100 protein-coding genes and 3 pseudogenes (1 of these 103 running past the window's edge) are annotated in these 115,343 nt (G+C 62.1%); 75 read left to right on the forward strand and 28 right to left on the reverse strand.

Features of this window, described 5'->3' with window-relative positions:
* Positions 1-280: 280 nt before the first annotated feature.
* A complete protein-coding gene (locus tag CFE47_RS09640; protein ID WP_286836511.1) occupies positions 281-571 on the reverse strand; it encodes a DUF1330 domain-containing protein in 291 nt (96 codons plus the stop codon).
* 70 nt (positions 572-641) lie between these two features.
* Here CFE47_RS09640 and ribBA point away from each other — a divergent pair, with 70 nt between their 5' ends.
* The 5 genes from ribBA to CFE47_RS09665 all read left to right on the forward strand — a co-directional run bounded on the left by ribBA (position 642) and on the right by CFE47_RS09665 (position 5,904).
* Positions 642-1,751, forward strand: a complete 1,110-nt coding sequence (ribBA, locus tag CFE47_RS09645) for a bifunctional 3,4-dihydroxy-2-butanone-4-phosphate synthase/GTP cyclohydrolase II (RefSeq protein WP_286836513.1) — start codon at positions 642-644, stop codon at positions 1,749-1,751.
* 225 nt (positions 1,752-1,976) lie between these two features.
* Positions 1,977-3,002, forward strand: a complete 1,026-nt coding sequence (locus CFE47_RS09650; protein WP_185710983.1) for an ABC transporter substrate-binding protein — start codon at positions 1,977-1,979, stop codon at positions 3,000-3,002.
* Positions 2,999-3,916: an ABC transporter permease gene (locus CFE47_RS09655; protein ID WP_286836516.1), complete on the forward strand. Its 918-nt coding sequence runs from the start codon at positions 2,999-3,001 to the stop codon at positions 3,914-3,916. Before CFE47_RS09650 ends, CFE47_RS09655 begins: the two co-directional genes overlap by 4 nt.
* 6 nt (positions 3,917-3,922) lie before the next feature.
* Entirely contained in the window at positions 3,923-4,732 is an 810-nt protein-coding gene (locus tag CFE47_RS09660) for an ABC transporter permease (RefSeq protein WP_286836518.1), read from the forward strand.
* 17 nt (positions 4,733-4,749) lie between these two features.
* Positions 4,750-5,904 carry an ABC transporter ATP-binding protein gene (locus tag CFE47_RS09665; protein WP_286836520.1) on the forward strand — a complete coding sequence of 385 codons (1,155 nt, stop codon included), beginning with the start codon at positions 4,750-4,752 and terminating at the stop codon, positions 5,902-5,904.
* 20 nt (positions 5,905-5,924) lie between these two features.
* Here the strand turns inward: CFE47_RS09665 and CFE47_RS09670 are convergent, their stop codons facing one another.
* From CFE47_RS09670 to CFE47_RS09680, 3 genes are read right to left on the reverse strand one after another with little or no spacing between them, the layout of a single operon-like run.
* On the reverse strand, positions 5,925-6,668 hold the full coding sequence (locus CFE47_RS09670; RefSeq protein ID WP_286836521.1) for a PAS domain-containing protein: 744 nt from the start codon (positions 6,666-6,668) through the stop codon (positions 5,925-5,927).
* Between the two features lies 1 nt (position 6,669).
* Positions 6,670-7,326, reverse strand: a complete 657-nt coding sequence (locus CFE47_RS09675; RefSeq protein ID WP_286836522.1) for a response regulator — start codon at positions 7,324-7,326, stop codon at positions 6,670-6,672.
* Positions 7,295-8,341: an ATP-binding protein gene (locus tag CFE47_RS09680; RefSeq protein ID WP_286836524.1), complete on the reverse strand. Its 1,047-nt coding sequence runs from the start codon at positions 8,339-8,341 to the stop codon at positions 7,295-7,297. Before CFE47_RS09680 ends, CFE47_RS09675 begins: the two co-directional genes overlap by 32 nt.
* 247 nt (positions 8,342-8,588) lie before the next feature.
* Between CFE47_RS09680 and CFE47_RS09685 the strand changes: the two genes are divergently transcribed.
* The 9 genes from CFE47_RS09685 (at position 8,589) to folD (ending at position 19,523) form a co-directional block, all read left to right on the forward strand.
* Positions 8,589-9,029 carry a dimethylamine monooxygenase subunit DmmA family protein gene (locus CFE47_RS09685; protein WP_286836526.1) on the forward strand — a complete coding sequence of 147 codons (441 nt, stop codon included), beginning with the start codon at positions 8,589-8,591 and terminating at the stop codon, positions 9,027-9,029.
* Positions 9,026-9,955 (forward strand): PDR/VanB family oxidoreductase, encoded by a 930-nt coding sequence (locus CFE47_RS09690; protein ID WP_286836527.1) that lies wholly within the window; start codon positions 9,026-9,028, stop codon positions 9,953-9,955. Before CFE47_RS09685 ends, CFE47_RS09690 begins: the two co-directional genes overlap by 4 nt.
* 12 nt (positions 9,956-9,967) lie before the next feature.
* Positions 9,968-10,984 carry a heme-dependent oxidative N-demethylase family protein gene (locus CFE47_RS09695; protein WP_286836528.1) on the forward strand — a complete coding sequence of 339 codons (1,017 nt, stop codon included), beginning with the start codon at positions 9,968-9,970 and terminating at the stop codon, positions 10,982-10,984.
* Positions 10,985-11,012: 28 nt separating this feature from the next.
* Positions 11,013-12,143: an aminomethyl transferase family protein gene (locus CFE47_RS09700; RefSeq protein WP_286836529.1), complete on the forward strand. Its 1,131-nt coding sequence runs from the start codon at positions 11,013-11,015 to the stop codon at positions 12,141-12,143.
* Positions 12,144-12,174: 31 nt separating this feature from the next.
* On the forward strand, positions 12,175-13,041 hold the full coding sequence (purU, locus tag CFE47_RS09705) for a formyltetrahydrofolate deformylase (protein ID WP_286836530.1): 867 nt from the start codon (positions 12,175-12,177) through the stop codon (positions 13,039-13,041).
* A gap of 20 nt (positions 13,042-13,061) precedes the next feature.
* Positions 13,062-14,429, forward strand: a complete 1,368-nt coding sequence (locus tag CFE47_RS09710; protein WP_286836531.1) for a trimethylamine monooxygenase — start codon at positions 13,062-13,064, stop codon at positions 14,427-14,429.
* A 15-nt stretch (positions 14,430-14,444) separates the two neighbouring features.
* Entirely contained in the window at positions 14,445-16,787 is a 2,343-nt protein-coding gene (locus tag CFE47_RS09715) for a trimethylamine N-oxide demethylase (RefSeq protein ID WP_286836532.1), read from the forward strand.
* 76 nt (positions 16,788-16,863) lie between these two features.
* The gene (locus tag CFE47_RS09720) at positions 16,864-18,543 is read left to right on the forward strand and encodes an APC family permease (protein ID WP_286836533.1); all 1,680 of its coding nucleotides are present in this window, start codon (positions 16,864-16,866) and stop codon (positions 18,541-18,543) included.
* 65 nt (positions 18,544-18,608) lie between these two features.
* Positions 18,609-19,523 carry a bifunctional methylenetetrahydrofolate dehydrogenase/methenyltetrahydrofolate cyclohydrolase FolD gene (gene folD, locus CFE47_RS09725; RefSeq protein ID WP_286836534.1) on the forward strand — a complete coding sequence of 305 codons (915 nt, stop codon included), beginning with the start codon at positions 18,609-18,611 and terminating at the stop codon, positions 19,521-19,523.
* A gap of 208 nt (positions 19,524-19,731) precedes the next feature.
* Here folD and CFE47_RS09730 read toward each other — a convergent pair whose 3' ends face one another.
* The 5 genes from CFE47_RS09730 to glnT form a co-directional block, all read right to left on the reverse strand.
* Positions 19,732-21,042 (reverse strand): ammonium transporter, encoded by a 1,311-nt coding sequence (locus tag CFE47_RS09730; protein ID WP_286836535.1) that lies wholly within the window; start codon positions 21,040-21,042, stop codon positions 19,732-19,734.
* Positions 21,043-21,192: 150 nt separating this feature from the next.
* Positions 21,193-22,515, reverse strand: coding sequence for an FMN-binding glutamate synthase family protein (locus tag CFE47_RS09735; RefSeq protein ID WP_185710228.1), 1,323 nt, complete (start codon positions 22,513-22,515; stop codon positions 21,193-21,195).
* Positions 22,516-22,530: 15 nt separating this feature from the next.
* Complete coding sequence (locus CFE47_RS09740) at positions 22,531-23,205, reverse strand: GltB/FmdC/FwdC-like GXGXG domain-containing protein (RefSeq protein WP_185710227.1); 675 nt, start codon at positions 23,203-23,205, stop codon at positions 22,531-22,533.
* An 11-nt stretch (positions 23,206-23,216) separates the two neighbouring features.
* Positions 23,217-24,122: a class II glutamine amidotransferase gene (locus CFE47_RS09745; protein ID WP_286836536.1), complete on the reverse strand. Its 906-nt coding sequence runs from the start codon at positions 24,120-24,122 to the stop codon at positions 23,217-23,219.
* Positions 24,123-24,144: 22 nt separating this feature from the next.
* On the reverse strand, positions 24,145-25,479 hold the full coding sequence (gene glnT / locus CFE47_RS09750) for a type III glutamate--ammonia ligase (RefSeq protein ID WP_185710225.1): 1,335 nt from the start codon (positions 25,477-25,479) through the stop codon (positions 24,145-24,147).
* 269 nt (positions 25,480-25,748) lie between these two features.
* On the opposite strand from glnT, the gene CFE47_RS09755 reads away from it, so the two are divergent.
* On the forward strand, positions 25,749-26,354 hold the full coding sequence (locus tag CFE47_RS09755) for a helix-turn-helix domain-containing protein (protein WP_446677026.1): 606 nt from the start codon (positions 25,749-25,751) through the stop codon (positions 26,352-26,354).
* Position 26,355: 1 nt separating this feature from the next.
* Here the strand turns inward: CFE47_RS09755 and CFE47_RS09760 are convergent, their stop codons facing one another.
* Complete coding sequence (locus CFE47_RS09760; protein WP_185710223.1) at positions 26,356-27,762, reverse strand: purine-cytosine permease family protein; 1,407 nt, start codon at positions 27,760-27,762, stop codon at positions 26,356-26,358.
* 322 nt (positions 27,763-28,084) lie between these two features.
* On the opposite strand from CFE47_RS09760, the gene CFE47_RS09765 reads away from it, so the two are divergent.
* On the forward strand, positions 28,085-28,570 hold the full coding sequence (locus CFE47_RS09765; RefSeq protein WP_185710222.1) for a flavin reductase family protein: 486 nt from the start codon (positions 28,085-28,087) through the stop codon (positions 28,568-28,570).
* Positions 28,571-28,727: 157 nt separating this feature from the next.
* On the opposite strand, the gene CFE47_RS31740 is transcribed toward CFE47_RS09765, so the two are convergent.
* Entirely contained in the window at positions 28,728-29,495 is a 768-nt protein-coding gene (locus CFE47_RS31740) for a methyl-accepting chemotaxis protein (RefSeq protein WP_502695464.1), read from the reverse strand.
* A gap of 138 nt (positions 29,496-29,633) precedes the next feature.
* Positions 29,634-30,662 (reverse strand): annotated as a pseudogene (locus CFE47_RS31745) (cache domain-containing protein); the annotation flags it as partial.
* Between the two features lie 188 nt (positions 30,663-30,850).
* Here CFE47_RS31745 and CFE47_RS09775 point away from each other — a divergent pair.
* From CFE47_RS09775 to CFE47_RS09785, 3 genes are all read left to right on the forward strand, one after another.
* The gene (locus CFE47_RS09775; protein ID WP_286836545.1) at positions 30,851-31,894 is read left to right on the forward strand and encodes an LLM class flavin-dependent oxidoreductase; all 1,044 of its coding nucleotides are present in this window, start codon (positions 30,851-30,853) and stop codon (positions 31,892-31,894) included.
* 305 nt (positions 31,895-32,199) lie between these two features.
* A complete protein-coding gene (locus tag CFE47_RS09780) occupies positions 32,200-34,608 on the forward strand; it encodes a glucose/quinate/shikimate family membrane-bound PQQ-dependent dehydrogenase (RefSeq protein ID WP_286836547.1) in 2,409 nt (802 codons plus the stop codon).
* A gap of 52 nt (positions 34,609-34,660) precedes the next feature.
* A complete protein-coding gene (locus CFE47_RS09785; RefSeq protein WP_286836549.1) occupies positions 34,661-35,926 on the forward strand; it encodes a carbohydrate porin in 1,266 nt (421 codons plus the stop codon).
* A 6-nt stretch (positions 35,927-35,932) separates the two neighbouring features.
* Here CFE47_RS09785 and rpiB read toward each other — a convergent pair whose 3' ends face one another.
* Positions 35,933-36,418 (reverse strand): ribose 5-phosphate isomerase B, encoded by a 486-nt coding sequence (rpiB, locus tag CFE47_RS09790; protein WP_286836552.1) that lies wholly within the window; start codon positions 36,416-36,418, stop codon positions 35,933-35,935.
* Between the two features lie 251 nt (positions 36,419-36,669).
* Here rpiB and CFE47_RS09795 point away from each other — a divergent pair, with 251 nt between their 5' ends.
* The 5 genes from CFE47_RS09795 to dhaL are packed head-to-tail and all read left to right on the forward strand — an operon-like array spanning position 36,670 to position 41,593.
* Positions 36,670-38,157: a sugar ABC transporter ATP-binding protein gene (locus CFE47_RS09795; protein ID WP_185710216.1), complete on the forward strand. Its 1,488-nt coding sequence runs from the start codon at positions 36,670-36,672 to the stop codon at positions 38,155-38,157.
* Positions 38,154-39,131 carry an ABC transporter permease gene (locus CFE47_RS09800; RefSeq protein ID WP_248487728.1) on the forward strand — a complete coding sequence of 326 codons (978 nt, stop codon included), beginning with the start codon at positions 38,154-38,156 and terminating at the stop codon, positions 39,129-39,131. The genes CFE47_RS09795 and CFE47_RS09800 overlap by 4 nt, the downstream gene beginning before the upstream one ends.
* Positions 39,132-39,145: 14 nt before the next feature.
* The gene (locus tag CFE47_RS09805) at positions 39,146-39,904 is read left to right on the forward strand and encodes an SDR family oxidoreductase (protein ID WP_286836555.1); all 759 of its coding nucleotides are present in this window, start codon (positions 39,146-39,148) and stop codon (positions 39,902-39,904) included.
* A 36-nt stretch (positions 39,905-39,940) separates the two neighbouring features.
* Complete coding sequence (locus tag CFE47_RS09810; protein ID WP_185710213.1) at positions 39,941-40,942, forward strand: dihydroxyacetone kinase subunit DhaK; 1,002 nt, start codon at positions 39,941-39,943, stop codon at positions 40,940-40,942.
* Positions 40,943-40,945: 3 nt separating this feature from the next.
* Entirely contained in the window at positions 40,946-41,593 is a 648-nt protein-coding gene (gene dhaL / locus CFE47_RS09815) for a dihydroxyacetone kinase subunit DhaL (RefSeq protein ID WP_286836558.1), read from the forward strand.
* 568 nt (positions 41,594-42,161) lie between these two features.
* On the opposite strand, the gene CFE47_RS09820 is transcribed toward dhaL, so the two are convergent.
* Positions 42,162-43,139 (reverse strand): sugar-binding transcriptional regulator, encoded by a 978-nt coding sequence (locus CFE47_RS09820; RefSeq protein WP_093513751.1) that lies wholly within the window; start codon positions 43,137-43,139, stop codon positions 42,162-42,164.
* An 88-nt stretch (positions 43,140-43,227) separates the two neighbouring features.
* Complete coding sequence (locus CFE47_RS09825; protein ID WP_286836561.1) at positions 43,228-44,400, reverse strand: XylR family transcriptional regulator; 1,173 nt, start codon at positions 44,398-44,400, stop codon at positions 43,228-43,230.
* A gap of 138 nt (positions 44,401-44,538) precedes the next feature.
* On the opposite strand from CFE47_RS09825, the gene xylA reads away from it, so the two are divergent.
* From xylA to CFE47_RS09845, 4 genes are all read left to right on the forward strand, one after another.
* Complete coding sequence (gene xylA, locus CFE47_RS09830) at positions 44,539-45,855, forward strand: xylose isomerase (protein ID WP_286836563.1); 1,317 nt, start codon at positions 44,539-44,541, stop codon at positions 45,853-45,855.
* Positions 45,856-45,956: 101 nt separating this feature from the next.
* A complete protein-coding gene (gene xylF, locus CFE47_RS09835; protein ID WP_185710209.1) occupies positions 45,957-46,949 on the forward strand; it encodes a D-xylose ABC transporter substrate-binding protein in 993 nt (330 codons plus the stop codon).
* Positions 46,950-46,954: 5 nt separating this feature from the next.
* Complete coding sequence (gene xylG / locus CFE47_RS09840; RefSeq protein WP_286836566.1) at positions 46,955-48,502, forward strand: D-xylose ABC transporter ATP-binding protein; 1,548 nt, start codon at positions 46,955-46,957, stop codon at positions 48,500-48,502.
* Positions 48,503-49,639, forward strand: coding sequence for a sugar ABC transporter permease (locus CFE47_RS09845; RefSeq protein ID WP_286836568.1), 1,137 nt, complete (start codon positions 48,503-48,505; stop codon positions 49,637-49,639).
* Between the two features lie 5 nt (positions 49,640-49,644).
* On the opposite strand, the gene soxR is transcribed toward CFE47_RS09845, so the two are convergent.
* Entirely contained in the window at positions 49,645-50,097 is a 453-nt protein-coding gene (soxR, locus tag CFE47_RS09850; RefSeq protein ID WP_286836570.1) for a redox-sensitive transcriptional activator SoxR, read from the reverse strand.
* A gap of 88 nt (positions 50,098-50,185) precedes the next feature.
* Between soxR and CFE47_RS09855 the strand changes: the two genes are divergently transcribed.
* The gene (locus CFE47_RS09855; protein WP_286836572.1) at positions 50,186-51,601 is read left to right on the forward strand and encodes an MFS transporter; all 1,416 of its coding nucleotides are present in this window, start codon (positions 50,186-50,188) and stop codon (positions 51,599-51,601) included.
* Positions 51,602-51,691: 90 nt separating this feature from the next.
* On the opposite strand, the gene CFE47_RS09860 is transcribed toward CFE47_RS09855, so the two are convergent.
* Complete coding sequence (locus CFE47_RS09860; RefSeq protein WP_286836574.1) at positions 51,692-52,033, reverse strand: hypothetical protein; 342 nt, start codon at positions 52,031-52,033, stop codon at positions 51,692-51,694.
* 226 nt (positions 52,034-52,259) lie between these two features.
* Complete coding sequence (locus CFE47_RS09865; RefSeq protein WP_185710206.1) at positions 52,260-53,759, reverse strand: CoA-acylating methylmalonate-semialdehyde dehydrogenase; 1,500 nt, start codon at positions 53,757-53,759, stop codon at positions 52,260-52,262.
* Positions 53,760-53,868: 109 nt separating this feature from the next.
* Between CFE47_RS09865 and CFE47_RS09870 the strand changes: the two genes are divergently transcribed.
* The 4 genes from CFE47_RS09870 (at position 53,869) to CFE47_RS09885 (ending at position 57,576) form a co-directional block, all read left to right on the forward strand.
* On the forward strand, positions 53,869-54,807 hold the full coding sequence (locus CFE47_RS09870) for a LysR family transcriptional regulator (protein WP_286836576.1): 939 nt from the start codon (positions 53,869-53,871) through the stop codon (positions 54,805-54,807).
* 68 nt (positions 54,808-54,875) lie between these two features.
* Positions 54,876-55,820, forward strand: coding sequence for an ornithine cyclodeaminase family protein (locus CFE47_RS09875; RefSeq protein ID WP_286836577.1), 945 nt, complete (start codon positions 54,876-54,878; stop codon positions 55,818-55,820).
* Positions 55,817-56,950 (forward strand): NAD(P)/FAD-dependent oxidoreductase, encoded by a 1,134-nt coding sequence (locus CFE47_RS09880; protein ID WP_286836579.1) that lies wholly within the window; start codon positions 55,817-55,819, stop codon positions 56,948-56,950. The genes CFE47_RS09875 and CFE47_RS09880 overlap by 4 nt, the downstream gene beginning before the upstream one ends.
* Positions 56,950-57,576, forward strand: a complete 627-nt coding sequence (locus tag CFE47_RS09885) for a helix-turn-helix transcriptional regulator (RefSeq protein ID WP_185710202.1) — start codon at positions 56,950-56,952, stop codon at positions 57,574-57,576. The genes CFE47_RS09880 and CFE47_RS09885 overlap by 1 nt, the downstream gene beginning before the upstream one ends.
* A 170-nt stretch (positions 57,577-57,746) precedes the next feature.
* On the opposite strand, the gene aotJ is transcribed toward CFE47_RS09885, so the two are convergent.
* On the reverse strand, positions 57,747-58,523 hold the full coding sequence (gene aotJ / locus CFE47_RS09890; protein ID WP_286836581.1) for an L-arginine-binding protein AotJ: 777 nt from the start codon (positions 58,521-58,523) through the stop codon (positions 57,747-57,749).
* Between the two features lie 111 nt (positions 58,524-58,634).
* Entirely contained in the window at positions 58,635-59,657 is a 1,023-nt protein-coding gene (locus CFE47_RS09895; RefSeq protein WP_286836582.1) for a LacI family DNA-binding transcriptional regulator, read from the reverse strand.
* A 190-nt stretch (positions 59,658-59,847) separates the two neighbouring features.
* On the opposite strand from CFE47_RS09895, the gene CFE47_RS09900 reads away from it, so the two are divergent.
* From CFE47_RS09900 to CFE47_RS09930, 7 genes are all read left to right on the forward strand, one after another.
* The gene (locus CFE47_RS09900; protein WP_286836583.1) at positions 59,848-60,864 is read left to right on the forward strand and encodes a Gfo/Idh/MocA family oxidoreductase; all 1,017 of its coding nucleotides are present in this window, start codon (positions 59,848-59,850) and stop codon (positions 60,862-60,864) included.
* Positions 60,861-61,820, forward strand: coding sequence for a sugar phosphate isomerase/epimerase family protein (locus CFE47_RS09905; RefSeq protein ID WP_286836584.1), 960 nt, complete (start codon positions 60,861-60,863; stop codon positions 61,818-61,820). Before CFE47_RS09900 ends, CFE47_RS09905 begins: the two co-directional genes overlap by 4 nt.
* A 66-nt stretch (positions 61,821-61,886) precedes the next feature.
* On the forward strand, positions 61,887-63,305 hold the full coding sequence (locus CFE47_RS09910) for a sugar porter family MFS transporter (RefSeq protein ID WP_286836586.1): 1,419 nt from the start codon (positions 61,887-61,889) through the stop codon (positions 63,303-63,305).
* A 105-nt stretch (positions 63,306-63,410) separates the two neighbouring features.
* Entirely contained in the window at positions 63,411-63,908 is a 498-nt protein-coding gene (locus CFE47_RS09915) for an RNA polymerase sigma factor (RefSeq protein WP_286836588.1), read from the forward strand.
* A gap of 53 nt (positions 63,909-63,961) precedes the next feature.
* Complete coding sequence (locus CFE47_RS09920) at positions 63,962-64,921, forward strand: FecR family protein (RefSeq protein WP_286836590.1); 960 nt, start codon at positions 63,962-63,964, stop codon at positions 64,919-64,921.
* An 89-nt stretch (positions 64,922-65,010) separates the two neighbouring features.
* Entirely contained in the window at positions 65,011-67,395 is a 2,385-nt protein-coding gene (locus CFE47_RS09925) for a TonB-dependent siderophore receptor (RefSeq protein WP_286836592.1), read from the forward strand.
* A gap of 131 nt (positions 67,396-67,526) precedes the next feature.
* On the forward strand, positions 67,527-69,227 hold the full coding sequence (locus CFE47_RS09930) for an AMP-binding protein (RefSeq protein ID WP_286836594.1): 1,701 nt from the start codon (positions 67,527-67,529) through the stop codon (positions 69,225-69,227).
* A 140-nt stretch (positions 69,228-69,367) separates the two neighbouring features.
* Here CFE47_RS09930 and CFE47_RS09935 read toward each other — a convergent pair whose 3' ends face one another.
* Positions 69,368-71,509 carry a TonB-dependent receptor gene (locus CFE47_RS09935; RefSeq protein ID WP_286836595.1) on the reverse strand — a complete coding sequence of 714 codons (2,142 nt, stop codon included), beginning with the start codon at positions 71,507-71,509 and terminating at the stop codon, positions 69,368-69,370.
* A gap of 167 nt (positions 71,510-71,676) precedes the next feature.
* Between CFE47_RS09935 and CFE47_RS09940 the strand changes: the two genes are divergently transcribed.
* The 7 genes and pseudogenes from CFE47_RS09940 to CFE47_RS09970 all read left to right on the forward strand — a co-directional run.
* Entirely contained in the window at positions 71,677-72,183 is a 507-nt protein-coding gene (locus CFE47_RS09940) for a sigma-70 family RNA polymerase sigma factor (RefSeq protein ID WP_286836597.1), read from the forward strand.
* Complete coding sequence (locus CFE47_RS09945) at positions 72,184-73,134, forward strand: FecR domain-containing protein (protein ID WP_286836599.1); 951 nt, start codon at positions 72,184-72,186, stop codon at positions 73,132-73,134.
* 595 nt (positions 73,135-73,729) lie between these two features.
* Entirely contained in the window at positions 73,730-76,084 is a 2,355-nt protein-coding gene (locus CFE47_RS09950) for a TonB-dependent receptor (RefSeq protein ID WP_286836601.1), read from the forward strand.
* Between the two features lie 161 nt (positions 76,085-76,245).
* Entirely contained in the window at positions 76,246-76,701 is a 456-nt protein-coding gene (locus tag CFE47_RS09955; protein WP_286836602.1) for a (2Fe-2S)-binding protein, read from the forward strand.
* The gene (locus CFE47_RS09960; RefSeq protein ID WP_286836603.1) at positions 76,701-78,926 is read left to right on the forward strand and encodes a xanthine dehydrogenase family protein molybdopterin-binding subunit; all 2,226 of its coding nucleotides are present in this window, start codon (positions 76,701-76,703) and stop codon (positions 78,924-78,926) included. The genes CFE47_RS09955 and CFE47_RS09960 overlap by 1 nt, the downstream gene beginning before the upstream one ends.
* A 16-nt stretch (positions 78,927-78,942) precedes the next feature.
* Positions 78,943-80,274 carry a c-type cytochrome gene (locus CFE47_RS09965; RefSeq protein WP_286836604.1) on the forward strand — a complete coding sequence of 444 codons (1,332 nt, stop codon included), beginning with the start codon at positions 78,943-78,945 and terminating at the stop codon, positions 80,272-80,274.
* A 163-nt stretch (positions 80,275-80,437) separates the two neighbouring features.
* Positions 80,438-80,602: pseudogene (locus tag CFE47_RS09970) on the forward strand (ATP-binding protein); the annotation flags it as partial.
* Here the strand turns inward: CFE47_RS09970 and CFE47_RS09975 are convergent.
* The 3 genes from CFE47_RS09975 to CFE47_RS09985 are packed head-to-tail and all read right to left on the reverse strand — an operon-like array spanning position 80,553 to position 82,793.
* Positions 80,553-81,536, reverse strand: coding sequence for a LysR substrate-binding domain-containing protein (locus CFE47_RS09975; RefSeq protein ID WP_286836605.1), 984 nt, complete (start codon positions 81,534-81,536; stop codon positions 80,553-80,555). The pseudogene CFE47_RS09970 and the gene CFE47_RS09975 overlap by 50 nt on opposite strands.
* Positions 81,536-82,384, reverse strand: coding sequence for an EamA family transporter (locus tag CFE47_RS09980; protein WP_286836606.1), 849 nt, complete (start codon positions 82,382-82,384; stop codon positions 81,536-81,538). The genes CFE47_RS09975 and CFE47_RS09980 overlap by 1 nt, the downstream gene beginning before the upstream one ends.
* Before the next feature lie 52 nt (positions 82,385-82,436).
* Entirely contained in the window at positions 82,437-82,793 is a 357-nt protein-coding gene (locus tag CFE47_RS09985) for a Fe(II)-2OG oxygenase family protein (protein ID WP_286836608.1), read from the reverse strand.
* A 726-nt stretch (positions 82,794-83,519) separates the two neighbouring features.
* Between CFE47_RS09985 and CFE47_RS31750 the strand changes: the two are divergent.
* From CFE47_RS31750 to CFE47_RS10020, 8 genes and pseudogenes are all read left to right on the forward strand, one after another.
* Positions 83,520-83,690 (forward strand): annotated as a pseudogene (locus CFE47_RS31750) (DUF6124 family protein); the annotation flags it as partial.
* A 337-nt stretch (positions 83,691-84,027) separates the two neighbouring features.
* Positions 84,028-85,041: an iron ABC transporter substrate-binding protein gene (locus tag CFE47_RS09990; RefSeq protein ID WP_286836610.1), complete on the forward strand. Its 1,014-nt coding sequence runs from the start codon at positions 84,028-84,030 to the stop codon at positions 85,039-85,041.
* Positions 85,042-85,044: 3 nt separating this feature from the next.
* Positions 85,045-86,634, forward strand: coding sequence for an ABC transporter permease (locus CFE47_RS09995; RefSeq protein ID WP_502695465.1), 1,590 nt, complete (start codon positions 85,045-85,047; stop codon positions 86,632-86,634).
* Positions 86,631-87,686 carry an ABC transporter ATP-binding protein gene (locus tag CFE47_RS10000; protein ID WP_286836612.1) on the forward strand — a complete coding sequence of 352 codons (1,056 nt, stop codon included), beginning with the start codon at positions 86,631-86,633 and terminating at the stop codon, positions 87,684-87,686. Before CFE47_RS09995 ends, CFE47_RS10000 begins: the two co-directional genes overlap by 4 nt.
* Positions 87,687-87,747: 61 nt before the next feature.
* On the forward strand, positions 87,748-88,512 hold the full coding sequence (locus tag CFE47_RS10005) for a COG4705 family protein (protein WP_286836613.1): 765 nt from the start codon (positions 87,748-87,750) through the stop codon (positions 88,510-88,512).
* 23 nt (positions 88,513-88,535) lie between these two features.
* On the forward strand, positions 88,536-88,958 hold the full coding sequence (locus CFE47_RS10010; RefSeq protein WP_286836615.1) for a hypothetical protein: 423 nt from the start codon (positions 88,536-88,538) through the stop codon (positions 88,956-88,958).
* Between the two features lie 76 nt (positions 88,959-89,034).
* A complete protein-coding gene (locus tag CFE47_RS10015) occupies positions 89,035-89,700 on the forward strand; it encodes a response regulator transcription factor (protein WP_286836617.1) in 666 nt (221 codons plus the stop codon).
* Positions 89,676-91,037, forward strand: a complete 1,362-nt coding sequence (locus CFE47_RS10020; RefSeq protein ID WP_286836619.1) for an ATP-binding protein — start codon at positions 89,676-89,678, stop codon at positions 91,035-91,037. The genes CFE47_RS10015 and CFE47_RS10020 overlap by 25 nt, the downstream gene beginning before the upstream one ends.
* Positions 91,038-91,167: 130 nt before the next feature.
* On the opposite strand, the gene CFE47_RS10025 is transcribed toward CFE47_RS10020, so the two are convergent.
* Positions 91,168-93,225, reverse strand: coding sequence for a TonB-dependent receptor (locus tag CFE47_RS10025; RefSeq protein WP_286836621.1), 2,058 nt, complete (start codon positions 93,223-93,225; stop codon positions 91,168-91,170).
* A gap of 279 nt (positions 93,226-93,504) precedes the next feature.
* On the opposite strand from CFE47_RS10025, the gene CFE47_RS10030 reads away from it, so the two are divergent.
* The 7 genes from CFE47_RS10030 (at position 93,505) to hpaI (ending at position 99,512) form a co-directional block, all read left to right on the forward strand.
* Positions 93,505-94,161: a fumarylacetoacetate hydrolase family protein gene (locus CFE47_RS10030; RefSeq protein ID WP_286836623.1), complete on the forward strand. Its 657-nt coding sequence runs from the start codon at positions 93,505-93,507 to the stop codon at positions 94,159-94,161.
* A gap of 10 nt (positions 94,162-94,171) precedes the next feature.
* Complete coding sequence (locus tag CFE47_RS10035) at positions 94,172-94,936, forward strand: fumarylacetoacetate hydrolase family protein (RefSeq protein WP_286836624.1); 765 nt, start codon at positions 94,172-94,174, stop codon at positions 94,934-94,936.
* 19 nt (positions 94,937-94,955) lie between these two features.
* Complete coding sequence (gene hpaE, locus CFE47_RS10040) at positions 94,956-96,416, forward strand: 5-carboxymethyl-2-hydroxymuconate semialdehyde dehydrogenase (RefSeq protein ID WP_286836626.1); 1,461 nt, start codon at positions 94,956-94,958, stop codon at positions 96,414-96,416.
* A 117-nt stretch (positions 96,417-96,533) separates the two neighbouring features.
* The gene (hpaD, locus tag CFE47_RS10045) at positions 96,534-97,457 is read left to right on the forward strand and encodes a 3,4-dihydroxyphenylacetate 2,3-dioxygenase (protein ID WP_286836628.1); all 924 of its coding nucleotides are present in this window, start codon (positions 96,534-96,536) and stop codon (positions 97,455-97,457) included.
* 13 nt (positions 97,458-97,470) lie between these two features.
* The gene (locus tag CFE47_RS10050) at positions 97,471-97,875 is read left to right on the forward strand and encodes a 5-carboxymethyl-2-hydroxymuconate isomerase (RefSeq protein ID WP_286836630.1); all 405 of its coding nucleotides are present in this window, start codon (positions 97,471-97,473) and stop codon (positions 97,873-97,875) included.
* Positions 97,876-97,900: 25 nt separating this feature from the next.
* Entirely contained in the window at positions 97,901-98,704 is an 804-nt protein-coding gene (hpaH, locus tag CFE47_RS10055; protein ID WP_286836632.1) for a 2-oxo-hept-4-ene-1,7-dioate hydratase, read from the forward strand.
* A gap of 10 nt (positions 98,705-98,714) precedes the next feature.
* The gene (gene hpaI / locus CFE47_RS10060; protein ID WP_286836634.1) at positions 98,715-99,512 is read left to right on the forward strand and encodes a 4-hydroxy-2-oxoheptanedioate aldolase; all 798 of its coding nucleotides are present in this window, start codon (positions 98,715-98,717) and stop codon (positions 99,510-99,512) included.
* Positions 99,513-99,935: 423 nt separating this feature from the next.
* Here hpaI and CFE47_RS10070 read toward each other — a convergent pair whose 3' ends face one another.
* From CFE47_RS10070 to hpaA, 3 genes are all read right to left on the reverse strand, one after another.
* Positions 99,936-100,859 (reverse strand): p-hydroxyphenylacetate 3-hydroxylase reductase component, encoded by a 924-nt coding sequence (locus tag CFE47_RS10070; RefSeq protein ID WP_286836636.1) that lies wholly within the window; start codon positions 100,857-100,859, stop codon positions 99,936-99,938.
* 57 nt (positions 100,860-100,916) lie between these two features.
* A complete protein-coding gene (locus CFE47_RS10075) occupies positions 100,917-102,086 on the reverse strand; it encodes a p-hydroxyphenylacetate 3-hydroxylase oxygenase component (RefSeq protein ID WP_286836638.1) in 1,170 nt (389 codons plus the stop codon).
* 97 nt (positions 102,087-102,183) lie between these two features.
* On the reverse strand, positions 102,184-103,089 hold the full coding sequence (hpaA, locus tag CFE47_RS10080; RefSeq protein ID WP_286836640.1) for a 4-hydroxyphenylacetate catabolism regulatory protein HpaA: 906 nt from the start codon (positions 103,087-103,089) through the stop codon (positions 102,184-102,186).
* Between the two features lie 240 nt (positions 103,090-103,329).
* Here hpaA and CFE47_RS10085 point away from each other — a divergent pair, with 240 nt between their 5' ends.
* From CFE47_RS10085 to CFE47_RS10145, 13 genes are all read left to right on the forward strand, one after another.
* Positions 103,330-104,178, forward strand: a complete 849-nt coding sequence (locus CFE47_RS10085) for a transporter substrate-binding domain-containing protein (protein WP_286836642.1) — start codon at positions 103,330-103,332, stop codon at positions 104,176-104,178.
* Entirely contained in the window at positions 104,178-104,834 is a 657-nt protein-coding gene (locus CFE47_RS10090; RefSeq protein WP_286836644.1) for an amino acid ABC transporter permease, read from the forward strand. The genes CFE47_RS10085 and CFE47_RS10090 overlap by 1 nt, the downstream gene beginning before the upstream one ends.
* Positions 104,834-105,481, forward strand: a complete 648-nt coding sequence (locus CFE47_RS10095) for an amino acid ABC transporter permease (RefSeq protein WP_286836646.1) — start codon at positions 104,834-104,836, stop codon at positions 105,479-105,481. The genes CFE47_RS10090 and CFE47_RS10095 overlap by 1 nt, the downstream gene beginning before the upstream one ends.
* 4 nt (positions 105,482-105,485) lie before the next feature.
* Entirely contained in the window at positions 105,486-106,280 is a 795-nt protein-coding gene (locus tag CFE47_RS10100) for an amino acid ABC transporter ATP-binding protein (protein WP_185710171.1), read from the forward strand.
* Positions 106,277-107,497 (forward strand): M20 family metallo-hydrolase, encoded by a 1,221-nt coding sequence (locus CFE47_RS10105; RefSeq protein ID WP_286836649.1) that lies wholly within the window; start codon positions 106,277-106,279, stop codon positions 107,495-107,497. The genes CFE47_RS10100 and CFE47_RS10105 overlap by 4 nt, the downstream gene beginning before the upstream one ends.
* Before the next feature lie 16 nt (positions 107,498-107,513).
* Positions 107,514-108,224 (forward strand): DUF1989 domain-containing protein, encoded by a 711-nt coding sequence (locus CFE47_RS10110; RefSeq protein ID WP_286836651.1) that lies wholly within the window; start codon positions 107,514-107,516, stop codon positions 108,222-108,224.
* A 72-nt stretch (positions 108,225-108,296) separates the two neighbouring features.
* A complete protein-coding gene (locus CFE47_RS10115; RefSeq protein ID WP_286836653.1) occupies positions 108,297-108,902 on the forward strand; it encodes a cupin domain-containing protein in 606 nt (201 codons plus the stop codon).
* A gap of 373 nt (positions 108,903-109,275) precedes the next feature.
* Complete coding sequence (locus CFE47_RS10120; RefSeq protein ID WP_286836655.1) at positions 109,276-110,514, forward strand: urea ABC transporter substrate-binding protein; 1,239 nt, start codon at positions 109,276-109,278, stop codon at positions 110,512-110,514.
* 10 nt (positions 110,515-110,524) lie between these two features.
* On the forward strand, positions 110,525-111,394 hold the full coding sequence (locus tag CFE47_RS10125) for an ABC transporter permease subunit (protein WP_286836657.1): 870 nt from the start codon (positions 110,525-110,527) through the stop codon (positions 111,392-111,394).
* Positions 111,394-112,419, forward strand: coding sequence for an ABC transporter permease subunit (locus CFE47_RS10130; protein ID WP_286836659.1), 1,026 nt, complete (start codon positions 111,394-111,396; stop codon positions 112,417-112,419). The genes CFE47_RS10125 and CFE47_RS10130 overlap by 1 nt, the downstream gene beginning before the upstream one ends.
* Positions 112,416-113,138, forward strand: coding sequence for an ATP-binding cassette domain-containing protein (locus CFE47_RS10135; protein ID WP_286836661.1), 723 nt, complete (start codon positions 112,416-112,418; stop codon positions 113,136-113,138). The genes CFE47_RS10130 and CFE47_RS10135 overlap by 4 nt, the downstream gene beginning before the upstream one ends.
* Positions 113,131-113,835: an ABC transporter ATP-binding protein gene (locus CFE47_RS10140; RefSeq protein WP_185710163.1), complete on the forward strand. Its 705-nt coding sequence runs from the start codon at positions 113,131-113,133 to the stop codon at positions 113,833-113,835. The genes CFE47_RS10135 and CFE47_RS10140 overlap by 8 nt, the downstream gene beginning before the upstream one ends.
* 10 nt (positions 113,836-113,845) lie before the next feature.
* Positions 113,846-115,343: the 5' portion of an amidase gene (locus CFE47_RS10145; RefSeq protein WP_286836664.1), read on the forward strand. 17 nt of this gene lie beyond the right edge of the window; 1,498 of the gene's 1,515 nt are visible here — the first part of the coding sequence; the start codon lies at positions 113,846-113,848; its stop codon lies off the right edge, out of view.

Genomic DNA, 115,343 nt, shown 5'->3' on the forward strand with positions numbered 1-115,343 from the left:
GCGCCCCGTCAAACACGCTGGCCGAACGCAGGCTTTGGAGCGTGGGTAACCCGGCAGGACGCCGGGTTAGCCGCGCTGGGCCAAGGATGGCCCATCGCGGCGGCCCACGCTCCAAAGCCGGAGTGAGGGCACACCGAGCATGAGCGAGGTGCCGAGTGTTGGGGCGAAGGCCTTTTGCTTACTTTTGGGCCTTTCCAAAAGTGAGTCGCTGTAAAAGCGAAACCATAAGCAGCCGTTACCTAGCCAACGGATATACACCCAACACCCAACAACCACCCCCCTAAACCACCCCTTCCACAATTATGATCTGCGCCTGAGCCACGCCTTCACGGTGGGCCTTCGCCTCCTGATACTCCGGCGACTCATAACACGCCACCGCCTGCTCATAGCTATCAAACTCGATCACCACATTACGCGCCCTCGCCGGCCCGCCTTCCAGCGCGATGCTGCGCCCGCCCCTGGCCAAAAACCGCCCGCCATACTTTGCAAACGCCGCCGGTGCGCGGCTGGTGTATTGCGTGTACTGCTCGGCATCCGCCACATCCACATGGGCAATCCAGTAAGCCTTCATCGAGACATCCTCTTATTCAAATTTTGTGGTATACCATAATACATACAACCAACAAATCGAGCACCCTACTATGAGCTTCAACAGCATCGCAGAAATCATCGAAGACTACCGCCAGGGCAAGATGGTGCTGCTGGTGGACGATGAAGACCGGGAAAACGAAGGCGATCTGTTACTCCCCGCTGCGTGCTGCACCGCCGAGGCTATCAGCTTTATGGCCCGCGAAGCCCGTGGCCTGATCTGCCTAACCCTCACCGATGAACACTGCCAGCGCCTGGGCCTGGAGCAGATGGTGCCGAGCAATGGCAGCGTGTTCAGCACCGCGTTTACCGTGTCCATCGAAGCCGCCACCGGCGTGACCACCGGCATCTCCGCCGCTGATCGTGCACGTACGGTGGCAGCGGCTGTGGATCTCAACGCAGGCCCCGCCGATATCGTGCAACCCGGTCATATCTTCCCGTTGCGCGCCAAGGACGGCGGCGTGCTCACCCGCGCCGGCCATACCGAAGCCGGTTGCGACCTGGCGCGCCTGGCCGGGCACACGCCGGCGTCGGTGATTGTGGAAGTGATGAACGACGACGGCACCATGGCCCGCCGCCCCGACCTGGAAGTGTTCGCGCGCAAGCACGGCATCAAGATCGGCACCATCGCCGACCTGATCCACTACCGCCTCAGCACCGAACGTACGGTGGTGCGCATCGGCGAGCGCGACCTGCCGACGGTGCACGGCACCTTCCGCCTGATCACCTTTGAAGACCGCATCGATGGCGGCGTGCACATGGCCATGGTGATGGGCCAGTTGCGCCGTGACGAACCCGCATTGGTGCGCGTGCATGTGATCGACCCACTGCGCGACCTGGTGGGCGCCGAATACAGCGGGCCGTCGAACTGGACGCTGTGGGCGGCGCTGCAACGCGTGGCAGCTGAAGGCAGCGGCGTGGTGGTGGTGCTCGCCAACCATGAATCCTCTCAAGCGCTGCTGGAACGCGTACCGCAGCTGACCCAGGCACCGCGCCAGTTCAGCCGCTCGCAATCGCGTATCTATTCCGAGGTCGGCACCGGGGCGCAGATATTGCAGGACCTTGGCGTCGGCAAGCTTCGTCATCTTGGCCCGCCCCTCAAATACGCCGGGCTGACGGGCTACGACCTGGAAGTCGTGGAGAGCATTGCCTTCACCGAATGACGGATCGCCGGTAAGGCAAAGTGCTTGCACAAAGCTTGGAATACCATAATATGATATTCCATAGACCGAACGCTTTTGCCAAGTGCGCCCGCCAGGGAGAGCACCAATAACAGCCCTTGGCACGGTCGCTTTTGGGCCCTGATGAAAGGCCCCGTTTTACCTACTGCTCCCGATAGGCGGGCACTACCCAGCCCGCTCAATAACAAAACAAATGAGGGCGTGAACATGGTGTTGAACAAACGTGCAACCGCGGTACTTTTCGCGGGTTTACTGGCCACGGCCAGCCACGCGGTCCAGGCGGGCGAAAGCGTCAATTTCGTGAGCTGGGGCGGCAGCACCCAGGATGCGCAGAAGCAGGCGTGGGCTGATCCGTTCAGCAAGGCCAGCGGCATCACGGTGGTACAGGACGGCCCCACCGACTACGGCAAACTCAAGGCCATGGTCGAGAGCGGCAACGTGCAGTGGGACGTGGTCGACGTAGAAGCGGACTTTGCCCTGCGCGCCGCCGCCGAAGGCCTGCTCGAGCCCCTTGATTTCTCGGTGATCCAGCGCGACAAGATCGACCCACGCTTCGTCTCCGACCACGGTGTGGGTTCGTTCTTCTTCTCCTTCGTGCTCGGCTACAACGAAGGCAAGCTCGGCGCCGGCAAACCGCAAGACTGGACCGCGCTGTTCGACACCAAGACCTACCCCGGCAAACGCGCCCTCTACAAATGGCCAAGCCCTGGCGTGCTGGAACTGGCGCTGCTGGCCGATGGCGTACCCGCCGACAAGCTCTACCCGCTGGACCTGGACCGCGCCTTCAAGAAACTCGACACCATCAAGAAAGACATCGTCTGGTGGGGCGGCGGTGCGCAGTCGCAACAGCTGCTGGCCTCCGGCGAAGTCAGCATGGGCCAGTTCTGGAACGGTCGCATCCACGCGCTGCAAGAAGACGGCGCACCGGTGGGCGTGAGCTGGAAGCAGAACCTGGTGATGGCCGACATCCTTGTCGTGCCTAAAGGCAGCAAGAACAAAGCCGCCGCGATGAAGTTCCTGGCCAACGCCAGCAGCGCCAAAGGCCAGGCCGACTTCTCCAACCTGACCGCTTATGCACCGGTGAACATCGACAGCGTGCAGCGCCTGGACTCAGTCCTGGCACCGAACCTGCCGACGGCGTATGCCAAGGACCAGATCACCCTCGATTTCGCCTACTGGGCCAAGAACGGTCCGGCCATTGCGACACGGTGGAATGAATGGCTAGTCAAATGAAAATGACGGCAAGCACACCGACCGGGAGCGCCCTGGGCGCCTCCGGCGCGGTTTCAGGCAAAGCCGTGTCGCCGTCCCTGGCCCAGCGCTGGAAAGGCTCAAGCAACCTGATCCCTGCCCTGCTGTTCCTCGGTTTGTTTTTCCTGGCACCGCTGATCGGCCTGCTGCTGCGCGGCGTGCTGGAGCCGGTGCCAGGGCTGGGTAACTACGAAGAATTGTTCGCCAACTCGGCCTACGCCCGGGTGCTGCTCAACACCTTCTCGGTGGCGGGGCTGGTGACGCTGTTCAGCCTGTTGCTGGGCTTTCCGCTGGCCTGGGCAATCACCCTGGTGCCACGCGGTTGGGGGCGCTGGATCCTGAACATCGTGCTGCTGTCGATGTGGACCAGCCTGCTCGCCCGCACCTATTCCTGGCTGGTGTTGCTGCAAGCCTCGGGGGTGATCAACAAGGCGCTGATGGCCATGGGCATCATCGATCAACCGCTGGAGATGGTGCACAACCTCACCGGCGTGGTGATCGGCATGAGCTACATCATGATCCCGTTCATCGTGCTGCCGCTGCAGGCGACCATGCAGGCCATCGACCCGATGATCCTGCAGGCCGGCTCCATTTGCGGCGCGAGCCCCTGGACCAACTTCTTCCGGGTGTTTTTACCGCTGTGCCGGCCGGGGCTGTTTTCCGGTGGCCTGATGGTGTTTGTGATGTCCCTCGGTTACTACGTCACCCCCGCACTGCTGGGCGGTGCGCAGAACATGATGCTGCCCGAGTTCATCATTCAGCAGGTGCAATCGTTCCTCAATTGGGGCCTGGCAAGTGCCGGCGCCGCGTTGCTGATCTTCATCACGCTGGTGCTGTTCTACTTCTACCTGAAGCTTCAGCCGGAATCCCCGGTTGGCGCCAGCAACGCGAGGTAAGCCGTCATGCTCCTGACTCCGAATGCCATGAGCCGCAGGATGCGCTTGGGCCTCTACACCACCACCGGCATCATCGGCCTGTTCCTGCTGTTGCCGATCGTGTTTATCGTGCTGCTGTCGTTCGGCTCGTCCCAATGGCTGGTGTTCCCGCCGCCGGGCTGGACGCTGAAATGGTACGGCCAGTTCTTCTCCAATGCCGACTGGATGAACGCCGCGATGGCCAGCCTCAAGGTGGCGGTGCTGACGACCGTGTTCGCCGTGGCGCTGGGTTTGCCGACCGCGTTTGCCCTGGTGCGCGGGCGTTTTCCAGGCCGCGAGTTGCTCTACGGGTTGTTCACGCTGCCGATGATCGTGCCACTGGTGATCATCGCCGTGGCGGTGTACGCGCTGTTTCTCAAGCTGGGCTACACCGGCACCCTGTTCGCCTTTGTGGTCAGCCATGTGATCGTTGCACTGCCGTTCACCATCATCTCGATCATCAACTCGCTGAAGCTGTTCGACCAGTCGATTGAAGACGCGGCAGTGATCTGCGGCGCCTCACGCTTGCAGGCGGTGTTCAAGGTGACGTTCCCGGCAATCCGCCCAGGGATGGTGGCCGGTGCGCTGTTCGCGTTCCTCGTCTCGTGGGACGAAGTGGTGCTCAGCGTGATGATGGCCAGCCCCACCCTGCAAACCCTTCCCGTGAAAATGTGGACCACCCTGCGCCAAGACCTCACGCCTGTGATCGCCGTCGCCTCGACGCTGCTGATCGGCTTGTCGGTACTGGTCATGGTGATTGCCGCCGTCGTTCGTCGACGCACTGAAACCCGCGCCTAAGCGCCGAGGATCAAGACATGAATGCAGTGATCAAAGATGCCGCACAGAGCCCTGGCCAACCCCTGGTCAGCCTGCGCAACCTGAACAAGCACTACGGCGAATTTGCCGCCGTGGACAATATCTCGCTGGACATTCAGGACGGCGAGTTCCTCACCTTCCTCGGCTCCAGCGGCTCGGGCAAAAGCACCACGCTGTCGATGCTCGCCGGGTTTGAAACGCCGAGCAGCGGCGAGATCCTGGTCAGCGGCCAATCCCTGGTCAACGTGCCGCCGCACAAGCGCGATATCGGCATGGTGTTCCAGCGCTACTCGTTGTTCCCGCACTTGTCGGTGCGCGACAACATCGCCTTCCCCCTGGCGATCCGCAAACTGGCCAGCGCCGAACGCGAGAAACGCGTCGACGCCATGCTCAAGCTGGTGCAGTTGGAACAGTTCGCCCATCGCCGCCCTTCCCAACTGTCTGGCGGCCAGCAACAACGCGTGGCCATCGCCCGCGCGCTGGTGTACGAGCCACGCATCTTGCTGATGGACGAACCCCTCGGCGCCCTCGACAAAAAACTGCGTGAAGACCTGCAAGACGAACTGCGCCAACTGCATCGACGCCTGGGCATCACCATCGTCTACGTGACCCACGATCAGGAAGAAGCCATGCGCCTGTCCCAGCGCATCGCAATTTTCAGCCACGGCAAAATTGTCGGGCTGGGCAGCGGATTTGATCTGTACCAGAACCCGCCGAATGCGTTCGTGGCGTCGTTCCTAGGCAACTCCAACTTCCTCAAACTCAAGGCCCAGGGCAATGCGGCAGCGGCGTTCGAAGGCCAGACGCTGTCGATCCGCCTGACCACCGGGCTGCACATCGACCAGGACGTACTGCTGATGGTCCGCCCGGAAAAAGCCTTGGCGCTGAGCGTTGAACAAGCCGCCGAGCAACCGCTGGCGGCGGGTTGGAATGAAGTGTCGGCGATTGTCGGCGAGGTGTTGTTCCTGGGCGAGAGCCAGACCTGCACCGTGAAAACCCTCGGCGGTACGTCGATGACGGTCAAGGCGCTGTCGGCTGCGGGCATGCCGCTCAAGGCCGGCGACCCGGTGCGCGTGCGCTGGGCCACGGCGGATGCGTGCGTGTATACCGAGTGGGCTGAAAGCGACCTGAACAAAGCCGCCGGCGCGCATTGAATGTAGTGAGCGGATGAACGTTAAAGTTTGCGTTCGAAAATCGCCCCTTCGATACCCAACACCTCGCGGGTATCGGCATAAATTCCCACGCCTTTCTCCCAGACATGCTTGATCGACTGATCGGCGCAACGGATCCGGTAGTTCAGCTCGAATGGCTCCTGGCGTGACAGTGCATATTGCACCTCGCGCCAGACGTAATCGGCATCTTCGGCGAGGATCAGGCTGTTGTAGGTGAACTCGTGATTGTCCACCAGCCGCTCGGCGGGGTAGCCGGTCAGTTGCAGGCACCCGGCGCTGACGAACTCCATGGTCCAGTCGCGGTTGTTGCGGCCGCGATAGATCAGGCCGGGCATGCTATCCAGCAGGCTCATGCTGCTGCGTTGGCTGGCCTGCAAGGCGATTTCACGGCGTTTGTGCGCGGTGACGTCGCCGGCCACCAGGTAAAAACCTTGCGGCCCGCGCTTGAGGCTGACGTCAAACCAACGCAATTCCCCGCTCGGATGCACGAAACGCAAGCGTTGGTTGAACGAGGTGTCGGGGCGGCGCCGCAGTTCCTGCAGGGCTTGGCGCCAGAGCGGGCGGTCTTCCTGGTGCACATAATCGATCAGGTTGCGCTCACTGCCCGGACAGTCCATCAGTGCGGCCCAGGCCAGGTTGTAATGGGCGATCTGGCCGTTGTCGCGCAGTTCCAGCAGCGCGCCGGGAAAGCGGTCCATCAGATGCACAGGCGCTGTCGATGCGAAGGCTTCGGGGCTTTCCCTCATATTAGTGGCGCTCCTCGTGCTTCATCGACGCCCCGTTGTGCACCCAGGCCGCCAGTTCCAGCCGCGAATGCAAGCCGAGCTTCTGCAACAGGCTGCGCACGTAGATTTTTACCGTGCCGTCGCTGATGCCCAATTCGCGGCCGATCTGTTTATTGCTCATGCCGGCGGCGATCAGGGCCAGGGTCTGGCCTTCGCGTTCGGTGAGGTTGCCGCTGTCGAGGGGCTCGCATGGCGACGCGGGCGCTTGGTCGGCGAGCAAGGCGATCAAGGTCGAGTCCAGTACGATGGCCCCTTTGTGGCAGTTGCGCATATACGCCAGCAACGCGTCAGGCTCGGTTTCCTTGAGCACATAGCCGCTGGCGCCCAGGCGCAGGGCCGTGAGCAATTCGGCGCGGTCCATCGAGGCCGTGAGCACCACCACTTGGCATTCCAGACGCAATTGGCGCAGTTCGTCCAGCACCTGCAAACCGCTAAGGCCGGGCATGTGCAAATCCAGCAGCACCTGCTGCGGCGTCAGGCTCACGGCCAGGTTGATACCCTCGCGGCCGCTGGCCGCCTGGCCCACCACTTCGAAGTCGTCACTGGCGCCGAATAACTGCGCCAGGCCTTTGCGAAACAAAGGGTGATCATCGATCAGTAATAAGGTCGTGCAGTCCATCGAGACTCCCCTGTGGCAGTTCTTGGTTGCGGTGCAGGCCAAGGTGTACGCGCACCCCGTGCGGGCGGATGGCTTCAATGGTCAGGTGCGCACCGATGCTGGCGGCACGCTCGCGAATGATCGCCAGGCCGAAATGGTTGTGCTCACCGGAGGCGGCGCTCAGGCCGATGCCATCGTCTTCCACCGACACCGAGGCGTCGCCGTCCTGGGTTTGGCGCAACTCGATGCGCACATGGCGCGCATGGGAATGGCGCACTGCGTTGGCCAAGGCTTCGCGGATGATCTGCAGGATCTGTAATTCGGTTTCCGGGCTCAGGGCATCGTCGGCCAGACGGTTATCCAGTTCGAAGACGATGATGCAACGCCGGGAAAACTCGGCGACGGAGTCGGCCAGGGCCTGGCGCAGCGAACGTCCGTCCATGGTCAGGCGTGCGCTGGTAATCAGCTCGCGCACCTGGCGCTGCAATTGGCTCAGCCCGGCGCACAGGTCCTGCAAGGCTGGCTCGCCGAGCTGGGACTGCAAACCATGGGCCTGGAACGACAGATAACCAAGCTGCTGCGCCACCGAGTCGTGTAGCTCACGCGCCAGGGCGCCGTGGCGCGACGTCGCCTGTTTGCGCTGTTGCTCGCGCTGGTGGCTGCGCAGGCGCACGCTCACGCGTACGGCCTGCGCCGCTTCTTCCAGTAACCCGCGCCAAGTGGCACCGGCCCGTCGAGGGGTATCGAGCAGCAACACGCCCTTTTCGCCCTCGGGCAAGGCGCACACCACCCGGTGTACCCCGCGTTGCCGGCAAGGGCCGCAAGCCTGCGGCGTATCCGCCACGTTCGGGTCGCGCCAGGGGCAAGCCGCTGCGAGCTGGCAGCCCTCGATCAAGCCGCGCCGTGTGGGGCTCAAGTCTTCGCCGCCGAGGATCAGGTTGAGCCTGGCAGGTGGCAGCAGTGCGTCGAAACGGTCCAGGAAATCCGATAAGGCACCGTCAGCGTGCAGGGGCAACCCGGCCAACAGCCTGCGCACGCTGCGCGCCTGTTCTGGGCGCACAGGCCCCAACCAGAGCGGCCACCTTTTCGGTCGTGTTTGCACGCGTCGATCACTCCCCGTTCCGTTGCTGAGCGTTAGCTAAAGACCAGCAACTTCCATGCCCCGAATGGCGGTCGAACAAGGCCTATCTCCAAAGGCATAGCCCTTTTTCCAGATTGAGAAGATTTTCCCCATAGGAAAGTATCTCTCCCAGCAGGAAACAAAACCCGCTTGGAGAGCCCGCATGACGCACAACCGACCTATCGTGGTGATGCAATCGGCCGCCGCCGACGCAGCAGCTGTCGCAACACTGGACACGCCCCTGTTGCTCAACGCCGAACACCCCGACTTCGCCCGGCGCCTGCAACACGTCTTGGCTGACGCCACGGTGGGCTGCCGGCTCCACGTGCTGGGGGATGAGGCCTTCATCTGGCGCCTGCACGGTCAAGCCCGTGCGGCAGGCCTGGAAGAAACCGAGATCACCCTGACCTGCACGCTGCCCGGCCTTCGCCTGGTGTATTGCGCGCATTGCGGGCTGACCCAGGCCGTCGGGCCGGAGCCGTCAGTAAGCTGCATCGGCTGCCATGTCGGGCTGGAGGTGCGCACGCATTTTTCCCGGCGACTGGGGGCTTACCTTGGCGTATGCGTCGACCCCGACCAGCCGTACGCGGGGTTCCAGCCATGAGTGCCGCGCTCAAGGTACACGTCAGCGCCGCCAGGATGCTCACGCCGGTGGTGCGCGAACTCACCCTGGTGTCAGCCACCGGCGCACTGCCTGCGTTTTCTCCGGGCAGCCATGTGCAGGTGCACCTGCCGCTGGCCGAAGGCACGGTGCGCAATGCTTATTCCCTCACCAGTGATCCGGCGCACACGGCGCACTACCGCATCGCCGTGCGCTTGCAAGAGGCCTCGCGTGGCGGCTCGCAGTACCTGCACCAGCAAGTACACGTGGGCGATACCTTGCAGATCTCACCGCCGGCCAATCTGTTTGCGCCCCACGGCACGGCACGCCTGCACATCCTGATCGCCGCGGGCATCGGCATCACGCCCTTCATGGCGTATATCGCCGCGCTGGAGCAGCAACAGGCCGATTTCGAACTGCACTACCTGTACCGCCCTGGCCTCAGCGATGCCTACCTCGACGAACTGCAACAGCGCCTCGGCCCACGCCTGCATCGCTACGCCAGCCGCCCGGACCTGAGTGCCCTCCTCGCCAACCGGCCATTGGGCAGCCACGTCTACACCTGTGGCCCGCAGTCCCTGCTCGATGCGGTGGCGCAACAGGCCCAGCGTTGTGGCTGGCCGGGCAATCGGCTGCACGCCGAGGCCTTCAAGGGTGCGCAGCCCGGCCAACCGTTCGACTTGCACCTGCTGCGCAGCGACCGGCGCCTGCGGGTCGAGGCCGAACAGAGCCTGCTCGAAGCCCTGGAGCACGCCGGTGTGCAGGTGCCCAACCTGTGCCGTGGCGGGGTTTGCGGCCAGTGCATCACCCGCCACACCGAGGGCGCCATCGAACACCGCGACAGCTTTCTCAGCGCGGCCGAGCAAGCCGAGTTTTTGATGCCTTGCGTCTCACGCGGCTGCGGCCCCTGCGTGTCACTGGACCTATAGGAGTTACCCGCCATGCCCCTGCCATCAAGCCCCGTGCTGAGCTATCGCGACGATTTCAGCTTTCGCAACAGCCCCAGTGCTATCCGCCGCTTCCCGTTTCCGTTCATTGAAGACAGCTACCTGTACTCGGTGAACATCGAACCGGCCACTTCCCGCGACCCCGGCTCGATCTACGAGCACGCCTTCGATATCGACGAGCACTACCGCTCGGAAATGGCCGAGCGCGCGCTCGTCCTCGACCAGGACCCGCGCCGCTACCTAGTGATGCCGCACATGCAAGTGGCGGCCTGGGATGCGTTGCAGATGCTGATGGAACACCTCGCTGCCGATTACCCGCAAAGCTTCAGCCTGACCCAGGACGGCGAGCGTTGGCACTGGCGCAACCACCTGCTGGACATCGACCAGCGCTTTGTCTTCGGCGACGCGAGCAGCCTGCCCTGCGCACCGCTGGAATACATCGGCCGCCAGGTGCAGGGCGATTTCGCCTTGCTCGACCAACGTGACGGCGACCTGTACATGGACGCCGGCCTGGTCACCAGCCCGGCCGACTGGTCACTGGCATTTGATGCAGGGATGAGCTTCAAGCAGTGGCATGCACCGGTGCCCATGGCCCACCAGATGGGCATCTTCGAACGGGCGCTGAAGTACCTGCTCAACCTGCAAACCGGCCAGCCGGTGCGGCGCCTGAATTGGACGCTGACCATCAACCCACGCTTGGACTCATCCCCCGAAACCTTCCACGAATGGGGCGCGGACCGCGGCCGCATCACCGCCAGCAATGTCGGGCAGCAGGTGCACCTGCGGGTCGAGTTGCAAGTGATGGCGCGCCTGCCCCGCAGCAACGCGGTGATGTTCAGCATCCGTACCTACCTGATCAGCCTCGACGAACTGGTCACTCACCCCGGCTGGGGCTGCCGCCTGCATCGCGTGCTGCGCGACCTGCCCGACCCCATCGCCGACTACAAGGGCATGACCCGTTATCGACACACGCTGGTCGAGTGGCTCAGCCAATTCGACCCGCAAGCCTGACTCCCTCTCTCCCGACAAGGACCTTCACATGACTGCTTCATGGCGTATTTCTGCACTGGCCGAACGGCACCGCGCCCTCGGTTCGAACCTCGAAGACTGGAACGGCATGGGCACCGCCTGGACCTACAGCAGCGCGCTGGCCGACCACCACCAGGCGATCCGCACCCGCGCCGGGCTGATGGACGTGTCGGGGCTGAAAAAAGTCCACTACGTCGGGCCGCACGCCGAGAGCCTGTTGCAGTGGGCCACCACCCGCGACATCGCCAAGCTCTACCCCGGCAAATCGGTGTACGCCTCGATGCTCGACGAGGACGGCAAGTTTGTCGATGACTGCATCGTCTACCGCACCGGCCCCAATGCCTTCATGGTGGTGCACGGCGCTGGCAGCGGGCATGAAATGCTCGTGCGCTCTTCCCAGGGCCGGCAGGTGGCGGTGTTGTTCGATGACGACCTGCACGACCTGTCGCTGCAAGGCCCGCTGGCGGTGGATTTCCTTGCCGAGCACGTGCCCGGCATCCGCCAGTTACCGTACTTCCACCACCTGCAAACGCGCCTGTTCGAACGCCCGGTGATGATCTCCCGCACCGGCTACACCGGCGAACGCGGCTACGAGATTTTCTGCAAGGCCGCTGACGCGCCGTTCCTGTGGGACAGCATCCTGGAACAGGGCGCCAGCCTGGGCATCATCCCCTGTGCGTTCACCGCCTTGGACTGGTTGCGGGTGGAAAGCTCGCTGATGTTCTTCCCCTACGACAACTCGCAAATGTACCCCTTCGCCGACCAGAAGGCCGGCGACACGCTCTGGGAAATGGGCCTGGATTTCACCGTGTCCCCCGGCAAACAAGCCTTCCGTGGTGCCGAAGAACACCAGCGCCTGCGCGGCCAGGAGCGCTTCAAGATCACCGGTGTGCTGCTCGACGGCGTACGCCCGGCCGAGGCGGGCGACACCGTGTGGCAGGGCAATACGCAAGTCGGCGTGATCACCTGCGGCATGTATTCGCGCCTGAGCAAACGCTCGATGGCGATTGCGCGCATGAGCGTCGCCTGCTCCGAGCCGGGCATAGCCCTGCAAGTGCGCGGCAGCCTCGAGGCCAGTGCCGTGAGCCACGCCCTGCCGTTTGACGACCCGCAAAAAACCAAGCGCACGGCCAAGGGCTGAGCCTCTTCCCACACTTACCCAGGAGCCTTCGATGGACGCCTCCAGCGAACATTACATCCTCAAAATCACCTGCCCGGCGGCGTCCGGGATCGTTGCGGCGATCAGCGCCTGCCTCGCCGTGCAGCAGTGCTACATCAGCGAGCTGGCACAGTTTGACGACGAGTTCACCGGGCAGTTTTTCATGCGGGCGGTGTTCCGCTTCAATACCGGTGTGAGCGGTGATATCGGCGCCCTGCGCAAGGGCCTGGGCGACCTTGCCGGCGGCTTTGACATGCAGTGGCAGTTGTTCAGCTCGCGCCAGCCGACGCGGGTGCTGCTGATGGTGAGCAAGTTCGACCATTGCCTCACCGACCTGCTCTATCGCCACCGCAAGGGCGAAATGGACATGACCATCACCGCCGTGGTTTCCAACCACCTCGACCTGCGCGCCATGGCCGAGCGCGAAGGCATCCGCTTCATCTACCTGCCCATCACCAAAGACAGCAAGGCCAGCCAGGAAGCCGAGCTGATGCGCATCGTCGAAGACACCCAGACCGACCTCGTGGTGCTGGCGCGCTACATGCAGATCCTCTCCGACGGCCTGTGCCAGCAGCTGTCGGGGCGGGCGATCAACATCCATCACTCGTTCCTGCCCGGTTTCAAGGGCGCCAAGCCCTATCACCAAGCCTACGACCGTGGGGTGAAGTTGATCGGCGCCACGGCCCACTACGTCACCAGCGACCTCGACGAAGGCCCGATCATCGAGCAGGAGATCCAGCGTGTGGACCACACCCACCTGCCCGATTCGCTGGTCGCCATCGGCCGCGACACCGAAACCGTGGCCCTTTCCAAAGCCCTGAAATATCACCTGGAACACCGGGTATTCATCAACCAGGACAAGACAGTGATCTTTCGCTGAAACCTTCAGGAGGCACGCTCATGACCCTACGTGTAGCAATCATCGGCGCCGGCCCGTGCGGCCTGGCCCAACTTCGCGCGTTCCAGTCGGCCCGCGACCAAGGCACGCCCATTCCCGAACTGGTGTGCTTTGAAAAACAGCAGGACTGGGGCGGCATGTGGAACTACACCTGGCGTACCGGCCTGGATGAAAACGGCGAACCGGTGCACGGCAGCATGTACCGCTACCTGTGGTCCAACGGCCCCAAGGAATGCCTGGAGTTCGCCGACTACACCTTTGAAGAACACTTTGGGCGGCCCATCGGCTCCTACCCGCCGCGCGAGGTGCTGTGGGACTACATCAAGGGACGCGTGGAAAAGGCCGGCGTGCGCGACTACATCCGCTTCAACAATGTGGTGCGCCAGGTCACCTTTGACGAGCAGACCCAGCGTTTCACGCTGTACGCCCACGACTACAACAGCGATACGCTGACCTGCGAAGCATTCGACTACGTGATCAATGCCTGCGGCCACTTCTCGACGCCCAAGGTGCCCTACTTCGAAGGCTTCGAACAATTCGCCGGGCGCATCCTGCACGCCCATGATTTTCGCGAGGCACTGGAGTTCAAGGACAAGGACCTGCTGATTGTCGGCAGCAGCTACTCGGCCGAGGACATCGGCTCGCAATGCTACAAATACGGCGCGCGCAGCATCACCAGTTGCTACCGCAGTGCACCCATGGGTTATGCCTGGCCGGACAACTGGGAAGAAAAACCGTTGCTCAAGCGCCTGGAAAACAACCGCGCCTACTTTGTCGATGGCAGCAGCAAACACATCGACGCGGTGATCCTGTGCACCGGCTACAAACACCACTTCCCGTTCCTGCCGGACGAGCTGAGCCTCAAGACCGACAACCGCTTGTGGCCGATGAACCTCTACAAGGGCGTGTTCTGGGAGCCCAACCCTCGGCTGATCTACCTGGGCATGCAGGACCAGTGGTACTCCTTCAACATGTTCGATGCCCAGGCCTGGTACGCCCGCGATGTGATCCTGGGGCGCATCGCCCTGCCGGACGCGGCCGAGCGCGCCGCCGACAGCCAGCAGTGGCACGCGCGCGAACAGACCTTGGAAACCAATCAGCAGATGTTCGAATACCAGGGTGCCTACATCCAGCACCTGGTGGACGCCACCGACTACCCGAATTTCGACATCGCGGCGGTGAACGAAACCTTCCTGCACTGGAAGCACGACAAGGCGCAAAACATCATGGGCTACCGCGACAAGTCCTATCGCTCGCTGATGACCGGCACCCAGTCGCCGCCCCATCACACGCCGTGGCTGCTCGCGCTGGATGACTCCATGGAGGCGTACCTCGGTGAGCCGCCGACGTCCATCCAATCCGTCGGCTGACCCGGGAGCCTGTCCATGCATGCACCACGGGTGTCCCATCCCCAAGAGCCGGGCCTGTTTGCCCGCTCGCCGAACCTGGAACGTTATCGCGTCGGCGTCGGCGGCCTGACCCTGATCGACTTGCAACCCGGCGACAGCCTGCAAGTGATCGATCTTGAAGGCCGCCAACCCTGCGAACTGCTGGCCCTGGACAGCAAGGGGCGCAGCACGCTGTCGGACTGGGCGCTACAGGGCGCGCCGGACTGCGCTTTTATCCCGGCCCAGTTAGCCAGCGCGACGCCCCAGGCGCGGCGTATCCAGCACGCCTTGAGCCGGCGCGGCATCGATCCGCAACGCCTGCCCCACGCTGCCTCATTGTGGGACGAAGACAGCCCGGCCAACTACAGCCGGCGCTTTACTGCGACGCACGAGCGCTTGCTGATTATCGGCGCGCCCGCAGGGCCCACGGCCGTCGACCAGCAGTACCGGCCCAGCGAACTCAGGGTCTGGGTCACCCGTGCCAACCCGTCGCCCTTGCTGCTGCCAGGCCTGCCGGAACCGCTGGGCGAACTGCTCGACGAGTTCACCCTGCATGCCGGCAGCGCGCGCAGCTACACCGTGGGCAAGGGCCAGTACGTGCAGGTGCTCGACGTCGCCGGGCGACAGTGCTCGGACTTCGTCGCCCTCGACCGCCGCGCCCTGGACCGTGGTGTGGAACTGGACCTGGACCAGACCGTGACGCGCACCCTGAACGGCAGCGCCTACCCGGCGCCTGGGCTGTTCTCGAAGTTTTTCGACCGCCAGATGCAGCCGATGCTCGAGGTGGTGCGCGACACCGTGGGCCGCCACGACTCGTTCGCCCTGGCCTGCGCGGCGCGCTATTACGAAAGCCACGGCTACTTTGGGCACGACAACTGCAGCGACAACCTCAGCCAGGTCCTCGCCTCCCACGGCGTACAGGCACGCAGCGGTTGGCCGGCGATCAATTTTTTCTTCAACACCGGGATCGACGCGCACCAGCAGATGACCCTCGACGAACCCTGGTCGCGCCCCGGCGACTATGTGTTGTTGCGTGCCGCCACCGACCTGCTGTGTGCCAGCACCTCGTGCCCGGATGACATCGATCCGGCCAATGGCTGGGAACCGAGCGATATCCATGTCCGCATCTACAGCGAAAAGGAGCGTTTTTCCATCGCCATGAGCACACGAACCACGGCAGATGCCGACCCGATCCTGACCCGTGAATCCGGGTTTCACTCCCGCACCAGCGCCCTCACCGGCAACTTCAGCGACTACCGCAACTGGTGGCTGCCGCTGCGCTACGACGGTTATGGCGCTATCGAGGAATACCTGGGGTGTCGCGAACGCGTTGCGGTGATGGACCTGACCGCCCTGCGCAAATTCGACATCATCGGCCCTGACGCCGAAGCTCTGTTGCAATACTGCCTGACCCGCGATGTGCGCCGGCTGGCGGTGGGCCAGGTGGTGTATTCGGCGATGTGCCACGCCCACGGCGGCATGCTTGATGACGGCACGTTGCTGCGCCTGGGCCCGGACAACTTTCGCTGGATCTGCGGGGAAGACTACGCCGGGGTGTGGTTGCGCGAGCAGGCACAGAAATTGGGCATGAAGGTGTGGGTCAAGTCCGCCAGCGAGCAGATCCACAACCTGGCGGTGCAAGGACCGCTGAGCCGCGAATTGCTCAAGCAGATGGTCTGGACGCCGCCCACCCAACCCAGCGTGGAAACCCTCGGCTGGTTTCGCTTCCTGGTGGGGCGGCTGGACGGCTTCGACGGCTGCCCGTTGATGATTTCGCGCACCGGCTACACCGGCGAACTGGGCTACGAGGTCTGGTGCCAACCCGAAGACGCGGAGCGCGTGTGGGACCGTATCTGGCAACTGGGCGAGCCTTTGGGCCTGGTGCCCCTGGGCCTGGAAGCCCTGGATATGTTGCGCATCGAAGCCGGGCTGATTTTTGCCGGGTATGAGTTCAGTGACCAGACCGACCCCTTTGAAGCGGGCATCGGGTTCAGCGTGCCGCTGAAAAGCAAGACCGATGATTTTATCGGGCGTGACGCCTTGCTTCGCCGCAGCGCCCACCCCACCCACAAGCTGGTCGGCCTGCACCTGAATGGCAATGAGGCCGCGCACCATGGCGACCCGGTTTACCGCGGTCGCGCCCAGGTCGGGGTCATCACCAGTGCCTGCCGCTCCCCGCTGCTGGCCAGCAACATCGCGTTGTGCCGGGTGGACGTCACGTGCGCCGAGCCTGGCAGCGTGGTGGAGATTGGCAAAGTCGATGGCCTGCAGAAGCGCATCAGCGCCACGGTCAGCGCAGCGATCTTCTACGACCCGGACAAGAGCCGGGTGCGTAGCTGATCGTCCCGAACACCGCGTGCGCCACCCTACTTTGACTGCCCCCACTTAACCGCTATTCAGACATGGGAATACAAAGATGGAAGCGACTACATTCGAGGCCGTTCCGCAGGCTGCCAGCTCGGTGGGCAGCCTGCACCGCAAGATCGATTGGCGCGGGGCATTCTGGGTTGCCAGCGGCGTGCCCGCGCTGGTGCTGTTTTCCATCGGCGCGATTGCCGCCACCGTGGGCAAGCCGGCGTGGATCGTATGGATCGTGTCGATCCTGTTCGGTTTTATCCAGGCCTTTACCTATGCCGAAATTGCCGGGCTGTTCCCGCATAAATCCGGCGGCGCCTCGGTGTATGGCGCAGTGGCCTGGGTACGCTACAGCAAGCTGATTGCACCGGTGTCGGTGTGGTGCAACTGGCTGGCCTGGTCGCCGGTGCTGTCCATCGGTTCGGGGCTGGCGGCGGGGTACATCCTCACCGCGCTGTTTCCTGCCGATGCGTTGATCAACACCTGGCAACTGACCTTGCTGGACCTGGGCTGGATCAAGAGCGGGCTGTCGCTGCGCATCAATGCGACCTTCGGCATTGGCCTGCTGATCCTGCTGACGGTGTTTGCCGTGCAGCATGGCGGCATCCTGCGTTCGGCGCGCCTGACCTTGGTGCTCGGCGTCACCTCGTTGATTCCGCTATTGCTGGTGGGCGTGGTGCCGTTGTTTACCGGGGATGCGGCCCAGGCCAACTTCCTGCCGCTGTACCCCTTGGCCCATGATGCGGCCGGGCAAGTCATCGACGGCCCATGGGATATTTCCGGCTGGTCGCTGATGGCCGGCGGGTTGTTCATGGCGGCGTGGTCCACCTACGGTTTCGAAACGGCGGTGTGCTACACCCGTGAATTCAAGGACCCCAAGCGTGACACCTTCAAGGCGATCTTCTACGCCGGGTTGTTGTGCATCCTGGTGTTCACCCTGGTGCCGCTGGCATTCCAGGGCAGCCTCGGGCTGGGCCAATTGGTCACCCCGGCAGTGCTCGATGCCAGCGGCGCAGTGGTTACGCCTGCGGTGTACAGCGGCTTGCTGTCGCCGGCGATCTACAGCGGCATGGGCGTTGGCCAGGTAATGGCCGACAGCATCGGCGGCGGCAAGATGGTGGCCAATATCGTGCTGATCATGCTGGTGCTGGCGACGTTGCTGGCGATCATGACGTCGATGTCCGGTTCGTCGCGCACCCTGTACCAAGCCTCGGTGGATGGCTGGCTGCCCAAGTACCTGGGGCGTACCAACGAACACGGCGCGCCGACGGCGGCGATGTGGACCGACTTGTCGTTCAACCTGCTGCTGTTGCTGATGTCCGACTACGTGTTTGTGCTGGCGGCGTCCAACGTCAGCTACATCATCTTCAACTTCCTCAACCTCAATGCCGGCTGGATCCATCGCCTGGACCGCCCCGACTGGGTGCGCCCGTACAAGGCCCCGACGCTCTTGCTCGCGGCCGGCGGCGTGCTGAGCTTTGTCAACCTGGCGTGCATGGGCCTGGGCGCGGACATCTGGGGCGCGGGCACGTTGGTCACCGGCCTGCTGTTGGCACTGCTGATTTTGCCGGTGTTCTGCTACCGCCACTATGTGCAGGACAAGGGCCGCTTCCCCGCCGCCATGCTCACCGACCTGTATATCCAGGCCGATGACGGCCAACGCCGCGCCGGCTGGCTGCCCTATGCCACGCTGATCGCTGGCGTGCTGGTGGTGTACGGTTGCCATCAACTGGTAGCCTGAGCTGCCTGGCCTGTTTATCGCTGAGGGATCCGTCCCTCAGCCCTCTCCTACTCCTCCTGATAACGGTGACGCTCTTGACCAGTCCCCTCCCTGCCCTTGCCCGCGATATCGACGGCAAGGCCATCTCTGCCCTGGTGCTCGACGAGGTTCGCGAAGAGGTCCAGGCGCTCGCTACCCAGCAGGTCTTCCCGGCCCTGGCGGTGCTGCTGGTAGGCGAAGACCCGGCCAGCGAAGTGTACGTGCGCAATAAACTGCTACGGGCCAAGGACGTAGGCATTCGCTCGCTGGAGTACCGTTTGGCGCAGGACGCCAGCCAACAACAGGTGCTGGCGTTGATTGCACAACTCAACGCAGATGCCACCGTGAATGGCATTCTGGTGCAGTTGCCGTTGCCGGCGCATATCGACGAGCAGGCGGTGATCCACGCCATTGATCCGATCAAGGACGTGGATGGTTTCCATCGCGAAAACGTCGGCGGCCTGGTGCAAGGCATCGAAGTACTGACGCCCTGCACACCCAGCGGCTGCATGCGCCTGTTGTATGAAACCTGTGGCGACCTGAGCGGTTTGCACGCGGTCGTGATTGGGCGCTCGAACATTGTTGGCAAGCCGATGGCGACCTTGCTGCTGCAGGCCAACTGCTCAGTCAGCGTGGTGCACTCGCGCAGCCGCGATGCAGCGGCGTTGTGCCGTTTGGCCGATATCGTGGTGGCGGCCGTGGGTCGCCCGCAATTGATCGACGCCAGTTGGCTCAAGCCCGGTGCGGTGGTGATTGATGTGGGGATCAACCGCATCAACACTGACACCGGCACGCGCCTGGTGGGGGATGTTGATTACGCCAGCGCACGCACCGTGGCCAGCGCCATCACCCCCGTGCCTGGCGGCGTGGGGCCGATGACCATTGCCTACTTGTTGAAGAACACCCTGATTGCCAGCCAGTTGCAGCGCACCGCCCTGCCCCGCGCGCTGGCGGTGATCTGAGCCACCGCAGGCAAGCTAGCGCCCACAGGGGATCTGGCTTGCCTGGGAGGTCTGTAGCCGGGTGCGTTCTGACGGCCAAAAAAGATCAAATGTGGGAGCTGGCTTGCCTGCGAAAGCGGTGGATCAGTCAACTCAGTCGTGACTGAAACACCGCCTTCGCGAGCAAGCCCGCTCCCACATTAGGGACTGCATTTATTCAGGAAAAGGCTCAGTGGTTATAGGCCCGCTCGTTATGCTCGGCCATGTCCAACCCCATTTCTTCCACCGACTCATGGGCACGCAAGCCGATCAACGCATTGACCACCTTGAGGATGATCCAACTGACCACAAAGCAATACACCGTGGTCAACAGCACGCCTTTGATCTGTGCGATTACCTGACCGCCCATGGTCACGCCTTCCACCAGCCCGCCCATCGACGGTACGCAAAACACGCCGGTCAGCACTGCGCCGATCATGCCGCCAATGCCGTGCAAACCGAATACGTCGAGGCTGTCGTCGTAGCCAAAACGGCGTTTCAACACGGTCACGCTCAGGTAGCAGAACACCCCGCACAACAGGCCGATGGCCAATGCACCGCCAACACCCACATAGGCGCAGGCCGGGGTAATGCCCACCAAACCGGCTAGCGCACCACTGGCCAAACCCAACGCGCTCGGCTTGCCGACCTTGAACCACTCGGTGAACATCCAGCCGAGAATACCCGCACACGCCCCCAACTGGGTGTTGAGCATGACGATGCCCGAGGTGCCACTCAGCCCGCCACCGGAGCCGATATTGAAGCCAAACCAGCCGACCCACAGCATCGCCGCGCCGACCATGGTCAGGCTCAGGTTATGCGCAGGCATTGGTGTGTTCTGGTAGCCCTTGCGCTTACCGAGGATCAGGCATGCGGCCAGCGCCGCCACACCGGCGTTGATGTGCACCGCGGTGCCGCCGGCAAAGTCCAACACGCCCCAGTTGTGCATCAAGGCCCCCGAACCGCCCCACACCATATGCGCCACCGGTGCGTACACCAGGGTGAACCAGATGGCCATGAACAGCAGCGCCGCCGAGAACTTCATGCGTTCGGCAAAGGCGCCTGCGATGAGTGCAGGAGTGATGATGGCGAAGGTCATCTGGAAGGTCACGAACACGCCTTCCGGGATATCCCCCACCAGGCTGTCGGGCGTCATGCCCGCCAGAAAGGCACGGCTCAAACCACCGACAAAACTGTTGAACGTCACCTGCCCTTCAACCATGCCCGTGGTGTCGACCACCATGCTGTAGCCGTAGATCACCCACAGCACGCCCACGAGTCCTGCGATACCAAAACACTGGGTGAACAACGACAGCATGTTTTTCGCGCGGACCAATCCACCGTAGAACAACGCGAGTCCCGGCAGGCACATGAACAACACCAGCACGGCGGCGGTGACCATCCAGGCGGTGCTGCCGGTGTTCAGGACGGGGGCATCGGCGGCCTGGGCCAACGGCACGAATGCACTGGCCGCCAATACAGCAAGAAGACGATTGACCATATTCAAAGCTCCTGCAAAAGAAATGGGAAGTGCCTGGTTGTGGTGAACGAGGGTCTTGTAGTGAGCGGGCTTGCCCCGCGCGGCGGTGTGTCAGGCGCCTTGTGCTTGCCTGACACACCGCAGCGCGGGGCAAGCCCGCTCATTACAGGGTTAATAGCCGGAGCCGGGGATCCAAGAGGTACCGGCCAGCGGTACACGGGCCATGGCGGCGGACTCTACGGTCAGCGCCACCAGGTCCTCGGGATCGAGGTTGTGCAGGTGCGACTTGCCGCACGCGCGTGCCATGGTCTGGGCTTCCAGCACCATCACCCGCAGGTAGTTGGCCAAGCGGCGCCCGCCTTCCACCGGGTCCAGGCGCTTGGACAGCTCCGGGTCCTGGGTGGTGATGCCGGCCGGGTCGCGGCCGTTTTGCCAGTCGTCGTAGAAACCGGCCGCCGAGCCGATCTTTTTCAACTCTTCGTCCAAGCGTGGGTGGTTGTCGCCCAGGGCAATCAGCGCCGCCGTGCCGATGGCCACCGCATCCGCGCCCATCGCCATGGCCTTGGCCACATCGGCGCCGTTACGGATGCCGCCCGACACAATCAACTGCACCTTGCGGTGCATGCCCATCTCCTGCAGTGCCTGTACCGCCTGCGGGATGGCCGACAGAATCGGGATGCCGACGTGTTCGATAAACACTTCCTGGGTCGCAGCCGTACCGCCTTGCATGCCGTCGAGCACGATCACATCGGCACCGGCTTTCACCGCCAGCTTCACGTCGTAATACGGGCGGCTGGCGCCGATTTTCACGTAGATCGGTTTTTCCCAATCGGTGATCTCGCGCAGCTCGGCGATCTTGATCGCCAAGTCATCCGGGCCGGTCCAGTCCGGGTGGCGGCAGGCGCTGCGCTGGTCCACGCCGATCGGCAAGGTGCGCATGCCGGCCACGCGCTCGGTGACTTTCATGCCCAGCAACATACCGCCACCGCCGGGCTTGGCGCCCTGGCCCAATACGATCTCGATGGCGTCGGCCTTGCGCAAGTCATCCGGGTTCATGCCGTAGCGCGACGGCAGGTACTGATACACCAAGTGCTGGGACTGGCCGCGTTCTTCCGGGGTCATGCCGCCGTCGCCGGTGGTGGTGCTGGTACCGGCGATGGTCGCGCCACGGCCCAGGGCTTCTTTGGCATTGGCCGAGAGTGCGCCGAAGCTCATGCCGGCGATGGTCACCGGGATTTTCAGGTGGATCGGCTTCTTGGCAAAGCGGTTGCCGAGGATTACATCGGTGCCACACTTCTCGCGATAGCCTTCCAGCGGGTAGCGCGACACGCTGGCGCCGAGCAGCAACAGGTCATCGAAATGCGGCAGCTTGCGCTTGGTGCCGCCGCCGCGAATGTCGTAGATGCCGGTTTCGGCGGCACGCTGGATTTCCTGAATGGTCAGGCGGTCGAAGGTGGCCGACTCGCGCAGGACCGGAGTGTGTTGTTCGCTCATGGTGAAGCTCCTGGATCAGTACGCGGAGGCGTTATCGACTTTGAAGTTGTACAGCTGGCGGGCGGAACCGTAGCGCTTGAAGTCCGCCGCCTGATGGGCAAAACCGGCCAGGTCCAGCAGCGCTTGCAGCTCTTGCAAGTGCTCGCTGCGCATCTCTTTTTCGATGCAATCGGAACCCAGGGACTCCACCGTGCCTTTGACGTAGATATGGGTTTCGTACAGCGAGTCGCCCAGTGCATCACCGGCATCGCCGCATACGACCAAACGCCCGGCCTGCCCCATGAAGCAGCTCATATGGCCGATGCTGCCGCCCACCACAATGTCGATGCCCTTCATGGAGATGCCGCAGCGCGCGCCCGCATCGCCTTCAATCACCAGCAAGCCACCATGGGCCGTGGCCCCGGCGGCCTGGGAGGCGCTGCCTTTGACGCGCACCGAGCCGGACATCATGTTTTCGGCGCAGCCCACGCCGACGTTGCCGTGCACGGTGATCGACGCCTGCTGGTTCATGCCCGCGCAGTAGTAACCGGCATGGCCCTCGATATCGATGGAAACCGGTTGGTTCACGCCCACGGCGAGGTTGTGCTTGCCGTTGGAATGAGTGACGCGCCATTCGCTGTCGATAGCCTGGCCGTGCAGCGCCTGGTTGAGGTCACGCACGGTGGCGGTGGAAAGATCGATGGTTTGCATATGTGCGCTCCTTAAGCTGATGGGCGTTCCCAGATGTACAACGTGGCCGGTGCCGGCTCCCAGATACGGGCGTTCTCGATGCCCGGCAGGCTCGACAGCGCCTGGTATTCGGAGGCCATGGCCACGTAGTCGTCGGTTTCGGCGAGGATCGCCGGCTTGCAGGCGATGGGGTCGCGGATCACCGCAAAACCGTTGCGCGTGCCGATGGCAAAGGTGAAGAAACCGTCGAGGTCTTCCAGGGCATGGTCCAGCGCTTCTTTGAGCGAGTCGCCCTGTTGCAGGCGCCAGGTCAGGTAACCGGCGGCGACTTCGGTGTCGTTGTCGGTTTCAAAATGAATGCCTTCGCGCTTGAGCTCCTGGCGCAGGCGAAAGTGGTTGGACAGCGAGCCGTTGTGCACCAGGCACAGGTCGGCACCGGTGGAAAACGGGTGGCTGCCTTCCATGGTCACCGCGCTCTCGGTCGCCATGCGGGTGTGACCGATGATGTGGCTGCCCTGCATGTTAGCCAGGCCGAAACGCTGGGAAATTTCCTTGGGCAGGCCCATGCCTTTGAGGATTTCGATGCTTTGCCCGGCGCTCATGATGCGCACGCTCGGCGCCAACTCCGCCAAGGCCAGGCGCACTGGCGCCTCGTCGGCGTGGATCTTCAAGACGGCGGCACTGGCGTTCTGGAACCAGTCCAGCGAACAGCCCAGACGCCCTTCCAGCTCACCCATCAGGGCCTGCCAGTCGAAGGCTTCGGTGGTGGCTTGCAGGGTCAGCTTGACCCAGCCATCGGCCACTTCATCGCCGTAGATGGCAAAGCCCGCGCTGTCCGGGCCACGGTCGGTCATGGCTTGCAGCATCGGTTCAAACAGCTGGCCGAGCTGGGCTTCCAGTTGCGGTTTTTTCAGGTACAGGCCTACGATTCCACACATAACAAGTCTCCGTCACACGGTGTCAGAAAAATTCGGTGTAGCGCTGGATTTCCCAGTCGCTCACATGGCGGCTGTATTCCACCCACTCCATGCGCTTGAGCTTGATGAACTCGCCCACGATCTGCGGGCCCAGCACCTCGGCGAACAGCGGGTCGGCTTCCAGCGCGTCGCAGGCTTCCTTGAGGGATTGGGGCAGCGTCTTGATGCCGCGCGCAGCGATCTGCTCAAGGCTCAGGCTGTAGAGGTTTTCGTTGCAGACGTGGTCGATTTCCAACTGGCGATCGATGCCGTCCAGCCCGGCGGCGATGATCGCGGCGCTGACCAGGTAGGGGTTGCAGCCGGCGTCCGGCAGGCGGAACTCCAGGCGGCCATAGGGCACCCGCACCATGGCCGAACGGTTGTTGGCGCCGAAGGCGATAAAGGCCGGCGCCCAGGTGGCGCCGGACAGTGAGTTACCGACCACCAGGCGCTTGTAGGAGTTGACCGTGGGCGCGGCGAACGCACACAGCGCCGGGCCATGGGCGAGCAAACCGGCGGCAAAGTGGTAAGCCAGTTTGGACAGGCCCATGCCGCTGGGGTCGCTGGCATCAAAGAACAGGTTCTTGTTTTCGGCACTGCTGATGGACAGGTGAAAGTGCATGCCGTTGCCGGCGCGCTTCGGGTCCGGCTTGGGCATGAACGAGCAGATCATGCCCAGGTCATTGGCAATCTCGCCGGCGGCCATGCGGAAGAACGTGAAGCGGTCAGCCGAGGTCAGCGCGTCGCTGTAGGTGTAGTTGATCTCGAACTGGCCGTTGGCGTCTTCGTGGTCGATTTGGTAGACCTCGAAGTCCACCGCCTGCAACGCCTCGGTCAGGCGCTCCAAAAACACCCGTGAACGCGACAGGCCCTTGTAGTCGTAGCAAGGCTTGTCGAGGTTATCGCTGGCGTCCACCAGTTGCAGCTTGCCGTGCTCGTCGCGGCGCATCAGGTTGAACTCGGGCTCCAGGCCGGTGTTCAGGGTCCAGCCCTTGTCCTGCAGGCGCTGCACCTGTTGTTGCAGCACGTAGCGGCTGTCATAGGGATGGGGCTTGCCGTCCACATGGCCGACACACACCACCCGCCCGTAACCCGGCTGCCACGGCACCGGCGTCAGCGTGGCCAGGTCGCCTCGGGCCATGAAGTCCGGGCCATGGGGCTCCATGCCCATGCCACTGATGGCAAACCCGGCAAACCCCGCGCCCTCTTCGGCCACCGTCTTCAGCCCGCAGATGGGCACCGACTTGGTCTTGGCCGCGCCATGTATATCCACAAACTGAGCAAGCACGTACTTGATCCCGTGCTTGTCGATGATGCGCTGGGTTTCTGCTGGCAACATTGCTCGTCACTCCTCGCGAAAAGGCAAAACAGTGTGGATGGGCCGAACCGTCTTTTTATTCCTAAAAAGAAAGTTAGTTTCATCACAGGAATGCAATAGCCTTGCCAGATTGGCGAGCGAATGCCGCTGAGAGCGCAATTGTGCGATATATATGGGAATATTCTTTTCCCCTTGGGAATACGCTCCCCCAGGGCTGGCCGCCAAGAGCCGTAGATTGCACTTTCCCAGTGCGAAACTAATATTACCGAACGGAAACCGTGCAGGATCTGATGACAATGCCCACCGAAACCGCTCCACGCCTCAAGCTCGAGCAATACCTGGGCCTGCAGATCAAACGCCAGCGCCAGGCGCAGGACCTCAAGCTGTCCGATGTGGCGAAGATCGCCGACATCAGCCAGGGCATGCTGAGCAAGATCGAAAACGCCCAGGTCTCCACCAGCCTCGACACCTTGAGCCGTTTGTGTGATGTGCTGGGACTGCCGCTGTCGAAATTGTTCAGTGAATATGACCAGCAGGATGGCAGTGCTTTATTGGTCAAGGCCGACCAGGGCATGGAGGTGGTGCGCCGGGGCACCGAGAAGGGCCACACCTATCACCTGCTCAACCATACGCGCGGGCCGAAGAAGAGTTTCGAGGCGTATATGGTGAGCATGGATGACGCGAGCGAGGAGTTTCCGACGTTCTCTCATCCAGGCACGGAGTTCTTGCACCTGCTGGAGGGAGAGCTGATCTATCGGCATGGCAATCAGCTGTATCGAATGGAGGCCGGGGACAGCCTGACCTTTGAAGGCGAGGTGCCCCATGGGCCGGAACAGCTGGTGCAGGTGCCGATCCGGCTGTTGTCGATCATGAACTATGGGGCTGACAAGGAATAATTCAGTCGGTGTAACCCAACTTCACCGCCCTGCTCTCCTGCGTTTTCTGGCGTGTCGCCAGGCAGTAATACAACGGGCACGTCACCACCAACCCCACCAGCCACGACAGGTCGGCGCCTTCCACCAGGTTGGCGTACGGGCCCACGTACAGCGACGTATTGGCGAACGGCAGTTGCACCAGGATGCCGATGAAATACGCGACGATGGCATGCAGGTTAAAGCGCCCGTAAATGCCGCCATCCGCCTGGAAGATCGAAGCGATGTCGTAATGGCCGCGCTTGATGATGTAGAAGTCGATCAGGTTGATCGACGCCCACGGCACCAGCACCAGCAACAATGCGAGGATCAGGCCGATAAATTGCGAGATGAAGTTGGCCGACGCGCCCAGCGCCACCAGGCAGCAACCGATCAGGACAACACCCGAGAGCACCACGCGCACCTTGATGCTTGGGGTCCAGTGGCTGGCAAAGGTTTGGATCGAGGTAATGATCGACAGCACCGCGCCGTACAGATTCAGGGCGTTGTGGCTGATGATATTGAGCAGGAACAGCACCATCAGGATCGGCCCCAACCAGCCGGTGGCCTGCTTGACCGCGACCATGGCTTCGGTGCCTTCGGGCGTGGCCAACGCGGCCACCAGGCCAAAGGCGAACGACAAAATGGTGCCGAGGGTGGCGCCGAGGTAGGTGGCAATAAACGGTCGGGTGATGCCGATATCCGCCGGCAGGTAGCGCGAGTAGTCGCTGGTGTAGGGCGAGAAGCTGATCTGCCAGATCACCCCAAGGGACACGGTAGCCAGCCAGCCCGCCAGGTTGAAACCACCACGGCTGAGGAAATCCGCCGGCAAATCGTGGGCGAAGATGTAGATGAACCCTGCGAGCAACGCGCCGCCCATCACCCAGGTGCCGATGCGGTTCAGGCTATGGATAAAGCGGTAGCCGATCACACCGATGGCGGTGGCGCTGAGGGCGCCGATCAGGATGCTCGCCGGTACCGGCACCGATGGCACGATGCCGACGATGGACTTGCCCGCCAGCACGATATTGGAAATGAAAAAGCCGATGTAGATCAGCGCCGCGAAGAACACGATCAGCAGCGCGCCATACCGCCCGAACTGCCCCCGGCTCTGCACCATCTGCGGAATGCCCATGCGCGGGCCCTGGGCTGACGCGAGGGCAATCACGATACCGCCGAGCATGTGCCCGAGGGCAATCGCCAGCAGCCCCCACATCAGGTTGAGGTGAAACACCTGGGCCACCATCGCGCCAGTGACGATAGGCAGCGGCGCAATGTTGGTGCTGAACCATAAGGTGAACAGGTCGCGGGCCTTTCCATGGCGCTCTGCGAGGGGAACGTAATCGACCGTGTGATTCTCGATCAGGGGGTCTTGCCGTGACATCTGGGGCATGGAAATGAACTCGCGTTTGTCTGATCTTATAGTTGTTTGACGCCAAACCGGGGGAGCTCTGCGGCCACCCCTCAGATGAACACCATATTATGGTATTCCAACATTTTCACAAGACTGATCCGTAGTCTTTGCACGCATCTGATCTGCAATTGTGCCACATGGCCCACTGCCATTTCTCGCTGAAAGCCCCGTATTTATTGGTTATAAGACCAAAGGTTGACGCTTGTCGGGCGCTCCAAAAAGCGCTTGCATCGATTGTATTACGGTATACCATCAGACCTACAAACTCATAAAAACCGTTATACCGTCCGAGGACCACCCCATGATCGATGCCGCCATCTACAAACAAGTGATGGGTTCGTTTCCGTCCGGAGTCACCGTGATCACCACCCTGGATGACGACGGGCAAATTGTTGGGCTGACCGCCAGTGCATTCAGCTCGTTGTCCATGGACCCGGCGCTGGTGCTGTTCTGCCCCAACTACAGCTCGGATTCGTACCCGGTGCTGATCAAGAACAAGCGCTTTGCCATCCACGTACTGTCTGGCGGGCAGCAGAACGAAGCCTATGCGTTTGCACGCAAGGGCAAGGACAAGGCGCAAGGCATCGAGTGGACGTTGAGTGCATTGGGCAACCCGATCCTGGCGAATGCCACGGCGGTGATCGAGTGCGAGTTGTGGCGTGAATATGAAGGCGGTGATCACGCGATCATGGTGGGTTCGGTGAAAAACCTGATCGTGCCCGCGCAGAACGCCGGGCCGCTGGTGTATTGCAATGGCAAGATGGGCGCGCTGCCTGTGGTGGCCTGACTGCCACCTTCAAAGACAACACACATCAAAATGTGGGAGCGGGCTTGCTCGCGAATGCGGTGTTTCAGTCGATGTATTCGGTGACTGACAGACTGTATTCGCGAGCAAGCCCGCTCCCACACTTGATTGCATTTCAAAGGGGTGCTGGGGGTAAACCTCAGGTCCGGAACCGGCTGACCAGTTGGTTCAACGTCTGCGACAACGCCGTCAACTGCTGCGCATCCTGGCGCGTGGAGTCGGCCAGGCTCGCCACCAACTGCGCATCCCCGTGAATCTGGCTGATATGCCGGTTGATGTCCTCGGCGACCTGGTGCTGCTCTTCTGCCGCCGTGGCGATCTGGGTGTTCATGTCGCGGATCACGTCCACCGACTCACGGATCAGACCGAAGCTCTCTCGCGCCTCATTGATCGACACCACCGTCTCCTGGGACACCTCCAGGCTCGCATGCATCTGCTTGCCCATCTGGTGGGTACGACGCGCCAAGTTGCCTAATAGTCCGTCAATTTCGCCGGTGGAATCTGCGGTGCGTTTGGCCAATGCGCGCACTTCGTCTGCCACCACGGCAAACCCACGGCCTTGCTCGCCGGCGCGCGCGGCTTCGATGGCCGCGTTGAGCGCCAGCAGGTTGGTCTGTTCGGCGATGGAACGGATGGTGCCGAGGATCGACTGGATGTCGTTGCTGTCGCGCTCCAATTGCTCCATGGCCTGGGCGGAGTGGCCGATCTCTTCGCTCAAGCGCCCGACGCTGTTCACCGCCGCGTCGATCTGCTGCTGCCCGGTATGGGCCTGACGCTGGCCGTTGTCGGCGGAGTCGGCTGCCTGGCTGCAGGAACGTGCCACCTCGTTGGACGTGGCAACCATCTCATGGAACGCCGTGGACACCATGTCCACCGCCTCACGCTGGCGCTCGGCAACTTCGGCCATCTCCACCGACACCTCGGTGGCACTGCCGGAGCTGCTGTGGATCTGTCCGGCGGCCTGGCCGATGCGTTGGATCAACGTGCGGATTGCCTCCAAGAACTGGTTGAACCAGCCAGCCAACTGCGCGGTTTCATCGCGGCCTTTCACATCCAGGCGCGCGGTCAGGTCGCCTTCGCCCTGGGCAATGCCCTCCAAACCGCTGGCCACGCCGCGAATCGGCTTGACGATCAACCCGGCGAACCAAGCGCCCGCCACCGCAAACAGCAAGCCGCACACCAGCGCAATGCCTGCGATCAACCACGTGAGTCGCGCTGCGCCGGCCATCACTTCACTCTCACGCACCAGCCCGACAAAGCGCCAGCCCAACGCCTTGGACGGCCACACCAGCGCCATGTAGCGCTCCCCCGCCAGCTCTACCTGCACCAGGCCCTGGCCGGCTTCGCTCAACTGGCGATAACCCTCGCCCAGGTCGCCGAGTTTCTTGAAGTTGTGGGACGGGTTATTCGGGTCCACCAGCACTGTGTTGTTGGCTTCCATCAACATCAGGTAACCGCTCTCCCCCAGCTTGATCTGCTTGACCAAGTCAGTGAGCTGCTTGAGCGACACGTCGATATTCACCACGCCGCTGCGGTCATTGAAACTTTGTACGGTACTGACCAGTACCACATCGTCGGCCGCCCAGTAATAGGCTTCGGTGCGCAGGGTCTTGCCCGGCTGTGCCATGGCGGTTTTGTACCAGGGACGTGTGCGCGGGTCGTAACTGGCCAGTGCAGGGTCGCCCGGCCAGAACACATAACCGCCGTCTTCGGTGCCTAAAGACAAGTAGGTGTAGGCCGAATGACTCTTGGCCAACCCCTCGAACAGTGTGAACAGTTGTTGGTCGCGCTCGCCGGTCGCGACCTGCGCCGCATCGCTGGCCAGGTAGCGCTTCACCTGGCCATTGATGCCCTGCAATTGCGGGTGCGCTGCCAAGTAGGCAACGTTCTGGCTGATGCCTTCGAAAAACAGCTGCATGGCATTGTCGACCTGGCGGATCTCGCGCCCGCTGCTGTCGACAAAGCTGTCCCGTGCCTCGTGGCGCACATTGAGGATGATCAGCACCGCCACCAGTATCACCGGCAAGCTGGCGATGACCGCAAAGGCCAGGATCAATTTTTGTTTTATGTTCATCAGGCTCGCCTTCCTTGTGAGGTGAGGGTGTAACCGTTGGAGAGAAAAGTTTTGCGGATATTTCGTATTATGGTATACCAACAATCAATCCGCCGAACAGCTGTCATCCGTGACAGGCCTCACAGTGGCGAGAGTACTTAAGGGCCCGCAGTCGACAGGCCGATCACAATAGATCCGAGGTAAGCGTCATGAAGTTTTCCCTGTTCGTACACATGGAACGTTGGGATGAAAGCGTCAGCCACCGTCAGTTGTTCGAAGACCTGACCGAATTGACCCTGATGGCCGAGGCCGGTGGTTTCAGCACCGTCTGGATTGGCGAACACCACGCAATGGAATACACCATCTCGCCCAGCCCGATGCCGCTGCTGGCTTACCTCGCAGCCAAGACCACCACGATTCACCTGGGCGCCGGCACCATCATCGCGCCGTTCTGGCACCCACTGCGGGTGGCGGGCGAATGTGCATTGCTCGATGTGATCAGCAACGGGCGCATGGAAGTCGGACTGGCCCGTGGCGCCTACCAAGTGGAATTCGACCGCATGGCTGGCGGCATGCCCGCGTCCAGCGGCGGCCAGGCCCTGCGTGAAATGGTGCCGGTGGTGCGTGCACTGTGGAAAGGCGACTACGCCCACGACGGCGACATCTGGAAATTCCCCACCTCCACCAGCGTGCCCAAGCCGATCCAGCAACCCAACCCACCGATGTGGATCGCCGCCCGCGACCCGGACTCCCACAACTTTGCGGTGGCCAATGGCTGCAACGTGATGGTTACGCCGCTGATGAAGGGCGATGAAGAAGTCCTGGACCTGAAAAACAAATTCCAGGCCGCCCTCGACAACAACCCAGACGTGCCACGCCCGCAACTGATGGTGCTGCGTCACACCCACGTGCATGCCGAAAACGACCCAGAGGGTTGGAAAGTCGGGGCCCAGGCGATTTCGAAGTTCTATCGCACCTTCGATGCCTGGTTCGGTAACAAGACCGTGCCGGTCAACGGCTTCCTCGAGCCAAGCCCGGAAGAGAAATTCGCCGGTCGTCCTGAGTTCGAACTGGAAAGCCTGCACAAGACCGCGATGATCGGCACCGCTGCAGAGATCATCCCGCGCATTCAGTACTACCAGGAACTGGGGGTGGATGAATTCAGCTTCTGGTGCGACAACAGCCTGCCTCATGCCGAGAAGAAGAAGTCGTTGGCGCTGTTTATCGAGCAGGTAGTGCCCGCGTTTCGCTAAGCGGCGCGGACCTCAAATGTGAGGGCGGGCTTGTGTGGGAGCTGGCTTGCCTGCGAAAGCGGCGGCATAGCCGACAGAGATGTTGGCTGACGCACTGCTTTCGCGAGCAAGCCCGCTCCCACATTTTGGCCCATGTACATCAGTCAGATCTGTGCAAACGCGTGCCCCGCCCGCCACGCGACATTTAGCCTCAGCCCATCATCTCAGCACCTGTAATAGTCTATTGCAGGACTCTAATGTACTAACCAGTTACTTTACTTGCTAAAATCGCGTCTTTGCCCTCTCACCTTCGAGCATTTATCGATATGAAACGAGCATCGCGCGCCGCTGGCGTCTCTAGATTCATCCTGCTGGGCCTGGGCGTGATCATCGCCCTGCTCGGCGTGGCGCTGGCCGTTGGCGGCGTCAAACTGGTCAGCCTGGGAGGTTCCTGGTACTTCCTGGTCGGCGGCGTGGCCATGGCGATTGCCGGCCTGCTGATCGCCTGCCGCAAGCCAGCGGGCGCCTGGTTGTTCGCCGCCTTCCTGGTGGGCACGGCCATTTGGGCGGTAGCGGATGTGGGCCTGGTGTTCTGGCCACTGTTCTCGCGCGTGTTCATGTTTGCGGCCATCGGCATGGTGGTAGCGCTGGTCTACCCACAACTGGTCGGACGACCTGCACGCGGCGCCTATGGCGTAGCTGCGGTATTGGCCGTCGGCGTGGCAGTGGCCGCCGGCAATATGTTTGTCGCCCACCCAAGCGTAGCCTCTAACGGCACCGGCCCGGGCATTACGCCGGTGGCGGCAGCCGATGCACAGAAAGACTGGGCGCACTACGGCAACACCGAAGGTGGCAGCCGCTTCGCTGCGCTGGACCAGATCAACCGCAACACCGTCAACAAACTCAAGGTGGCATGGACCTACCACACCGGTGACGTGGCCATCAGCGACGGCAACGGCGCCGAAGACCAGCTCACCCCGCTGCAGATCGGCAACAAAGTGTTCATCTGCACGCCCCACAACAATTTGATCGCCCTCGACGCCGACACCGGCAAAGAGCTGTGGAAGAACGAAGTCAACGCCAAATCGGCGGTCTGGCAGCGTTGCCGTGGCATGGCTTACTTCGACGCCACCGCGCCGATTGCCCAGCCGACCCAGCCCAACAGCTCGCCGATCATTGCTGCCAGCGTGCCTGCCGGCGCGCAGTGCCAGCGTCGTCTGCTGACCAACACCATTGATGCCCGACTGATCGCGGTCGACGCCGACACCGGCAAGTTCTGCGAAGACTTCGGCACTCACGGCCAAGTGGATTTGAAAGCCGGCCTGGGCAACGTTCCAGACAGCTACTACCAACTGTCGTCTGCTCCACTGATCGCCGGCACCACTGTCGTCGTCGGCGGCCGCGTCGCTGACAACGTGCAAACCGACATGCCAGGCGGCGTGATCCGTGGTTTTGACGTGATCACCGGCCAGATGCGCTGGGCGTTCGACCCAGGCAACCCGGAAGACAAAAAAGCCCCGGCCGAGGGCAGCACTTATGTGCGCAGCACCCCGAACAGCTGGGCGCCGATGTCCTACGACCCGCTGATGAATACGCTGTTCTTGCCGATGGGCAGCTCGTCCACCGACATCTACGGCGTGGAACGCACCCAGCTCAACCACAAATACGGCGCTTCGGTGTTGGCGCTGGACGCCTCTACCGGCGCTGAAAAGTGGGTGTACCAAACCGTCCACAATGACCTGTGGGACTTCGACCTGCCGATGCAGCCAAGCCTGATCGACTTCACCGCGCCAGGCACCGTCAAAGCCGTGCCTGCGGTGGTGATCGGCACCAAGGCCGGGCAGATCTACGTGCTGGATCGCGCCACCGGTAAACCGCTGACCGAGGTTAAAGAAGTACCGGTCAAGGCCGCGAACATCCCCAACGAGCCGTACTCCCCTACCCAGCCGAAATCGGTGGGCATGCCGCAGATCGGCGCGCAAACCCTGACCGAATCGGACATGTGGGGCGCCACGCCGTTCGACCAGTTGCTGTGCCGCATCGACTTCAAGGGCATGCGCTACGAAGGCCTGTACACCGCGCCGGGCACCGATAAATCCCTGAGCTTCCCAGGCTCCCTGGGCGGCATGAACTGGGGCAGCATCTCTACCGACCCGGTGCATGGCTTTATCTTCGTCAACGACATGCGCTTGGGCCTGTGGATCCAGATGGTGCCGTCGCAGAACAAGGCCCAGGCCTCGTCCGGTGGCGAAGCGCTGAACACCGGCATGGGCGCCGTACCGCTCAAGGGCACGCCGTATGCGGTGAACAAAAACCGCTTCCTGTCGGTGGCTGGTATTCCGTGCCAGGCGCCGCCGTTCGGCACCCTCACCGCGATCGACATGAAGACCCAAAAGGTCGCCTGGCAAGTACCGGTGGGCACCGTTGAAGACACCGGCCCACTGGGCATTCGCATGCACTTGCCGATCAAGATCGGCCTGCCAACCCTGGGCGGCACCCTGTCGACTCAAGGTGGCCTGATCTTCATCGCCGGCACCCAGGACTTCTACCTGCGCGCCTTCAACAGCGCCAACGGTGATGAAATCTGGAAAGCCCGCCTGCCCGTCGGCAGCCAAGGCGGCCCGATGACCTACGTGTCGCCGAAAACCGGCAAGCAGTACGTGGTCATCACCGCTGGCGGCGCCCGCCAGTCCACTGACCGTGGCGACTATGTGATCGCCTACGCATTGCCATAACCCGCTCTTAGCGCGGTGCCCCCGCACCGCGCTTTTCGTTTGGAAGATACGCATGACCCCCACTTCTCACCTACCCCTTGGGCGCCTGTTGCTGGGCCTCGCCCTGGGCGCCGCACTGCCCGTGCAAGCCGATGACACCACCCTGACCGGCGACTGGGGCGGCCTGCGCCGCGAGCTCGACGAAAAAGGCATTCGCTTTACCGGTGACTACAGCGGCGAAACCGCCTACAACGCCGACGGCGGCCTGCATCGCTCGGCGCGCTACTCGCAGAATCTCAAGCTCGGCGTGCAGTTCGACCTGGGCAAGCTCTATGGCTTCAATAATGGCGATCGCATCCAGGTCACGATCAATGACCGTCGCGGCAACAGCGCGTCCGAGGATTTGGTGGGTAACCGCCTGCCGATCCAGGAAAACTACGGTGGCCTCTACACCCGTCTTACCGAACTGAGCTACGAGCGCACCCTGTTTACCCCGGCGCTCAATGTGAAGCTCGGCTACATGGCCATGGGCAATGACCTCGGCGGCCTGGACAGCGGCATTCTGTGCAACTTCATGAACGCCGGTTTCTGCGGACACCCGCTGAACATGTCGGGCGGCAGCGGCTGGACCAACTACCCCAACGCTCGCCTGGGCGCACGGGTCAAATATGACTTTTCGCCAAGCTGGCAACTGCGCGTGGCCGCGTTCAACGTCGACCCGGACAGCAACGGCAACTCCAGCCGCGCCTGGAAGCTCAGCCCCAAGCACACCACCGGCACTGTGGTGCCCATCGAACTGGTGTACAAGCACGCAGGCCCACTGCCGGGTGAATACAAGCTGGGCTATTACTACGACAGCTCTGACGTAAAACGTATCGGCAGCACCAAGGACGTCAGCGGTCGCGGCGGCCACTACCTGCTGATCGACCAGGCCGTGTGGGCCTCGGGCTCATCCGCTGGCCGTGTGCTGCACGCCTTCGGCCAATACTCCGCCGCCAGCGAAGCGGCCTCGCCCTTCACCAAGTGGTATGGCGCAGGCGTGGTGCTGTACAAACCGTTCGAAGGCCGACCACGTGACACCCTGGCCCTGGGCTACGGTCGCGCTGTACCCAACCCGCGCAGTCGTGATGTGCAGGAAGCGGCCGCCTTCAACGCGGGCACCGACTATCCCAACCTGAACAATGCCGAACAACTGATCGAACTCAGCTACGGTTATCAAGCCACGCCATGGCTGACCCTTCGCCCGGATGTGCAATACATCATCGAGCCAGGGGCGTTTTCCGGTGACAACATCGACAACGCCCTGGTGCTTGGCCTGCAGGTCAAAGCGGTGTTCTGAACCGGCTCACTTGTCCTCCGACGGCAAAGCCCTGTTCGCCTGTTCGAGCGCAGTAATGCGCTCGACTTTCGCCCCTGAACGCTCCGCTTCGAATTCCGACTCCAGAAACACCTTGACGATGCTCTTGGCCAGCTCGGGCCCGATCACCCGTGCACCGATGGACAGGATCTGTGCATCGTTGCTTTTGCGTGCACGCTCGGCCGAATACGTGTCGTGAGCCTGGGCAGCCCGCACGCCTTTGATCTTGTTCGCTGAAATCGCCATGCCGATACCGGTGCCGCAAATCAGCACGCCCAAGCGCTGCTCGCCCGCGCCCACCGCCATCGCCACGGCTGCCGCGATATCCGGGTACAGCACCGGGCTGGACGAATAGCAGCCGAAATCCTCAATCCCATAGCCCAAGCTTTCGATATAGCGCTTGAGCAACTCCTTGAGTTCGAAGCCGGCTTCATCGCAGCCGACGGCTACCGAAAACCTTGTTTGTGCACCCATCACGCTTCCTCCGCCGCCTTTCATACCGATCAAATGATCACTTAGTGAAAATATGCACAAACATTAGCAGATGACGGACACATCGCTGTCAAGGCTTATTTAAAGGGTTATCCACATTAAAACCGTGAAAGGACGGCAAGACCCGATGCCAGGCCATTGACAAAATGCCCACGGCCGGTTTAAACATATGATCACCATCCGATCATATGATCAGATAGTTCTAATAAGAAAATCAGCAAGAGGACACACCGATGGCCACGCCATTACTGCTCCAGGCTGAACACGTTTCCAAGGCCTATGCTGGGGTTCCTGCCCTGCGCGACGGGCGCCTCTCCCTGCGGGCCGGCAGCGTACACGCCCTGTGTGGCGGCAACGGCGCGGGCAAATCGACCTTCCTCAGTATCCTCATGGGCATCACCCAGCGTGACGCCGGCACCATTTTGCTCAACGGCCAGCCCGTGCAATTCGACCGTCCCAGTGCAGCGCTCGCTGCCGGGGTGGCGATGATCACCCAAGAGCTGGAACCCATTCCCTACATGACGGTGGCCGAGAACATCTGGCTGGGCCGCGAGCCGCGTCGCGTCGGCTGCATTGTCGACACCAAGGAATTGAACCGGCGCACCCGCGAGCTGCTGCAAAGCCTGGAGTTCGACGTGGACGCCACCAGCCCCATGCACCGCTTGAGCGTGGCGCAGATTCAACTGGTGGAAATCGCCAAGGCCTTCAGCCATGACTGCCAAGTGATGATCATGGATGAACCCACCTCGGCTATCGGCGAACACGAAGCACAAACCCTGTTCAAGGCGATCCGCCGCCTCACCGACCGTGGCGCCGGCATCATCTATGTGTCCCACCGCCTCAGCGAACTGGCGCAGATCGCCGACGAGTACAGCATCTTCCGCGACGGTGCCTTCGTGGAAAGCGGGCGCATGGCCGACATTGACCGCGCCCACCTGGTGCGCGGCATCGTCGGCCAGGAGCTGCAACGTATCGACCACAAAGTGGGCCGCGAATGCGCCGCCACCACTTGCCTGGATGTCAGCGGCTTGAGCCGCGACGGCGAGTTCCACGACATCAGCCTGCAACTGCGCCAGGGCGAGATTCTCGGTATCTATGGGCTGATGGGCTCCGGGCGCAGTGAATTCCTCAACTGCCTGTACGGCCTGACCCTGCCGGATGCCGGCAGCGCGACCCTGCAAGGCCAACCGCTGCCGACCGGCACGCCCGCCGCGACGATTCGCGCGGGGATGTCGCTGGTCACCGAAGACCGTAAAGACAGTGGCCTGGTGCTCAGTGGCAGCATCCTCGCCAACATCGCACTGTCGGCCTACAAGCAACTGTCGAGTTGGTCGGTGATCAACGCGCGCAAGGAAAACGCCTTGGCCCAAAGCATGGTCAAGCGGCTGCAGATCAAGGTCTCGTCCCTGGACCTGCCGGTGGAATCCATGAGCGGCGGCAACCAGCAAAAAGTGGTGCTCGCCAAATGCCTGTCGACCCAGCCGATTTGCCTGCTGTGCGACGAGCCCACCCGTGGCATCGACGAAGGCGCCAAGCAGGAGATCTATCACCTGCTGGACGAGTTCGTGCGGGCTGGGGGCGCGGCCATCGTGGTGTCGTCCGAGGCGCCGGAGTTGCTGCATTTGAGTGATCGAATCGCCGTGTTCAAGGGCGGTCGCCTGGTGACCGTCAGCACCGACACCGCCCTTTCCCAGGAAGCCTTGTTGAGTCTTGCCTCATGAACAGTAAAGTCCTTGCCGCCCCCGTCACCGCCCCGCCGCGCAACCGCCTGCGCCTGTCCCTCGACCGTTTCGGCCTGCCGCTGGTGTTTATCCTGCTGTGCCTGGTGATGGCGTTTTCCAGCGAATACTTCATGACCTGGCGCAACTGGATGGACATCCTGCGCCAGACCTCTATCAACGGCATCCTCGCCGTAGGCATGACCTACGTGATCCTGACCAAGGGCATCGACCTGTCGGTGGGCTCGATCCTGGCCTTCGCCGGCTTGTGCAGCGCCTTGGTCGCCACCCAGGGCTATGGCCTGCTGGCGGCCGTCAGCGCCGGGATGTTTGCCGGGGCCATGCTCGGCGTGGTCAACGGCTTTATGGTCGCCAACCTGAGCATCCCGCCGTTCGTGGCCACCCTCGGCATGCTCAGCGTGGCGCGGGGCATGACCTTTATCCTCAACGACGGCAGCCCGGTTACCGACCTGCCGGACAGCTTCCTGGCCCTGGGCATCGGCAAGCTTGGCCCCATTGGCGTGCCGATCATTATCTTTGCGGTGGTCGCGCTGATCTTTTGGATGGTGCTGCGCTACACCACCTACGGGCGCTACGTGTACGCGGTGGGTGGCAATGAAAAGAGCGCACGCACCTCTGGTATCGGCGTGCGCAAGGTGACGTTTTCGGTGTATGTGATTTCCGGGCTGTTGGCGGGGTTGGCCGGCGTGGTGCTGGCGGCGCGCACCACCTCGGCGCTGCCCCAGGCGGGCGTGTCGTATGAGCTGGACGCGATTGCCGCCGTGGTGATCGGCGGCACCAGCCTGTCGGGCGGCACCGGCAGCATTGTCGGCACGTTGTTTGGCGCACTGCTGATCGGCGTGATCAACAACGGCTTGAACCTGCTCGGGGTGTCTTCGTATTACCAACAAGTGGCCAAGGGGTTGATCATCGTGCTTGCGGTGCTGATCGACGTCTGGCGCAAGAAAAAACGCTAAGTGGAGTGTGTGCAATGTCCAATTTCTGGAACCAGGCGTTCGACCTCACCGGCCGTTGCGCCGTGATCACCGGAGGCGCCGCCGGTATCGGCCTGGCCTGTGCCAATTTGTTGGTGGAACGTGGCGCTCGGGTAGCTTTGCTGGATCGCGACCCGGCGGTGGTCGAAGTGGCTGCCAGCCTTGGCAGCGGTCACGTGGGGCTGGTGGCTGACTTGCGCCAGCTGGAGTCGGTACAGGCTGCGGTTGATGAGGCTGCCGCCAAGCTCGGGCGTATTGATTACCTGGTCAACAGCGCCGGCGTCGCCCTGCTGGACAAGGCCTTGGAAGTCAGCGAAAACGCCTGGGACACCACCCTGGATATCAACCTCAAGGCCAGCTTCTTCGTGGCCCAGGCCTGCGCCCGGCATATGATCGAAGGCGGCGGCGGACGCATCGTCAACCTTGCCTCCCAAGCCGCCGTGATCGGCCTGGACCGCCACGTTGCGTACTGCGCCAGCAAGGCGGCGGTGGTCGGCATGACCAAGGTCTTGGCGATGGAATGGGCGCCCCATGGTATCAACGTCAACGCCGTGTCGCCGACCATCGTCGAGACCGCCCTGGGCAAGAAGGCCTGGGCGGGTGAGCTGGGGGAACGGGCCAAGTTGCAGATCCCGGTGGGCCGTTTCGCCCAACCGGAAGAAATCGCCGGCCTGGTGCTGTACCTGGTCAGCGACGCAGCCAAGATGATCACCGGCGAAAACGTGGTGATCGACGGCGGCTACAGCATTCAGTAAACCGATTCCAGACGAATAAGAACAAGGAAACACCCTATGAATCGAGTCATCAACGATCCGGACCTGGTGGTCGAGGACATGCTTGCCGGCATCCTCCTGGCGCACCCGGAACTGGTGCAGTACGAGAGCAATCCACGGGTCATTCGCAAGCGCAACACCTCGCCAAAGGGCCAAGTCGGCATCGTCACGGGTGGCGGCTCGGGCCATGAGCCGGCGTTTCTCGGCTATGTCGGCCCTGGGCTGGTGGATGCCGTGGCGGTGGGCGAGATCTTCTCCTCGCCCACCGCCAAAAGTTTCTTCGATGCGTTCCGCGCCGCCGACCAGGGCGCGGGCGTGGCGTGCCTGTACGGCAACTACGCCGGCGACAACATGAACGTGAAGCTGGCGATGAAAATGGCCGCCAGCAAAGACATGACCATCCGCACCGTGGTCGCCAACGACGACGTCGCTTCCGCCCCACCGGCCGATATCGCCAAGCGGCGCGGCGTGGCCGGTGAGATCTTCATGTGGAAAATCGGCGGTGCCGCAGCCGCCCAGGGCTACGACCTCGACGGCGTGATCCGTGTGGCGCAAAAAGCCGTGGACCACTGCCGCTCTATCGGCGTGGGCCTTACGCCCTGCACCATCCCGGCGGTGGGCAAGCCCAACTTCCAGATCGCCGATGGCGTGATGGAACTCGGTATCGGTCACCACGGCGAGCCGGGCATCGAAGTGGTGCCGGTGGAATCCGCTGCGGCGATGGCCGAGCGCATGCTGGCGCCGATCCTGGCCGACCGTGACTTTACCCAGGACCAAAGCGTGGTGGTGCTGGTCTCGGGCCTGGGCGCGACGCCGGTGATGGAGCTGTATATTTTCTACGCCGAGGTCGAGCGCCAACTGCGCGCCAAGGGCCTGCGCATTCACCGTTGCTACGTGGGCAACTACTTCACGTCCCTGGAAATGATGGGCGTGACCTTGACCCTGCTCGGCCTCGATGCGGAGCTGAGCAACCTGATCGACCAACCTTGCCGCTCCATCGGCATGACACAGTCGGAGTGAAGCATGAGCGAGCACTTCCCCAGCAACACCGGCAGCGCCATCGTCACCAACCTGGTGTCGATCATCGTCGCCAACCGCGAATACCTCAGTGAAGTGGACGGCGCCATCGGCGACGGCGACCACGGCATCAACATGGCCAAAGGTTTCTCCCGCTGCGGCAAGACGCTGGAAGGTCGCGAGCTGTCCCTGGCCGAGGCGCTGGACGAACTGACCCTGGCGCTGATGGAAGGCATCGGTGGCTCCATGGGCCCACTCTACGGCAGCCTGTTTATCGGCATGGCGGATGAAGTGCGTGGACACGACAGCATCGATGCGGCGACCTTCGCCAAGCTGCTGCGCGGCGGCCTGACTTCGCTGCAGGACATCAGTGATGCGGGGGTGGGCGACAAGTGCCTGATGGACACGTTGATCCCGGCGGTGGAGGCGTTTGAACGCGCTGAGGCCAGCGGTGCGTCATTCCGTGAGGCCCTGAACCAGATGAAAAGCGCAGCGTCCCAGGGCCGTGATTCCACCCGAGATCTGGTGGCCAAGATTGGACGCGCCAGTCGCCTGGGGGAACGCTCCCTTGGTGTGCTGGATGCCGGCGCGGTGTCGTGCTGCCTGATCCTCACAGACCTCGCCGAATCGGTCGAAGCACGCCTGGTGGCCTGACGGCGCAGGAATTCGAGCACACCGCCGCCCCCCTGTGGGAGCGGGCTTGCTCGCGAAGGCTGGGTGTCAGGCGGTAAAAATGCTAGCTGACCCACCGCTTTCGCAGGCAAGCCAGCTCCCACATTTGAATTTGTGCCTGGCCGGAAAACTGAGCACACCGCCAATCCCCTGTGGGAGCGGGCTTGCCCGCGAAGGCGGCGGATCAGTCGGTAAAAATGCTGGCTGACCCACCGCTTTCGCAGGCAAGCCAGCTCCCACATTTAGCTCTGCGCCTGGCCGGAAAACTGAATACACCGCCAATCCCCTGTGGGAGCGGGCTTGCCCGCGAAGGCTGAGTGTCAGGCGGTAAAAATGCTAGCTGACCCACCGCTTTCGCAGGCAAGCCAGCTCCCACATTTGAATTTGTGCCTGGCCGGAAAACTGAGCACACCGCCAATCCCCTGTGGGAGCGGGCTTGCTCGCGAAGGCTGAGTGTCAGGCGGTAAAAATGCTAGCTGACCCACCGCCTTCGCAGGCAAGCCAGCTCCCACATTTAGCTCTGCGCCTGGCCGGGTAGAGATATCCAGAGCTACCGCCGCGTCGCATCGTCCAGGGCGAGGATCGTGTAGGCATTCGACACGGTTGTCGCCAGGGTGTTGATCACCCCGGAGCGCAACGCGCCGAGGGTGGCCGCCGCCTTGGTGTTCTCGCTGGCAATCGCTACCACATCGGGAATGCGCACCAGCTCCTGCACCGTCAGGCCGATCACCCTGCCCTGCATAGCGTTGACCGCCGGCTGGCCGTGGATGTCGATAAAGTCATAACCCATCATGTCGCCCACCGTGCCAGACACCCGGGCCTGGGCGATTTCCTGGGGCGAGAACCAGCCCATGCGCACCATGTTGCTGTTCTCGCTCATGTCACCGATGCCGATCAAGGCGATATCGGCGCGGCGCGCACGGTCGAGGGTCGAGCGCACAGTGTCGTTGTTGATCAACACACTGCGCAGTTCCGGGTTGGCCACCAGGGCCGGGGCGTAGAGGGTTTCGCTTTCGGCGCCGAAACGCAGGGCCAGGCGTCGGCAGATATGGTCGGGGTTCATGTATTCACCGGCCTTAAGCGAACCGCCAATTGCACACACGAAGGTGCAGTTGCGCGTCACCGGCAGGAACACATTCTCAGCCACCGCGCCGACATTGCGGCCCATGCCCACGGCGACGATCATCCCATCACTGAGGGTCTTGTTCAGGTAGTTGGCCACCAGGCTGGCGACGGCCGAGCGCTGGGTGTCGGGGTCGCCATGGTCGACTGCGATCAACGCCCGGTCCAGTTGGAAGCGCTCCACCAGCGCCTGCTCCAGCTCAGTGTTCAAGGCCGGATGCTGCAACACGCGCACCTCCACCACCCCTTCATCACGGGCGCGCTTGAGCAACCGGCTGACCTTGACCCGTGACAGGTCGAAGCGCTTGGCAATGGCTTCCTGCGTGATGTTGTCGAGGTAATAAAGCATGGCCACTTCGGTCATCAGGTCGATGTCGCTGGCGGCACGCTGGGCACTGTCGGTCATGGGAGCTTCCATTTACGCCACAAAAAACCATTCTCCCTAGTCTGTGCGGTGCAAGTCCAGCGGCGAATGGGCCTGGCCTGCAAAGTTTCTAGCGGCCTTGCTGGTATTGCCGTGGCGTACAGCCGAACTCCCGACGGAACACCGTGTGCAGGTACTGCGCGGAGGTGAAGCCACACTGCTGGGCAATATCGGCAATTGCCAGGCGGTTGCCCTCCAGGCCCTTGGCGGCGCTGGCGAGTTTGAAGCGCAGGATCTCGTCGTGCACGCTGCAACCGCGCTCCTTGCGAAAGTGTGACTCCAACGATGAGCGCGACACGCCCACATAGGCCGCCACTTGGGCGGTCTTGATACCCTGGCAAGCGTATTGGCGGATAAACAGCAGCGCCTGCATCACGTAAGGGTTGCCCAACGGTTGATGCAAGCTGGACGCCTGCACATTGATCGCATCCGGCGGCACCAGGATCTGCTCACCCGTGCAAGGCTTGCCGTGCAGCATCTGGTGCAACAGCGCGGCGGCGGTGCGGCCCATGGTTTCGGTGCCCTGGATCACTGAACTCAGCGGTACCCGCGTCAGGGTGCGGGTCAGCGGGTCGTTGTCGATACCGATCAGCGCCACTTCTTCCGGTACTGCAATCCCCGCCGTGAGACAGGCTTGCAGCAACTGCCGGGCACGGGCGTCGGTGACCGCGATGATACCAATGGGCTTGGGCAGGCTTTGCAGCCAGGCGATCTGCTGCTCCACCGCGCTGTCCCATAGCGGCGCGCTGGTGCCCAGGCCGCGATAGACCGCTACCGGCAAACCATCGCGTTGCATCAGGCTGCGAAAGGCTTTTTCCCGCTCCTGGGCCCAACGATTGGCCTGGGCTTCGGGCAGGCTGAAACAGGCAAAACGGGTCAGCCCGGCCTCGATCAAATGCTCATAGGCCATCTTGATCAGCGCGTGGTTATCGGTGGCCACGTAGGGAATGCCCTTCGGATACGCCCGCGCATCGGCATACGAGCCACCCACCGCCACCACCGGCACCTTGCTCCCGGCCAACGCTTCGCCGATCAGTGGGTCGTCGAAGTCGGCAATAATGCCGTCGCCCTGCCAGCGCTCGATGCCCTTGAGACGGCACAAAAAATCTTCTTCAAGGAACAAGTCCCAGGACGCACGCGTGCTGCTCAGGTAATTGCCGATGCCGGCGATGATGCCGCGGTCGTAGATCTTGCTGCCATTGAACAGCAAGGCAATGCGGTGCACGGGCGGTAGGGTTTTCATTGTTTTTGTCCTGGGGCCGGTCGCCACAGACTAGACCCCCTCACTCAAAATCGCACCACCCCTTGGTGATTTTCATAATTTTCGGCCCAACCCCGTTGCTAGTATCCAGACACCGCCAAGAACAATAAGGAAAGCGCCATGCCGTACTTCCCCGGTGTCGAGAAGGTTCGCTTCGAAGGCCCCAGCAGCGATTCCCCCCTAGCCTTTCGCCATTACGACGCCAACAAACTCATCCTCGGCAAACCCATGCGCGAGCACCTGCGCATGGCAGCCTGCTACTGGCACACCTTTGTGTGGCCGGGGGCGGATATGTTTGGGGTGGGCACCTTCAAACGGCCTTGGCAGCGCAGTGGCGACCCCATGGAGGTGGCCATCGGCAAGGCAGAGGCAGCGTTCGAGTTTTTCTCCAAGTTGGGCATCGACTACTACAGCTTTCACGACACGGACGTCGCCCCCGAAGGCAGTTCGCTCAAGGAGTACCGCAACCACTTTGCGCGGATGGTCGACCATCTGGAGCGCCACCAGGAACAAACCGGCATCAAGCTGCTGTGGGGCACCGCCAATTGCTTCAGCAACCCGCGCTTTGCGGCAGGTGCTGCCAGTAACCCCGACCCGGAAGTGTTTGCCGTGGCGGCCGCGCAGGTGTTCAGTGCGATGAATGCGACGCTGCGGCTCAAGGGTTCGAACTATGTGCTGTGGGGTGGTCGTGAGGGCTATGAAACCCTGCTCAACACCGACCTCAAGCGCGAGCGCGAACAACTGGGGCGCTTTATGCGCATGGTGGTGGAGCACAAACACAAGATCGGTTTTGCGGGCGACCTGCTGATCGAGCCCAAGCCCCAGGAACCCACCAAGCACCAATACGATTACGACAGCGCCACGGTGTTCGGCTTCCTGCATGAATACGGCCTTGAGCAGGAGATCAAGGTGAATATCGAGGCCAACCACGCGACCCTGGCCGGGCACAGTTTTCATCATGAGATTGCCACCGCCGTGTCCCTGGGAATCTTCGGCAGCATCGACGCCAACCGGGGCGACCCGCAGAACGGCTGGGACACCGACCAGTTCCCCAACAGCGTCGAGGAGATGACCCTGGCCACCTATGAAATCCTCAAGGCTGGCGGGTTTAAAAATGGCGGCTATAACTTTGACTCCAAGGTGCGTCGCCAGAGCCTGGACGAAGTGGACCTGTTCCACGGCCACGTAGAGGCAATGGACGTACTGGCCCTGGCATTGGAACGCGCCGCGGCGATGGTGCAGAACGATCGGTTGCAGCAGTTCAAGGACCAGCGTTACGCCGGTTGGCAGCAGCCGCTGGGCCAGGCGGTACTGGCAGGTGAATTCAGCCTGGAGTCGCTGGCCGAGCATGCATTTGCCCATGAGTTGAATCCCCAAGCCGTCAGCGGTCGCCAGGAGATGCTTGAAGGCATCGTGAATCGGTTTATCTACCGGTGACAATTGCGCGACAAATCTGTGCACGGGCGTCAAAACGACGCTCTACAGTTCCACCGGCATCACGCTGTGTCTTTCCAACAACAATAAAAGGACGCATAACCATGAAACGCACGCTTATCGCCACTGCCCTGGCCCTGCTCGCCCTGCCGGTGATGGCCGACTCGGCCCACCCGAAAATCGGTTTCTCCATCGACGACCTGCGCCTGGAACGCTGGTCCCGCGACCGTGACTACTTCGTCGCCGCCGCTGAAAAACTCGACGCCAAGGTCTTTGTGCAGTCAGCCGATGCCAACGAGCAAAAGCAGATTTCCCAAATCGAAAACCTGATCTCCCGGGGCGTCGACGTGATCGTCATCGTGCCGTTCAACGCCACTGTACTCACCAATGCCGTGGCCGAAGCCAAGAAGGCCGGGATCAAGGTGGTGTCTTATGACCGCCTGATCCTCAACGCAGACATTGACGCCTACATCTCCTTCGATAACGAGAAAGTCGGCGAGATGCAGGCCAACGGCGTGCTGCAAGCGGCGCCCAAGGGCAATTACTTCCTGCTCGGCGGCGCGCCCACCGACAACAATGCCAAGGTGCTGCGCGAAGGCCAGATGAAGGTGCTGCAACCGGCCATCGACAAGGGCGATATCAAGGTGGTGGGCCAGCAGTGGGTCAAGGAATGGAACCCCACCGAAGCCCTGAGCATCGTCGAGAATGCGCTCACTCGAAACGACAACAAGATCGACGCCATCGTCGCCTCCAACGACGCTACCGCCGGCGGCGCGATCCAGGCGCTGGCCGCGCAGAAACTGGCGGGCAAGGTGCCAATCTCCGGGCAAGACGCCGACCTGGCGGCCGTCAAGCGTGTGATCGACGGCACCCAGACCATGACCGTGTACAAGCCGCTCAAGCTGATCGCCACCGAAGCGGCCAAGCTCTCGGTGCAACTGGCGCGCAACGAGAAACCGGCCTACAGCTCCCAATACGACAACGGCAGCAAAAAGGTCGACACCATCCTGCTCACCCCGACCCCGCTGACCAAGGCCAATATCGACCTGTTGGAGAAGGACGGGTTCTATACCAAAGAGCAGATCGCCGGGCAGTGACCGCCATGGCCGACTATCTGCTGCAAATGAACGGCATCGTCAAAACCTTTGGCGGTGTCAAAGCCCTCAACGGCATCGATCTCCAGGTGCGGCCGGGGGAATGCGTCGGCCTGTGCGGTGAGAACGGTGCGGGTAAATCCACTTTGATGAAGGTGCTGTCGGCGGTCTATCCCCACGGCACCTGGGAGGGCGAGATTCTGTGGGACGGCCAGCCCCTCAAGGCCCAGTCCATCAGCGAAACCGAGGCCGCCGGTATCGTGATCATCCATCAGGAACTGACCCTGGTGCCCGATCTGTCGGTGGCCGAAAACATCTTCATGGGCCACGAGCTGACCCTGCCGGGTGGGCGCATGAACTACCCGGCGATGCTCCACCGCGCCGAAGCCTTGATGCGCGAGCTCAAGGTGCCGGACATGAACGTGGCGCTGCCGGTGTCGCAATACGGCGGCGGTTACCAGCAACTGGTGGAAATCGCCAAGGCCCTCAACAAACAGGCGCGCCTGTTGATTCTCGACGAACCCTCCTCGGCCCTGACCCGCTCGGAAATCGAAGTGTTGCTGGACATCATCCGAGGCCTGAAAGCCAAGGGCGTGGCCTGCGTATACATTTCCCACAAGCTCGATGAAGTGGCGGCGGTGTGCGACACCATCGCGGTGATCCGCGACGGCAAGCACATCGCGACCACGGCCATGGCCGACATGGACATTGCAAAGATCATTACGCAAATGGTCGGGCGCGAGATGAGTAACCTCTACCCCACCGAACCCCACGCCGTAGGCGAAGTGATTTTCGAGGCGCGCAACGTCACCTGCTTTGACGTCGACAATCCCAAGCGCAAGCGCGTGGACGATATTTCGTTTTCGCTCAAGCGCGGGGAGATCCTCGGCATCGCCGGGCTGGTGGGCGCTGGGCGTACGGAACTGGTGTCGGCACTGTTCGGTGCCTACCCCGGCCGCTACAGCGCCGAGGTGTGGCTGGACGGCCAGGTGATCGACACGCGCACCCCGCTCAAATCCATCTGCGCCGGGCTGTGCATGGTGCCCGAAGACCGCAAGCGTCAAGGCATCATCCCCGACTTCGGCGTGGGCCAGAACATCACCCTGGCCGTACTCGACACCTACGCCAACCTGACCCGCATCGACGCCGAGGCCGAACTGGGCAGCATTGACCAGCAGATCGCCCGCATGCACCTGAAAACCTCAAGCCCGTTCTTGCCGATCACCAGCCTATCCGGGGGCAATCAGCAAAAGGCCGTATTGGCCAAAATGCTCATGGCCAAGCCACGCGTGCTGATTCTCGATGAACCCACACGCGGCGTAGACGTGGGCGCCAAGTATGAGATCTACAAGCTGATGGGCCTACTCGCGGCCGAAGGCGTGGCGATCATCATGGTCTCGTCGGAACTGGCCGAAGTGCTCGGGGTGTCCGACCGCGTGCTGGTGATCGGCGAAGGCCAGCTGCGCGGCGACTTCATCAACCAAGGGCTTACCCAAGAACAGGTGCTCGCCGCCGCGCTCAGCCAACACAAAAAAAACGATCGGAAGACCGCGTAGATGAATCAAGTGAAACAGCTGTTTACCCGCTACAAAATGCTCGCCCTGGTCATCGCCGTGGCGGTGATCTGGGTGTTTTTCAGTTGGCAGACCGAGGGCGGGTTCCTCACCCCACGCAACTTGTCCAACTTGCTGCGGCAGATGTCGATCACCGGGATTCTGGCGTGCGGCATGGTGCTGGTGATTATCAGCGGTGAGATCGACTTGTCGGTGGGCTCGCTGCTGGGATTATTGGGTGGGTTGGCAGCGATTCTGGACGTGGTTTATCACATCCCCTTGCTGGCCAACGTAAGTCTGGTGGCGTTGTGTGGGCTGATGATTGGGTTGGCCAATGGGTATATGACGGCCTACTTGCGCATCCCTTCTTTTATCGTCGGTTTGGGCGGGATGCTCGCGTTTCGCGGGATTCTGCTGGGGATTACCGGGGGAACAACCATTGCGCCGGTGTCGCCATCGCTGGTGTATGTGGGCCAGGGGTATTTGCCGCATTCGGTGGGTATCGGGCTCGGCGTTTTGTTGTTTGCGTTGACGCTTTTTTTAACCTGGAAACAGCGGCGCAATCGCGCACTGCATGGGTTGGCGGCGCACTCGCTGGTACGTGATCTGGTGCGTGTTGCGGTGATCGGTGCGGTGTTGGCCGGGTTCGTCACCACCCTCAACAGCTATGACGGCATTCCCGTGCCGGTGCTGTTGTTATTGGTGCTGCTCGGCGTATTCAGCTACGTCACCAGCCAGACCGTGTTCGGCCGTCGCGTGTATGCAGTGGGCAGCAATATGGAAGCCACGCGGCTGTCGGGCATCAACGTGCAGGCGGTGAAGTTGTGGATCTTCGGCATCATGGGCGTGATGTGTGCCCTCGCCGGCTTGGTCAACACGGCACGGCTTGCGGCGGGGTCGCCATCGGCGGGGAACATGGGTGAACTGGATGCCATCGCTGCGTGTTTTATCGGTGGCACGTCCATGCGCGGCGGCTCGGGCACGGTGTATGGGGCGTTGCTTGGGGCGCTGGTGATCACCAGTCTGGACAATGGGATGTCAATGCTGGACGTGGACAGCTACTGGCAGATGATCGTCAAGGGCAGCATTCTGGTGTTGGCGGTGTGGGTGGATGTGAGTACGCGCACCGGCAGACGCTAAGGGTTTTATTTTCCCAATAACACCGCCCCGTCTCCCACCTGCCCTAACCGGTCCCCCGGATTGCGCAGCGGGCAGTCAGCCAGGGACAGGCACCCGCAGCCGATACACTCGTCGAGTTGGTCGCGCAGTTGCGTGAGGCTGTTGATTCGCTCATTCAACATGTCTCGCCAGCGCTTGGAAAGCTGCGTCCAGTCCTTGGCCGTCAGCGGTCGCCCCAGCGGCAGATCCTCCAGTGCTGCCTTGATGGTTGCCAACGGAATCCCCGCGCGCTGCGCCACCTTGATCACCGCAATGCGGCGCAGCACGTCACGGTGGTAGCGGCGCTGATTGCCTGGGCTGCGTTGGCCGTTGATCAAACCCTTGGCTTCGTAAAAATGTACCGTCGCCACGGTCACCCCGCTACGCCGCGCCACTTCGCCGACCCCGAGGGGGATGTGCACATCGATTTTCGCTTCCATTGGCGCCTTGACCTCATCTATACATGAGGTCTTATAAAGAGTGTCGGCTTGTCCTGGCAAGCCTTCATTCCTTTGACATGGAGTCTCCATGAACACAGCGCGAACCTCTCCCTCCAACTGGGCCGCCTTGCTGTCCGGTGCAAACGGCGTACGGTCACTGGCCCTGGCAGGTGGCGTGGTGCTGCATGCGATTAACGTCTACATCGCCACCACGATTCTGCCGTCAGTGGTCCAGGACATCGGCGGCATCGACTATTACGCCTGGAACACCACGCTGTTTGTCACCGCCTCGATCCTCGGTTCGGCGTTGTCTGCACGCTTGCTTGGCCGCCTGGGGCCGCGTGGGGCTTACCTCGTTGCCAGCCTGGTGTTCGCCGGCGGGTCTTTGGCCTGCGCGTTTGCGCCTTCCATGCCAGTGATGCTGGTCGGGCGGCTGGTACAGGGACTGGGCGGTGGATTCTTGTTCGCGCTGTCCTACGCAATGATTCGGCTGGTATTCGATGAACGCTTGTGGCCACGCGCAATGGCGTTGGTCTCTGGGATGTGGGGTGTCGCAACGCTGGTCGGGCCAGCCGTGGGCGGCGTTTTTGCCGAACTGGGCATCTGGCGAGCGGCGTTCTGGTCCTTGATTCCAGTGGCCGGGTTGTTCGCAGTGCTGGCCGCAACGGTACTGCCTGGGCGCAGCACAGACCGCGCTGAGCCAACACCGTTGCCGATCACTCAGTTGTGGTTGCTGACGGCCGCGGTACTTTCGGTGTCGGCCGGCAGTGTCTCTTCCAGTCTGCCCTTGAACCTGCTGGGGCTCGCAGCGGCAGCCCTGCTCACTGGCCTGCTGATCGTCACAGAAAGCCGCGCCCGCCATCGACTGTTGCCCGCTGGAGCCTTTCGGCTGACCACTGCGCTTGGCGCGCTGTACGCCACGATGTCGTTGTTGGCGGTCGCCGTCACCAGTGGCGAAATCTTTGTACCGCTGTTTCTTCAAGTTCTGCACCACCAGTCGCCACTGGTGGCCGGCTATCTTGCCGCACTGATGGCGGCCGGCTGGACGCTGGGGTCAATCGCCAGCGCCGGAACAACCGGCGCGAATGTTCGACGGGCTATCCTGGCCGGACCGATCCTGGGTGTAGTGGGCATGCTGGCACTGGCGCTGCTAATGCCTAGCGAAAGCCATGGCGATGCGCAGAAACTTGTGCCGATTTGCATGGCGCTTACCCTGATAGGCCTGGGGGTGGGCCTGACATGGCCGCACTTGTTGACCCGGGTGTTCCAAGTGGCACCCGCCGGCGAACAGGACCTGGCCTCTGCGTCCATTACCACGGTGCAACTGTTCGCCACCGCGTTTGGCGCCGCACTGGCGGGCATGGTCGCGAACATCGCGGGCCTCACTGAACCCGGCGGAATCGAAGGCACAGCAAGCGCAGCGATGTGGTTGTTTGGGATGTTTGCGCTGGCACCGGTGGTGGGTGTGCTGATTGCCAGGCGGGTCGTTCAACTGATCGATTAGTGGCCGCTGATGCTTGTGTGGGGGCCAGCGCCCACACAAGACCGCTCCCACATTTCGATATCCGCACCGGGCGGCGGTGAAAACAGCCGACTAGAAAATGTAACAGCTGCTACGGTTTTCATTCTCATAGCGCCAGGATTGGATAACGCCCTCACCCGAGACGAGCACAGAGTAACGACAGTCGCGGATCCAGGTCACGAAATAGCGCTGGCTATCGCCCTCCTTCACAACCTGGTCATAGACCTTGTTCTTGTTGACCGGGGACCAATAGGAATCGCCACAGCCGCGGCTGCAATCATCATAGAGGTGGGCATCGAAGCGCGTACCGACAAACGCGTTCCTGACGCCCGTCCATGCCGAGTGAGACGGCGCGCAACCGGCCAGCAACGTGCCCAACAAGGCCAGCAATACTGCGAATTTTACCCAGCTCAACGTGGCATTTCCCTATATTGATTGACTTGACTGTGTTCGCTCGCTGGGTGAGCGTGCCAAGTTCCTCTAGGTAGAGCAAGCGAAGCCAAGACTTGTGCCTCGTTCCTTACGCAAATGTGGGAGCTGGCTTGCCTGCGATTGCGGTGTATCAGAACCAAAAAGGTTGACTGACACGCCGCTATCGCGGGCAAGCCCGCTCCCACACTGGATCTACTACAACCTGGGATTATTTGGAAACCGGCATCGCGAATTCGGCGCCTTGCTCAATGCTCTCCGACCAGCGCTGCATGATCGACTTTTGCTTGGTGTAGAACCGCACACCCTCAGTGCCGTAGGCGTGCATGTCACCAAACAGGCTCTTCTTCCAACCACCAAAACCATGCCAGGCCATCGGCACCGGGATCGGTACGTTGATGCCGACCATGCCCACCTGGATACGCCGTGCAAATTCGCGGGCGATGTTGCCGTCGCGAGTGAAGCAGCTCACGCCGTTGCCAAACTCATGGTCGTTGACCAGTTTGATCGCTTCACCAAAGTCATTCACGCGCACACACGCCAGCACCGGGCCGAAGATTTCTTCGCGGTAGATGCTCATCTCGCGGGTTACGTGGTCGAACAGCGTCGCGCCGAGCCAGAAGCCGTTTTCCAGGCCTGCTTCAGTCGGCACGTAGTCACGCCCGTCCAGCAGCAGTTGGGCGCCCGCTTGCACACCTTGCTCGATGTAGCCGCTGATGCGTTCAAGCGCTGCACGGGACACAATCGGGCCCATTTCGGCTTTCAGATCGCGGCCATCGGTGATGCGCAGTTGCTTGGCGCGCTCGGTCAGGGCGGCAACGACTTTGTCACCCACATCACCCACCAGCACCGCGACGGAGATGGCCATGCAGCGTTCGCCGGCACTGCCGTAGGCGGCACCCATCAGGGCGTCGACGGTTTTTTCGATGTCGGCATCGGGCATCACCACCATGTGGTTTTTCGCGCCGCCCAGGCCTTGGACGCGCTTGCCGTTGCGGGCGCCGGTTTCGTAGATGTATTGAGCGATTGGCGTCGAGCCAACAAAACTCAGGGCCTTGACGTCCGGGTGCTCGATCAGCGCATCCACCGATTCCTTGTCGCCCTGCACCACGTTGAACACGCCTTTGGGCAGGCCCGCTTCACGCAGCAGTTCGGCCATGAACAGCGAGGCACTTGGGTCAGTCGGGCTTGGCTTGAGGATGAAGGTGTTGCCCGCCGCGATGGCGATCGGGTACATCCACATCGGTACCATCACCGGGAAGTTGAACGGCGTCACGCCCGCGACAACACCCAGCGGCTGGCGCATCGTCCAGTTGTCCATGCCTCGGGAAACCTGGTCCGAGTGTTCACCTTTGAGCAGGTTCGGAATGCCGCAGGCGAATTCCAGGATGTCGATACCACGGTCCACTTCGCCTTGGGCGTCGGTGAAGACCTTGCCGTGTTCGGCCACGATGATGCGGGCCAGGTCGTCCTTGCGCTCACGCAGCAGGTGCAGGTATTGGAACAGTACGCGGGCGCGGCGGATGGGCGGAGTGTCGGCCCAGTCGTCGAAGGCGGCCTGAGCGGCGGCGACGGCTTCGCCAACGGTCTGGCGGCTGGCCAGGGCCACGCGGCCGGTTTTTTCGCCGGTGGCCGGGTTGAAGACGTCCTGATAGCGATCATCGCGGGACACGCGTTGGTCGTTAATGTAGTGCTCGATTGTAGTTGTCATGGCAGTCGATCCCAGGTGGATAAGCGATGGACACACGATAGGCTTTCGATTTGTTCCAAACCAGAGCAGAATCCTGAACTTATTGTCCACTTAAACGAACAATCCAATTATGGAAAAAACCGAGATCGAAGGACTGTGGACCCATATCCACTGGCTGTCGGTGCTGGAAGAACAAGGCACGTACACCGCTGCGGCGGCGCGCCTGGGGGTGAGTAAATCCGCTGTGAGCCAGCGCATTTCCGACCTGGAAAAGGCCACCGGCACGCAGTTGGTGACGCGCACCACCCGCAGCGTCAGGCTGACGGATGCCGGACTGTCGCTCACCCGCGAAGTGCGCAGCGCCTACGAACAGATCGCGCGCAGCTTCTCGTCGGTGCGCGATTCTGTGGGGGAGATTCGTGGGTTGGTGCGGCTGACCGCGCCGGTGGCGTTCGCCCGTCAGCAGTTGGTGCCGCACTTGTCGGAGTTTTTGCAGCGCTACCCGCAAGTACGCATCCAACTGGACGTTTCGGACGCCTTGAGTTCACTCGCCGCCGAGGGCTATGACCTGGCGGTGCGCCATGGTTTCCAGGTGCCGGAGACCCATGTCGCCTGGAAGCTGTGCGACACCGGCTCAGTGCTGGTTGCGACCCAAGACTACCTGCAACGCCACGGTGAGCCCCGCGAACCGACGCAACTGTCAGCCCACAACTGCCTGTTCTATCCACGCGGCACCGACCAACCCGCCTGGACCTTCGAGCGCGGCACCAAACACGTCGAACGCCTCACCGTGCCTATCTCCGGCAGCTTCGCCACCAATAACAGCGAAGCCCTGCGCGACTCGGCGCTCAACCACCTGGGCATCGCCCTGCTCCCGGATTTCAGCGCCCATGCCGCGTTGGCCAGCGGCAAGTTGGTGCAGGTGCTCAAGGACTGGACGCTCAAGGGTGCGTTTGCCGATGAGATCTACCTGATTCGCCCGTACTCACCCCACGTGCCGAAGTCGGTGAGCGCGCTGGTCAGCTTTTTGAAGGAAAAACTGTCGGCGGGGTTTCGCTTCGAAGGTTGAGGTTTCCCTCTTGCTCGACAGAACCAAAAGTCCATAATAGACAAAATAGTTTAGTCACGGAGACTCCTATGTCCAGCACCCCTCAAGTGATCAACAGAGCCCAAGCCCGCGAACTGCTCGCCCAGGTCGATGTGCCGCAGATTCTGCATAAGCTGTTTCGCGATCTGGCCGCTGGGCTGGCGGTGCAGCCGGCGCAGCAACTGGTGGAGTTCCCGCAAGGCGCCGGGGACTTTATCAACTACTTGGGCGTGCTGGCCGAGGACGGGGTGTACGGGGTGAAGACCTCGCCCTATATCGTGCGTGAACAAGGGCCGCTGGTGACCGCGTGGACGCTGTTGATGTCGATGCACACCGGCCAGCCGGTGCTGCTGTGCGACGCCGCCGAATTGACCACCGCACGCACCGCTGCAACCACCGCACTGGCAGTGGATGCGCTGGCGCCGTTATCCGCGCAGCGCCTGGCGATTATCGGCAGTGGCAAGGTGGCGCAGGCGCACTTGCATTACGTCAAGGACTTGCGGGACTGGCAGCACATCAGTCTGTATTCGCCCAGCCTGGCCAATGCCACGCCCGAGGCCATCGCTCATCTCAAAGGCCTGGACCCGCGCGTCGTCATCGCCGACAGCCGCGATACGGCCCTGGCGGACGCCGATGTGATCCTGCTGTGCACCTCATCCGCCAGCCCGGTGATCGATCCCGCCCGCTTGAGCAAACCCGCATTGATCACCTCCATCAGCACCAACGCGCCCCGTGCCCACGAAGTACCGCCCCAGTCCCTCAACGCCATGCAGGTGTTCTGCGACTATCGCCAGACCACTCCGGGCGCGGCGGGTGAGATGCTGATCGCCGCCGAACAGCATGGCTGGGACAAGCGCGACATCATCGGCGACCTGCCGGAATTGCTCAGCGAACACGTGCAACGCCCTACCTACGACCGTTCTGTATTCTTCCGTTCCATCGGCCTGGGCCTGGAAGACATTGCATTGGCCAACGCCCTTTGGAGACAGCTATGAGCCACGCAGATTTCATCATCATCGGCGGCGGGATTGCCGGCGCGTCCACGGGTTTCTGGTTGTCGCAGCACGGCAAGGTGATCGTGCTGGAGCGCGAGAGCCATCCCGGCTATCACTCCACCGGGCGTTCGGCGGCGTTGTATACCGCCGCTTATGGCACCCCGCAAGTACGCGCGTTGACCCTGGCCAGCCGTGAGTTTTTCGACAACCCACCGCCAGGTTTTTGCGAGCATCCACTGCTGACCCCACGGGGCGAGATGACCGTGGATTTCATTGGCGATGCCACCGAGTTGAGCGCGCAGTACTTGAGCGCCAAGGCCACCGTGTCGCAAGTCGAACTGCTGAGCGCCGACGAAGCGTGCGCAAAGCTGCCGATCCTGCGCCGCGAAAAAGTCCACGGCGCGCTGTATGACCCGACCGCCAGCGACATCGATACCGACGCCCTGCACCAGGGTTACCTGCGTGGCATCCGTCGCAACGGTGGCGAGGTGTTGACCGATCACGCCGTGCTTGGGTTAAGCCGCGATGCCGCAGGCGTCTGGCACGTGAACACCGGCGAAGCCACCTATACCGCACCGATCATCATCAACGCCGCCGGCGCCTGGGCCGACACGATCGGCGCGCTGGCCGGTGCCGCCGCCATCGGCCTGCAACCCAAACGTCGCTCGGCCTTCATCTTCGCCGGCCCCGAAGGCGTGGACACCCACCACTGGCCGATGCTGGTGGCGCTGGACGAGTCCTTCTACATGAAGCCTGACGCCGGCATGTTCCTCGGCTCGCCCGCCAATGCCGACCCGGTGGAACCCCAGGATATCCAGCCCGAAGAACTGGACATCGCCATGGGCATCTACCAGATCGAAGAAGCCACCACCCTGACCATTCGCCGCCCTACCCGCACCTGGGCCGGGCTGCGCAGCTTTGTGCAGGACGGTGACTTGATCAGCGGTTTCGATCCCCAGGTACCCGGCCTGTTCTGGGTAGCGGCCCAAGGTGGCTATGGCATCCAGACCTCACCGGCCATGGGCCAGGCCAGCGCCGCACTGATACGCGGCGCGGCGTTGCCCGAAGCCCTGGCGCGATTCGGCCTCGACGCTGGTATGCTCTCCCCCGCCCGCCTGGAGCCCCATTGATGAACACCGCTGAACAAGACAAGGTCATGCAGAACTTCCGTGCGATGGCCGACGCCATCGCCACGCTGTTCTTTCCCCACGCCGAAGCGGTGCTGCACGACTTGCGCTCGCAAAAGGTCGACTACATCGCCAACAACCTGTCGAAACGAGCGATTGGCGACGACTCGGCGCTGGAGGACATGCTCACTGACGACGTCAGCGAAGTGAATATCGGCCCGTACGAAAAGCTCAACTGGGACGGCCAGAAAATCCGCAGCCTCAGCACCGTGCTGCACGATCACACCGGCCAGCGGCTGGCGGTGTTGTGCATCAACCTGAATATTTCGCTGTTCGAAAACGCCAAGGCGGCGCTGGATTTGTTCCTGTCGCCGAGCAAACTGATCCCACAGCCGGACTCGCTGTTTCGCGACGATTGGCAGGAACGTATCAACACGTTTTTGCATGCGTGGATGCGCGAGCGACAACTGAGCCTGAATCTGCTGACCCGTGACCACAAGCGCGAGTTGGTGCTGGCGCTGCATGCCGAGGGCGCGTTCAAGGGCAAGAGCGCATCGAACTATGTGGCGAATGTGCTGGGGATGGGCCGGGCGACGGTGTACAAGCACCTCAAGGAACTGAAGGGTTAGCGGCGGCATTGGGTTGATGCACGCGGTCAAAATGTGGGAGCGGGCTTGCTCGCGAAAGCGGTGGGTCAGTCAATACATCCGGTGACTGACAGTCCGCATTCGCGAGCAAGTCGAATCGTCGCACCGCCGCTCCCACATTGACCTAAGCGGTCTGGATATCGGTGACACCCTCAATCGCCGTAGATGTCGGACTTGAAGTACTGCTGCGAAATCTTCTGGTACTCACCGTTCGCGCGAATCCCGTCAATCGCCGTGTTCAGTTCGCTGACCAACGCCTCATTGCCCTTGCGCACCGCAATCCCCGCGCCCTCGCCCACGTATTTCGGGTCCTTGAGCTCCGGCCCGACAAACGCATAGCCCTTGCCCCGTGGCATCTGCAGGAAGTCGTTCAAAGGAATGGTGTCGGCAAAGATCGCATCCAAGCGCCCCGCTGCCAGGTCCATGTAGATTTCTTCGTTATTGCTGTAGCGCTTGACGGTGATGCCCTTGGGCTCAAACACCTCGGTGGCGTAACGATCCGTGGTGGTGGCGCGCTGCACGCCGACGGTCTTGCCCTTGAGGCTGACGTATCCGTCATCCACCACCGCGCCTTCTTTCATCACCAGGCGTGACGAGGTGAAATAGTACTTGTGAGTGAAGTCCACCGACTTCTTGCGGTCTTCGTTGATGGTCATGGACGACAGCGCCATGTCGATTTTCTTCACCTTGAGGGAAGGAATCAGACCGTCGAACTCACCTTCGACCCACACACACTTGACCTTCATCTGCGCGCACAACGCATTGCCGATGTCGTAGTCGAAGCCGACGATCTTGCCGTCTTCAGTCTTGGACGCGAACGGCGGGTAAGCCGCCTCGATGCCGATACGCAGGGTTTTCTCGGCCGCCAGCAGCGGGCCAGCCGCAATCAGGCCAAGGGCCAGGGCGGTGATGAGGGGGAGTTTCTTCATGGGGGTGATCTCGCAAGTTGTTGTTGATTTGGCAAGAGTGAAGAAAAAGGTGAAGCGGGCGCAGCGCTTTTTGTACTTATAATTCCATACTGGACTTTTACGTCTTACCCGTCAATCACAGTTGTACCGCGTATGCACCAGCACCCGCGTAAACGGTGGCGCCGCCCTGGCGCCTTCGCGTGCCCCGCGAATCCAGCGCACGGCCGCCACCATCTCGCCGATAAAATCATGCGACACCACGTAGTCCATTACCCCGGACTCCAGCATGGCCCGCGTGTGTCCGGTCAATTCATGGCCGACAAATACCGGGCGATGCTCGGCAGCGATGGTACCGATGGCCTGGGCCACACCCCGGTTGGCGCCAGCCACGTTGTAGATGGCAGCCGGGTAATCGTGCTTGGAGAAGTAGCGCATCAGCTGTTCGGCAGTGGTTTGCGGACGGTCGTCGGACATCATCCGCTCATCGATTTTCAGGTGGGGAAACTCCGCCCGCAGCACCCTTCGAAAGCCCATCTCACGCTCCTGCTGGCAGCGAAACGCCATGCTGGTAACCAGCAAAATCTTGGCCTTCTCCCGCGCCAGCGCATTGCCGATCAGCAACCCGGCGACGCTGCCGGCAGCGTACTGGTCGTTGCCCACATAGGCGCTGCGCCCCGAGTTGGGCAGGTCGGTGGTCAGGCAGACCACCGGGATGCCTTGGCGGCACAAGGCGCGGATTGCCCGGTTGATCGCCGGATGTTCACGGGACACCACGATCACGCCATCCGCCGAGGCACCCTCTGCCTGCACCTGGTCGGCAAAGGCCGCCGGGTCGACCTGATTGGTGGGCACATAGTGACCGTGTACGACCACGCCGGGGGTGGAACTGTTGATGGCCGCCTCTGCGCTGGCCAACGTGGCGTTGAAGGTCTCACCCGAATCGCAGAACAACTTGATGTGCAAGGTGGCGGTGCCATTGGCCTGGTCCTGCTTGAGCTTGTCCAGCGCCGCCAGCACTCTGAGCCGGGTGTTTTCCCGCACATTCGAACGGTTGTTGAGCACACGGTCCACCGTGGCAACACCCACCCTGGCGACCTTGGCGATCTGCTCGACGGTGGGACCTTTCCAAAGTTGCGCAGGGGTTTTAGTGGCCATGAAGGGCGCCTTGCCAGTGATAGGAATACCATCAGTTATAAAGGGTAATTCCCGACTTATCGACGCCTGCGCCGCGCATTATTTGATGGAATTCCCATCATATTTAGCCCTTGCTCGTCCTTGAACGAAGATTTGGCGCCGCCAATAATCGCTCCATAACAACCACAACAATTCGTCAGGACACCCCACCATGACCCTCCGAATCGCCGTCATCGGCGCCGGCATCATGGGCGAAGACCACGCCCGCATCATTGCCCAGGACTTGCCGGGCACCACGCTCCAAGTGATCTGCGACGCCAACCCCGAGCGTGCCAAGGAAGTCGCCCAGCGCTACGGCGCGGCGCATGTCGCCACCGATCCGCTGGCCACGTTGGCCCGCAGCGACGTGGACGCCGTGATCATCGCCAGCCCCGACGCCACCCATGCCGCGCTGTGCCTGGCAGCCATCGACCTGGGCAAGCCAGTGCTATGCGAGAAGCCGCTGTCGCCCAGTTCCGAGGAATGCCTGGCGGTGATCGACCGCGAGATCTCAGTGGGGCGCCAGTTCATCCAACTGGGCTTCATGCGCCGTTTCGACCCCTCCTACCGCGAGATGAAGCACGCTCTGCAAAGCGGCGCGATCGGCAGCGCAGTGATGATGCATAACTTCCACCGCAACGTCGAAGCACCGGCCAACTTCAGCGGGCAAATGGCGATCAGCAATTCGGCGCCCCATGAGTTCGATGTGGCGCGCCATGTGCTTGACACCGAATACAGCGCCATCTCGGTATTCCAGCCGGCAGGCGGCATCGGCGCGCCGGTGTTCATGGTGCTGGAAACCCGCGACGGGCACCTGGTGAACATCGAGGTGAACAACAACGCCCACTACGGCTATGACGTGCGCGGTGAGCTGGTGGGCAAACAGGGTTCGGTGCAACTCGCAGCTCCCGTTCACGCCCACTACAACAGCGGCCTGCAGGCGGTACAGCGTTACGCTGCCGACTGGCGCCCGCGCTTTGCAGAGGCCTACCGCTTGCAGGACAAGGCGTTTGTCGAGTTCGTGCGCAACGGCCAGTTCCCAGCCCACGCCGCCACCGCCTGGGATGGTTATTGCGCCACGTTGATGGCCGAAGCCGGCGTGCAGGCGCTCACCGAAGGCCGCCGCATCACCCTGCGCCCCCTGGACACCCCCTCACTCTACCTGCCACGCGAAGGAGCCTCGCTATGAAGCTGGGATTTGTCACCGATACCCTGGGCAACCTGCCGTTGGGCGATGTACTCAAGCATGCTGAACGCATGGGCCTGTCGGGCTTGGAAGTGAACACCGGCGGCTGGTCCACCGCGCCACACTTCAACCTCAAGCAGATGCTCGAGAGCAACGCCGCACGCCGGGATTTCACCCACAGCTTCGAACAGCACAACCTGGAGATCATCGCCCTCAACGCTAACGGCAACCCGCTGCACCCGACGCAGCCGGAACAGGCGCAGTGCCTTAAAGACACCATTCGCCTGGCCGGCGAATTGGGGGTCAAGACCGTGTGCACCATGTCCGGCTTGCCCGAAGGCCAGGCGGGTGACCGCATGCCCAACTGGGTGGTTGCCTCATGGCCGCCAGAAACCCAGACCATCCTGCGCTATCAGTGGGAGGAACGCCTGCTGCCGTTCTGGAGCGAAATCGCCGACTTGGCCAAGGTCAATGGCGTGGAGCGCATCGCCCTGGAACTGCACGGCAGCCAATGCGTGTACAACGTGCGCTCGCTGCTCAAACTACGCGACGCTGTCGGCCCGGTGATCGGCGCCAACCTCGACCCGTCCCACCTGTTCTGGATGGGCGCCGACCCCCTGGCCGCCGCCGACGCCCTGGGCGACGCGCTGTACCACGTGCACGCCAAGGACACGATGCTCAACACGCCAGTACAAGCGGTGGACTCGTTACTGGAAAACGGCTCGCTGATGGATGTGTCGGCGCGCAGTTGGTCCTACATCACCCTCGGTTTTGGCCATGGTGAAGAGTGGTGGCGCCAGTTCTGCTACCGCCTGAAAATGGCCGGCTACGACGGCTGGCTGTCCATCGAGCACGAAGACGTACTGCTTAACAGCCTGGAAGGCCTGGAGAAATCTGTCGCACTGCTCAAAGGCGTGATGCCCGTCGCGGCCAGCGACTTCAAACCCCAGGCGATCTAGCGCCGCGCAAAAGCACTCAGCCCAACCTGTGGCTGAGTGCCCCTTCGTTTCAGTCGGAATACCACAATGACAATTAATTCCTACGGAAATACGGCACAAGACGCCACGCCCTACCTCAATACAGAAAAACGCCAGGCCAGGCGCTACCTGCAAAAAATCACCTCGATCGCCACGTTTGGCGGCCTGCTGTTCGGCTTCGACACTGGCGTGATCAACGGCGCCCTGCTGTACATGAAAGACGACCTGGGGCTCACCCCCATGACCGAAGGGCTGGTAACCAGCTCACTGTTGATTGGCGCCATGCTCGGTGCGCTGGTCGGCGGACGGGTGTCCGACCTGCAGGGCCGGCGCCGTAACATCCTCTACCTGGCCGTGGTGTTCTTTATTGGCGCTCTGGCCTGCACCCTGGCGCCGAACTTCAATGTAATGGTCACTGCGCGTTTCATCCTCGGACTGGCGGTTGGCGGCGCATCGGTGGTGGTCCCGGCCTATCTGGCGGAGATGTCGCCGTCCAATATTCGTGGGCGGATTATCACGCGCAACGAGCTGATGATTGTCACCGGCCAGTTCCTCGCATTCACCACCAATGCGCTGCTGGGCAACCTGTTTGGCGACCTCGACGGCGTGTGGCGCTGGATGCTCGCCCTGGCCACCTTGCCGGCGGTGGCGCTGTGGTTCGGCATGTTGTACATGCCCGAAAGCCCGCGCTGGCTGGCAACCAAGGGCCGTTTCAAGGAAGCGCTGGACGTGCTCAAGTTGGTGCGTGAGGAGTATTACGCCAAGGAAGAAATCGCCGCGATCACCCGGCAGATCAGCAACGAGAAATTCGTCAAAAGCGGCGGCTGGCGCGACCTGTCGAAAAAAGGTGCGCGCCGCGTACTGCTGATCGGTATCGGCATCGCCGTGACGTCGCAACTGACCGGCGTCAACTCCATCATGTACTTCGGCACGCAGATCCTCACCGAAGCCGGCCTGGCCCAAAGCAGCGCGTTGATCGCCAACGTGGTCAACGGCGTGATCTCCATCGCCGCGACCTTTATTGGCATCTACCTGCTGGACCGCGTTGGCCGCCGGCCGATGATGCTGTTCGGCTTTGCCGGCACCACCTTGTCGTTGCTGATGATCGGCCTGGTATCCACCTGGTTCGAGCCCTCGGTGACCCGCGCCATGCTGATCCTGGGCGCCATGGCGTTTTTCCTGGCGTCGATGCAAGGGCTGATCGGCCCGTCGTTGTGGGTGATGCTGGCGGAGATTTTCCCGATGCGCATTCGGGGCGGCTGCATGGGCATGGCGATCGCCGGGCTGTGGCTGACCAACGTGATGATCGGCCTGTTCTTCCCCACGCTGGTGGCAACCATCGGTATCGGCCAGACCTTCTTTGTGTTCGCGGCTGCGGGTGTGCTGTCGCTGATCTTCGTAGCGATCTGCGTGCCGGAGACGCGGGGCAGTACGCTGGAGGAAATCGAACACCGTCTCTACGACTGACCTGCCCGTGGCGGGATGGCGAAAAAAGCCATCTCGCCGCTATTAACAATCATTCTCGTTTGTTATATTGCGCCGCGCTTGCTTCCATGGCTGTCAGGTAGCTTTATGTCCGGCTCAGATCTCAAGGCGCTTTACCTCGCCCATCGTGGTGAAATCCAGGCTTACCTGGACCGCCGTCTACGCTGCAAGGAAACCGCAGCCGACCTGACGCAGGACGCGTTCATCCGCCTCTCGGAGCAGATGGGCCGCACCCGTATCGAAAACTTCCGCGCCTACCTGTTCTCGGCCGCACGTAACCTGTTCATCGACCACACCCGCCGCCAGGAACACCGCAAGGGCGAGCCGCTGGACATGCAGGAGCCCGGCTCCCTCGAACAGCCGAGCCCCACCCTGGAACAAGCCGCCATCGCCAACCAGCAGCTGGCGGCTCTCAATGACGTGCTGCAGCACATGCCTGAACCCTGCCGCGACGTATTTTTGCTGGTGCGGGTCGAAGGCCTGACCTATGTGGAGATCGGCGAACGCCTGGGCATTTCGCCCAAGACCGCGTACAGCCGCATGGTGCGTGCACTGGACTTGTTGAAGCAGGGCATGCCCGAGTGAACGCCTTCACTTATACTCGCCGCCTGAACGGTTTTTGTTGAATTGATTAGCCCATGAGTGTTGAACCGCCGCGCCACGCCACGCCCCTCGCCCGCCCCGATGACGCCAGCCACCGGGCCAGTGAGTGGTTTGCCTTGGTCCATGGCGGCACACCGACCCCAGCCGAGCGCGATGAGCTGGCCCAATGGCTGGCCGCCGACCCGCGCAATGCCCAGGCCTATGCCCATCTGGAAAAAGTGTGGGCGGCGACGGCGCTGCTGGCGCCACCGGTCATGCAAGCACCCAAGCTATCGCGGCGGCGCTTTGTCGGTTTCGCCGCAGCCGCCAGTGTGGCGGTGGTTGCCACCAGCGCAAGCACCCTGTGGCTCAAAGGCGTCAGCTCACCCTTTGCCGATGTGCGCACCGCCGTTGGCGAGCGGCGCAGCGTGCAATTGCCCGATGGCTCGACGGTAGAACTGGCAGGCAATAGCGCACTCAACCTGAACTTTTCCCCGACCCAGCGCGCCGTAGAGCTGCTGCAAGGCGAAGCGTTTTTCAGCATCGTGCCCAAGGCTGCCGGTGAGTTTTCGGTGCAGACCCAGGCCGGTCGTGTGTTAACCAACGAAGCCGACTTCTGCCTGTCCTGTGACGGTGCCAACGCGCAGTTGAGCGTCAGCCGCAACACGGTGCGGGTGATGACACCCAGCCAGCAAACCGATCTGGGCGAAGGCCTCTCGCTGCATTTCAGCGCCACCCAGACCGGCGCCATCCAACGCGCCGAACTGGAACAGGTATTGGCCTGGCGCAACGGCCGCCTGGTGTTCTTCGACACACCGCTGCTCACCGTGGTCAACCAACTGCAACGCTGGCGTGAAGGCAAGATCTTCATTCCCGACCCACAACTGGCGGCGCGCCGGGTCAGCCTGATCCTCAACCTCAACCGCCCGGACCAGATGCTCGACGTATTGTCCAAGGCCCTGGCCGTGCGGATGACGCGTTACACCGACCTGGTTACGCTGATCCAACCGGCCTAATTGCAAATAATTCACATCGCCATCAGGTATCGCCGCGCTTCATCCGTCCTAGAGGGACTGATAGCGCGACCTCATAGGGAAACACCTGAATGGCAAAGCATCCTCAACCCACCCAGCACTGGCGCGCCGCCGCCCTCGCCTGCAGCCTGCTCATGGGCGCAGTGCCGGCGTATGCGGCACCGGCCCCGGGCACCTCGGTCGATAAGCTGTCGCTGAACATCCCGGCCCAACAACTGCGTCAGGCCTTGTTGGTGTTCAGCCAGCAATCCGGGCAAAACGTGCTGCTGGACGGCAACCTCGACAGCGCCCTGCGCAGCTCGACGGTGGTGGGCGTGTATTCGCCGGAACAGGCCCTGGCCGAATTGCTCAAGGGCAGCGGCTACAGCTTTTCGCGTACCGATGCGGTAACCCTGTACCTGGTGCCGTTGCCTAAGCAGGCGGACAACATGACCTTGCCGGCCATCCACATTCAGGACTATGCCGGGCAGGACGGTGGCCCAAGCGTCGGCTACCAGGGCAAGCCGAAGTCCACCACCACCAAGCTCGGCCTCACCGACCAGCAAACCCCGCAAGCCGTCACCGTGGTAACCCGCGAGCAAATGGACGACTTCAAGCTCAACAGCGTGAAAGAAGCCCTGCGCAGCGCTCCTTCGGTGACCGTGGAGCAATTCGAAACCGACCGCACCGCCTTCACTTCCCGTGGCTTCAAGATCGAAAATTTCGAGTTCGACGGCATGGGCTTGCCCTTCTCCGGCGGCGTGCTGGTGGGCGAGCAGGACATGACCGAGTTCGAACAGGTCGACGTGTTGCACGGCGCCAACGGCTTGATGAGCGGTGCCGGCGACCCCTCGGCCACCGTCAACCTGGTGCGCAAGCGCCCCACCGACACCTTCCAGGCCCGCATCGATGCCAGCGGCGGCTCCTGGGATAACCGGCGCCTGGCCCTGGACGTATCCGGCCCGCTGACCGACAGCGGCAACGTGCGCGGGCGCTTTATCACCTCCCACGACAAGGGCAATTCCTACCTCGACAACTACAGCCACGAAGTCAACGTGATGGCGGGTTTGTTGGCCTTCGACCTGTCCGATGCCGACACCCTCACCGTGGGCTTTTCCCAGCAGGACAGCTATTCCAACGGCAGCACCTGGGGCGGCCTGCCGATTGCCGACTACGCTGGCAACCGCATCCACTACAGCGACCGTAGCGCCAGCGTCGGCCAGCCGTGGACCTACTGGAATATCCAGACCCAACGCGCCTTCGCCGAACTGGTCCACGCTTTCGACAACGGTTGGACCAGCACCCTCACCGTGTCCGGCATGAGCCAGCACTCCGACACCAAGATGCTCTACGCCATACCGATCAGCGCCAGCACCGTCGCCGCGTACATCAACCGCACCACCAGCACCGAGCATCAAGTGGCAGCCGAGGGGCAACTGTCCGGGCCTTTCAACTTCCTGGGCCGTGAACATGAACTGACCCTCGGCGCCAACTACGGCCGCCTGCACCACACTGAACGAGGCCACTACAACTCCGCAGCGGGCAACCAGGTGGAAAGCCTCGCCGATGTACTGGCCGGCAATGTGGTGGAGCCAGCGATGAACTACACCGACGACCTCAACACCCAACTGTTCACCGACCGCCAGAAAAGCCTGTTCGCCGGCGCGCGTTTCAGCCTCACCGACGACCTGCACTGGATCGCCGGTGCGCGCATGCTCAGCGCTGATGGCGAAGGCATGGGCTACGGCTCGCCCCACAACACCCGGGTGCACGGCAAAGTCACGCCGTACACGGGCCTGGTCTATGACCTAACCCCGCAGTGGAGTCTTTACACCAGCTGGACCGAGATCTTCAAACCGCAATACCTGCGCAGCACTGCCGGCGGCATTATCGAGCCACTGGAAGGCAAGAGCATGGAAGTCGGCGTGAAAGGTCGCCTGCTGGATGAGCGCCTGGGCGTCACCGCCGCCGTGTTCAAGACCGAGCAACAGAACGTCGCCGAGGCCACCGGGGCCATCGTCAACGGCCAATACGTGTATCGCGGCGTGGATTACAAAAGCCGTGGCGTGGAGCTGGAAGCCAACGGTGAAGTCCTGCCCGGCGTGTCCCTGGCCGGCGGCTACACCTACGTGCACATCGAAGACAACAATGGCGAAAAAGCCCGCCAGTACGTGCCCACTCACAGCGTGCGCGCCAGCCTGACCTACCGCCTGCCCGGCGTGCCCCAAGCCAAGATCGGCAGCCGTGTGCAATGGCAAAGCCACACCGAGGTCGACAGCAACAGCCGCGTGTATCAAAGCGCCTATGCCCTGGTGGACCTGATGGGCAGCTACGACTTCGACGAGCACTGGAGCACCTCGCTGAACCTGAACAACGTCACCGACCAGAAGTACCTGCTGTCGCTGTACCAGGCTGCCGGCTCGACCAATTACGGCGCGCCACGCAACCTTACCGCGTCAGTGACCTGGAAATACTGAGCATGACTTTTTTGCACAACCCATCGGTGTTTTTGGGCGTTCATCTCTAGATTTATGCGTGCCTATACTCGGTTCAGCCACCCGGCTGAGCCGGGGGTCAGTCCCTACAACAATAATCAAGGACACCGACCATGACGCACCCCTTCCTGGCCGCCCGGGATTTTCTGCTCGCCCACCGCACCGACTACGCCACCGCCGTACGGGATTTCCGCTGGCCGCAACTGGGCGCGTTCAACTGGGCGCTGGACTACTTCGACGTCATGGCCGAGGGCAACTCGGCCAATGCGCTGTGGATCGTCGAAGAAGACGGCAGCGAACAACGCTACAGCTTCCAGCAACTGGCCACGCGCTCAAATCAGGTGGCCAATCACTTGCGCTCGCTGGGCGTGCGGCGTGGTGATCGGGTGCTGTTGATGCTGGGCAACGACGTGGCGTTGTGGGACACCATGCTCGCCGCGTTCAAGTTGGGTGCGGTGGTCATTCCGGCCACCGCCCTGCTGAACCCGGATGATTTGCGCGACCGTATCGAACGCGGCCAAGTGCGTCATCTGGTGGTCGGCGAGGCGCATGTCGGCAAGTTTGCCGGCCTGGCGGACGGTTGCAGTCGCGTCTGTGTCGGCGAAGCACCCGCCGGCTGGGTCGCCCACAACGCCGCGTTTGAACACCCCGAACACTTTGAAGCCGAAGGACAGACCCAAGCCACTGACCCGATGCTGCTGTATTTCACCTCCGGCACCACCTCCAAACCGAAGATGGTGCTGCACAGTCACCAGAGCTACCCGGTGGGCCACTTGTCGACGATGTACTGGATCGGCCTGCAACCGGGCGACCTGCACCTGAATATCTCATCCCCTGGCTGGGCCAAACACGCCTGGAGTTGCCTGTTCGCGCCGTGGAATGCCGGGGCGTGCATCTTTATCCATAACGTCGCGCGGTTCAGCGCACCGGCCTTGCTCAACGCGTTGGAACGCTACGGCGTGACCAGCCTGTGCGCGCCGCCCACGGTGTGGCGCATGTTGATCCAGGAAGACCTGGCCAGCTATAAACCGCGCCTGAGCCTGCGTGAACTGGTGGGCGCCGGCGAGCCACTGAACCCGGAGATCATCGAGCAAATCCAGCACGCCTGGGGCTTGCCACTGCGCGATGGTTTCGGCCAATCGGAAACCACCGCGCTGGTGGGCAATACGCCGGGGCAGTTGCTCAAGCCGGGGTCCATGGGCCGTCCGTTGCCGGGTTATCAGGTGGCGTTGCTTGATCCGGATGGCATCCCCAGCACCGAAGGCGAAGTCGCCCTGCCCTTGGCTGTACGGCCACTCGGCCTGATGCTGTGCTATGAAGACAGCCCGGAAAAAACTGCCGAAGTAATGCGCGACGGCTACTACCGCACCGGCGATACCGCGCAGATCGACGCCGACGGCTATATCACCTTTGTCGGGCGTGCCGACGATGTGTTCAAGGCCTCCGACTACCGCATCAGCCCGTTCGAACTGGAAAGTGCGCTGATCGAGCACCCGGCGGTGATGGAAGTGGCCGTGGTACCCAGCCCCGATCCGTTACGCCTGGCCGTGCCGAAAGCCTTCCTGATCCTGGCCCACGACGCTCCCGGCAGCCATGAACTGGCGCGCCACATTCTGGCGTTTGCCCGTGAAAACCTGGCGCCGTACAAGCGTGTACGGCGCATTGAGTTTGTGAGCGAGTTGCCCAAGACCATCTCCGGCAAAATCCGTCGCGTGGAGCTGCGGCAGATGGAGGTGGTGCGGCGCCAGAGTGAAACGCGGGGGGAGCAGGAATACTTCGAAGAGGACTTCGCGGTGACCACCCCCACGGTTTAACTTCCTTGCGCGGTTCAAAATGTGGGAGCGGGCTTGCTCGCGAAGGCGGTGTGTCAGTCAGAGATGTTCTAACTGAACGACCGCATTCGCGAGCAAGCCCGCTCCCACATTTGGATTGGGTTGTGTCAGTCATTCCCTGCTTAGAAATCAACAGTGGCCGACAGCTGCAACGTGCGCGGATACCCCGGCGAAAACGCGCCATATGACGCCACGCCCGACCAGTATTCCCGGTCAAACACGTTCTGCACCGTGGCGCGGAATGTGGTTGGCCGCCCTTCGATCTTCGTTGCATAACGCGCGCCAGCGTCGATGCGCGTCCATGAATCGAGTTCCTGGGTATTAGCCTGGTTCACATACTGGCTGTCGGTGTAGATCGCACCGCCGGTCAGGGTGAAACCTTCCAGCCACGGCGTATCCCACTCGGCCCACAGGTTAGCCTGGATATCCGGCACGCCCACCGGCTTGTTGCCACGGTTGGCGGCAGTGGCGGATTGGGTCAGCTCGCCATCGAGGAAGGTCACGCCGCCCATCAAGCGGGTGCCCGGCGCCACTTCGCCGAACACGCTCAACTCAACGCCACGGTTACGCTGTTCAGCCTGCACCGAATACACACCATCGGCGCCCACTTCGCCACTGGGCTTGGTGATCTGGAACAACGCCACACTGGTCATGAAGGTGCCGTGTTCATACTTCACGCCGAGTTCGTGTTGCTTGGATTCATAAGGCGCGAACGTCTCACCGGCATTGCTCGCCGTCCCCGGCGCCGCATCGCCTTTACTCAAGCCCTCGACATAGTTGTAGTACAGCGACACGTCATCCCAAGGCTTGATGACCACGCCCAGCAACGGTGTATTGGCACTGGCGTCATACCGCGAGCTGACCCCGCCGGTGCTGTTGTAGTTACGCGACTCAATCGATTGGTGGCGCATGCCCAGGGTCAGTTGCAGGCGATCATCCAGAAAGCCCAGGGTGTCGGTGAGCGCTACGCCCGACAGCTCCGTCTCGGAAATGCGCAGTACCTTCGGCGCGTTGATGGACTGTTTGGGCGTGTCCACCGGGTGGTAGATATTCGACAGAATCGTCGTGCCATTGTTGATGCCCCGGGATAACTCATCCTCGTACCGGGTCGCCATCAGCGTGGTCATATGGGTCACCGGGCCGGTGGCAAACAAACCGCGCAGGCCCACATCGGCAGTGGAACGGTCGACGTTGAACTTGTAGTAGCCGGGAATATTGCTGGTATCGCCAGCGTCATTGAGGATGCGCGGCACCTGGTCGGACATGCGCTTCACATCCGAGCGGCCACCACCGGCATGCGCGAACGCGGTGAGGTTGTCGTTCAGGTCGTATTCACCACCGAGCAACAGTGATTGCTCCTTGGTGTCCGACCAACCCCACTTCTGCGGCAGGCTGGTACGGCCATTGGGAGCGGACGGCACCTGCACGTTCGGCGCAATAGTGAACGGCCGTGAAGCGCCGTCATAGCTTTCTTTCTGGCTGATGTAATCGAGGTTCAGGCGCAGCCGCTCGCCACGATAATCCAGGGCAATGGCGCCGATGCCCACGTCGCGGTGCTGGTCATCCGCGGCGGTGTCGCCGCCCTGCAGGCTGCCATTGAAGCGCACGCCAAACTGGTTTTCATCACCGAAGCGACGGCTGATATCGAGGTGGCCGCCGACTTGGCTGTCCGACGCATAGCTGCCGGTGAAACGGGTCAGGTCCTGATCCAGTGGGCGCTTGGGCACGATGTTGATCACACCCCCTACGCCGCTGTTAGGCGAGATGCCGTACATCAGTGCGCCCGGCCCCTTGAGCACTTCGACGCGCTCAGCGTACTCGGTGAACGCCCGGTAGTTGGGCGCCACGCCGTACACGCCGTCATAAGCGAGCTCGCCGAGGTTGCCTTCGCCAATCGCAAAACCACGGATGAAAAACGAGTCGACGATGCCACCGGTTTGCCCGGTAGAGCGCACCGACGGGTCACGCTCCAGCGCGTCGGCCACGGTGACGGTCTGCAGGTCGGCAAGGGTCTTGGCGGTGTAGCTGGTGACACTGAACGGCGTGTCCATCACGTCCTTGTTGCCCAGCATGCCCAGGCGTGCGCCACGGGCCACTTGGCCGCCGGCGAGCACGTCGGGCAAATCGGTGGGGCCGTTGTACACGGCGTTGACGTTGGTTTCACCGAGCGTCAAAGGCTCATCGGCGGCCCAGGCAGTGGTGCTGGCGGCGGCCAATAACAAGGCAGTTCGAATGGCGAGGGTTAACCGGCTGGCAACAAGCATGGCGTCGGGGGTCCTTTCATCGGGAGAAGGTGGAATTACTCCTGATGCCAGCCGGCGCGCGAAAAAGTATCAGCCTGCGGTAAGTTTTTTCCTTGGCTGCGACGTTGCGCTGTCGATGGGTTGTCACTTAGCATTGGGAATACTTCTCAATTGCACAGACCTGCGCCATGAGCGAAACCCATAACAATCCGCACCTGAGCGCGATCGAAGCCCTGTACAGCGGGCATCACGGCTGGCTGTACGCCACGCTCAAACGCAAACTCGGCAACGCCATGGATGCCGCGGACCTGGCCCAGGACACCTTCACCCGCATCCTCGCTTCCCAGGTCACGGTGATCGACCAGCCACGGGCCTACCTGACCTGTGTGGCCAAGGGCATCCTGGTCAACTGGTACCAGCGCAAGGCCCTGGAACGCGCGTATCTGGAAGCCCTGGCTTGCGTACCGATTCATGAGGTGCCGTCGCCGGAAGCGCACTTCGTGGTGCTGGAAACCCTGCATGAAATCGACGCGATGCTCGATTCGCTGCAGCCGCTGGTGAAGCGCGCGTTCCTGCTCTCGCAGCTCAACGGCCTTAAATACCAGGACATCGCCGATCAATTGGAGGTGTCGCTGATCACCGTCAAACGCTACATGAAACAGGCATTTGTGCAGTGCCTGATGCTGGTGGAATAGATGCCCGCCCTGTCTCCCAAAGCACTCGAGGAAGCCGCCGAATGGCTGATGCGCCTCAGCGAAGGCGACCTCAATGACAGCGAGCGCGCCGAATGGGAACACTGGAAACTCAGCAGCCCTGAACGCGACCGCGCCTGGGCCCGCGCGCAGTTGCTGCAAAGCAAGTTGGGCGGCCTGCCGCCGTCGCTGGCGATGTCGGCGCTGGACCGTCCTGCGAGCCCAGAGCGTCGCGCAGCCTTGGGCAAACTGGCGCTGCTGTTGGCGGTGATGCCGGTGGGCTGGGGCAGTTGGAAGCTGGCGCAAAACCAGCAATGGACGGCGGACTACAGCACTCGCGTGGGCGAACGCCGCGAGCTTGTGTTGGCCGATGGTTCGCGCATAACGCTCAATACCGATACGGCTATCGACGTGCGGTTCGACAGCCAGCAGCGCCTGGTGCACCTGCGCGAAGGCGAAATACTGGTGCAGACCGCGCATGAGGCCACCCGCCCGTTTTTGGTCAGCACCCGCCAGGGGCGCATGCAGGCCCTGGGCACACGTTTTACCGTGCGCGAACTGAACGCGCGGACTCATCTGGCGGTGTTGGAAGGTGCCGTCAAGGTGATGCTGGCCGAGAATAGCCAAACGGCGCCACTGATCGTTAATGCCGGGCAGCGTACGGATTTTTCTGCGCAGACGTTTGGGGCGCTGGGTACGGCTGACGGCAATGTGGATGCCTGGACCCGGGGTATGTTGATGGCAGACAAGATGCGCTTGGCGGATTTTGTGGCTGAGCTGTTGCGCTATCGTCGGGGGGTTGTGCGCTGTGATCCGGCGATTGCCGATTTGAAGATTTCGGGGGCGTTTCCGGTCGGTGATAGCCAGCGGGCGTTGGGTATGTTGGTGCAGACGTATCCGGTGCGGGTGAGTGGGCATTTGAATGGGTATTGGGTGACGTTGTCGCCTGCCTGAGGTGGGCAGGCGATTGCGCTTTTTCAGATGTAAACCGGTTCAAATGTGGGAGCGGGCTTGCTCGCGAAAGCGGCTTATCAGGCGACCGAGTTTTTTCGGATGCACACCGCTCAAAATGTGGGAGCTGGCTTGTCGGGTCGCCGCATCGCTGCGATAGCTATGCGTTTGGCGCTAGAGGGTTTGGTTCGGAGTACATATCCGTTATTTGGGTGAAGGCTGATATGGGTTCCGCTCTTACAGCGGCTCACTTTTGAAAAGCGCAAAAGTAAGCAAAACGCTTCGCCCCACCACTCGGCACCTCGCCTAGGCTCGGTGTGCCCTCTCTCCGGCTTGAATCCGTGGGCCGCCGCCACGCGCCATCCATGGCGCGGGGCGGCTAACCCGGCGTCCTGCCGGGTTACCCACGGATTCAAGCCTGCGTTCGGCCAGCGTGGTTTAACGGGGCGCCTAAGATCAAGATCAAGATCCAAAGCAAAGCAAAGCTGCGTCTGACTAAGTGGGCGCGAAAATAAAATGGCAGTTGGCTGATACTTTTTCCAATCTCAACTGGCAAACCTTGGAACTCCTTTACCTCTCGTCCAAAGGCCCCCCTTTCATGCTTGTGATTCGCAGCGTGTTGTTCAGTCTGGTATTGAGCGGTGCCACGATGGCTGCGCAGCTAGATGCGGTTGCGCTGCACGCTTATCAGATCGCTCCGGGCCCGCTCGGCGCTACGCTGTCGCGCTTTGCGGTGGACGCAGGTATTGCATTGTCGTTTGTACCGGCCCTGACCGAAGGCCTGACCAGCCCCGGGCTGTCCGGGATGTATTCGACCCAGGAAGCGGTCAACCTGCTGCTGGCCGGCAGTGGTCTGGCGATGGTGATGCGCAGCGACGGCACCTACACCCTGGTGCAGCGCCGGGTCACTCTGGACAACATCGAGGTCAGTGGCGTCGAGCAACGGGCCGATAGCCTGCCGCCGGTATATTCCGGCGGCCAGGTGGCAGTGGGTGGGCGCTTGGGCATGCTGGGCAATACCGATGTAATGGACGCACCATTCAGCGTCAGCACCTACACCGCCGCGTTGATCAAGGACCAACAGGCCACCACCGTCGGCGATTTGCTGGAGCGCGACTCTTCAGTGCGCTCCACCGGGCAGACCGGGGGTATTGTCGACTCGTTTTTCATCCGCGGCTTCCCGGTGGGCGAAGGTAACCTCGGCGAGTTGGCGTTCGACGGGGTATACGGCGTGGCCTCCAATTACCGGGTGTTCACCGAGTACGCCGAACGCGTCGAAGTGGTCAAGGGGCCGGGCGCCCTGCTCTACGGCATGTCGCCCAACAGCGCGGTCGGTGGCGTGATCAACGTGGTGCCCAAGCGCTCCCTGGAAGAAGACCTCACTCGCTACACCGCCAGCTACGCCCAGGATGCGCATTTGGGAAACCGCATCGATATCAGTCGGCGCTTTGGCGAGGAGCGCCGCTTCGGTGTGCGTTTCAACGGCGGTGTACAGCAAGGCGATACGGTGATCGAGCACCAGGACCGGGCCGTCGATATCGGCGCGCTGTCCCTGGACTATCAGGGCGAGCGCCTGCGCACCAGCCTGGACCTGATCGCCCAGGAGGAAACCTTCGACGGCGCCTCGCGGCCATTCCTGATCGCCGCCGGCGTAAAGATCCCCGACGCCGCCAATGGTCGCACCAACGTTAGCCAGGACTGGGGCTGGTCGAAAACGCGGGACAAATCCGCCTTGCTCAGCGGCGAATATGACCTCACCGACCACCTGACCGTGTTCGGCCACGCCGGCGGCGGCCGGTCGGCGGTGGCGCGCCTGTCCGATCAGACGCCGAGCATCGTCAACAGCGCCGGTGACACCTCGTCGATCCCAGGTTATTACCGCTTCGAAGTGCAGCGCTACACCGTCGACGCCGGCGCGCGCCTGCGCTTTGATACCGGGCCGATCAGCCACAGCAGTACCGTGCAGGTCACGCGTTATCGCGATGAGCTGTCGCGGGGGATTATTTCCGGTGCACCGGTGCTGTCGAATATCTACCACCCCAGCGAAAGCCCCAAACCGTCGATCCCCAAACCGGACGCCCCCAAGGTGTCCGCCAGCGAACTGACCGGCGTGGCCATCGCCGACACCCTGTCGGTGCTGGACCAACGTGTGCAGGTCACCCTGGGCCTGCGTAAACAGACCATCGAGTCCAACAACTACAACGCGGCAGGCACCGTGACCAGCACCTACGACGACGGCAAGACCACACCGCTGTTCGCCGTGGTGCTCAAGCCTTGGGAGCATATGGCGTTCTACTACAACTACCTCGAAGGCCTGAGCAAGGGCGATGTCGCGCCGTCCAACGCGTCCAACGCCGGCGAGGTGTTTGCCCCCTATGTCTCCAAGCAGCACGAAGTCGGCGTCAAGTTCGACTACGCCACCTTCATGTCCACCCTGGCGCTGTTCCAGATCCAGAAGCCCAGCGGCGAACTGGCCGGCGGGCGGTTTGCCGTACAGGGCGAACAGCGCAACCGAGGCCTGGAATTGAATGTGTTCGGCGAAATCGCCCCGGGCACCCGCCTGCTCGGCGGTGTCACCCTGCTGGATGCAACGTTGACCCGCACCGGCGTCGCCGCCAACCAGGGCAATACCCCCGTCGGCGTGCCCAAGGCGCAGGCCAACCTGTGGGCCGAATGGGACACGCCCTGGGTCGAAGGCCTGACGCTGACCAGCGGCGCGATCTACACCGCCAGCCAGTACATCGACCAGGCCAACACCCAACAACTGGCCCCTTGGACGCGCTTCGACATAGGCGCACGCTACACCACGCGCATCGTCGAGCGACCGACGACGTTCCGCGCCACGGTGCAGAACGTGTTTGACCGCGAATACTGGTCCGGTGTGGCGTCCTACGGGGCGTTTTCACAAGGCTCGCCACGCACCCTGCTGCTGTCGGCCACAGTCGACTTCTAATACCGGCTGTCTCGCCTAATCCTGTTGAATACTTGCCTGATCCTCCGACTTATCGACTAGCGGATAACTGTCGCCTTGCGCCGTGGACTAGAGTTCAACCATAAGCGGCCATCACGTCTTCATAAAAAAGGCCGCACCTACCGTCGATCAGCAGGTGAGCCATGGAATTACGGATTAATCAAAAGACCTATCAGGTTGATGCAGACGCCGATACGCCATTGTTATGGGTCATCCGCGATGACCTGGGGCTGACCGGCACCAAGTACGGCTGCGGCCTGGCCCAGTGCGGCGCGTGTTCAGTGTTGGTGGACGGTAACGTGGTGCGCAGTTGCGTCACGCCGGTGGCTGGGGTGGTGGGGCGTGAAATCACCACCATCGAAGCGGTTGAAGAGGACGCAGTGGGCAAACGCGTGGTGGCGGCCTGGGTCGAACATCAGGTGGCGCAGTGCGGTTACTGCCAGTCCGGGCAGGTCATGGCGGCCACCGCGTTGCTCAAGCACACTCCTGCCCCAAATGATGCGCAGATCGAAGCGGCGATGATCAACCTGTGCCGCTGCGGTACTTACAACGCTATCCGCACTGCTGTGCAGGACCTGGCCAAGCCGGAGCGTGCCTGATGAGTGCGCACACCGAGTTATTCGATACGCCAGTGAACCTGTCGCGCCGACGTTTTCTGGCCAGTACAGCCGTGGGTGCGCTGGTGATCGGTTTCGGCCTGCCACTGGGTTCGTCCAGGGTCCAGGCAGCCACTAGCCCGGTTGCCGAACGCGGCACCCAGGTGCCGGCCTTCCTGGAGATTCGCCCGGACGGCACAGTGCGCCTGCTCAGCCCCTTTATGGAAGGCGGCCAAGGTACTCACACCGCCATGGCACAGATTGTCGGCGAAGAGCTGGATGCCGACCCGGCCACCTTCGTGGTAGAAGCCGCCCCGCCCGGCGACGCCTATGTGGTGATGGAAAACGGCATGCGCATCACCGGCGGCAGTATGTCGGTGCGCATGAGTTACCCGGTCATGCGGCGCCTGGGCGCCCTGGCGCGCACCATGTTGCTGCAGGCCGGTGCCGAGCAACTGGGCGTGCCGATGGCCGAACTGACCACCCAGCCAGGCCGCGTGGTGCACGCCGCATCGGGCCGGTCGCTGGGTTACGGTGAGTTGGCAGGCCGCGCGCTGGATATGCCCGTGCCCGACCCGGCCAGTGTAAAGCTGCGCGACCCAAGCCAGTTCCGCTGGATCGGCAAACCGGTGAAGCGCCTGGACGCCTACGACAAATCCACCGGCAAGGCGCTGTACAGCATCGACCAGAAGGTCGACGGCATGCTACACGCCGCCGTGCAGCACGCGCCGCGCCTGGGCATGACCGTGGGCAGCCTGCGTAACCAGGCGCAGGTCGAAGCCATGAAAGGCGTACATTCCGTCCACCAACTGCCCGGTGCCGTGGCGGTGGTGGCCGAACGCTGGTGGCACGCCAAGCGGGCAGTCGAGGCGATTCAAGTCGACTGGCAGGAGCCCAGTGCCGATGCGACTGTACGGGTGATGCCGGCGGATTTCTCCAGCGATGGCTTCCGCGACTTTCTGGCGGCCCAGCAAGGCCCGGCACGTGACGACGAAAACGAAGGCGAAGTAGCCGCCGCGTTGGCGGGCGCAAAGACCACAGTCGAAGCCACCTACCACAACCAATACCTGCACCACGCCCAACTGGAGCCGCCGTCAGCACTGGCGCGGTTCAACCCAGACGGCACGCTGGACGTGTGGCTGCCCAACCAGGCCCCCGACATGTTCCGTGCCGATATCGCCAAGCGTACCGGCCTGAACATCGCGCAAATCAACCTGCACTCGCCGTTGCTCGGCGGCTTTTTCGGCCGGCATTTCCTGTATGACTCGGCCAGCCCGTACCCGCAGGCCATTGCACTGGCCAAGGCGGTGGGCCGTCCGGTCAAGCTGATCTGGAGCCGCGAGGAAGAATTCCTGCGCGATGTGCTGCGCCCGGTGGCGGTGGTCAAGTTCCGCGCCGCGCTGGACGCCAAAGGCTTGCCGGTGGCCATCGAAGCGGTCAGTGCAACCGAAGGCCCGACCGAAGCCATCGCCGGCAAACAGGGTGAAAAACTCGACCCCACTGCTCTTGAAGGTTTGTCCGGCAAGTCTTATGCGATCCCCAACAAACGTATCGCGCAGATCTACGTCAAAGGCCCGGCCATGCTCGGTTACTGGCGTTCGGTGGGCAACTCCCTGAATGACTTCTTCTACGAGGCGTTCCTGGATGAACTGGCGGACAAAGGCGGTCACGACCCTTACGAGTTGCGCCTGCATTTGCTGCGCGACAACCCTCGGCTGACCACCCTGTTGCAAGCGGTAGGCGAGCTGTCCGGTGGTTGGAAACGCGGCCCGTACACGGCTGAAGACGGCACTCGGCGTGCACGCGGCGTGGCCATGGCCTCGCCGTTCGGCTCCCACGCGGCGGTGATCGCCGAAGTGTCGATTGACAGTGGCCAGGTCAAGGTGCACCAGATCTGGGAAGCCATCGACCCCGGCAGCATCGTCAACCCGGCGATTGTCGAGGCGCAGGTCAATGGCGCGGTGGCCTTGGGCTTGTCCCAGGCGTTGCTGGAGGAAGCGGTGTACGTAGACGGCAAACCACGGGCGCGCAACTACGACCTGTATCCGATTTTGCCGCCTTCGCGCATGGCGCAGGTGCATGTGCGGATTGTCGAGAGTGGCGAAAAGATGGGCGGCATTGGCGAGCCACCGTTGCCCGCCGTGGCGCCGGCCGTGGCCAATGCGGTGGCGCAGTTGACCGGCCAGCGCATCCGCAGCTTGCCGTTGAGCCGACACACTTTCAGCTAACCGACAGAGACCGCCCATGAACAACCGTCGATTCGTAAGAACCGCAGGCTGGCTGGCGCTGCCCTGCCTGGTCGCCGCAGGTGTGCTGGCCTGGTACGTCACCCGCCAGCCCGCCTCCCCTTTTGAACAAGCACAAAGCGTGGACGCCGCGTTGGTCAGTCGCGGCGAGTACGTCGCCCGGCTCAGCGACTGCGTGGCCTGCCACAGCTTGCCGGGCAAGACGCCGTTTGCCGGCGGCCTGGAAATGGCCACGCCGCTGGGGGCGATTCATGCCACCAATATCACTCCGGATCGCGAACACGGCATCGGCGCCTACAGCTTGGCCGACTTTGACCGCGCAGTGCGCCACGGCGTAGCACCGGGTGGCCGCAGGCTTTACCCGGCCATGCCCTACCCGTCCTATGTGAAGCTCAGCGACGATGATATCCGCGCGCTGTACGCGTTCTTCATGAAAGGCGTGCAACCGGCCAGCGAACCGAACATCCCCAGCAGCATCCCTTGGCCGCTCAACCTGCGCTGGCCCATTGCAATGTGGAATGGCGTGTTCGCCCCCAGTGAGCCTTACGCCGCCAAGTCCGACCAGGACCCGTTGTGGAACCGTGGCGCCTACATCGTCCAGGGCCCCGGCCATTGCGGCAGCTGCCACACGCCACGTGGCCTGGCCTTCAACGAAAAAGCGCTGGACGAATCCGGCAAGCCCTACCTCGCCGGCGCCCTGCTGGACGGCTGGTACGCACCGAGCCTGCGCCAAGACCCCAACACCGGCCTGGGCCGCTGGACCGAGCCGCAGATCGTGCAGTTCCTCAAGACCGGGCGTAACCAACATGCGGTGGTGTTCGGCTCGATGACCGAGGCGTTCAACAACTCCACGCAGTTCATGGCCGACGACGATCTGGCCGCCATCGCCCGCTACCTCAAGTCTTTGCCGGGTGATCCACAGCGCGACGGCACGCCTTGGCACTATCAGACCGCCGCTGCCGACACCGGCCCGGGCGCTCACACCTACGCCACCCGTTGCGCGTCGTGCCATGGCTTGGACGGCAAGGGCCAGCCCGAGTGGATGCCACCGTTGGCCGGTGCCACCTCGGCACTTGCGAAGGAAAGCGCCTCGGCCATCAACATCACCTTAAATGGTTCGCAGCGGGTGGTGACTGCCGGAGTACCGGACGCCTACCGCATGCCCGCGTTTCGTGAGCAGTTGTCTGACCAGGAGATTGCCGAGGTGCTGAGCTATGTGCGCAACACCTGGGGCAATAACGGGGGCGCGGTGGACGCGCAAGCGGTGGGCAAGCTGCGCGGGCATACAGACCCGGCGAGCAGCAGCCCGATTATTTTGCATATGCGTTGACACCTGGATGGGACTTTAGACGACCTGTAGTGAGCGGGCTTGCCCCGGTACAGACCGGGGACATCGTTTACATTTCTAACCGGCGTGGTGTACAGCGTCAGAAGACTATGCCGCCAGCGTCGACGCGGCGCTGAACGAAGCCAAGGGTTTACTGCTGACCTTCAAGGCGGTGCTGCGCCGGTTGTATCGCGCCGAAGCGAGCCGGCATACGCCGGGCAATGGGTTGGGGTTGAGCATGGTGGCGGCGGTAGCAAGGTTGCATGATTTGCAACTGACGGTCAGTGATGCGGGGCCGGGGTGTCGGGTGGAGTTGGTGCGCAAGGGGTGATTTCGTTGAGTTGCGGGTATTGAACGTGCACTTTATGCGCAAATTGTTGTGCCTGACACTTGAGCCAATCAAACAGGCGAGCGATATCCGGCTCTGACTGCCTGCCATTCCGGCAAATGATGTAGTACGCAGCGGGCGACATCATCACGGGGCCGTTTAATGCAACCAACGAACCGTCTCTCAACGCGTCGTACACCAACGCTGTGCGACCCAAGGCAATCCCCCCTCCTTTTAATGCCAGGCTGATAGCCAGGCTCGAATCGGGAAAACGGGGACCATGATGATAGGGTGGCGCAGCCAGCCCCTGAAACGAAAACCAGCTTTCCCATCCTGGGCACACTTGATCGTCAACCCGATGAATCAACGGGTACTCTGCGATATCCGCGAATGCGATATCGCCATTCACTTGCTGAAACTGCGGCGAACACACTGGAAATACAGCGTCGCGCATCAGCAATTCGGCGTGAAAACCCGGGTAGTCACCGTACCCCATCACAATCGCGACATCGAACTGATGAGCCCCCAGGTTGGCGCTGTTCATGTCCGCGCTGGTCAACACCAGGTCAAGGTTGAATGAAGCCTCGGTGTGAGAACCGTGCATCCTGGGAATCAGCCACGTTGAACACAGCGAGGACGTGCACGCGAGGTAAAGCGGTTGGGGCTTGCTGGGGTTGAGCGAATGCAACACCGCGTCCAGTGTTGTGAAGAATCCATCTGTGACCGGAAACAGCGCCTGCCCCTCTGCCGTGAGCTTGACGCCACGCGAGTGCCGCTCGAAGAGTTGCACACCCCACCACTCCTCGAGACCCGAAATTTGATGGCTGATGGCACTGGCGGTGAGGTTAAGTTCGGAGGCGGCGCGCGCAAAGCTGCCTGTTTTTGCAGCACTGACGAACGCTTGAAGCATCGGTGTCGGTGGCGGACGTTGGGCCATCAGGTGCTCACTTTGATCAGAATGATCCCGCAAACAATGACGAACGCCGAAAACATCCGCCGCCAACCGAAGCGTTCATGAAAAAACAGCGCGGCAATAATGGCGCCGATGATAACACTGGTTTCCCGCAATGCTGAGACCTTGGCCACCGCGTCCAATGACAGTGCAAACAACACCAAACCGTATGACGCCAGATAAAACACTCCCCCCATCACACCCACCCGCCAGTGCTTGCCAATAGCCTGGGCGAGTGCCGCACGCTCTTTAAAATAGGCCAGCAGCGGGATCGGCATGCTCTGAAAGAGTGTCAGGTAGATGATGTACTGTAGAACCGTCTCACTGGCTCTTACGCCTTTGGCATCCACGACCGTGTAGGACGCAATGAATGCACCGGCACACACCGCCATCAGTATTGGTTTGAACATCTGCGCCGTCATCTTGCGCACAAACGTCAGACTGATAATCCCCAGACAAATCAGCAGCACACCCGCCATCGCCTGAAACGACAGTTGCTCATGCAGCAAACAGTAGGAAAACAGCGCAACCAACACGGGCGGCACGCCCCGCATCACCGGATAAACCTGGCCAAAGTCACCGGTTTCGTAAGCCTTGATCAGAAACAACCGATAGACCGTATTGAGCACCACGGAAATCAGCACATAGCCCCACACCTCAAGACTGGGCAGCGTAACCAGCGGCAGCGCGACCAGGCAGATCAACAGCGCAGTGCCATCGACCATGGCCAGGGTCATGAAACGGCTGCTTCCGGCACGGACAACGGCGTTCCAAGTGGCGTGCATAAAGGCGGAGATCAGGACCAGGGTGATTGCGATGTCGGCGTTATCCATGGGGCTCGGCTTTTGGTGGGTATTGGAGGTCGAACGTTATCTACGGCAGACATCATTGTTTGCGTAACCACATCCGTAGCATGTAGCGATTCAACCCACTCAAAGGTTCGGCATCATCAATATTTTCTCGCGCCGCATTCGTATCGATGAAATGCGTTCGTGTATGAAGAAATTTATTGTCCGCTGAAATAAGCATCTGCCCAGGTTCAAGCAGCACTCGATATTGAACCGATGATTGATCGAGGGCCGTATCCAAAAAATTCAATGCCTGGGTCTGCGCTGAGGTCAACGGAACTCCGGCTTTGAGGTGAGCCGATTCAATGTAGACCCGAAAGTATCGGATCAAAGGAATACCCTCGTCGGAGAAGCTGAGAATAGGCGCTTTAAACAGCTGTTCTTCCTCTGACATACCTCGGTTCTCAAAGTAAAAGTCACACTTTAGTTCTTCAAGTATGTCGGGAAAAGCCATGAGTTCCGCGTAGACCGCGCTCGCATCGATAAACGTTCATGATTAATAAGATCTCGTAGGTTCCTCAATTCTGTGCTCAACACGTGATGACGAATCGGATCAATGCAAGCAGGCCTCATATCCAACCGTTCGTTCTGCTCTCCAACTTCTAATGCATTAGTTGCATTGAGCAGTTCATTAAAGGCTGTCTCTGAGAGCCGAACTTTAGAGACTTCCTGACGAAAACCACTTAGGTTTATGTTCATCGCAATCCTTTACGGTAGTTGGTTGGGACACCCATTTAACTAAGCGCCCAACACCTGAAAAAGCGAAACCTCGTCATGGCTGCCATCAAAATTTGTCATGCCAGACCATTCCTACAGATAAACACCTTTCAACTAACAGGTAGTGGCACCTGGTCATGGTTTGTAAAGGGCCAGCAAGGCGCATCGCTTTTAATTGCAGGACGTTTCCTAGACAATCCCTGCCGCCTTGTGCCTGCTGGAATCGGTGGCTAGTCTGCGGTCCGTCACTGCCTATTCAGTGATCGGGTTTAGTCGCCCGGAATGACACAAGGCGCATCGTCACATGAAGTTTTATGGTGGCTGTGCGCAGGGCACCTTCGGGTGCGCCGGATTTGCTTGTGGCCGGTCGACTAACCTGCGTACAGCCGCCACCCTTCGTTAAGACGCCCTGCTCTATACCGCCAGCTTGCTCGATAGCGCGTCGGCTACCGCGCTCGATTGTGGTGAGCAATTGGCAAGCCCCGAACGGGCGAAGATCCTGGCGGTGTGGCATTTGCTGGAAATTGCCAAGACGACAGTAGATCGCTCCATCGAATGCCTGAAACCCAGCTAAAAACTGACACCGCCTGACGACAATCTGTAGTGAGCGGGCTTGCCCCGCGCTGGGTGGCGAAGCCGCCCCAATCCAGTCACCGAGAGCTTTCAGAAAAACCGAGGTGCCTGGGTTTAGGGCGGCTTCGCCACCCAGCGCGGGGCAAGCCCGCTCACTACAAGTGCGGTGTCCAGAAGCTTATTCCACGACGATATTTATCACGTTTCTTTGACGTTTTTTTCTCATTCCCCCCTCTACATTCGCCGCGCCCAAACATGCAAATGATTCCTATTGGTCTAGTCTCAATCGACCTCTCGCGGATTTCCCGTGCATTAATAAAAACCGGAGCGCTCACCGCATGACCACCCGTCTTCCGTCCTTTATCAAAAAAGCCCTGCTCGCCACCGCATTGGTCAGCGCCGGGCACGTGTATGCCGCCGACTCGGTGGGCATTGTGGTGTACAACGCCCAGCACGAAAGCCTTACCAAGGCGTGGGTCGAAGGGTTTACTCAAGAGACCGGCATCCCGGTGACGATCCGCAACGGCGACGACACCGAGATGGGCAACCAGATCGTGCAGGAAGGCGCCGCCTCCCCGGCCGATGTATTCCTCACCGAAAACTCCCCGGCCATGGTGCTGGTGGACAACGCCGGGCTGTTCTCGCCGTTAGCGCCGACCACCTTGGAACAGGTGGACGCTGCCTATCGCCCGGCCCATGGCAAGTGGATCGGCATTGCCGCGCGCTCCACGGTGTTCGTGTACAACCCGAGCACGCTCAAAGAAGCCGACCTGCCCAAGTCGCTGCTGGACCTTGCTTCGCCAAGCTGGAAAGGCCGCTGGGCCGCCTCCCCGGCCGGTGCCGACTTCCAGGCCATCGTCGCCGCCGTGCTGGAGCTGAAAGGCGAAGCCGCCACCCTCGACTGGCTCAAGGCAATGAAAGCCAACGCGACCATTTATCGCGGCAACAGCGCGGTACTCAAGGCCGTCAACGCCGGCCAGGTGGACAGCGGCGTGATCTATCACTATTACAGCTTCGTCGACCAATCCAAGACTGGCGAAAACAGCAAGAACACCAAACTGCACTACTTCAAACACCAGGACCCGGGCGCGTTTGTGAGCATTTCCGGGGCCGGTGTGTTGGCGTCCAGCAAGCATCAGGAACAGGCCCAGGCCTTCGTGAAGTGGATCACCGGCAAAGACGGCCAGGCCATTCTCAAGGACGGCACTTCGTTCGAATACGCCGTGGGCCAGAACGCCCAGTCCAACCCCAAGCTGACGCCGCTGGCACAGCTGGACGCGCCGAAGGTCGATGCGTCCAAGCTCAACAGCAAGAAAGCGGTGGAGTTGATGACCCAAGCCGGACTGCTCTGATTGCTGCCTGAAACCTCCCTCCCAGGCGTTGCACACGCAGCGCCACGCAAACGCGTCCACGGTTTGTTCAAAAGCCGTGCGGGCACGTGGGTCACCGGGTTATCGGTGCTGGTGTCGTTGCTGGCGCTGCTGCCAATTGCCTTTGTGATCGGCGTGTCCTGGCAGATCGGCTGGGCGCAGATCGAAGCGTTGGTGTGGCGCCCTCGTGTCGGCGAATTGCTGACAAACACCGTGCTGCTGGTGGTTCTCACACTGCCGTTGTGCATTGTGTTGGGTGTTGCGCTGGCGTGGTTGACCGAGCGCACCGACCTGCCGGGACGCCGCTTCTGGTCGCTGCTGGCCGTTGCGCCACTGGCGGTGCCGGCGTTTGTGCACAGTTACGCCTGGGTCAGCCTGGTGCCGTCGATCCACGGTTTACCAGCCGGTGTGCTGGTGTCGGTGATTGCCTATTTCCCCTTTCTGTACTTGCCGGTGGCGGCGACCTTGCGCCGGCTTGATCCTGCGATTGAAGACGTGGCCGAGTCCCTGGGCCTCAAGCCCTGGGCGGTGTTTCTCCGGGTGGTGTTGCCGCAGTTGCGCCTGGCGATCTGCGGCGGTGCGCTGTTGGTGGGCCTGCACCTGCTGGCCGAATACGGCTTGTACGCGATGATCCGCTTTGACACCTTCACCACGGCGATTTTCGATCAGTTCAAATCCACGTTTAACGGCCCGGCAGCGAATATGCTCGCGGCCGTTCTGGCGCTGTGTTGCCTGGCGATGCTCACTGTCGAATCCGCTGCCCGTGGCCATGCGCGTTATGCACGGGTGGGTTCAGGCAGCGCCCGTGAGCAGCGCATCGTTGTGCTGGGCGCCGGCACCACCCTGCTCTCCCTCGGCTTGCAAATGGCAACCTGCGCACTGGCCCTCGGCGTTCCACTGATCACCTTGGGCAAATGGCTGATCGCCGGTGGCCGCGAGGTCTGGCAGTTGGGCGAACTGTTGCCGGCGCTGGAGCAAACCGTACTGCTGGGCATCGCCGGTGCCGTGTTGACCACCTGCGCGGCGGTGCCAATCGCCTGGCTGTCGATCCGTGCGCCGGGGCGCTTGCAGCGCATCCTCGAAGGCTGCAACTACATCACCAGCTCCTTGCCCGGCATCGTCGTGGCCCTGGCGTTGGTCACGGTGACCATCCATTTCGCCCGGCCGATCTACCAGACCACGATTACCGTGCTGCTGGCCTACCTGCTGATGTTCCTGCCACGAGCGCTGGTGAGTCTGCGCGCCGGTATCGCCCAGGCGCCAGTGGAGCTGGAAAACATGGCTCGCAGCCTCGGCCGCTCGCCAGGCCGCGCGCTGTGGCTGATCACAATGCGCCTGGCCGCACCGTCTGCCGCTGCGGGCGCGGCGCTGGTGTTCCTGGCGATCACCAATGAATTGACCGCCACCTTGCTGCTGGCGCCCAACGGCACGCGCACCTTGGCCACCGGTTTCTGGGCGATGACCAGCGAGATCGACTACGCAGCGGCCGCGCCCTATGCGCTGATCATGATCCTGCTGTCACTGCCGTTGACCGGCCTTCTCTACCATCAATCCAAACGCACGGCAGGCCGATGAACGCCCTCGAACTGAACGCACTCTGCAAATCCTTCGGCGCCCAGCGTGCCCTGGCAGACGTCAGCCTGTCGGTGCCCACCGGCAGCCGCACGGTGATCGTCGGGCCGTCCGGCTCGGGCAAGACCACCTTGCTGCGGATGATTGCCGGCTTTGAATTCCCCGACACCGGCAGCCTCACGCTGAACGGGCAAACCCTGGTCGACAACACCCACGCCGTGCCAGCGCACCAACGCCAGATCGGCTATGTGCCGCAGGACGGCGCGCTGTTTCCGCACATGACCGTGGCCGACAACATCGGCTTCGGCCTGGCAACCAAGGGTGAACCGCGCCACGAACGCATCGCCGAACTGATGGACAGCGTGGCCCTCGACGCCAACATGGCGCGGCGCTGGCCCCACGAACTCTCCGGTGGCCAGCAACAACGCGTGGCGCTGGCCCGCGCATTGGCGCAACAGCCACGCCTGATGCTGCTGGATGAACCCTTCTCCGCGCTGGACACTGGCTTGCGCTCGGCCATGCGCAAGATGGTCGCGCGCCTGCTCAGTGACGCGGGCATCACCACGATCCTGGTCACCCACGATCAAAGCGAAGCGCTGTCGTTTGCCGATCAACTGGCCGTTATGCGCCAGGGTCGACTGGTGCAATCGGGCCATCCGATGGACCTGTACCAATACCCCGTCGACGAGCAGACTGCGTTGTTCCTGGGCGAAGCCGTGGTGGTGCCCGCCAGGATCGAAGCCGGCTGGGCCCACTGTGGCTTGGGCCGCGTGCCGGTCGACAGCAAGCTCGACCACGCCACCACCCGGATCATGCTGCGCCCTGAACAGTTGCAGCTCAGTACCACCGACGATTCCGGTTGCCGTGGCGTGGTGACCGAGCGCGAATTCGGTGGCAATACCTGCACCCTCACCGTGGAACTGCAAGCCGACGGCCAAGCCATCCTGGTGCGCAGCTCCGGCCTGCAGGCGCCACCGCTGGGCAGCGTGGTGCACCTCACCACCGTGGGCCTGGCCCACGTCCTGAAAAAAACATCGGCCCTCAGTCCCAGCTAAGTTTCGCGGTTTACCTTCTCCTCTGCGCCAACCACTGCGCCGTCAAGGAGAGGTAAACCCGATGAATGCCACAGCAGCCCGTTGGCTGAACAAAGTACCCGAGGTGACACTGTCCTTCTGGGTGATCAAGATCCTGTCCACCACCGTGGGCGAAACCGGCGCGGACTACCTCGCGGTGGAGGCCGGCTTCGGTGCCGGCTGGACCAGTCTCGGCATGGCTGCGCTGCTGGCCATCGCCTTGTTCGGCCAACTGCGCACCAAGGCCTACACCCCGTGGATCTACTGGCTGACCGTGGTGCTGGTGAGCATCGTCGGCACGCAGATCACCGACATCCTCACCGACAAACTCGACGTCAGCCTTTACACCAGCACGGCGATTTTCTCGGTGCTGTTGGCGCTTAATTTCATGGTCTGGTACCGCACCGAGCGCAGCCTGTCGATCCGCGCCATCGTTACACCACGCCGCGAGTGGTTCTACTGGACCACGGTGCTGTGCACCTTTGCCCTCGGCACTGCCGCCGGCGACTTGGCCACCGAGGCACTGGGCCTGGGCTTTACCCTCGGTGCAGTGATCTTCGCAGTTTTGATCGCCGTCGCGATGCTGGCCTGGAGCGTGGGCGTCAACAGCGTGCTGACCTTTTGGGTCGCCTACATCCTCACCCGCCCGTTCGGCGCCTCCCTCGGCGACCTGCTCACCCAGGCCAAGAACTACGGCGGTCTGGGCATGGGAGCCAACTGGACCAGCGCCCTCTTCCTCTGCGTGATTGTGCTGCTGGTGGCCGTCGCGCAGCTCAACGTCGGCAACCGCAAAGCGATTACCCAATGATTATTCACACCAAGGAAACCCTCATGCGCCCTGTTCAAAACCTGATTCGCCGCGTCGCCATCGCCTCAGCCATTCTGATGCTGGGCATCGCCACCGGCTGCTCCAAACCTGCCGACAAACCCAAGGACGCCACCGGTGCGCCGACCAGCCAACGCCAGGCATCGAAACTGGGCGACCTGTCCGAGTTCCGCAACATCGCGGTGGACGTCTCGGCGCTGGTTGCCAAGAACGACCTGACAGGCGCCAAAGCCCGCATCAAAGACCTGGAAAGCAGCTGGGACGCCGCCGAAGCCGGCATCAAGCCCCGCGCCGCCAGCGACTGGCATGTGCTGGACAAAGCCATCGACCGCGCGCTTTCGGCATTGCGTGACGGCAACCCGAACCAGGCCGACTGCAAGGCCTCGATGGACGACCTGCTCAAGGCCTTCGACACGATGAAAGGCTGACGCTTGTCGGCACAGGTGCTTCACTACACACGCGGCGATCACCTCGCCGCGTGTGCTTTTTTCTGCGGAGAGTGCCATGCGGATACTGCTGGTCGAAGACGACCCGATGATTGGCGATGCCATACAACGCGCCCTCAGCGATGCGAGCTACGCCGCCGACTGGGTCAAGAACGGCCTCACGGGCCTGGCCGCCCTCGACACCCACCCCTACGACCTGGTGCTGCTGGACCTGGGCCTGCCCGGCAAGGACGGCCTCGATGTGCTGGACACGATCCGTGCGCGCAACAACCCGGTGCCCTTGCTGATCATCACCGCCCGCGACAACCTGGACGACCGCCTGCGCGGCCTCGACGGTGGCGCCGATGACTATTTGCTCAAGCCGTTCGACATCTCGGAGCTGCTCGCGCGCATCCGCGCCGTGCTGCGGCGCAAAGGCGGCAGCGCGTTGTCGGTGCTGGGCAACGGCGTGGTGTCGCTGGACCTGCTGTCCAAAGAGGCCAGTACCGAGGAACAAAGCAGCGTGGCGCTGTCGGGCCGAGAGTTTGCGCTGCTGCAGGCGTTGTTGATTCGCCCGGGGGCGATCCTGTCACGCAGCGAATTGGAAGACCGTTTGTATGGCTGGGGCAACGAAGTCGAGAGCAACGCCATCGAGTTCCTGATCCATGCGTTGCGGCGCAAGTTGGGCAGTCACGTGATCAAGAATGTCAGGGGCATGGGATGGATGGTTTCAAAAAGCGTTTGAATGAATCGGTGCAACTGCGGCTGTCGGTGACGCTGTCCCTGGCAATTCTGTTGGTGGCGCTGCTGGCCAGCGTATTCGCCTTTGTCTCGGCGTTTGAAGAGGCCCACGAACAACAGGACGAAACCTTGCGCCAGGTGGCGATGCTGTTTGACCGCCAGCAGATGACCTTGCAATACCCCCAAGGCCCGGCCATCGACGGTGATGACGAAGAGTCGCGGGTGATCATCCAATACCTGGGTGACGGCCAGCATTCGCCGGGCACCACCGATGAGGCATTGCCCCTGCCCTTTCCGACGACGCTCGCCGATGGCCTGTCCACCGTTGAAGTGGCCGGTGAGGCCTTTCGCGTGCTGGTGCGCAGCACCGCGCAGGGCCAGCGAATTGCCGTGGCGCAGGAGCAGGACGCCCGCGACAAGGACGCCCGCGAAAGTGCCTGGCGCACCTTGTTGCCCTTCCTGATTCTGTTTCCGGTGCTGTTGCTGGTAGTCGGTGACCTGGTGCGCAAGCTGTTTCGCCCGATCGGCGTGCTGGCGGCAGAGATCGATCAGCGGGCCGAGCAGGAACTGCATCCAATCCAGGAGCAGCACCTGCCCACCGAAGTGCGCCCCTTTGTGGTCGCCATCAACCGCCTGCTGGCGCGGGTGGCCCAGTCCATGGAAAGCCAGCGGCGCTTCGTCGCCGATGCCGCCCATGAGTTGCGCTCGCCAATGACCGCCTTGTCCTTGCAGGCCGAGCGGCTGGCGGCCACCGATATGTCGCCTGCGACCCGCGAGCGGTTTGACCCGTTGTCACGGGGCATTGAGCGCGGCCGTAAACTGATTGATCAGCTATTGAGCCTGGCGGCGGCGCAATCGATATCGGAGCGTGCGCAAACGCGGCTTTCGGTGCATGAACTGTATCGACAGGTATTGGAAGACCTGCTGCCCCTGGCCGAACGCAAGCAGATCGACATCGGCGTCGACAGTCCCCAGGACGCGCACGTGGTCTTTAACGAGTTGGACCTGTTTACCTTGGTGAAGAACCTGGTAGACAACGCCATCCGCTATACCCCGGCGGGCGGACGCATCGACTTGTCGGTCCAAGCAACGCCCGGCGCTGTACACCTGCAAATCAAGGACTCAGGCCCAGGCATTTCCGTGGAAGAACAGGCCCGCGTGTTCGACCCGTTCTATCGCAGCCTGGGCACCGACGAAGCCGGTTCCGGGCTGGGGCTGTCGATCGTCAAGGCGATCTGCGAGCGCACCGGGGCGCGGGTTGAACTGTCATTCAGCGACCCGGCGGCACAGCGTGGGTTGTGTGTTTCGGTGTGGATTGCCCGCACCAAAAATCAAGCGTAAACCGGACCAAATGTGGGAGCGGGCTTGCTCGCGAAGGCGGTGTATCAGTCACCGGATGAGTTGGCTGAACCACCGCTTTCGCGAGCAAGCCCGCTCCCACATTTGAACCTATTCCAATCTAGAATCCGGGTTACAGGTCGTACCGCACCGCCATGCCGAACGTACGCGGTGCACCGGCATCAATGATTTCATCGTCTCGGTTGTTGGTGACGTATTGCTTGTCGAACGCGTTTTTCACAAAGCCCGACACTGCAACGTTTTTGGTGACCTTGTACTCGCTGCTGAAGTTAGCCAGCACGTAGTTGTCGCTGCGCCGCTCGCCGGTCACCTTGCCGGCTGTGTTGAACTCATACGCCGACGGCGCTGCACTCTGGTACGTGACGTCGGTGTTCAAGGTCAGGCGCTCGTTGACACGATAGACAGCCCCCACCGATGCCTTGTACTTGGGCGCATACAGGAACGCCTCGCCGCTGCGGTCCTGGCCTCTGTCGGTAATGAAGTCCTTGTACTGGCTATCGGTGATCGCACCACCGGCGGTCAGGGTCAGTTGCTCGCTGAGGTCTTTCTCGACGAACACTTCCAGGCCTTTGATATCACTGCGACCGGCGTTGTATACGTTGATCACATTGCTGTTGGCCTGGCGCACGCTCACCTGCTGGTCTTTCCAGTCGGTGTAGTACAGGTTGGCGCGGGTGCGCAGGGTGTTGTCGAAGAACGAACCGCGATACGACAGCTCGTAGTTGGTGGTGTATTCCGGGTCGTAGGCCTCGTGGCCGCTGCCGGAGCGCACGTTCACACCGCCGCCGCGATAGCCCTTCTGCACCATGAAGCCCAAGTATTGCCCGGCGGCAAGTTCGTAGTTGATGCCCACTTTGGGTAACAGGGCGGCGAACGACTTGCTGACGTTGGCGGGTCGGGACAGCTGGTCCTGCTTGATGTCGGTGTCGTTGGTCTCGTGGTCGTAACGCAGGCCCGTGATCAAGGTCCAGCGCGGGGCGAAGGTCCAGTCCACCTCACCAAACAGCGCCTTGTTTTCAATGAGCGTGTCGCCTTTGACCGTCCTGGCGAGCACGCCATCGAACAGCAACTGATCATGGAAATTGTTGGTGTTGTGGCCGTAGTAGGCACCGACAAAACTCTTCACGGTGTCCGAGCTGTAGTTAAGGCGCAGCTCCTGGCTGAACAGGTTGCCATCCTGGCGGCGGCGGATCACTTCGTTGTCGACGGCGGTCTGGTCGAAGTCCAGGCGGTTATTGTAGTCCGAGGCGGTGTTGGCGGTCAGGCTGGTCAGCGACCATTGGTCGTCGAGGCGGTAGTCGATTTTAGCGCTGACGGTGTCCTGGATCAGGTTGTCGTAGGCCTGTGTGTCGGACGAAATCTTGTAGTAACGCACCTTGTCCTTCGTACGCATCACCGAGTTGTCGCCCTGGCGGTGCTCGTTGTGGGCGTAGGTGAGCAACACGTCAAGGTCATCGGTGGGCACGATCAGCAGCTTGCCGCGGGCATTGCTGGTGCGATGGGGGTTAGCGTCCTTGCCCAGGGCGATGTTGTCGATGTAGCCGTCACCGTCCTGATAGTCCAGGGCGATGCGCCCGGCAATCTTGTCATCGACGATGGAACCACCACCGGCCACGGCCGCGCCCTTCTCACCGTAGTTACCCACGTTGGTTTGCGCCGAGAACGTCGGTTGGAAGGTCGGGTTACGGGTCTGGATCACCACCGCGCCCGCCAGGGAGTTGCGACCCTGGGTGGTGGATTGCGGGCCGAGGAACACTTCGACCTGCTCCACATCCCACAACGTGGTTGGCGTGAGGGTCAGGGTGCGGTTGGGTTGAACCGCGCCGTCGACATACACCGACACCGCGCCATTGAGGGTGGCAGGGCCCTGATCGTCAAAACCGGACACCGGTACACCACGAATGCCCCAGTTTTCATTGCCGGCCTGGCTGTACACGCCCGGCGTACGCGCAAAGACATCCACCAGGCTGTGATCGGCCTTATCTCGCAACTGCTGTTCGGTGACCACCACCACGCTGGACTGGGTTTGCTCCAGGGTGCGGTCGATTTTTTCACCGCTGACCGTGATCGGCGCGATTTCCAAAGTTTGCGATTCGGCCGCCCAGGCTCCGCCAGACATATACGCCACCGACCCGACCGCCAACGCAATTGTATGCTTCTTGAAATTCACGCCCTGCTCCCCTGCCCCGGATAATTATTGTTTTTGCGGCGGACCAATACGGCCAAACGCCAGCGGGGCGGAGTCTAAGGCAAAACAAATACGAATTAAACACTATTGATAAATAATCTCATTCACGACAAATACGCATTCACGTAACCATTTGAATACATTTCAGTAGGGCCATAAGCCTTGCAATCGCGACGCCAAAAAAATCCTGAACAGCCATTGTTAACATCTTAATTACAAGGTTAACATGTTAATCAATCCAGCCAGATTCAGGAGTCAGACATGCGCCGCGCCGCCAGCGAAATCGCCACGGGTACCTTGTTCGGCATCGCCTTGAACTACCAGGGCCTGCTGCACAGCCGACTGGACGAATTCAACCAGCCGCCTTACCAGAAGCCGCCGCAAAAACCGGTGCTGTTCATCAAGACGCCGAACACCCGCTCCGTCGACGGCCAAGCCGTGATCGCCCCCACTGGCGAGCGCCTGCAGCCTGGCCCGGCGCTGGGGGTAGTGATCGGCAAGACCGCCAGCCGCGTGGCCGAACAGGACGCCCTCGCACATGTCGCCGGTTACGTGATCGTCAACGAGTTCAGCCTGCCGGAAGACAGCTACTACCGCCCCGCCGTCAAAGCCAAATGCCGCGATGGTTTTTGTGCGCTCAGCGGCGAAGTGATCCCCACCAGCGAAGTGCCGGATGCCCATGGGCTGGTGCTCACGCTGCGGGTCAACGGCGAAGTACGCCAGGAAAACACCACGGCCAATTTCGTGCGCAGCATTCCTCGGTTGATCGCCGAACTCAGTGAATTCATGACCCTGCACGCAGGCGATGTGCTGATCACCGGCACGCCTGAAGGCCGCGTCGACGTCGTGCCCGGCGATGAAGTCGTCGTCGAGATCAGCGGCCTGGGTCGCCTGACCAACCCTATTGTGGCCGAGTGAGGAAACACCGATGAAGCACGCACGCATTCGCTATCAGAACCAAATCCATGCGGTCACGGTAGAGGCCGACAACGCCGCCCGCCTCGCCGATGGCCGCCTGCTTGCCGAGCAGCAAGTTGAATGGCTGCCGCCCGCCGAGGGCAGCATGTTCGCCCTGGGGCTGAACTACGCCGACCACGCCGCTGAATTGGCCTTCAATGCGCCGACCGAGCCGCTGGCCTTTATCAAATCCCCCGGCACCTACACCGGACACAACCAAACCACTTGGCGCCCCGACAACGTCAAGTACATGCACTACGAGTGCGAGTTGGTGGCGGTGATCGGCAAGCCGGCGCGCAACGTCAAGCGTGAAGACGCGCTGAGCTATTTGGCCGGCTACACGGTGTGCAACGACTACGCCATCCGCGACTACCTGGAAAACTACTACCGCCCCAACCTGCGGGTAAAAAACCGCGACTGCACCACCCCGGTCGGCCCGTGGATCGTCGACGCCGCCGATGTGCCAGACCCGTCAGCCCTCAAGTTGCGCACCTGGATCAATGGCGAGTTGAAACAAGAAGGCAGCACCGCCGACATGATCTTCGACATCCCTTACCTGATCGAATATTTCTCCAGTTTCATGACCCTGCAACCCGGCGACATGATCGCCACCGGCACGCCCGAAGGCCTGGCCGACGTAGTGCCGGGCGATGAGGTGGTGGTGGAGGTCGAAGGCGTTGGCCGGCTGGTCAACCGCATTGTCAGCGAATCCGAATTCTTTGCCGCTCGCGGCTGAAAACAACAGAGAGAACAGCATGATCAAGCACTGGATCAACGGCCGCGAAGTCGACAGCCCCGACACCTTCACCAACTACAACCCGGCCACCGGCGAAGCCATTGGTGAAGTCGCCAGCGGTGGTGCCGATGAGGTCAACCTGGCCGTGGCTGCCGCCAAGGAAGCCTTCCCCAAGTGGGCCAACACCCCGGCCAAGGAACGCGCCCGGTTGATGCGCAAGCTCGGTGAGTTGATCGAGCAGAACGTGCCCAACCTCGCCGAACTGGAAACCCTGGACACCGGCCTGCCGATCCATCAGACCAAGAACGTGCTGATCCCCCGCGCGTCCCACAACTTCGACTTCTTCGCCGAAGTCTGCACCCGTATGGACGGCCACAGCTACCCGGTGGACGACCAGATGCTCAACTACACCCTGCGCCAGCCGGTGGGCGTGTGTGCGCTGGTGTCGCCGTGGAACGTGCCGTTCATGACCGCCACCTGGAAAACCGCGCCGGCCCTGGCGTTGGGTAATACGGCAGTGCTGAAGATGAGCGAACTGTCGCCGCTGACCGCCAATGAACTGGGGCGCCTGGCACTCGAAGCCGGTATCCCGCCCGGCGTGCTCAACGTGGTGCAAGGCTACGGCGCCACGGCCGGCGATGCGCTGGTGCGCCACCCGGATGTGCGCGCCATCTCCTTCACCGGCGGCACCGCCACCGGGCGGCGGATCATGCAGACAGCCGGCCTGAAAAAGTACTCGATGGAACTGGGCGGCAAGAGCCCGGTGCTGATCTTTGACGACGCCGATCTCGATCGCGCGCTCGATGCGGCGCTGTTCACCATCTTCTCGCTGAACGGCGAACGCTGCACCGCCGGCAGCCGCATCTTTATCCAGGAAACCGTGTACGACCAGTTCGTCGCCGAATTCGCAGCCCGCGCCAAGCGCTTGATCGTCGGCGACCCGCAAGACCCGAAAACCCAGGTCGGCTCGATGATCACCCAGGCCCACTACGACAAGGTCACCGGCTACATCAAGATCGGCATCGAGGAAGGCGCCAACCTGCTGGCCGGTGGCCTGGAGCGCCCGGCCAACCTGCCGGCGCACCTGTCCAAGGGTCAGTTCATCCAGCCCACCGTGTTTGCCGATGTGGACAACCGCATGCGCATTGCCCAGGAGGAAATCTTCGGCCCGGTGGTGTGCCTGATCAAGTTCAAGGACGAAGCCGAAGCCCTGCGCCTGGCCAACGACACCGAGTACGGCCTGGCCTCCTACATCTGGACCCAGGACATCGGCAAGGCGCATCGCCTGGCCTACGGCATCGAGGCCGGCATGGTGTTCATCAACAGCCAGAACGTACGCGACCTGCGCCAGCCGTTCGGCGGTGTGAAGGGCTCGGGTACTGGCCGTGAAGGCGGCGAGTACAGCTTCGAAGTGTTCACTGAAGCGAAGAACATCTGCATCTCCATGGGCAGCCACCACATTCCACGCTGGGGTGTGTAACGATCGACTCGCAATCGTGACCCTGCCGGGTTTATAAAACCGCATGGGTCACCGGCTACCTTCGCGCAGACCATCACAAGAATACGGGCCCCCGAGGGCCCCGCCAGGAGAACCGTCATGGGCAAGCTTGCTCTCGCTGCCAAGATCACCCACGTTCCCTCGATGTACCTGTCGGAACTGCCCGGCCCACGCCAAGGGTTTCGCAAGGCCGCCATCGACGGCCACCTCGAAATCAGCCGGCGCTGCCGCGAACTGGGGGTGGATACCCTTGTGGTGTTCGACACCCACTGGCTGGTCAACGCCAACTACCACATCAATTGCGGGCCACATTTCAAAGGCCTGTACACCAGCAACGAACTGCCGCATTTCATCAGCAACATGGAATACGAGTTCCCGGGCAACCCGGCGCTGGGCAAGATCCTCGCCGATGAATGCAACCGCCTGGGCGTGGAAACCATGGCCCACCACGCCACCACCCTCGCACCGGAATACGGCACCCTGGTGCCGATGCGCTACATGAATGCCGACCAGCATTTCAAGGTGATCTCGGTGTCGTCGCTGTGCACTTCGCACTACCTCAACGACAGTGCGCGCCTGGGCTGGGCCATGCGCAAGGCGGTGGAAGACCACTACGACGGCACCGTGGCATTCCTCGCCAGTGGCTCGCTGTCGCACCGCTTTGCGCAGAACGGCCAGGCACCGGAGTTCGCCACTAAAATCTGGAGCCCGTTCCTCGAAACCCTCGACGAGCGCGTGGTGCAGATGTGGCAGAACGCAGAGTGGCCAGAATTCTGCGGCATGCTGCCGGAGTACGCAGCCAAGGGGCATGGCGAGGGCTTCATGCACGACACCGCGATGCTGCTGGGGGCCATGGGCTGGTCGAACTACGACGCCGAGGTCGAGGTGCTCACGCCCTACTTCGCCGCCTCCGGCACCGGCCAGATCAACGCGGTGTTCCCGGTGACGCCACAGGACGGTTCGGCGACGCCGCCGGCCAGTGCGTCCAACCCTTCCGCCGTGGCTTCCACCAGCCGCCTTTGACCAGGAGCTTCACATGCCCCATCTCGTGCTGCTCTACACCGCCGACCTGGAACCCAGCGCCGATATCCCAGGCCTGTGCCGTGCACTCGCCGACACCATGCTTGAACAACAGGACGAAAGCGGCAAAGCCGTGTTCCCCAAAGGCGGCACCCGCGTGCTGGCCTACCCCGCCGCCCACAGCGCCGTGGCGGATGGCCAGGGCGATTACGGCTTTTTGTACGCCAACCTGCGCATGGGCGCAGGCCGCAGCGCCACGGTGCACAAGCAAGTCGGCGACCAGTTGCTGGCGGTGTTGAACGCGCGCTTGGGCCACCTCCTGCTGGAGCGACCGATCGGCATCACCCTGCAGATCGACGAAAGCCCAGGCCAGGTCTACGACGGCAAACACAGCAGCCTGCACCCGCTGTTCAACCGCTAAGTTCTTCTTTGCAGAGAAACCCGCCATGCTCGATTCAACGTTGATCCAACAGGCGGCCGATCGCCTGAACACCGCCGAACGCACCCGCCAGCAGGTGCCACAGTTGTCCCTGGCCTACCCCGACATCACGATCGAAGACGCCTACGCCATCCAGCGCGCGTGGGTGGCACAGAAAATCAAGGATGGGCGCAAGCTGGTCGGCCACAAGATCGGCCTGACCTCGCGCGCCATGCAAGTGTCATCGAACATCACCGAACCTGACTTTGGTGCCTTGCTCGACGATATGTTCTTCGACGAAGGCACCGACATTCCTTTCGAGCGCTTTATCGTGCCACGGGTCGAAGTGGAGCTGGCATTCATCCTCGGCAAGCCGCTCAAGGGCCCGAACGTGTCGGTGTTCGATGTGCTGGACGCCACCGAATGGGTGATCCCGGCGCTGGAAATCATCGACGCTCGTATCCAGCAGGTCGACCCGCAAACCGGCGCAACCCGCAAAGTGTTCGACACCATTTCCGATAACGCCGCCAACGCCGGCGTGGTGATGGGCGGCCGTCCCGTGCGCCCCACCGACGTCGACCTGCGGCGCATTCCGGCGGTGCTGTACCGCAACGGCGTGATCGAGGAATCCGGTGTCAGCGCCGCCGTGCTCAACCACCCGGCCAAAGGCGTGGCATGGCTGGCCAACAAGCTGGCGGCCTACGACGTGACCCTGGAAGCGGGCCAGATCATCCTTGGCGGCTCGTTCACCCGGCCGGTGGCGGCCAATCCGGGGGACACCTTCCATGTCGACTACGACCAACTGGGCAGCATCGCCTGCCGCTTCGTCTGAGGGTTGAACCATGCTGAAAAACGCCTTCAAGGCCCGCCTCAAGGCCGGTGAACCGCAAATCGGCCTGTGGCTGGGCCTGGCCGATGCGTACTGCGCGGAGCTGGCGGCCAACGCCGGCTTCGACTGGTTGCTGATCGACGGCGAGCACGCCCCCAACGACCTGCGCAGCCTGCTCGGCCAGTTGCAGGCGATTGCACCCTACCCGTCGCAGCCGATCATCCGCCCGGTGGTGGGCGACACGGCGCTGATCAAGCAAGTGCTGGATATTGGTGTGCAAACCCTGCTGGTGCCCATGGTTGAAAGCGCCGACCAGGCCCGCGAACTGGTGCGCGCCATCACCTACCCGCCCCACGGTGTACGCGGCGTCGGCAGTGCCCTGGCGCGGGCATCACGCTGGAACAGCGTGCCTGACTATTTGGATAAGGCCGATGAAGAAATGTGCCTGCTGGTGCAGATCGAAAACACCGTGGGCCTTGCGAACCTGGATGAGATTGCTTCAGTGGACGGTGTGGATGGTGTGTTCATCGGGCCTGCGGACCTGTCGGCCGCCATGGGCCATCGCGGCAACCCTGGCCATCCGGACGTGCAAGCAGCTATCGAGGATGCGATTGCACGCGTACGTAAAGCGGGCAAGGCCGTGGGTATCTTGAGTGCTGATGAGACGTTGGCGCGCCGCTACCTGGAATTGGGCGCTACGTTTGTGGCCGTCGGCGTGGACACCACCGTGTTGATGCGCGGCCTGCAAACCCTGGCGGGTCGCTTCAAAAATATCGAACCCCCTGCACCCGCAGCAGGTGGGGTGTACTGATCCCCAAACACACCGCTCCCACAGGGATCAACGGTGTACCCAGTTCCCGAGCCTGGCACAAATCCAAATGTGGGAGCTGGCTTGCTCGCGAAGGCGGCGTGTCAGCCAATGAATCAGTTAACTGACACACCGCTTTCGCGGGCAAGCCCGCTCCCACAGGGGATCAGCGGTGTACCCAGTTCCCGAGCCTGGCACCAATCCAAATGTGGGAGCTGGCTTGCAAGCGAAGGCGGCGGGTCAGCCAATGAATCAGTTAACTGACACACCGCTTTCGCGGGCAAGCCCGCTCCCACAGGGGAGCGGTGTACCCAGTTCCCGAGCTTGGCACAAATCCAACTGTGGGAGCTGGCTTGCCTGCGAAAGCGGTCGGTCAGCCAGCACTTGTATTAACTGACACGCTGCCTTCGCGAGCAAGCCCGCTCACTACAAGATCACCTTGAGCAAGACTTGCTTGAAGTGCTCCAGCACCTGCGGCTCAAACTCGCCAAACACCCGCTCCTGCTGCTGCCGGGCAATCTCCCACAACCCCTCGGTCTGCTCGATGCCCTGCCCTGTCAGGTGCACACGGCCTCCCGCCTCGCTGACCAAGCCTCTGCGGGTCAGGTTGACGATGGCCTCGTCCACCTCACGCTGGGGCATCGCCACTTCCCGCAGCAGTTCACTCGGGCTCAGGCCGGCGTCCCGTTCCAGCACCATCAGCAGGCGAGCCTCGCTGGTGCGCAGGCCGGTCGCCAGTTGCCGGGGTTGGTAATCACACTGGTAGCTGCGCACCGCCTGGGTCATCAGGTAGTACAGGTTGCCGCGCAAACGCCCTTGGAAGTCGCTGACGGGCTTATCAACGGCCTCGCCCTGGGCCAGTTGCGGATGCGGCAACACCATCGAATAAGCGCCCTGGTGATATAGCAACGGCGCGCGGCCAAAATCGTCAAAGCGCACCACCTTGCCGATCATGATCCAGTGATCGCCACCGTCCACCTGTTGGTACTTCTCGCAATGAAAATGCGCCGCACAATCGGCAAATACCGGGGCACCCCCTTCACCGCGCTCATGGGCGATACCGGCAAAGCGGTCTTCCCGGGGCCGGGCGAAATTATTGGACAGCTCGATCTGGTTCGCCGCCAGGATGTTCACCGCAAAATGGCTGGCCTGCTCAAACACCCCATGGCTGGTGGAACGCTTGTCGATGCTCCACAACACCAGCGGCGGGTCCAGCGATACCGAGTTGAAACTGTTGGCGGTTACACCCACCTGTTGACCGCCCTCAGTGGCGGCGGTGACCACGGTGACACCTGTGGCGAAGTTGCCCAGCGCACGGCGAAAGGCGCGCGAATCAAATGGCGTAGACATGCAAGACTCCTGGCGCCGCACACGCGGCACCCGTGATTATTATTGTTGAGAAACCCCTCAGACCATCGTCGGATCAGGCTCAAGCCCCATCAGCTCGCGGCCCAGGATCTGCGCGCAAACGTCGTAGTCGGTGTAGGCATGCGCACCGGTCATATGCGCGTCGCGCCACAGCCGTTGCAGCTCGTTGTTCTCCATCCACGCGCCGCCACCGGCCGCTTCGAACAAACGGTCCACGGCCTGGATGCACATCTTCACCGCGTACGCCTGGTTGGTGCGCCAGAACGCCAGGGTTTCCTTGGACGGGTACACATGGCGTTCGCCGTGTTCGGCGTGTTCCTGCCAAGTCTTTTCGAGAAACGCGCGAGCCGCCGCCACTTGGTGCGTGGACTCGGCCAGGCGCATCAGCGCCGGAGTTGCCGCGCCGACCTGGGCACCGGTGTAGGCGCGCACGCGGTTGCGGGTCTTGTCGCGGAACGCTTCCAGCATCCGCTCGGCCACGCCGAGGCTGACGGTGGAGAAACCGCTGGCGAAATACGGGCGATACGGCGTGTAGTAGATCTTGCTGTCGGGGTACAGGCCAAACCCGGCGGATTTACCTTCCATCATGTCCTTGGCCTTTTGGATGCGATGGTTGGGCACAAACACGTTGTCCACGCTCAGCGTCTTGGTGCCGCTGCCACGCATGCCCAGTGCAAACCAGTCATCCAGGATCTGGTAATCACTGCGTGGCAACACCGCGAAGCAGTAGTCCTGGCCTCCCTCGGCGTTGTGCCGACGGCAACCCATGATCGCCCATTCAGCGTGGTCGCTGCCGCTGCTCCAGCCCATCTGGCCGCTGAACAACACGCCACCCTCGACCTCTTCGACCTTGCCGAACGGCGCGATGCTGCTGCTGGCAGTGGCGTCGGGGTTTTCCAGCCATAACTCGTCCTGCATTTGCTTGGAAAACATCGCCAACTGGTGGCTGTGGGTGCACAGCAAACTCATCGCCCAAGCGGTGCTGGCACAGGCTCCGGCCAGCAAGGCGATGCAGTCACAGAACGCCGGCAGCGACATCTCCAGCCCACCATACGCACGGGGTTGGAAGGCCCGGTGCAAGCCGATGCTTTTGAGCAAGGCGATGTTTTGTTCTGGCACTTTCCGATCTTTCTCGGCCTGCGCTGCATTGGCCGCGATAGTCGGCAGCAGGGCCTTGAGGTCTTCAAGCAAGGGGTTGGGCTGTTGCATGGGACACCTGTTGTTATTGGAGTTGGTGTCCAGTATTGCCAGCGCAGGTCAGGGGCGGAATGGATGTTCCATGGGGACGCTTGTACTTTCCATAGGGCTACTTGAACCCGCCTTGGGTCGCACGGTATTCACCCGGTGCCATGTGCGCGTAACGCTGGAAAAAACGACTGAAATACGCCGGGTCCTTGAAGCCCAGGCGGTAGCAGATTTCATTCGACGAATGCCCGGTGAACAACAGCAGCCGCTTGGCTTCCTGCATCAAGCGCTCCAGCACCAGGCGCTTGGACGACAACGCCGCGACGCGTCGGCAAATATCATTCAACCGCGCTTCGCTGACCCCCAGGCTACTGGCGTATACCGCCAGCGGCAGGTGTTCCAGGTAGCGCTCTTCAATCAGCGCATTGAAGCGATAAAACACCTGCAGGTCCTCATGCCGCGCCGGACGCGCCGCCAGCGACTGCCCAGCCAAGCGGAACAGGCCCGTCATGATCAGCCGCGTCAGCGCCTCTAGCGCCGGCCCACGGCCTACGGCACGACCATCGAACTCACGGCGCAACTCATCCAGCAGAACGCTCAGGCGCTCGGCTTCGGGCTTGAACGCGGCGTCGAGTTTGTCCAGCGCCACGCACACCGGCGCCATGCTCGGTGCAGGCGCGAGGCTCGGATCCTGTTCCAACAGGCTCCATACCAGCTGCTGCTTGACCGTCAGCACATGGCCTTCGCTGTCGGGCTCGGTAGCGAATGAATGGGGGATGGTGGGTGGCGTGAGGAAAAACATCGGCCCGCGTTCGACGTATTGCTGGTCATCCAGGTACACCCGCACCGCACCGTTTTTCACGTAGTGCATCTGGAAGAACCGGTCGTGCCGATGCACCGGCATATTGCGCCCGAAGAACCCCGCGAGGTTGCTGAGGCGGTCGTAGTGGATGTCGGCGTCGCTGTAACGCTGGTCATAGACTTGGCCGATATTGATGTTGGGAATCGGCGAACGCTCGGTGGTCATGGAAACTCTGCTCTTCTTGTTGTAGGCGCTGCACGGCCGCAAGGATGCACCCGCTCAAGGTATCAGCGCACCACAACAAAGCAACAGCCTCTCTTCGGTGCATGTTCAGTGCCCTATCGCCCGTCCTGAATCCTCCTTCCCCCGTGAATCAAAGGCTCCGGAGGATTGGCACACTTCATGCCTCTGTATATTCATTCAAGTTACTTGAATGAAATTACCGACCTTTCAAGGGGAATGACGATGATGCGATTCACGTTAAAAGCACTGTCCTTGTCGCTGGCTGCGCTGTGCAGTGTGTCCGTGGCCCACGCCGACGATCTGTTACAGCGGATCAAGCAGAAAAACGAGATTGTGGTGGCGACGGAAGCGCGTTTCGCGCCATTCGAATCCGTTGAGAACGGCAAGATCGTCGGCTACGGCGCCGACCTGATGCACTACGTGCTCGACGCCGACCTGCCGGGGGTCAAGGTGCGCCAGCTGGACCTGCCCTTCCAGGGCATCCTGCCGGGCCTGGACACCAAGAAGTTCGACTTCGTGGTCACTTCGGTCACCGTCAACAAGGCGCGCTTCGAGCAGTTCGCCTTTACCGTGCCGATTGCCGAATCCACCGTGGCCCTGCTCAAGCGCGCCGACGACGCGGGCATCAAGAGCCTGGCCGACCTCAACGGCCGTGTGATCGGATCACAAGCTGGCTCCGGGCAACTGGCGGTGTTGCAAGCGCTGGATGCCAAGCTCAAGGCCGAAGGCCAGCCGGGCCTCAAGCGCATCAAGGAATACGTCGGCTTTGACGAAGCCTATGCCGATTTGGCCAACGGTCGCCTCGACGGCGTGGCCCAATCGCTGTCCAACCTCGGCCCGCTGATGAAGGCCCGTCCGGGCGTGTTCAGTACCCTGCCTGAGATGGTCGGCCCAGTGACCTACTTCGGTTGGGTCGGCCGCAAAGACGCCGACAGCGCCAGCCTGGTCAAACTGTTCAGCGACGGCATCGCCCGCGCGTCCAAGGACGGCACCCTCAAGACCCTGCAAGACAAATGGTTCGGCTTCACCATGCAACTGCCAACCGACGCCATGCCGGTGCCGAGCATCTGATGAACGATTTCAGCAGCCGTTTCGCCCTGTATTGGCCGGCCTTGCTCGAGGGCGCATGGACCACCCTGTGGCTGTGCAGCATCGGCATGCTGCTGGGTTTTGTGCTGGGGGTGCTCATTCACCTGTTGGCCAACGGCCGCAGCCGGGTGGGCGTGGCGTTTACCCGGGTCTACGTGAGTTTCTTTCGCGGCACGCCAATGCTGGCGCAACTGTTGTTGCTGTTTTACCTGCCGTCGGCCTTGGGCCTGGACATTCCACCCATGGTCGCCGCAGCGGCGGCGCTGGCCTTGAACACGGCGGCGTACCAGTCGCAAATCCTCAGCAGCGGTTTTGCGGCGATCCCCCGTGGGCAACTGGAAGCGGCATCGATCTTTGCCCTGGGCAAGTACAACACCCTGGTGCACATCCAGTTGCCCCAGGTGCTGCGCCTGACCTTGCCGGCGCTGGTCTCCGAGCTGATCGATGTGATCAAGGTGTCGGCGGTGGTCTCGGTGATTTCCATCACCGACCTGATGCGCGTCAGCCAACAGCTGGTGTCGCAAACCTATCGCCCGCTTGAGGTGTACCTGGTGGCAGCGCTGTTCTACCTGGTGCTGACCAGCCTGCTGAGCGTGCTCGGCAGCCTGTTGGAACGCCGCTGGAAGGAGCGCACCTGATGCACGAAGTCTTGAGTTACCTGCCGGATTTTGCCGACGCACTGCTGGTGACCCTGGGCATCAGCCTGGCTGCCGCCGTGATCGGTTTGGCCGCAGGCTTCGGCCTGAACGCCCTGCGCCTACGGGTGCCGGGGTTTGCCCTGGTGTACCGCGTGTATGTGTGGCTGATCCGTGGCACGCCGTTTTTGGCGCAGCTGGCGGTGATCTATTTCGGCCTGCCGGTGATCGGCCTGCGCCTGGAGGCGGTAGAGGCCAGCATCCTTGCACTAGCGCTGTACAGCGCGGCGTATTTCGCCGAGTTGTTCCGCTCGGCATGGGCCAGCGTGCCCCATGGCCAGGTGGAAGCGGCGCGAGTGCATGGTCTGTCGCAACGCCAGGTGTTCTGGCATGTGCAGGCACCCCAGGCGCTGGCCTTCGCCCTGCCCTTGCTGGGCAACCAAGTGATCTTGACCATCAAGGAAAGCGCCGTGACCTCGATCATCACCGTGCCGGAACTGACCCTGACCGCCGGGCGCATCGTGTCCACCACCTTTTCCTATGTCATGCCCTACGCCCTGCTGGTGTTGAGCTACTGGCTGCTGACCACCACGGTCGCGGCGGTAGCCCGCAGCCTGGCGCGGCGCATGACCCGTCATCTACGAGGCTGACCGGATGAGCAACCTACCGCTTCTTGAACTACGCGGCGTCGGCAAGTCCTATGGCGCCAACCGCGTACTGCGCGGCTTTGACCTGCAGGTGCAGGCCGGTGAAATCGTCTCGCTGATCGGGCCGTCAGGCTCCGGCAAGACCACCGCCCTGCGCTGCATGAACTTCCTGGAACGCTACGACGAAGGCGAAGTGTGGATCGACGGCCAACTGCTGGGCTACAGCGGCCCTGGCCGGCAAGTCAGCGATTGCGACAGCGAAGCCAAGGTCGATGAAGTGCGCAACCCGCTGTCGATGGTGTTCCAGCAATTCAACCTGTGGCCGCACATGAGCGTGCGCGAAAACGTCATGGCCCCGCTGGTGCTGGGCAAGCGCATGGCCAAGTCCGAAGCACGCACCTTGGCCGATCACGCACTGGCGCGCGTCGGCCTGGCCGCCAAGGCCGATGCCTACCCGGCGCGGCTGTCGGGCGGCCAGCAGCAACGCGTCGGCATTGCCCGCGCACTGGCGGTGAAGCCTCGGCTGATGCTGCTGGATGAGCCCACCTCGGCCCTCGACCCGGAACTGGTGGAAGAAGTGCTGCAAGTGATCCGCAGCCTCGCCGACGATGGCATGACCATGGTCATGGTCACCCACGAGATGAGCTTCGCCGCGCAGATTTCCGATGTGGTGGTGTTTATGGAAGCCGGGCAGATCATCGAGACCGGGGCGCCCCAAGGCCTGTTCAATGCGCCGAAGACCGAACGCCTGCAACAGTTCCTCAAACCCTGGTTCAACCGCAGCCTGCAGGTGACGTCATGACCGCACTCGCCGTTTCATCCACGCGCCTGCTAGGCCTGCTGGATACCCTGGCCACCTTCGGCCCCGGCACTAATGGCGGCATGAATCGCCAGGCCTTGTCGGAAGAAGATCTCCAAGCCCGTGCCTGGCTGATCGACGAAGCGCGCAAGCTCGGCTGCATCGTGTGGACCGACGCTTGCGCCAACCTGTTTTTGCGCCGTGACGGCCGTGAAGACCTGCCGCCGGTGATGACCGGCAGCCATATCGACACCCAACCCACCGGCGGCACGCTGGATGGTTGTTACGGCGTCATGGCCGGCCTCGAATGTTTGCATGCCATGCACGACGCCAACCTGCGTACGCGCCGCCCTATCGAAGTGGTGGTGTGGACCAACGAAGAAGGCAGCCGTTTCAGCCCGGGTGCCATGGGGTCCAGCGCCTACGTCGAGCCGGCCCGGCTGGCTGCCTATCGCAACAATTTGGACAAGGACGGCGTGTCGGTGGGCCAGGCACTGGACGCCCACGCCCTGCGTTTTGCCGACATCCCGTTGCGCGACAAGATCCAAACCCATGCCTTCGTCGAACTGCATATCGAACAAGGCCCGGTACTGGAACAGTCAAATATTCCCCTGGGCGTGGTCTCGGGCATCCAAGGCGTGCGCTGGTACCAGGTGCGCTGCACAGGCGCCTCGGCCCATGCCGGCACCACGCCGCACCCGATGCGCAACGACGCCATGCTGCTGGCCATGGACGCCGTCAAGCGCATCGACGCACTGGCCGACACACTGGCTGGCGACGACAAGCGCCTGACCTTCGGCCGCTGGAACGTGCACCCCAACGCCATCAATACGATCGCAGGGGAAGTGACCTTCAGCATCGACTTCCGTCACGCCGACCCGACCGTGCTTGCAGCGTTCGACGCGCAGTTAAGCGACTGCCTGCCCGCCAGCGCCGAACACACCTGCCTGTTCAGTCACGCCCCCACGGCGTTCGACCCCAACGTGATCGACGTACTCGAACAGGCCTGCAACGCCACCGGCCTGCCCTGGCAAACCCTGCGTTCCGGCGCGTTCCACGACGCCATGTACCTGGCCGACCATTGCCCCACCGCCATGCTGTTCGTGCCCAGCCGCGACGGCATTAGCCACAACCCGCTGGAATTCACCGAACCCACGCAACTGCTGGCGGGCGCCCAGGCTCTGGCCTGGAGCCTGGTTGCACTTGCCGAACAACCCTGAACCCATAGGAATCTTTATGAGCCACGCGACCCACAGCCACGACTACCCAGCCTGCTGCCAGCCGGACAACGGCGACTCCCTGGGCATCAACGCCACTCTCAAGGAACCGATCTCCCTGGACGGCACCCCCGTGCTCGGCGAAACCTACACCGTACCCGCCCGCTGCGGCCGCGCCGTGCGCCTCAAGGCCGGTGAAGTGATCAAGATCGTCAACACCCACGGCACCCAGGTGTGCGACACCTGGCTGTTCAACAGTGAAGACCTGAGCGAATTCCTCTCCATGGAACACGCCCGCGCCCACTGCAACAGCATCATCCCCAAGGCCGGCGATGAACTGTTCAGCAACCGCCGCCGCAGCATCGGCACCCTGCTCACCGACACCTCGCCGGGCATCCACGACACCCTGATGGCCGCCTGCGACCTGCATCGCTACACCAACCTGGGCGTGGTGGGTTACCACGACAGCTGCGCCGACAACCTGCGCCTGGCCCTGGCCGCCATCGGCCTGCGCTCGCATGAAGTGCCGCAGCCGTTCAACCTGTGGATGAACATTCCGGTCAAGCCGGACTACAGCGTCGAGTGGCTGCCACCGGTGTCCAAGGCCGGTGACTACGTGGAGATCCGCGCCGAGATGGACGTGGTGGTGGTGATGTCGGCCTGCCCGCAGGACATCGTGCCGATCAACGACCTGAACCCGGTAGAAGTGACCTTCTCAGTTCACGCCTGACTAGACTACAGGCATCCGTGACCCTAGGATGCCTGTCGCACCATTGAATGCCCCTTTTCACCCGAGGCCTGCATGTCCACACCCAGCAAACCGCCCGTCGCCAAACCCCTGCATTCCGATGGTTTGCCCAGCCTGAGCGTGCGCCTGCGCCATGCGCGCAAAGTGGCCGGGCTGACCCTCAAGCAAGTGGCAGTGGCCGCCGGTTGCTCCGAAAGCCTGATCTCCAAGCTGGAAAACGACGCCGCCTCGCCGTCCCTGGCCATGCTGCACCGCCTGGCCATCGCGTTGGGCAGCAACGTGTCCGAACTGACGTCTGAGGAGTGGGTATCGGAAGAGCCGGTACTGCGCGCCGGTGCGCGGCAGGTCAACCGCTTCGCCAATGGCGCAAAAAAAGGCTATATCGACTTGGAGCGTATTACCCACCTGCAAAAAGGCGGGCTGTTACAGGGCGATATCCATATCGTGTCGCCCGGCATGGTCAGTGAAATGATCGAGCATGCCGGCGAAGAAATGGGCTACGTGATCGAGGGCAGCCTGGAGCTGACGTTGGGTGAAACCACGTACACGTTGAACGCCGGGGATTCGTTCCACTTTCCGAGCAATGTGCCCCATGGTTATCGCAATGGGACCACCAATGTTGTGCGCATTCTGTGGATCAACACCCCTGCTACCTTCTAACAAACGCGCACCTCAAACGTGCGTCGTTTCTACCCAGGTGACAGTTTTAAGGGCGTCGCTACCGCCGCAAAAACCAGGTTTTCCCTTTAGAAACATAAACATAAGGTTTATGGCCTGAAGCTTGCTTTTGAAACAGCGCCGCGCCTTGCGGTACTCGTTTCCCCCATTCCCTTGCGATGGGCGACCCAGCCTCAACGATGCGGCTGATGTCTCCAAGCGAAACGACTCACACATTCAGCCGACAGCGTCGTCGGTATGTGAAATCAGGCCCTCCTTCCCCCTGCCTGCATTTCTTCCCAGACCTTTCCTCTTCCAGCGCACCGGCCCAAAGGCTGCGGTGGACGTTTGGGCCTGGGTTCCAGGAGTCTTCCGAATGGCTATGAATCGTCGTGCTTTCCTGCGTACGTCCGCTATTTCTGCTGCTGCATTGTCCACCTTGAGCCTGAAGAGCTTTTCGGCGTTTGCGGCCGATGACGCGATCAACATCGCCTCGCTCTACGACAACTCCGGTGGCCTGGACATTTATGGCAAGCCCATCGTCGACGCCCTCACCTTCGCCGTCGAAGAACTCAACGGCGCTGGCGGCCTGCTCGGTCGGCCGCTCAACCTGATCAAATACGACACCCAGTCGAACATGCAGCTCTACGCCCAATACGCCCAGCAGGCGGCCCTCAAGGACCGCGCGGCGGTGGTGCATGCCGGTATTACCTCGGCATCGCGGGAGGTGGTGCGCCCGGTGCTCGACCGCTACAAGACCCTGTATTTCTACAACAACCAGTACGAAGGCGGCGTGTGTGACCGCAACGTGTTCGCCACCGGCGTCACCCCAGGCCAGACCGTGGAGAAGCTGGTGTCCCATGTCACCAAAAAGTGGGGCAAGAAGGTCTACATCGTCGCGGCCGACTACAACTACGGGCAGATCGTCACCGCCTGGGTGAAGAAGTACGTCGAGCAAGCCGGTGGCGAAAGCGTGGGCATCGAGTTCTTCCCGCTGGACGTGACCAACTTCGGCGCCACCATCTCGAAGATCCAGGAGGCCAAGCCGGACTTCGTCTGGTCTGCCTTGGTGGGTGGCGCGCACATGTCGTTCTACCGCCAATGGAAAGCCGCAGGCATGACCGGCAAGTTGCCGATTGCCTCCACTACCTTCGCCGGTGGCAACGAGCACATCGTGCTCTCGCCAGAGGAATGCAACGGCATCCTGATCTGCCAGAACTATGTGCAGGAACTGGCCACGCCGCAGAACCGGGCGTTCGTCGAGCGTTTCCACAAACGCTTTGGCGCCGACTACCCCTACATCACCGAACTGGCCATGGGTGCCTACCAAGGCATGATGCTGTGGGCCGAAGGTGTGCGCCAAGCTGGCACGGTGGAACGCATGGCCGTGACCCAGGCCCTGGAAAAAGGCATCAGCCTGGACCTACCCAGCGGCAAGGTCAGCGTTGACCCGGCCACGCACCACTGCGTGCTCGACGTGCACATCGCCGAGGTGCGCGACCGCCGCCTGGAGGTGGTCGAGAGCTTCGCCCAGCAAGCGCCTTCGGACACCGCCGCCGTGTGCGATCTGGTGAAGAACCCGCGTGACGCCAAACAATACAGCATCGCGCTGTAAGGAGGCCGACATGGATTGGGCTGCCATTTTTTCCCTGCAAATCGTGGGCGCCATCGCCACGCTGGTGCTGTTGAGCATCGGCCTGGCGGTGGTATTCGGGATGATGAAGATCATCAACCTGGCCCACGGTGAATTCATGATGCTCGGTGGTTACGTTGCCGTGCTCGCCACCCACCATCTGCATGTGCCCATCTGGATCTCGATCCTGGTGCTGGCGCCTTTGACCGTGGGGTTGTTCGGCATGCTGGTGGAGCGCCTGCTGGTGCGCCACCTGTACGGCCGCATGATCGACACCATGCTCGCCACCTGGGGCCTGAGCCTGGCCCTGACCGGCGCGGCCACCATGTTGTTTGGCAATACCACGGTGGGCATCAGCTCGCCGTTGCCGGGCATCAGCATCGGCGCTTATCAAACCAGCGGCTACGGCCTGTTTGTGATCGGCGTGGCCGTGGCCGTACTGCTGGGCATGTGGGCGCTGCTGCGCTTTACCCACTTTGGGCTGTGTGCCCGCGCCACCATGCAAAACGCCAAGATGGCGGCGGCGTTGGGGGCCAATCCGGGGCGCATCTACAGCCTCACGTTTGGCCTGGGCGCGGCGCTGGCCGGCCTGGGTGGTGCGGTGTTGGCGCCGCTTACCGGGGTAATTCCGACCCTCGGCACCAGTTATATCGCCAAGGCGTTTATCACCGTGATCGGCGGTGGCAGTGCCGTGATTACCGGCACCCTGACTGCTGCGAGTGGCTTTGGGGTGATCAGCCAGGTGGTGACGTTCTTCAGCACCCCGGTGTTCGGAGAAGTGGCATTGCTGCTGGCGGCCATTGTGTTGATCCGGGTTCTGCCCCAGGGCATTACCGGTCGTTTCTTTCGGAGGGCGTTCTGATGCCTGTTGATACCCGCACCCTGCTACCGGTGCTCGGCTGCGTCCTGGCCGCCGTGCTGGTGGCGGTCCTGCCGCAGTGGCTGGACCTGTTTACCTTATTGTCCCTGACCATCTACCTGGTGATGGCGCTGTTGGCCCTGAGCCTGGCGTTTATCTGGGGGTTCGGCGGCATCCTTTGCTTTGGCCAGGCGGCGTTTTTCGGCCTGGGGGCCTACGCCTATGCCATCGGTGTGCTGAATATCGGCGACAGCACCTGGCCGGTGTTACTGGCCATCGCCGTACCGGCGCTGGTGGCGGCGGCCATGGGTTACTTCATGTTCTACGGCGGCATCAGTGACGTGTACCTGGGGGTGATTACCCTCGCGGTCACCTTGATTTTGTTCAATGTGATGAACTCCACGTCCGGCTCCGAGTACCACATCGGCAGTGCCTTGCTCGGTGGCTTCAACGGCATCCCCGCGATTCCCACGTTGAATGTGCCGTTCAACCCGGACCGTGTGCTGGAGCCGGAAACCCTGTTCCAGGTGATCGGCGGCGCGTTGATCCTCTGCTACCTGGGCCTGCGCGGAATGCTCGCCAGTCGTTTCGGCAAGGTGGTGGTGGCGATTCGTGAAAACGAACAGCGCGCCGGTCTGCTGGGTTATGACACGCGCCTGCACAAGTTGATCGTGTTCAGCCTCGGCGGCGGCATTGCCGGGTTGGCCGGCTGCCTGTTCGCCAACTGGGGTGCTTTTGTCAGCCCTGGCGTGTTTGGCCTGGCGCAGTCGGCGCAGATCATCATCTGGGTGATTGTCGGCGGGCGCGGCACTTTGTTCGGGCCGATCCTGGCGTGCATCGGCATCCAGGCGCTGATGGCGCGGCTGGGAGAACAGCAGCATGTGGACAGCGGCTTTGTACTGGGCCTGATCCTGCTGGTGTTTGTGATGCTGTTGCCACGGGGTTTGCTACCCACCCTAAGCAGCGGTGTAGCTCGAGTGTTCCAACGTCGCCCCCAACCGTTGCCTACCCAGGAGCGTGCGCTATGAGCCTGTTGCAAACCCAAGGCCTGGGCGTGAGCTTCGGCGGCGTGCATGCGGTTAAGGAGGTGGATTTCACCCTGAAAAGTGGCGAACTGCGCTGCCTGATCGGGCCCAATGGCGCCGGTAAAAGCACGTTTTTCAAGATGCTCAGCGGCCAGCTCAAACCCACCCGTGGCGTGTGCCACTTCAAGGGCCAGCGTATTTCCGGGCTGGCGCCGCATAAAGTCGCCCAGCTCGGCATTGGGATCAAGACCCAAGCCCCCAGCGTGTTCGACGGCCTGGATGTGCTGGAGAACCTGCGCCTGGCCGCCAGCCGCAGGCAAACCCCAAGCGAAGCGCGCAACACCGCCGAACAAACCCTGGAACGCATCGGCCTCACCGAGCTGCGCACGCGCCTGGTGGGCGATTTGGCCCACGGCCAACGCCAATGGGTGGAGCTGGGCATGATCCTCGCCTCACGCCCGGAGCTGGTATTGCTGGACGAACCGGCGGCCGGCATGACCTACCAGGAAGTGCGCAAGACCGCCGCGCTGATCAAGGAGATCAACGCCCACAGCACCGTGGTGGTGGTAGAGCACGACATGGAGTTCATCCGCTTGATCGCGGGCACCGTCACCGTGTTCAACCAAGGCGCGATCCTGGCCCAAGGCAGTTTTGCCGAGGTCACTCAAGACCCCGCCGTGCGCGAAGCCTACCTGGGCAAGCAGGAGATCAAACATGCTTGAAGTCATCGGTTTATCCGCCGGTTATGGCCGTATCCCTGTGTTGCGCGACATTCGCTTGAGCTGCGCTGCCAATACCTGCGTGGGCGTGCTGGGACGCAATGGCATGGGCAAGACCACCTTGCTGCGTGCGCTGATGGGGGAAATTCCCGCCATGGCCGGCAGCCTGCATTTCGATGGCGAGGACTTGAGCCGCGCCGCCGCCCACCAGCGCGCCCGCGCCGGTATCGGCTACGTGCCCCAAGGTCGGCAGATTTTCCCGTTCCTGAGCGTGCGTGAAAACCTGCGCATGGGCTGCGTGAAGGACTTTGCCAAGGCCGACGCCACCATCGAACGCATCCTCGCCTACTTCCCGCGCCTGCAACGCCTGCTCGACCAACCCGGTGGCGCGCTGTCCGGTGGTGAACAGCAACTGTTGGCCCTGGCTCGCTGCCTGTGCGGCGAGCCGAACATCATCCTGCTGGACGAGCCCACCGAAGGCATCCAGCCCTCGATCTGCGACGAAATCATCGAAACCCTGCAGCGCCTACGAGTGGAACAAAACCTGGCGGTGATCCTGGTGGAACAGGACATTGAATTCTTGAGTGCCTTGTCCGACCGCATCCTGATCATCGAGAACGGCCAACTGGTGGACGAGGTCGACCCGGCCCACACCAGCGCCGAAGCCATCGCTGAGCGCTTCATGGGCTTTCATGCATAAGGAACCTGCTATGTCGATTCAACGCCCTACCCTGGCCGACCTCACCCAAGTCGGCCGCAGCCTTGGCCTGGAACTGGCCGAGCCGCTGCTGAATGAGTACGCACACATCCTCGAAGCCGTGTGGCAGGACTACGACCGCCTCGACGCCATCGCCACCCCGCCCGCACCCCCACGCTACCCACGCGGCCCGGGCCAGGTGCCGACGGACAATCGCTACAACGCCTGGTACGTGCGCACCGATATCCAGGGCGCCGCCAGCGGCAAACTGGCCGGCAAGCGCGTGGCGCTCAAGGACAATATCTGCCTGGCCGGTGTACCGATGATGAACGGCTCATCAACCTTACACGGCTACGTGCCAGACATTGATGCCACCGTCGCCAGCCGCGTGCTGGACGCTGCTGGGCAAATCCTCGGCAAGGCCCATTGCGAGTTTTTCTGTGTGTCGGGCAGCAGCCATACCAACGCCACCGGGGCGGTGCACAACCCGCGTAATCCGGGGCATTCCACCGGCGGTTCGTCGTCGGGCTGCGCCGCGTTGATTGCCGCCGGTGAAGTGGACCTGGGTATCGGCACCGACCAGGGTGGCTCGGTGCGCATTCCGGCGGCCTACTCCGGCATCTACGGCATGAAGCCGACCCACGGTTTGATCCCCTACACCGGCATCATGCCGATCGAAATGACCCTGGACCACGCCGGGATCATGAGCGCCAACCTGGCCGACAACGCCCTGCTGCTGGAGGTGCTGGCTGGCGCCGACGGGCTCGACCCACGCCAGGATCGCGTAGTACCGACCGAGGCCTACACCCAGGCGTTGGGCAAGGGCTGCAAGGGCTTGCGAATCGGGGTGGTGCGCGAAGGCTTCAGCCACGCCAACTCCGAGGCGGATGTGGATGCGGCGGTGCGGCGTGCTGCGGCATTGTTCGAAGGCCTGGGCGCGCGGGTGCAAGACATCTCGATCCCGCTGCACAGCCTGGGCCACGCGATCTGGACCCCCATTGCCGTGGAAGGCACCACCCAATTGCTGCGCGGCTACAATTACGGCTCGAACTGGAAAGGCCTGTATGTGGAAAGCCTGATGCGTGCCCAACAGGACTGGCAGAGCAAGGCCGGGCAATTTCCCCACGACCTTAAAACCTGCCTACTGGCCGGCGGGTATGCCTACCAGCGCTTTGGCGGCCAGTACTACGCCAAGGCCCAGAACGCCGCCCGGCAACTGCGTGCGGCTTACGACCAGCACTTGCAGGATTTCGACGTGTTGCTGATGCCCACCGTGCCGCTCAAGGCGCCCAAACTGCCCACAGCAGACGCTTCGCCCAGCGAGTGGGTGCAACGGGCCCTGGAAATGAACGCCAACACCGCGCCGTTCGACGTGACCGGCCACCCTGCGCTGTCGATCCCCTGCGGGCTTGCCAGTGGCCTGCCAGTAGGCATGATGCTGGTGGCGCGGGATTACGACGAGGCCATGCTGTACCAAGTGGCGCACGCGTTTGAACAACATATCGACTGGG

This window comes from Pseudomonas sp. PGPPP1 (assembly GCF_002255865.1).
GTDB lineage: Bacteria > Pseudomonadota > Gammaproteobacteria > Pseudomonadales > Pseudomonadaceae > Aquipseudomonas > Aquipseudomonas cremoris.

Coding starts and splice junctions, on each gene's coding strand:
- purU (WP_286836530.1), top strand. CDS start 12,175: ATGGACGCCTCCAGCGAACATTACATCCTCAAAATCACCTGCCCGGCG.
- CFE47_RS09700 (WP_286836529.1), top strand. CDS start 11,013: ATGACTGCTTCATGGCGTATTTCTGCACTGGCCGAACGGCACCGCGCC.
- CFE47_RS09710 (WP_286836531.1), top strand. CDS start 13,062: ATGACCCTACGTGTAGCAATCATCGGCGCCGGCCCGTGCGGCCTGGCC.
- CFE47_RS10105 (WP_286836649.1), top strand. CDS start 106,277: ATGACCGCACTCGCCGTTTCATCCACGCGCCTGCTAGGCCTGCTGGAT.
- CFE47_RS09810 (WP_185710213.1), top strand. CDS start 39,941: ATGAATCGAGTCATCAACGATCCGGACCTGGTGGTCGAGGACATGCTT.
- CFE47_RS10070 (WP_286836636.1), bottom strand. CDS start 100,859: ATGTCTACGCCATTTGATTCGCGCGCCTTTCGCCGTGCGCTGGGCAAC.
- CFE47_RS09730 (WP_286836535.1), bottom strand. CDS start 21,042: ATGGTCAATCGTCTTCTTGCTGTATTGGCGGCCAGTGCATTCGTGCCG.
- CFE47_RS10020 (WP_286836619.1), top strand. CDS start 89,676: ATGGATGGTTTCAAAAAGCGTTTGAATGAATCGGTGCAACTGCGGCTG.
- xylF (WP_185710209.1), top strand. CDS start 45,957: ATGAAACGCACGCTTATCGCCACTGCCCTGGCCCTGCTCGCCCTGCCG.
- CFE47_RS09755 (WP_446677026.1), top strand. CDS start 25,749: ATGACAATGCCCACCGAAACCGCTCCACGCCTCAAGCTCGAGCAATAC.
- CFE47_RS09640 (WP_286836511.1), bottom strand. CDS start 571: ATGAAGGCTTACTGGATTGCCCATGTGGATGTGGCGGATGCCGAGCAG.
- CFE47_RS10085 (WP_286836642.1), top strand. CDS start 103,330: ATGATGCGATTCACGTTAAAAGCACTGTCCTTGTCGCTGGCTGCGCTG.
- CFE47_RS10115 (WP_286836653.1), top strand. CDS start 108,297: ATGTCCACACCCAGCAAACCGCCCGTCGCCAAACCCCTGCATTCCGAT.
- glnT (WP_185710225.1), bottom strand. CDS start 25,479: ATGTTGCCAGCAGAAACCCAGCGCATCATCGACAAGCACGGGATCAAG.
- CFE47_RS10130 (WP_286836659.1), top strand. CDS start 111,394: ATGCCTGTTGATACCCGCACCCTGCTACCGGTGCTCGGCTGCGTCCTG.
- CFE47_RS09880 (WP_286836579.1), top strand. CDS start 55,817: ATGAGCCACGCAGATTTCATCATCATCGGCGGCGGGATTGCCGGCGCG.
- CFE47_RS09780 (WP_286836547.1), top strand. CDS start 32,200: ATGAAACGAGCATCGCGCGCCGCTGGCGTCTCTAGATTCATCCTGCTG.
- CFE47_RS09870 (WP_286836576.1), top strand. CDS start 53,869: ATGGAAAAAACCGAGATCGAAGGACTGTGGACCCATATCCACTGGCTG.
- CFE47_RS10095 (WP_286836646.1), top strand. CDS start 104,834: ATGCACGAAGTCTTGAGTTACCTGCCGGATTTTGCCGACGCACTGCTG.
- hpaD (WP_286836628.1), top strand. CDS start 96,534: ATGGGCAAGCTTGCTCTCGCTGCCAAGATCACCCACGTTCCCTCGATG.
- CFE47_RS10000 (WP_286836612.1), top strand. CDS start 86,631: ATGAACGCCCTCGAACTGAACGCACTCTGCAAATCCTTCGGCGCCCAG.
- CFE47_RS09945 (WP_286836599.1), top strand. CDS start 72,184: ATGCCCGCCCTGTCTCCCAAAGCACTCGAGGAAGCCGCCGAATGGCTG.
- CFE47_RS10090 (WP_286836644.1), top strand. CDS start 104,178: ATGAACGATTTCAGCAGCCGTTTCGCCCTGTATTGGCCGGCCTTGCTC.
- CFE47_RS09950 (WP_286836601.1), top strand. CDS start 73,730: ATGCTTGTGATTCGCAGCGTGTTGTTCAGTCTGGTATTGAGCGGTGCC.
- CFE47_RS09955 (WP_286836602.1), top strand. CDS start 76,246: ATGGAATTACGGATTAATCAAAAGACCTATCAGGTTGATGCAGACGCC.
- CFE47_RS09720 (WP_286836533.1), top strand. CDS start 16,864: ATGGAAGCGACTACATTCGAGGCCGTTCCGCAGGCTGCCAGCTCGGTG.
- CFE47_RS10030 (WP_286836623.1), top strand. CDS start 93,505: ATGCGCCGCGCCGCCAGCGAAATCGCCACGGGTACCTTGTTCGGCATC.
- CFE47_RS09910 (WP_286836586.1), top strand. CDS start 61,887: ATGACAATTAATTCCTACGGAAATACGGCACAAGACGCCACGCCCTAC.
- CFE47_RS09690 (WP_286836527.1), top strand. CDS start 9,026: ATGAGTGCCGCGCTCAAGGTACACGTCAGCGCCGCCAGGATGCTCACG.
- CFE47_RS09715 (WP_286836532.1), top strand. CDS start 14,445: ATGCATGCACCACGGGTGTCCCATCCCCAAGAGCCGGGCCTGTTTGCC.
- hpaE (WP_286836626.1), top strand. CDS start 94,956: ATGATCAAGCACTGGATCAACGGCCGCGAAGTCGACAGCCCCGACACC.
- CFE47_RS09805 (WP_286836555.1), top strand. CDS start 39,146: ATGTCCAATTTCTGGAACCAGGCGTTCGACCTCACCGGCCGTTGCGCC.
- CFE47_RS09855 (WP_286836572.1), top strand. CDS start 50,186: ATGAACACAGCGCGAACCTCTCCCTCCAACTGGGCCGCCTTGCTGTCC.
- CFE47_RS09695 (WP_286836528.1), top strand. CDS start 9,968: ATGCCCCTGCCATCAAGCCCCGTGCTGAGCTATCGCGACGATTTCAGC.
- hpaH (WP_286836632.1), top strand. CDS start 97,901: ATGCTCGATTCAACGTTGATCCAACAGGCGGCCGATCGCCTGAACACC.
- CFE47_RS09740 (WP_185710227.1), bottom strand. CDS start 23,205: ATGCAAACCATCGATCTTTCCACCGCCACCGTGCGTGACCTCAACCAG.
- CFE47_RS09825 (WP_286836561.1), bottom strand. CDS start 44,400: ATGAAAACCCTACCGCCCGTGCACCGCATTGCCTTGCTGTTCAATGGC.
- xylA (WP_286836563.1), top strand. CDS start 44,539: ATGCCGTACTTCCCCGGTGTCGAGAAGGTTCGCTTCGAAGGCCCCAGC.
- CFE47_RS10140 (WP_185710163.1), top strand. CDS start 113,131: ATGCTTGAAGTCATCGGTTTATCCGCCGGTTATGGCCGTATCCCTGTG.
- CFE47_RS09935 (WP_286836595.1), bottom strand. CDS start 71,509: ATGCTTGTTGCCAGCCGGTTAACCCTCGCCATTCGAACTGCCTTGTTA.
- CFE47_RS09905 (WP_286836584.1), top strand. CDS start 60,861: ATGAAGCTGGGATTTGTCACCGATACCCTGGGCAACCTGCCGTTGGGC.
- CFE47_RS09775 (WP_286836545.1), top strand. CDS start 30,851: ATGAAGTTTTCCCTGTTCGTACACATGGAACGTTGGGATGAAAGCGTC.
- CFE47_RS10015 (WP_286836617.1), top strand. CDS start 89,035: ATGCGGATACTGCTGGTCGAAGACGACCCGATGATTGGCGATGCCATA.
- CFE47_RS09875 (WP_286836577.1), top strand. CDS start 54,876: ATGTCCAGCACCCCTCAAGTGATCAACAGAGCCCAAGCCCGCGAACTG.
- CFE47_RS09765 (WP_185710222.1), top strand. CDS start 28,085: ATGATCGATGCCGCCATCTACAAACAAGTGATGGGTTCGTTTCCGTCC.
- CFE47_RS10035 (WP_286836624.1), top strand. CDS start 94,172: ATGAAGCACGCACGCATTCGCTATCAGAACCAAATCCATGCGGTCACG.
- CFE47_RS10120 (WP_286836655.1), top strand. CDS start 109,276: ATGGCTATGAATCGTCGTGCTTTCCTGCGTACGTCCGCTATTTCTGCT.
- CFE47_RS09670 (WP_286836521.1), bottom strand. CDS start 6,668: ATGAGGGAAAGCCCCGAAGCCTTCGCATCGACAGCGCCTGTGCATCTG.
- CFE47_RS10050 (WP_286836630.1), top strand. CDS start 97,471: ATGCCCCATCTCGTGCTGCTCTACACCGCCGACCTGGAACCCAGCGCC.
- CFE47_RS09925 (WP_286836592.1), top strand. CDS start 65,011: ATGGCAAAGCATCCTCAACCCACCCAGCACTGGCGCGCCGCCGCCCTC.
- CFE47_RS09965 (WP_286836604.1), top strand. CDS start 78,943: ATGAACAACCGTCGATTCGTAAGAACCGCAGGCTGGCTGGCGCTGCCC.
- hpaA (WP_286836640.1), bottom strand. CDS start 103,089: ATGACCACCGAGCGTTCGCCGATTCCCAACATCAATATCGGCCAAGTC.
- hpaI (WP_286836634.1), top strand. CDS start 98,715: ATGCTGAAAAACGCCTTCAAGGCCCGCCTCAAGGCCGGTGAACCGCAA.
- CFE47_RS10110 (WP_286836651.1), top strand. CDS start 107,514: ATGAGCCACGCGACCCACAGCCACGACTACCCAGCCTGCTGCCAGCCG.
- CFE47_RS09915 (WP_286836588.1), top strand. CDS start 63,411: ATGTCCGGCTCAGATCTCAAGGCGCTTTACCTCGCCCATCGTGGTGAA.
- CFE47_RS09675 (WP_286836522.1), bottom strand. CDS start 7,326: ATGGACTGCACGACCTTATTACTGATCGATGATCACCCTTTGTTTCGC.
- CFE47_RS09800 (WP_248487728.1), top strand. CDS start 38,154: ATGAACAGTAAAGTCCTTGCCGCCCCCGTCACCGCCCCGCCGCGCAAC.
- CFE47_RS09960 (WP_286836603.1), top strand. CDS start 76,701: ATGAGTGCGCACACCGAGTTATTCGATACGCCAGTGAACCTGTCGCGC.
- CFE47_RS09885 (WP_185710202.1), top strand. CDS start 56,950: ATGAACACCGCTGAACAAGACAAGGTCATGCAGAACTTCCGTGCGATG.
- dhaL (WP_286836558.1), top strand. CDS start 40,946: ATGAGCGAGCACTTCCCCAGCAACACCGGCAGCGCCATCGTCACCAAC.
- CFE47_RS09975 (WP_286836605.1), bottom strand. CDS start 81,536: ATGGCCCAACGTCCGCCACCGACACCGATGCTTCAAGCGTTCGTCAGT.
- CFE47_RS09655 (WP_286836516.1), top strand. CDS start 2,999: ATGAAAATGACGGCAAGCACACCGACCGGGAGCGCCCTGGGCGCCTCC.
- CFE47_RS09980 (WP_286836606.1), bottom strand. CDS start 82,384: ATGGATAACGCCGACATCGCAATCACCCTGGTCCTGATCTCCGCCTTT.
- CFE47_RS09650 (WP_185710983.1), top strand. CDS start 1,977: ATGGTGTTGAACAAACGTGCAACCGCGGTACTTTTCGCGGGTTTACTG.
- CFE47_RS09820 (WP_093513751.1), bottom strand. CDS start 43,139: ATGACCGACAGTGCCCAGCGTGCCGCCAGCGACATCGACCTGATGACC.
- CFE47_RS09660 (WP_286836518.1), top strand. CDS start 3,923: ATGCTCCTGACTCCGAATGCCATGAGCCGCAGGATGCGCTTGGGCCTC.
- CFE47_RS10100 (WP_185710171.1), top strand. CDS start 105,486: ATGAGCAACCTACCGCTTCTTGAACTACGCGGCGTCGGCAAGTCCTAT.
- xylG (WP_286836566.1), top strand. CDS start 46,955: ATGGCCGACTATCTGCTGCAAATGAACGGCATCGTCAAAACCTTTGGC.
- CFE47_RS31740 (WP_502695464.1), bottom strand. CDS start 29,495: ATGGCCGAAGTTGCCGAGCGCCAGCGTGAGGCGGTGGACATGGTGTCC.
- CFE47_RS10135 (WP_286836661.1), top strand. CDS start 112,416: ATGAGCCTGTTGCAAACCCAAGGCCTGGGCGTGAGCTTCGGCGGCGTG.
- ribBA (WP_286836513.1), top strand. CDS start 642: ATGAGCTTCAACAGCATCGCAGAAATCATCGAAGACTACCGCCAGGGC.
- CFE47_RS09685 (WP_286836526.1), top strand. CDS start 8,589: ATGACGCACAACCGACCTATCGTGGTGATGCAATCGGCCGCCGCCGAC.
- soxR (WP_286836570.1), bottom strand. CDS start 50,097: ATGGAAGCGAAAATCGATGTGCACATCCCCCTCGGGGTCGGCGAAGTG.
- CFE47_RS09865 (WP_185710206.1), bottom strand. CDS start 53,759: ATGACAACTACAATCGAGCACTACATTAACGACCAACGCGTGTCCCGC.
- CFE47_RS09785 (WP_286836549.1), top strand. CDS start 34,661: ATGACCCCCACTTCTCACCTACCCCTTGGGCGCCTGTTGCTGGGCCTC.
- CFE47_RS09665 (WP_286836520.1), top strand. CDS start 4,750: ATGAATGCAGTGATCAAAGATGCCGCACAGAGCCCTGGCCAACCCCTG.
- CFE47_RS10005 (WP_286836613.1), top strand. CDS start 87,748: ATGAATGCCACAGCAGCCCGTTGGCTGAACAAAGTACCCGAGGTGACA.
- CFE47_RS09930 (WP_286836594.1), top strand. CDS start 67,527: ATGACGCACCCCTTCCTGGCCGCCCGGGATTTTCTGCTCGCCCACCGC.
- CFE47_RS09895 (WP_286836582.1), bottom strand. CDS start 59,657: ATGGCCACTAAAACCCCTGCGCAACTTTGGAAAGGTCCCACCGTCGAG.
- CFE47_RS09760 (WP_185710223.1), bottom strand. CDS start 27,762: ATGCCCCAGATGTCACGGCAAGACCCCCTGATCGAGAATCACACGGTC.
- CFE47_RS09985 (WP_286836608.1), bottom strand. CDS start 82,793: ATGTCAGAGGAAGAACAGCTGTTTAAAGCGCCTATTCTCAGCTTCTCC.
- CFE47_RS09845 (WP_286836568.1), top strand. CDS start 48,503: ATGAATCAAGTGAAACAGCTGTTTACCCGCTACAAAATGCTCGCCCTG.
- CFE47_RS09900 (WP_286836583.1), top strand. CDS start 59,848: ATGACCCTCCGAATCGCCGTCATCGGCGCCGGCATCATGGGCGAAGAC.
- CFE47_RS09940 (WP_286836597.1), top strand. CDS start 71,677: ATGAGCGAAACCCATAACAATCCGCACCTGAGCGCGATCGAAGCCCTG.
- CFE47_RS10010 (WP_286836615.1), top strand. CDS start 88,536: ATGCGCCCTGTTCAAAACCTGATTCGCCGCGTCGCCATCGCCTCAGCC.
- CFE47_RS09920 (WP_286836590.1), top strand. CDS start 63,962: ATGAGTGTTGAACCGCCGCGCCACGCCACGCCCCTCGCCCGCCCCGAT.
- CFE47_RS09735 (WP_185710228.1), bottom strand. CDS start 22,515: ATGAGCGAACAACACACTCCGGTCCTGCGCGAGTCGGCCACCTTCGAC.
- aotJ (WP_286836581.1), bottom strand. CDS start 58,523: ATGAAGAAACTCCCCCTCATCACCGCCCTGGCCCTTGGCCTGATTGCG.
- CFE47_RS10075 (WP_286836638.1), bottom strand. CDS start 102,086: ATGCAACAGCCCAACCCCTTGCTTGAAGACCTCAAGGCCCTGCTGCCG.
- CFE47_RS09745 (WP_286836536.1), bottom strand. CDS start 24,122: ATGTGTGGAATCGTAGGCCTGTACCTGAAAAAACCGCAACTGGAAGCC.
- CFE47_RS10125 (WP_286836657.1), top strand. CDS start 110,525: ATGGATTGGGCTGCCATTTTTTCCCTGCAAATCGTGGGCGCCATCGCC.
- CFE47_RS09795 (WP_185710216.1), top strand. CDS start 36,670: ATGGCCACGCCATTACTGCTCCAGGCTGAACACGTTTCCAAGGCCTAT.
- CFE47_RS09990 (WP_286836610.1), top strand. CDS start 84,028: ATGACCACCCGTCTTCCGTCCTTTATCAAAAAAGCCCTGCTCGCCACC.
- rpiB (WP_286836552.1), bottom strand. CDS start 36,418: ATGGGTGCACAAACAAGGTTTTCGGTAGCCGTCGGCTGCGATGAAGCC.